Origin of the sequence: Streptomyces sp. NBC_00872, assembly GCF_045161915.1 — a bacterium.
Classification (GTDB): domain Bacteria; phylum Actinomycetota; class Actinomycetes; order Streptomycetales; family Streptomycetaceae; genus Streptomyces.
The window spans coordinates 55433-170401 of record NZ_CP108806.1 but is presented as its reverse complement, the minus strand read 5'-3'; the positions used below and the strand labels follow the sequence as shown (position 1 = coordinate 170401).

At 69.9% G+C, this 114969-nt stretch carries 99 protein-coding genes and 6 pseudogenes (2 of these 105 only partly in view); 49 read left to right on the top strand and 56 right to left on the bottom strand.

All coding sequences use genetic code 11. The annotated features are described in order from the left end of the window. The 3 genes from OG214_RS00830 to OG214_RS00820 all read left to right on the top strand — a co-directional run. Nucleotides 1-932, top strand: the final stretch of a protein-coding gene (locus OG214_RS00830) for a glycoside hydrolase family 3 N-terminal domain-containing protein (RefSeq protein WP_405983390.1). Its footprint begins 1255 nt before the window's first position; 932 of the gene's 2187 nt are visible here — the last part of the coding sequence; the start codon falls outside the window, past its left edge; it ends in the stop codon at nt 930-932. Nucleotides 933-1053: 121 nt separating this feature from the next. Continuing rightward, on the top strand, nt 1054-4260 hold the full coding sequence (locus OG214_RS00825; protein WP_405983389.1) for an alpha-L-rhamnosidase: 3207 nt from the start codon (nt 1054-1056) through the stop codon (nt 4258-4260). Nucleotides 4261-4549: 289 nt separating this feature from the next. Continuing rightward, on the top strand, nt 4550-6343 hold the full coding sequence (locus OG214_RS00820; RefSeq protein WP_405983388.1) for an FG-GAP repeat domain-containing protein: 1794 nt from the start codon (nt 4550-4552) through the stop codon (nt 6341-6343). 189 nt (nt 6344-6532) lie between these two features. Here the strand turns inward: OG214_RS00820 and OG214_RS00815 are convergent, their stop codons facing one another. The 3 genes from OG214_RS00815 to OG214_RS00805 form a co-directional block, all read right to left on the bottom strand. Beyond that, the gene (locus tag OG214_RS00815; protein WP_405983387.1) at nt 6533-7837 is read right to left on the bottom strand and encodes a nucleotidyl transferase AbiEii/AbiGii toxin family protein; all 1305 of its coding nucleotides are present in this window, start codon (nt 7835-7837) and stop codon (nt 6533-6535) included. Nucleotides 7838-7944: 107 nt separating this feature from the next. After that, entirely contained in the window at nt 7945-8376 is a 432-nt protein-coding gene (locus tag OG214_RS00810) for a protein-tyrosine phosphatase family protein (RefSeq protein ID WP_382854074.1), read from the bottom strand. 20 nt (nt 8377-8396) lie between these two features. Beyond that, on the bottom strand, nt 8397-9164 hold the full coding sequence (locus OG214_RS00805; protein ID WP_405983386.1) for a hypothetical protein: 768 nt from the start codon (nt 9162-9164) through the stop codon (nt 8397-8399). Between the two features lie 267 nt (nt 9165-9431). On the opposite strand from OG214_RS00805, the gene OG214_RS00800 reads away from it, so the two are divergent. From OG214_RS00800 to OG214_RS00785, 4 genes are all read left to right on the top strand, one after another. Beyond that, a complete protein-coding gene (locus tag OG214_RS00800) occupies nt 9432-10700 on the top strand; it encodes an ATP-binding protein (protein ID WP_405987396.1) in 1269 nt (422 codons plus the stop codon). Nucleotides 10701-10763: 63 nt separating this feature from the next. Further along, entirely contained in the window at nt 10764-11147 is a 384-nt protein-coding gene (locus tag OG214_RS00795; protein ID WP_382854080.1) for an MmcQ/YjbR family DNA-binding protein, read from the top strand. A 251-nt stretch (nt 11148-11398) separates the two neighbouring features. Continuing rightward, complete coding sequence (locus OG214_RS00790; protein ID WP_405983385.1) at nt 11399-12721, top strand: SUKH-4 family immunity protein; 1323 nt, start codon at nt 11399-11401, stop codon at nt 12719-12721. Between the two features lie 152 nt (nt 12722-12873). After that, nucleotides 12874-14046: an alpha/beta hydrolase gene (locus OG214_RS00785; protein ID WP_405983384.1), complete on the top strand. Its 1173-nt coding sequence runs from the start codon at nt 12874-12876 to the stop codon at nt 14044-14046. A 130-nt stretch (nt 14047-14176) separates the two neighbouring features. Here the strand turns inward: OG214_RS00785 and crcB (OG214_RS00780) are convergent, their stop codons facing one another. From crcB (OG214_RS00780) to OG214_RS00715, 14 genes are all read right to left on the bottom strand, one after another. Then, the gene (crcB, locus tag OG214_RS00780; RefSeq protein ID WP_405983383.1) at nt 14177-14551 is read right to left on the bottom strand and encodes a fluoride efflux transporter CrcB; all 375 of its coding nucleotides are present in this window, start codon (nt 14549-14551) and stop codon (nt 14177-14179) included. After that, on the bottom strand, nt 14548-14895 hold the full coding sequence (locus OG214_RS00775; RefSeq protein ID WP_363085922.1) for a DUF190 domain-containing protein: 348 nt from the start codon (nt 14893-14895) through the stop codon (nt 14548-14550). Before OG214_RS00775 ends, crcB (OG214_RS00780) begins: the two co-directional genes overlap by 4 nt. Next, nucleotides 14892-15365: a fluoride efflux transporter CrcB gene (gene crcB / locus OG214_RS00770; protein WP_363085921.1), complete on the bottom strand. Its 474-nt coding sequence runs from the start codon at nt 15363-15365 to the stop codon at nt 14892-14894. The genes OG214_RS00775 and crcB (OG214_RS00770) overlap by 4 nt, the downstream gene beginning before the upstream one ends. 306 nt (nt 15366-15671) lie before the next feature. Further along, nucleotides 15672-16034: a metalloregulator ArsR/SmtB family transcription factor gene (locus OG214_RS00765; RefSeq protein ID WP_363085924.1), complete on the bottom strand. Its 363-nt coding sequence runs from the start codon at nt 16032-16034 to the stop codon at nt 15672-15674. A 219-nt stretch (nt 16035-16253) separates the two neighbouring features. Next, nucleotides 16254-16625 (bottom strand): ATP-binding protein, encoded by a 372-nt coding sequence (locus tag OG214_RS00760; RefSeq protein WP_382854139.1) that lies wholly within the window; start codon nt 16623-16625, stop codon nt 16254-16256. Between the two features lie 50 nt (nt 16626-16675). After that, on the bottom strand, nt 16676-17089 hold the full coding sequence (locus OG214_RS00755) for a pyridoxamine 5'-phosphate oxidase family protein (RefSeq protein WP_405983382.1): 414 nt from the start codon (nt 17087-17089) through the stop codon (nt 16676-16678). After that, nucleotides 17086-18741, bottom strand: a complete 1656-nt coding sequence (locus tag OG214_RS00750) for a SulP family inorganic anion transporter (protein ID WP_405987395.1) — start codon at nt 18739-18741, stop codon at nt 17086-17088. Before OG214_RS00750 ends, OG214_RS00755 begins: the two co-directional genes overlap by 4 nt. Nucleotides 18742-18815: 74 nt before the next feature. Next, on the bottom strand, nt 18816-19175 hold the full coding sequence (locus tag OG214_RS00745) for a metalloregulator ArsR/SmtB family transcription factor (protein ID WP_363086104.1): 360 nt from the start codon (nt 19173-19175) through the stop codon (nt 18816-18818). 130 nt (nt 19176-19305) lie between these two features. Further along, nucleotides 19306-20394 (bottom strand): 1,2-phenylacetyl-CoA epoxidase subunit PaaE, encoded by a 1089-nt coding sequence (gene paaE, locus OG214_RS00740; protein WP_405987394.1) that lies wholly within the window; start codon nt 20392-20394, stop codon nt 19306-19308. Nucleotides 20395-20483: 89 nt separating this feature from the next. Continuing rightward, on the bottom strand, nt 20484-21014 hold the full coding sequence (gene paaD, locus OG214_RS00735) for a 1,2-phenylacetyl-CoA epoxidase subunit PaaD (RefSeq protein ID WP_363086105.1): 531 nt from the start codon (nt 21012-21014) through the stop codon (nt 20484-20486). Further along, the gene (gene paaC, locus OG214_RS00730; RefSeq protein WP_405983381.1) at nt 21008-21865 is read right to left on the bottom strand and encodes a 1,2-phenylacetyl-CoA epoxidase subunit PaaC; all 858 of its coding nucleotides are present in this window, start codon (nt 21863-21865) and stop codon (nt 21008-21010) included. The genes paaD and paaC overlap by 7 nt, the downstream gene beginning before the upstream one ends. Nucleotides 21866-21897: 32 nt before the next feature. Beyond that, a complete protein-coding gene (gene paaB / locus OG214_RS00725) occupies nt 21898-22236 on the bottom strand; it encodes a 1,2-phenylacetyl-CoA epoxidase subunit PaaB (RefSeq protein WP_363085793.1) in 339 nt (112 codons plus the stop codon). Beyond that, nucleotides 22233-23243 carry a 1,2-phenylacetyl-CoA epoxidase subunit PaaA gene (gene paaA / locus OG214_RS00720; RefSeq protein ID WP_405983380.1) on the bottom strand — a complete coding sequence of 337 codons (1011 nt, stop codon included), beginning with the start codon at nt 23241-23243 and terminating at the stop codon, nt 22233-22235. The genes paaB and paaA overlap by 4 nt, the downstream gene beginning before the upstream one ends. Nucleotides 23244-23440: 197 nt before the next feature. Beyond that, nucleotides 23441-24664 (bottom strand): thiolase family protein, encoded by a 1224-nt coding sequence (locus OG214_RS00715; RefSeq protein WP_405983379.1) that lies wholly within the window; start codon nt 24662-24664, stop codon nt 23441-23443. Nucleotides 24665-24912: 248 nt separating this feature from the next. On the opposite strand from OG214_RS00715, the gene paaK reads away from it, so the two are divergent. Then, nucleotides 24913-26277, top strand: coding sequence for a phenylacetate--CoA ligase PaaK (paaK, locus tag OG214_RS00710; protein WP_405983378.1), 1365 nt, complete (start codon nt 24913-24915; stop codon nt 26275-26277). A 106-nt stretch (nt 26278-26383) separates the two neighbouring features. Here the strand turns inward: paaK and OG214_RS00705 are convergent, their stop codons facing one another. Further along, nucleotides 26384-27022: a TetR/AcrR family transcriptional regulator gene (locus tag OG214_RS00705; RefSeq protein WP_365904136.1), complete on the bottom strand. Its 639-nt coding sequence runs from the start codon at nt 27020-27022 to the stop codon at nt 26384-26386. Between the two features lie 87 nt (nt 27023-27109). On the opposite strand from OG214_RS00705, the gene OG214_RS00700 reads away from it, so the two are divergent. Beyond that, a complete protein-coding gene (locus OG214_RS00700; protein ID WP_405983377.1) occupies nt 27110-27883 on the top strand; it encodes an MBL fold metallo-hydrolase in 774 nt (257 codons plus the stop codon). 120 nt (nt 27884-28003) lie between these two features. Here OG214_RS00700 and OG214_RS00695 read toward each other — a convergent pair whose 3' ends face one another. Further along, the gene (locus tag OG214_RS00695) at nt 28004-29002 is read right to left on the bottom strand and encodes a hypothetical protein (RefSeq protein ID WP_405983376.1); all 999 of its coding nucleotides are present in this window, start codon (nt 29000-29002) and stop codon (nt 28004-28006) included. Between the two features lie 253 nt (nt 29003-29255). On the opposite strand from OG214_RS00695, the gene OG214_RS00690 reads away from it, so the two are divergent. The 3 genes and pseudogenes from OG214_RS00690 (at nt 29256) to OG214_RS00680 (ending at nt 31372) form a co-directional block, all read left to right on the top strand. Next, a complete protein-coding gene (locus tag OG214_RS00690) occupies nt 29256-30461 on the top strand; it encodes a cysteine desulfurase-like protein (protein ID WP_405983375.1) in 1206 nt (401 codons plus the stop codon). Nucleotides 30462-30669: 208 nt separating this feature from the next. Next, a pseudogene (locus OG214_RS00685) lies at nt 30670-30780 on the top strand (DinB family protein); the annotation flags it as partial. Nucleotides 30781-30910: 130 nt separating this feature from the next. Further along, the gene (locus tag OG214_RS00680) at nt 30911-31372 is read left to right on the top strand and encodes a VOC family protein (protein ID WP_405983374.1); all 462 of its coding nucleotides are present in this window, start codon (nt 30911-30913) and stop codon (nt 31370-31372) included. 10 nt (nt 31373-31382) lie between these two features. Here OG214_RS00680 and OG214_RS00675 read toward each other — a convergent pair whose 3' ends face one another. The 3 genes from OG214_RS00675 to OG214_RS00665 all read right to left on the bottom strand — a co-directional run bounded on the left by OG214_RS00675 (nt 31383) and on the right by OG214_RS00665 (nt 34393). Further along, the gene (locus tag OG214_RS00675; RefSeq protein WP_363085408.1) at nt 31383-32222 is read right to left on the bottom strand and encodes a helix-turn-helix transcriptional regulator; all 840 of its coding nucleotides are present in this window, start codon (nt 32220-32222) and stop codon (nt 31383-31385) included. A gap of 180 nt (nt 32223-32402) precedes the next feature. Then, complete coding sequence (locus OG214_RS00670) at nt 32403-33167, bottom strand: SDR family NAD(P)-dependent oxidoreductase (RefSeq protein ID WP_405983373.1); 765 nt, start codon at nt 33165-33167, stop codon at nt 32403-32405. A 215-nt stretch (nt 33168-33382) separates the two neighbouring features. Beyond that, entirely contained in the window at nt 33383-34393 is a 1011-nt protein-coding gene (locus tag OG214_RS00665) for an alpha/beta fold hydrolase (protein ID WP_405983372.1), read from the bottom strand. A gap of 314 nt (nt 34394-34707) precedes the next feature. Between OG214_RS00665 and OG214_RS00660 the strand changes: the two genes are divergently transcribed. Continuing rightward, entirely contained in the window at nt 34708-36819 is a 2112-nt protein-coding gene (locus OG214_RS00660; RefSeq protein WP_405983371.1) for a glycosyl hydrolase family 28-related protein, read from the top strand. 186 nt (nt 36820-37005) lie between these two features. Here OG214_RS00660 and OG214_RS00655 read toward each other — a convergent pair whose 3' ends face one another. The 6 genes from OG214_RS00655 to OG214_RS00630 form a co-directional block, all read right to left on the bottom strand. Then, entirely contained in the window at nt 37006-37386 is a 381-nt protein-coding gene (locus tag OG214_RS00655; RefSeq protein WP_405983370.1) for a VOC family protein, read from the bottom strand. A 107-nt stretch (nt 37387-37493) separates the two neighbouring features. Beyond that, nucleotides 37494-38345, bottom strand: a complete 852-nt coding sequence (locus OG214_RS00650; protein ID WP_405983369.1) for a GNAT family N-acetyltransferase — start codon at nt 38343-38345, stop codon at nt 37494-37496. A gap of 51 nt (nt 38346-38396) precedes the next feature. Continuing rightward, entirely contained in the window at nt 38397-39536 is a 1140-nt protein-coding gene (locus tag OG214_RS00645; protein WP_405987393.1) for an ROK family protein, read from the bottom strand. A gap of 266 nt (nt 39537-39802) precedes the next feature. Next, the gene (locus OG214_RS00640) at nt 39803-43102 is read right to left on the bottom strand and encodes a PQQ-dependent sugar dehydrogenase (RefSeq protein ID WP_405983368.1); all 3300 of its coding nucleotides are present in this window, start codon (nt 43100-43102) and stop codon (nt 39803-39805) included. Nucleotides 43103-43287: 185 nt separating this feature from the next. Beyond that, on the bottom strand, nt 43288-44256 hold the full coding sequence (locus tag OG214_RS00635) for a sugar phosphate isomerase/epimerase (protein WP_363084775.1): 969 nt from the start codon (nt 44254-44256) through the stop codon (nt 43288-43290). Between the two features lie 204 nt (nt 44257-44460). Beyond that, on the bottom strand, nt 44461-45417 hold the full coding sequence (locus OG214_RS00630; protein ID WP_405983367.1) for a hypothetical protein: 957 nt from the start codon (nt 45415-45417) through the stop codon (nt 44461-44463). A gap of 774 nt (nt 45418-46191) precedes the next feature. On the opposite strand from OG214_RS00630, the gene OG214_RS00625 reads away from it, so the two are divergent. Further along, nucleotides 46192-47781, top strand: coding sequence for a hypothetical protein (locus OG214_RS00625; protein WP_405983366.1), 1590 nt, complete (start codon nt 46192-46194; stop codon nt 47779-47781). Nucleotides 47782-48385: 604 nt separating this feature from the next. Here the strand turns inward: OG214_RS00625 and OG214_RS00620 are convergent. Further along, nucleotides 48386-49423, bottom strand: a complete 1038-nt coding sequence (locus tag OG214_RS00620; RefSeq protein ID WP_405983365.1) for a helix-turn-helix domain-containing protein — start codon at nt 49421-49423, stop codon at nt 48386-48388. A gap of 228 nt (nt 49424-49651) precedes the next feature. Between OG214_RS00620 and OG214_RS00615 the strand changes: the two genes are divergently transcribed. From OG214_RS00615 to OG214_RS00605, 3 genes are all read left to right on the top strand, one after another. Continuing rightward, nucleotides 49652-50065 carry a hypothetical protein gene (locus OG214_RS00615; protein WP_405983364.1) on the top strand — a complete coding sequence of 138 codons (414 nt, stop codon included), beginning with the start codon at nt 49652-49654 and terminating at the stop codon, nt 50063-50065. Nucleotides 50066-50214: 149 nt separating this feature from the next. Further along, complete coding sequence (locus tag OG214_RS00610; protein WP_405983363.1) at nt 50215-51873, top strand: FAD-dependent oxidoreductase; 1659 nt, start codon at nt 50215-50217, stop codon at nt 51871-51873. Further along, nucleotides 51870-53342 (top strand): ATP-binding protein, encoded by a 1473-nt coding sequence (locus tag OG214_RS00605; RefSeq protein WP_405983362.1) that lies wholly within the window; start codon nt 51870-51872, stop codon nt 53340-53342. The genes OG214_RS00610 and OG214_RS00605 overlap by 4 nt, the downstream gene beginning before the upstream one ends. A 159-nt stretch (nt 53343-53501) precedes the next feature. On the opposite strand, the gene OG214_RS00600 is transcribed toward OG214_RS00605, so the two are convergent. Then, on the bottom strand, nt 53502-54416 hold the full coding sequence (locus tag OG214_RS00600) for an SDR family oxidoreductase (protein ID WP_363086170.1): 915 nt from the start codon (nt 54414-54416) through the stop codon (nt 53502-53504). Between the two features lie 261 nt (nt 54417-54677). Between OG214_RS00600 and OG214_RS00595 the strand changes: the two genes are divergently transcribed. After that, nucleotides 54678-55280 carry a GNAT family protein gene (locus OG214_RS00595; protein WP_363086169.1) on the top strand — a complete coding sequence of 201 codons (603 nt, stop codon included), beginning with the start codon at nt 54678-54680 and terminating at the stop codon, nt 55278-55280. A gap of 102 nt (nt 55281-55382) precedes the next feature. Here OG214_RS00595 and OG214_RS00590 read toward each other — a convergent pair whose 3' ends face one another. Beyond that, the gene (locus tag OG214_RS00590; RefSeq protein ID WP_382864886.1) at nt 55383-56357 is read right to left on the bottom strand and encodes an SMP-30/gluconolactonase/LRE family protein; all 975 of its coding nucleotides are present in this window, start codon (nt 56355-56357) and stop codon (nt 55383-55385) included. A gap of 219 nt (nt 56358-56576) precedes the next feature. Between OG214_RS00590 and OG214_RS00585 the strand changes: the two genes are divergently transcribed. Next, a complete protein-coding gene (locus OG214_RS00585; protein ID WP_405983361.1) occupies nt 56577-57164 on the top strand; it encodes a hypothetical protein in 588 nt (195 codons plus the stop codon). A gap of 173 nt (nt 57165-57337) precedes the next feature. Here the strand turns inward: OG214_RS00585 and OG214_RS00580 are convergent. Then, nucleotides 57338-58369 (bottom strand): annotated as a pseudogene (locus OG214_RS00580) (geranylgeranyl reductase family protein); the annotation flags it as partial. Nucleotides 58370-58635: 266 nt separating this feature from the next. Here OG214_RS00580 and OG214_RS00575 point away from each other — a divergent pair. Beyond that, on the top strand, nt 58636-59379 hold the full coding sequence (locus tag OG214_RS00575) for a class I SAM-dependent DNA methyltransferase (RefSeq protein ID WP_405983360.1): 744 nt from the start codon (nt 58636-58638) through the stop codon (nt 59377-59379). Nucleotides 59380-59515: 136 nt separating this feature from the next. On the opposite strand, the gene OG214_RS00570 is transcribed toward OG214_RS00575, so the two are convergent. Further along, entirely contained in the window at nt 59516-60520 is a 1005-nt protein-coding gene (locus OG214_RS00570; RefSeq protein WP_405983359.1) for a D-cysteine desulfhydrase family protein, read from the bottom strand. A gap of 129 nt (nt 60521-60649) precedes the next feature. Next, nucleotides 60650-61783 (bottom strand): MFS transporter, encoded by a 1134-nt coding sequence (locus OG214_RS00565; protein ID WP_405983358.1) that lies wholly within the window; start codon nt 61781-61783, stop codon nt 60650-60652. Nucleotides 61784-62271: 488 nt separating this feature from the next. On the opposite strand from OG214_RS00565, the gene OG214_RS00560 reads away from it, so the two are divergent. Both OG214_RS00560 and OG214_RS00555 read left to right on the top strand, forming a co-directional pair. Then, a complete protein-coding gene (locus OG214_RS00560; RefSeq protein WP_405983357.1) occupies nt 62272-63066 on the top strand; it encodes an MBL fold metallo-hydrolase in 795 nt (264 codons plus the stop codon). Nucleotides 63067-63242: 176 nt separating this feature from the next. Beyond that, entirely contained in the window at nt 63243-63878 is a 636-nt protein-coding gene (locus tag OG214_RS00555; protein WP_363083602.1) for a uracil-DNA glycosylase, read from the top strand. A gap of 73 nt (nt 63879-63951) precedes the next feature. Here the strand turns inward: OG214_RS00555 and OG214_RS00550 are convergent, their stop codons facing one another. Further along, nucleotides 63952-64245 carry a hypothetical protein gene (locus tag OG214_RS00550; protein ID WP_363083601.1) on the bottom strand — a complete coding sequence of 98 codons (294 nt, stop codon included), beginning with the start codon at nt 64243-64245 and terminating at the stop codon, nt 63952-63954. Nucleotides 64246-64506: 261 nt separating this feature from the next. Between OG214_RS00550 and OG214_RS00545 the strand changes: the two genes are divergently transcribed. From OG214_RS00545 to OG214_RS00525, 5 genes are all read left to right on the top strand, one after another. Next, a complete protein-coding gene (locus tag OG214_RS00545; protein WP_405983356.1) occupies nt 64507-68586 on the top strand; it encodes a discoidin domain-containing protein in 4080 nt (1359 codons plus the stop codon). Nucleotides 68587-68945: 359 nt separating this feature from the next. Beyond that, nucleotides 68946-70622 (top strand): discoidin domain-containing protein, encoded by a 1677-nt coding sequence (locus tag OG214_RS00540; protein WP_405983355.1) that lies wholly within the window; start codon nt 68946-68948, stop codon nt 70620-70622. 140 nt (nt 70623-70762) lie between these two features. Beyond that, nucleotides 70763-71317 carry a GNAT family N-acetyltransferase gene (locus tag OG214_RS00535; protein ID WP_405983354.1) on the top strand — a complete coding sequence of 185 codons (555 nt, stop codon included), beginning with the start codon at nt 70763-70765 and terminating at the stop codon, nt 71315-71317. Nucleotides 71318-71549: 232 nt separating this feature from the next. After that, nucleotides 71550-73781, top strand: a complete 2232-nt coding sequence (locus OG214_RS00530) for a serine/threonine-protein kinase (protein ID WP_405983353.1) — start codon at nt 71550-71552, stop codon at nt 73779-73781. Between the two features lie 176 nt (nt 73782-73957). Next, a complete protein-coding gene (locus OG214_RS00525) occupies nt 73958-75082 on the top strand; it encodes a hypothetical protein (RefSeq protein WP_405983352.1) in 1125 nt (374 codons plus the stop codon). A 133-nt stretch (nt 75083-75215) separates the two neighbouring features. Here the strand turns inward: OG214_RS00525 and OG214_RS00520 are convergent, their stop codons facing one another. Further along, nucleotides 75216-76184 carry a helix-turn-helix domain-containing protein gene (locus OG214_RS00520; protein ID WP_405983351.1) on the bottom strand — a complete coding sequence of 323 codons (969 nt, stop codon included), beginning with the start codon at nt 76182-76184 and terminating at the stop codon, nt 75216-75218. A 70-nt stretch (nt 76185-76254) separates the two neighbouring features. Between OG214_RS00520 and OG214_RS00515 the strand changes: the two genes are divergently transcribed. Together OG214_RS00515 and OG214_RS00510 are read left to right on the top strand one after the other, a co-directional pair. Next, nucleotides 76255-77298 carry a saccharopine dehydrogenase family protein gene (locus OG214_RS00515; RefSeq protein ID WP_405983350.1) on the top strand — a complete coding sequence of 348 codons (1044 nt, stop codon included), beginning with the start codon at nt 76255-76257 and terminating at the stop codon, nt 77296-77298. 190 nt (nt 77299-77488) lie between these two features. Then, nucleotides 77489-78115, top strand: coding sequence for an Imm21 family immunity protein (locus OG214_RS00510; protein ID WP_405983349.1), 627 nt, complete (start codon nt 77489-77491; stop codon nt 78113-78115). 45 nt (nt 78116-78160) lie between these two features. Here OG214_RS00510 and OG214_RS00505 read toward each other — a convergent pair whose 3' ends face one another. From OG214_RS00505 to OG214_RS00495, 3 genes are all read right to left on the bottom strand, one after another. After that, complete coding sequence (locus OG214_RS00505) at nt 78161-78715, bottom strand: hypothetical protein (protein ID WP_405983348.1); 555 nt, start codon at nt 78713-78715, stop codon at nt 78161-78163. Nucleotides 78716-78736: 21 nt separating this feature from the next. After that, the gene (locus OG214_RS00500; protein ID WP_405983347.1) at nt 78737-79147 is read right to left on the bottom strand and encodes a winged helix-turn-helix transcriptional regulator; all 411 of its coding nucleotides are present in this window, start codon (nt 79145-79147) and stop codon (nt 78737-78739) included. A 128-nt stretch (nt 79148-79275) separates the two neighbouring features. Next, nucleotides 79276-79764: an ATP-binding protein gene (locus OG214_RS00495; protein WP_363083401.1), complete on the bottom strand. Its 489-nt coding sequence runs from the start codon at nt 79762-79764 to the stop codon at nt 79276-79278. A gap of 268 nt (nt 79765-80032) precedes the next feature. On the opposite strand from OG214_RS00495, the gene OG214_RS00490 reads away from it, so the two are divergent. Beyond that, on the top strand, nt 80033-80263 hold the full coding sequence (locus OG214_RS00490) for a DUF397 domain-containing protein (protein ID WP_363083409.1): 231 nt from the start codon (nt 80033-80035) through the stop codon (nt 80261-80263). 96 nt (nt 80264-80359) lie between these two features. Then, a complete protein-coding gene (locus OG214_RS00485; RefSeq protein WP_363083400.1) occupies nt 80360-81277 on the top strand; it encodes a helix-turn-helix transcriptional regulator in 918 nt (305 codons plus the stop codon). 193 nt (nt 81278-81470) lie between these two features. On the opposite strand, the gene OG214_RS00480 is transcribed toward OG214_RS00485, so the two are convergent. The 4 genes from OG214_RS00480 to OG214_RS00465 form a co-directional block, all read right to left on the bottom strand. After that, complete coding sequence (locus OG214_RS00480; protein WP_405987392.1) at nt 81471-82277, bottom strand: SAM-dependent methyltransferase; 807 nt, start codon at nt 82275-82277, stop codon at nt 81471-81473. 215 nt (nt 82278-82492) lie between these two features. After that, nucleotides 82493-83032, bottom strand: a complete 540-nt coding sequence (locus OG214_RS00475; protein ID WP_405983346.1) for a sigma factor-like helix-turn-helix DNA-binding protein — start codon at nt 83030-83032, stop codon at nt 82493-82495. A gap of 23 nt (nt 83033-83055) precedes the next feature. Next, nucleotides 83056-84096: a helix-turn-helix domain-containing protein gene (locus tag OG214_RS00470; RefSeq protein ID WP_405983345.1), complete on the bottom strand. Its 1041-nt coding sequence runs from the start codon at nt 84094-84096 to the stop codon at nt 83056-83058. Nucleotides 84097-84248: 152 nt separating this feature from the next. After that, nucleotides 84249-84425 carry a hypothetical protein gene (locus OG214_RS00465; protein WP_405983344.1) on the bottom strand — a complete coding sequence of 59 codons (177 nt, stop codon included), beginning with the start codon at nt 84423-84425 and terminating at the stop codon, nt 84249-84251. 647 nt (nt 84426-85072) lie between these two features. On the opposite strand from OG214_RS00465, the gene OG214_RS00460 reads away from it, so the two are divergent. Then, complete coding sequence (locus OG214_RS00460) at nt 85073-86275, top strand: hypothetical protein (protein WP_405983343.1); 1203 nt, start codon at nt 85073-85075, stop codon at nt 86273-86275. A 257-nt stretch (nt 86276-86532) separates the two neighbouring features. After that, nucleotides 86533-87054 carry a telomere-protecting terminal protein Tpg gene (gene tpg / locus OG214_RS00455; protein WP_405983342.1) on the top strand — a complete coding sequence of 174 codons (522 nt, stop codon included), beginning with the start codon at nt 86533-86535 and terminating at the stop codon, nt 87052-87054. Between the two features lie 263 nt (nt 87055-87317). On the opposite strand, the gene OG214_RS00450 is transcribed toward tpg, so the two are convergent. The 4 genes from OG214_RS00450 to OG214_RS00435 all read right to left on the bottom strand — a co-directional run bounded on the left by OG214_RS00450 (nt 87318) and on the right by OG214_RS00435 (nt 91063). Further along, a complete protein-coding gene (locus tag OG214_RS00450; protein ID WP_405983341.1) occupies nt 87318-87635 on the bottom strand; it encodes a hypothetical protein in 318 nt (105 codons plus the stop codon). A gap of 218 nt (nt 87636-87853) precedes the next feature. Beyond that, complete coding sequence (locus tag OG214_RS00445; protein WP_331746043.1) at nt 87854-88252, bottom strand: hypothetical protein; 399 nt, start codon at nt 88250-88252, stop codon at nt 87854-87856. Next, on the bottom strand, nt 88249-89097 hold the full coding sequence (locus OG214_RS00440; protein ID WP_331746046.1) for an IS5 family transposase: 849 nt from the start codon (nt 89095-89097) through the stop codon (nt 88249-88251). The genes OG214_RS00445 and OG214_RS00440 overlap by 4 nt, the downstream gene beginning before the upstream one ends. A 1168-nt stretch (nt 89098-90265) precedes the next feature. Further along, nucleotides 90266-91063, bottom strand: a complete 798-nt coding sequence (locus OG214_RS00435; protein WP_405983340.1) for an SDR family NAD(P)-dependent oxidoreductase — start codon at nt 91061-91063, stop codon at nt 90266-90268. Nucleotides 91064-91242: 179 nt separating this feature from the next. On the opposite strand from OG214_RS00435, the gene OG214_RS00430 reads away from it, so the two are divergent. Both OG214_RS00430 and OG214_RS00425 read left to right on the top strand, forming a co-directional pair. Continuing rightward, nucleotides 91243-91851, top strand: a complete 609-nt coding sequence (locus tag OG214_RS00430; protein ID WP_405983339.1) for a TetR/AcrR family transcriptional regulator — start codon at nt 91243-91245, stop codon at nt 91849-91851. A gap of 356 nt (nt 91852-92207) precedes the next feature. Next, nucleotides 92208-93691, top strand: a pseudogene (locus tag OG214_RS00425) (NF041680 family putative transposase). Between the two features lie 9 nt (nt 93692-93700). Here the strand turns inward: OG214_RS00425 and OG214_RS00420 are convergent. Continuing rightward, nucleotides 93701-94378: a hypothetical protein gene (locus tag OG214_RS00420; protein WP_405983338.1), complete on the bottom strand. Its 678-nt coding sequence runs from the start codon at nt 94376-94378 to the stop codon at nt 93701-93703. A gap of 86 nt (nt 94379-94464) precedes the next feature. Between OG214_RS00420 and OG214_RS00415 the strand changes: the two genes are divergently transcribed. Beyond that, nucleotides 94465-95282, top strand: a protein-coding gene (locus OG214_RS00415) for an IS5 family transposase (RefSeq protein ID WP_405983337.1) whose coding sequence is annotated in 2 segments (ribosomal slippage) — nt 94465-94822 and nt 94822-95282 — 819 coding nt in all. Because the reading frame shifts where the segments join, the coding sequence is not laid out codon by codon here. 172 nt (nt 95283-95454) lie between these two features. Here the strand turns inward: OG214_RS00415 and OG214_RS00410 are convergent. The 3 genes and pseudogenes from OG214_RS00410 to OG214_RS00400 all read right to left on the bottom strand — a co-directional run bounded on the left by OG214_RS00410 (nt 95455) and on the right by OG214_RS00400 (nt 98672). Beyond that, nucleotides 95455-96615, bottom strand: a complete 1161-nt coding sequence (locus OG214_RS00410; RefSeq protein ID WP_405983336.1) for an IS701 family transposase — start codon at nt 96613-96615, stop codon at nt 95455-95457. 86 nt (nt 96616-96701) lie between these two features. Further along, nucleotides 96702-98142, bottom strand: a pseudogene (locus tag OG214_RS00405) (NF041680 family putative transposase). Between the two features lie 119 nt (nt 98143-98261). Next, nucleotides 98262-98672: a RidA family protein gene (locus OG214_RS00400; RefSeq protein WP_405983335.1), complete on the bottom strand. Its 411-nt coding sequence runs from the start codon at nt 98670-98672 to the stop codon at nt 98262-98264. A gap of 183 nt (nt 98673-98855) precedes the next feature. Between OG214_RS00400 and OG214_RS00395 the strand changes: the two genes are divergently transcribed. The 3 genes from OG214_RS00395 (at nt 98856) to OG214_RS00385 (ending at nt 100003) form a co-directional block, all read left to right on the top strand. Then, on the top strand, nt 98856-99278 hold the full coding sequence (locus OG214_RS00395; protein ID WP_405983334.1) for a hypothetical protein: 423 nt from the start codon (nt 98856-98858) through the stop codon (nt 99276-99278). 85 nt (nt 99279-99363) lie between these two features. Further along, a complete protein-coding gene (locus OG214_RS00390) occupies nt 99364-99594 on the top strand; it encodes a DUF6479 family protein (RefSeq protein WP_405983333.1) in 231 nt (76 codons plus the stop codon). Nucleotides 99595-99694: 100 nt separating this feature from the next. Then, the gene (locus tag OG214_RS00385) at nt 99695-100003 is read left to right on the top strand and encodes a hypothetical protein (RefSeq protein WP_405983332.1); all 309 of its coding nucleotides are present in this window, start codon (nt 99695-99697) and stop codon (nt 100001-100003) included. 162 nt (nt 100004-100165) lie between these two features. Here the strand turns inward: OG214_RS00385 and OG214_RS00380 are convergent, their stop codons facing one another. Continuing rightward, the gene (locus OG214_RS00380; protein WP_405983331.1) at nt 100166-101251 is read right to left on the bottom strand and encodes a protein kinase family protein; all 1086 of its coding nucleotides are present in this window, start codon (nt 101249-101251) and stop codon (nt 100166-100168) included. A 774-nt stretch (nt 101252-102025) separates the two neighbouring features. Here OG214_RS00380 and rox point away from each other — a divergent pair. Continuing rightward, nucleotides 102026-103471: a rifampin monooxygenase gene (gene rox, locus OG214_RS00375; protein ID WP_405983330.1), complete on the top strand. Its 1446-nt coding sequence runs from the start codon at nt 102026-102028 to the stop codon at nt 103469-103471. Between the two features lie 492 nt (nt 103472-103963). Here rox and OG214_RS00370 read toward each other — a convergent pair whose 3' ends face one another. Together OG214_RS00370 and OG214_RS00365 are read right to left on the bottom strand one after the other, a co-directional pair. Then, the gene (locus tag OG214_RS00370) at nt 103964-104761 is read right to left on the bottom strand and encodes a hypothetical protein (protein ID WP_405983329.1); all 798 of its coding nucleotides are present in this window, start codon (nt 104759-104761) and stop codon (nt 103964-103966) included. Nucleotides 104762-104844: 83 nt separating this feature from the next. Continuing rightward, on the bottom strand, nt 104845-105285 hold the full coding sequence (locus OG214_RS00365; RefSeq protein WP_405983328.1) for a DUF6086 family protein: 441 nt from the start codon (nt 105283-105285) through the stop codon (nt 104845-104847). A gap of 173 nt (nt 105286-105458) precedes the next feature. Here OG214_RS00365 and OG214_RS00360 point away from each other — a divergent pair. Then, a pseudogene (locus tag OG214_RS00360) lies at nt 105459-106028 on the top strand (transposase); the annotation flags it as partial. Between the two features lie 227 nt (nt 106029-106255). Then, nucleotides 106256-106717, top strand: coding sequence for a pyridoxamine 5'-phosphate oxidase family protein (locus OG214_RS00355; RefSeq protein WP_405983327.1), 462 nt, complete (start codon nt 106256-106258; stop codon nt 106715-106717). A gap of 348 nt (nt 106718-107065) precedes the next feature. On the opposite strand, the gene OG214_RS00350 is transcribed toward OG214_RS00355, so the two are convergent. Then, the gene (locus OG214_RS00350) at nt 107066-107944 is read right to left on the bottom strand and encodes an ATP-grasp domain-containing protein (RefSeq protein ID WP_405983326.1); all 879 of its coding nucleotides are present in this window, start codon (nt 107942-107944) and stop codon (nt 107066-107068) included. Nucleotides 107945-108125: 181 nt separating this feature from the next. Between OG214_RS00350 and OG214_RS00345 the strand changes: the two genes are divergently transcribed. The 6 genes and pseudogenes from OG214_RS00345 to OG214_RS00320 form a co-directional block, all read left to right on the top strand. Further along, a complete protein-coding gene (locus OG214_RS00345) occupies nt 108126-108566 on the top strand; it encodes a DUF4259 domain-containing protein (protein ID WP_405983325.1) in 441 nt (146 codons plus the stop codon). A gap of 382 nt (nt 108567-108948) precedes the next feature. Then, complete coding sequence (locus OG214_RS00340) at nt 108949-110703, top strand: pentapeptide repeat-containing protein (RefSeq protein WP_405983324.1); 1755 nt, start codon at nt 108949-108951, stop codon at nt 110701-110703. A 428-nt stretch (nt 110704-111131) separates the two neighbouring features. After that, nucleotides 111132-111335 carry a hypothetical protein gene (locus tag OG214_RS00335; RefSeq protein ID WP_405983323.1) on the top strand — a complete coding sequence of 68 codons (204 nt, stop codon included), beginning with the start codon at nt 111132-111134 and terminating at the stop codon, nt 111333-111335. A 577-nt stretch (nt 111336-111912) separates the two neighbouring features. Then, nucleotides 111913-112749 (top strand): alpha/beta fold hydrolase, encoded by an 837-nt coding sequence (locus tag OG214_RS00330; protein ID WP_405983322.1) that lies wholly within the window; start codon nt 111913-111915, stop codon nt 112747-112749. A 22-nt stretch (nt 112750-112771) separates the two neighbouring features. Further along, nucleotides 112772-113305 carry a TetR/AcrR family transcriptional regulator gene (locus tag OG214_RS00325; protein ID WP_405987391.1) on the top strand — a complete coding sequence of 178 codons (534 nt, stop codon included), beginning with the start codon at nt 112772-112774 and terminating at the stop codon, nt 113303-113305. Between the two features lie 144 nt (nt 113306-113449). Beyond that, a pseudogene (locus OG214_RS00320) lies at nt 113450-114039 on the top strand (class I SAM-dependent methyltransferase); the annotation flags it as partial. A gap of 313 nt (nt 114040-114352) precedes the next feature. On the opposite strand, the gene OG214_RS00315 reads toward OG214_RS00320, so the two are convergent. Next, complete coding sequence (locus OG214_RS00315) at nt 114353-114730, bottom strand: hypothetical protein (RefSeq protein ID WP_405983321.1); 378 nt, start codon at nt 114728-114730, stop codon at nt 114353-114355. Nucleotides 114731-114901: 171 nt separating this feature from the next. Between OG214_RS00315 and OG214_RS00310 the strand changes: the two genes are divergently transcribed. Continuing rightward, nucleotides 114902-114969, top strand: the 5' portion of a protein-coding gene (locus OG214_RS00310) for a DUF4265 domain-containing protein (protein WP_405983320.1). The gene runs 409 nt beyond the window's last position; the window shows 68 of its 477 coding nt (coding positions 1-68); the start codon lies at nt 114902-114904; its stop codon lies beyond the right edge, outside the window.

The window sequence follows — 114969 nt, the reverse complement described above, 5'->3', positions numbered from 1 at the left end:
TCGACGCCGTCAGGGCCGCGGTGCCGGGCGCCGAGGTCGGATACGCGCCGGGGGTCGACGCCCAGGGGCAGGACACCGGCGGGATCCCGGAGGCGGTCGCCCTCGCCCGCGCCGCCGAGATGACGATCGTGGTGGTGGGCGAACCCGCCGGGATCACCGGCGAGGCGGCCACCCGCGCCGATCTCGCGCTGCCCGGCGCACAGCGGGAACTCATCGCCGCGATCGCCGCCACCGGGCGGCCCTTCGTGGTCGTCCTCGTCAACGGCCGTCCCCTGACCGTGGCGGACTGGCTCGACTCGGCCCCCGCCGTCCTGGAGGCCTGGCACCCGGGCACCGAGGCCGGCCACGCCATCGCCGATGTGCTGTTCGGCGCGGTCAACCCCGGCGGCAAGCTTCCGGTCACGTTCCCCCGTACGGTCGGACAGGTCCCGGTCTACTACAACCACGAGAACACGGGCCGCCCCTACCGTCCGGCGCACTCCGACGAGAAGTACGTCTCCCGCTATCTCGACCTGGACGACGGACCGCAGTTCGTCTTCGGTCACGGTCTGAGCTACACCACCTTCACCGTCGAGGAGCCGAGCCTGAGCAGCGAGCGCGTCACGGCCGCGGAACTGCGCGAGGGAGTCACCGTCGAGGTGGCGGTGACGGTACGGAACACCGGTGACCGCACCGGCGACGAGGTCGTCCAGCTCTATGTCCACGACCTGGTGGCCACCCAGGTCCAGCCGGTCCGCCGGCTGCGCGGCTTCCGGCGCGTCACCCTCGCCCCGGGCGAGTCCACCACCGTCCGGTTCCCGCTCGGCGCCGAGGACCTCGGATTCTGGTCGGGTACGAGCGAGCCCCGATTCACGGTCGAACCAGGCGACTTCGACATCTACGCGGGCAACAGCGCACGTGCCGACCGGAAGCGGACGCTGATCGTGACCTGACGTGAAAGGTTTCAATCCGATGCGGTGCCGAACTCTTGACGGGATGGGTCCGGGTCTCTAGTTTCCGGGCTAGTTTCGCACGAGTGAAACGATTCAACGCCGAATCGTATCGGAGCCGAGTGTGATCAGCAGAAGACGCCTGCTCAGCACCACCGCCACCGCCCTCGGGACAGCCCTCGCCGCCGGAACCGTCCCGGCGGCGAGGGCGGCGGACGGGAGTCCGGCCGCGCCGCGCGCCCTGAGGCCGGCGCCCGGCCGCCCGTCCGTCGAACACGTCAGAAACCCGCTCGGCCTCGGCACCCCGCGCCCCCGGCTGAGCTGGCCCCTCGTGTCGGAGGACCCCGGGCAGACACAGAGCGCCTATCAGCTCCGTGTCGCCACCGATCCGCGGCTGCTGTCCCGGCCCGATGTCTGGGACAGCGGCAGGATCACGTCGGGGGACTCGGTCCTCGTCCCCTACGCGGGCCCGCCGCTGAAGTCCCGTACGCGCTACCACTGGTCGGTACGCGTCTGGGACGGTGACGGCCGCGCCTCCGGGTGGAGCGAGCCCTCCTGGTGGGAGACCGGACTCACCGACGCCTCGGACTGGTCCGCCCGGTGGATCGGCGCTCCCGCCGCGCTCGTCGGCGCGCCCGCGCTGGACGGCGCCTCCTGGATCTGGTTCCCCGAGGGCGACCCGGCGAGCGGCGCCCCCGCCGCCACCCGCTGGTTCCGCGCCCGCTTCGAGGTCCCGGCGGGCATCGTCCGGGCACGGCTCGTCATGACGGCGGACGACGGCTACACCGCGTATGTGAACGGCACCCGGGTCGCACACACCGACGCGGACGGCCCCGCCGAGAACTGGCGCCGCCCCGGCGTCGTCGAGCTGACCGGCCTGCTGCGCCCCGGCGCCCAGGTGATCGCCGTCCGCGCCGTCAACGCCACCGCCGGGCCCGCCGGTCTGCTCGGGGCGCTGGAGATGACGAGCGCCGACGGTGTCCGTACGGTCGTCACCGGCACGGCCTGGCGGACCACGGACCAGGAGCCGTCCGGCGACTGGCTGTCCGCCGGCTACGACGACGGCTCCTGGCCCGCGGCGAAGGCCCTCGCCCCCTGGGGCTCCGGACCCTGGGGCCGGGTGACGGCCTCGTACTTCCCCGCAGCCCAACTGCGCCACGAGTTCCGGCTCCAGGACAGGACCGTCGCACGGGCCCGGCTGTACTCCACGGCACTCGGACTCTACGAGGCACACCTCAACGGCGAGCGCGTCGGCGAGGACCGGCTCGCGCCCGGCTGGACCGACTACCGCCGGCGGGTCCAGTACCAGACGTACGACGTGACAGCGCTGCTCAGGCCCGGCGCCAACGCGCTCGGGGCCACGGTCGCGGCGGGCTGGTACGCCGGGAACATCGCCTGGTTCGGTCCGCATCAGTACGGTGAACGGCCCGCCCTGCTCGCCCAGTTGGAGGTCACCTACGCCGACGGCACGACCGAGCGGGTGCTCTCGGACACCGACTGGCGCGCCGCGACCGGCCCGGTCGTGCACGCCGATCTGATGGCGGGGGAGGAGTACGACGCCCGGCTGGAGACCGACGGCTGGACCCGCGCCGGCTTCGACGACGCGCGGTGGGCGCCGGCCGAGCCCGTCGAAGGGGTCACCGCGGCGCTGGTGGCCGAGACCGGCGGCCCCTCGCGGGTGGCGGGCGAACTGCCCGCCCGTACCGTCACCGAGCCCAGCCCCGGCGTCTTCGTCTTCGACCTCGGCCAGAACATGGTCGGCGCGGTCCGTCTGACCGTCTCCGGCGCCGCCGGAACGACCGTACGGCTGCGCCACGCCGAGGTCCTCAACCCCGACGGCACGCTCTACACCGCCAATCTGCGCACCGCCCGTGCCACCGACTCGTACACCCTCAAGGGCGGCGGCACCGAGACCTACGAACCGCGCTTCACCTTCCACGGCTTCCGCTACGTCGAGGTGACGGGCTATCCGGGCCGGCCCGCGCCCGACGCGGTGGTGGGGCGGGTCGTCCACACCTCTGCGCCGTTCACCATGGACTTCACCACCGATGTCCCGATGCTCAACCAACTGCACAGCAACATCACCTGGGGCCAGCGCGGCAACTTCGTCTCCGTACCCACCGACACCCCCGCACGCGACGAGCGGCTCGGCTGGACCGGCGACATCAATGTCTTCGCCCCCACCGCCGCCTACACCATGGAGTCCGCGCGCTTTCTCACCAAATGGCTCCAGGACCTCCGGGACGGCCAGGCCGCCGACGGCGCCTTCACCGATGTCGCGCCGCTCGTCGGCGCGATCGGCAAGGGCGCGGCGGGGTGGGGCGACGCCGGAGTCACCGTGCCCTGGGCGCTGTACCAGGCGTACGGAGATCTGCGGGTACTGGAGGAGTCCTGGGCCTCGATGCTGAAGTGGCTCGGCTATCTGGAGGCCCACAGCAGCGGATATCTGCGGCCCGCCGAGGGGTACGGCGACTGGCTCAACGGCGGGGACGAGACGCCCAAGGACGTCATCGGCACCGCCTGCTTCGCGCACAGCGCCGATCTGGTCGCGCGGGCGGCGGACGCCCTGGGCAAGGACCCGGCGCCGTACCGGGCCCTGTTCCACGCGGTCCGCGACGCCTTCCGTACGGCGTATGTCTCCGAGGGCGGCCGGGTGAAGGGCGACACCCAGACCGCGTATGTGCTGGCCCTCTCGACGGATCTGCTGGCCGAGGGCGACCGCGGGCCCGCCGCGGACCGTCTGGTCGAGCTGATCAGGGCCAGGGACTGGCATCTGTCGACAGGCTTCCTCGGCACCCCGAGACTGCTTCCCGTCCTCACCGGGACCGGCCACACCGACGTCGCCTACCGGCTGCTGCTCCAGCGGACCTTCCCGAGCTGGGGCTACCAGATCGACCGGGGCGCCACCACGATGTGGGAGCGCTGGGACTCCATCACACCGGACGGCGGCTTCCAGGACGCCGCCATGAACTCCTTCAACCACTACGCGTACGGCTCGGTGGGCGAGTGGATGTACGCCAATGTCGCGGGCATAGCGCCGGGCGCCCCCGGCTTCCGCCGGATCGTCGTCCGGCCGCGCCCCGGAGCCGGGGTGACGGAGTGTCAGGCCCGCTTCGACTCGCCGTACGGACCGGTCACCACGGCGTGGACGGCGGGCGGCGACGGCTTCCGGCTCACGGTGTCTTTGCCCGCCAACACCACGGCGGAGGTGTGGATCCCGGCCTCCGCCGCGCGGGATGTACGGCACGGCCGCGCCCGGTTCGTACGGATGGACGACGGCTGCGCCGTCTTCGCCGCCGGCTCGGGAACCCACCACTTCGCCGCCCGATGACCGGACCGGCGGGGGAGGGCCACACCGGGACACCGGTCCGGTGAACCACCCATTCCTTCCCCCTCGTTCATGAAATATCCACCCTGGATTAACAACTGACTTGCTCTCGGAACCCCCGGCCGGATAGATCTACCTTCACGACCTGGGGAGGGACGTCATCGTCGTGGGGGGCGTTTTCCGCCGTGCCATGGGCCGGCGGCCGTACATCAACGAGCTGACAGCGCGCACCGCCGTGCGCGGCGCGAGCCGCCCCCGGCCCCGGGTTCCTTCGCATCTCACTGGAGGCGGCATGTCTGCCCACGCAAGACCCGGGGCCCAGTGGCCCCGCCGTATCACCCGCTCAGCCGTACTCGGCTGCGCCACGCTGCTCGTGAGCGGCTCCCTGATGGTCACGGCCTCGGCCGCGGAACCGGGCGCCGGCGCACACGGCCCGATCACGCTGCCCGTTCCGGCGTCCGCGGCCCGGCCCGTCTTCACCATTCCGGGCCGGACCGACGCCGGCGCGGCGGCCGGTGCCACCGGAGAGCGCCGTCTCGCCGCCGCGCGGGCAGCGGTCGCGGGCGCCGCCGGGCGCGCCGACCTGAACGGTGACGGCACGAGCGATCTGCTGTACCGCGTCAGCAACGGAGACGTCTGGGCCGACTGGGGCACCGGCGGCGCCGTGGTCATCGCCTCGGACAGCTCCCAGGTCAAGGATCTGCTGCTGCCCGGCGACCTCACCGGCGACGGCACGGCCGATCTGCTCACCCTGACGCCGACCGGCGCGCTGCGGCTCCACAGCGGCGCGAACGCCACCACCGACGGCGGTATGACCGCGTACACCACGCTCAGCAACGGCTGGCAGGCGTACGACAAGCTGGTCGTCCCCGGCGATCTGACCGGGGACGGCACCCCGGACCTGCTGGCCCGGAGCAGCGCGGGACTGTATGTCTTCCCGGGCACCGGGAAGGGTTTCGCCACCGGGACCAAGGTCGGGGGCGGCGGCTGGAGCCAGTTCGACCAACTGGTCGGCGCCGACGACCTCACCGGCGACGGGATCGCCGACCTCATCGCGCGCAACCCCACCGGGCTGTACGTCTATCCCGGCAACGGCGCGGCCACCGGCTATCCGTTCCAGGAGCGCGTCCAGATCGGCGGCACCGGCTGGCTCCAGTACAACCAGCTCGTCGGCGGCGCCGACTACGACGGCAACGGCACCGCGGACCTGGTGGCCCGTTCGTACGACGGCACCCTGTACTACTACGCGGGCAACGGCACCGGCACCTTCGCCGCCCGTGAGCTCGCCGGCACGGAGTGGGGCACGGTCACCCAGTTCGCGGGCTCGGGCCCCCGGCCGAACTTCGGCAAGGGCGGTGTCTTCGCCCGTACCCCCGGTGGCACGCTCTACTACTACGACGCCACCGGCACCGGCCGGCTCAGCGCGAAGTACCTGATCGGCGAGGGCTGGGACCGCTCCGTGTCACGGCTGACCCACGCGGTGTCGCTGCGCGCGAACGGGCTCTCCGATCTGATCGAGCACAGCCTCTACGACGGCCATCTCTACAACTCGGGCCTCTACGCCTCGTCCGACCCGGATATCGCGGGCGGCTCGAAGTCGTACAACCTTGTCATCGGCCCCGGCGATCTCGACGGTGACGGCAAGAGCGATCTGCTGGCCCGCAGTTCCACGGCTCTGTACTTCTACGCGGGCGCCGGTACGGGCCTGTCGGTGAAGCCCCGTGTCCAGATCGGCGGCAGCGGCTGGATGCAGTTCGACAAGATCGTCGGTGCCGGGGACCTCACCGGTGACGGCCGCGCCGATCTGGTCGCCCGCGGCTCCGCCGGTCTGTATCTCTACGCGGGTACGGGCACGGCGAGCACTCCCTTCGCGGCGAAGGCGCAGGTCGGTGGCGCGGGCTGGAGCCAGTACAAGAACATCGCCGCACCGGGCGATCTCGACGGCGACGGCGCCGCCGATCTGCTGGCCTCGAACACGGCGGGCGAGCTGTACTTCTACGGGGGTACGGGCAAGGCGGACGTGCCCTTCAAGGCCCGGGTGAGGATCGGCAGCGGCGGCTGGAACCAGTACGCCGATCTGCTCTGACCCCCGCGACCGCCGCTCCGACCCCCGCGAACCGTCGCTCTGACGCCCGCGGGTGTCGAAGGCCGCTGACGGAACCGGCCGATCCTGGCGGTTTCTGACCGGGACCGCCCGCCGTACGGACATCAGGCGGGACCGGTGTGCGGGCCGGGGGAGAGCACCCCGGCCCGCATACCGGCACGGCGGCGGCCGTCAGCGAAGCAGACCGAGGGCCTGGTCACACCACTTGGGGTAGTTGCGGAAACCTTGCCAGCCGTCCGGGTGTGCCAGGACGGCCGCCAGCGCGCCTTCCAGCCCGAGGGTCTCCGGCCCCGCGATCTCCCGCATGACGACGACGGCCGCGGCCAGACCGTCCATGCCGCCCGCCGAGAAACGCGCGAGCGCGGCCGCCGGATCGGCCGGGGACACGGTACGGATGGACTCCACGAGCGGTCGCAGCCACCGGGCCCACCGGGTGTACGTCTCCTCACCGGGCGGTTCCGCCACGGCGAGGAACGGCTCCAGCGCCCGGCCGAGCCGCTCCGCGCAGGAGCGGGGTGTCTGCTCGGCCCATGGGTGGTCGGCGACGAAGTGCTCCCAGCCGACGTCCACGGAGAGCGAGTCGAGCCACTCGCGGGAGGCCGGCCGCAGCCCTTCGTAGCCGGTGAGCACAAAGGTGTCCCGCACCAACGTGTACTCCGGCGGGGCGTGTTCGGCCAGCAGGACCGCGTCGTACAGGTCCTTGCCCTGCGGATGGACGTCACTGACCAGCCACAGGAGCTTCCAGGCGAGCGAGAGCCCGGGAGAGGCCGCGAGAAGGCGGCAGCCGGGGCCGTCCCCGAGCGGGCGCAGCTCCGTGAGCCCGGCGGGCGCGGGCAGATTCTCGTTGAACACGAGATCGAGCTGGACGGTGCCTCCCGGTATCCCCGGCGCCGTCCAGGGCAGCAGCATGCGGCGGCCCGGAACACGGTCGTAGGTCCAGATGTCCTCCGTCACCATTCCGGCGGCGTCGATCAGAACCGTGTCGCCGCGCGCGTGGGCGAGGGCCGCCGCGTCGCGGGCGATGGCGTCGAACACCCCGGCGGTACGCGGCTCGTCCATCGCCCAGTCCTGTGGCACGACCACAAAGTCCAGATCGCCCGGGTCACGCGCCCGCTCGCCGAACCAGGTGGCCATCAGCACACTGCCCCGCAGCACGAGATGCTCCGCCCAGGGTCCCTCGGCGATCGCCGCGAGCACGATGTCCAGCACCGTACGGCGGGTCCGGTGCCACACCGGGCCCGCCGTCTCGTCCTCGAAGCGGGGTTCGCCCGCCTGATAGGCGTTGCCGAACTGCTTCAGCGCCGGATCGAACACCGCGGGCCGGGTCATTCCGGCCGGTGTGGGCAGCAGCGTGCGCGGAAGGTCCGACCGTTGCCGGGCCGTCTCGTCGAGAGGGGTGTGCGGGACACCTCCCACCCCCACCCACAGCCGCTCCCAGAGAGTGGAGTCGGCGGACTCGTCGGAGAAGGACGTCATCGTAAAGGCCCCCGGGGCGGTCATGGCGGCGGTGCGCGGATCTCACCCACAGTGTCAGCACGCTGGACCGACGGCCAGAGAATATCGCTCCGGCCCACCGCCGTAGGTCAGCCGGTGAACCGGAGCACATACCGCCGCTGCCACGGAGTCTCGACGGCACGGCGGTGGTAGTGCCGGCGTACGTACTCCACCGACCGGTCCGCGGGCACTCCGTCGAGAACGGCGAGACAGGCGAGTGCCGTTCCCGTCCGGCCGCGACCGCCCCCGCAGGCGATCTCGACGCGCTCGCCGGCGGCACGCGCCAGCGCCTCACGGAGAACGTCCCGCGCGGCCGTGCCGTCGCTCGGCAGCCGGAAGTCCGGCCAGCGCAGCCATCGGGACTCCCAGGGGACCTCGGCGGGCTCCTTGCCGAGGAGATGGACCGCGAAGTCGGGCCGCGGACCGGCCGGCAGCGGCCGGCGCAGCGCACGCCCTCTGACCAGGCGCCCCGAGGGAAGTCGCAGGACACCGGCGCCGGCGGGATTCCAGGTCTCGGTCACGCGTCCACGATAGCCGTGGTTCAGGTCAGGGCCGACGCCGTGTGGTGATGACGGTCGAACACCGCCCGGAAACGCGGGAACCGTACGGACTTCGGATCCAGCAGATCGAGCAGGGCGACCAACTGCCGCTGGATCCCTTCGAGTCGGACGACCGCGGGACCGACGTCCTCGGCCAGCCGGTCCACGTCCGAGAGCAGCCGCTCGAACCACCGGCGGAAGTCGTCGTCCGTGTCGAGCTTCGCGGAGAACTCCGCGAACCCCAGACAGCGACGCCGGCCGGGCTCGCCGTCCGGGTGGACCATCAGCTCACCGACGGCCCGTTGCTCCGTGCGGAAGAGCCGCAGCTCGTTGCTGTCGGAGGAGATCCGGCCGAGAGCGGAACCGACCTCCGAGATCTGGATCATGACTGCCTGGTTGGTACGGGACCTGCCGAGGTCGAGGAACTGGACGTCGCGGCGGAGGATCTCCACCCAGCCCAGGTACTCGGCGAGTACGAAGACCGTGCTGCGCCGCACGTACTCGGCCTCCTCGGGGGTGCCCCGGGTGAGGAACCCGGTCAGGAAGCCGTGGCCGGGCCCGGGACCCCGCTCGACGGCATACCCGCGCAGCACGTTGAACAGTCTGCTCTGGAGATCGAAGGCGGCCCACGCCAGTGAGGCCCCGTACGTCTCCATCAGATTGCGCTGTTCCATGGTGCGCAGACGGCGCTGGGTCCAGTAGCCCAGTACCGCCGCCGCGGAGGCGCTGCCCAGGGCCACCACCGCGGACACCAGAGTCAGGACATCCATCGGTGAACCTCTCCCCCCGGAGACGACTGCGTACCGTCACGGCCGCGAACCCGCCGTATCCTAGCCCTTCGGCAGCGGCTCGCCGTTCCGGGGAGCGGTCCGGCGCGGGGCCCGTCACCGGCACGGGGATCGTCACAGGATTCGTCACACGGTGGATCCGCGCGCTCGCACACCGTGCGCCCGGCTCCTCCGAACAGGCGGTCCGGCGGAGCAGGCCCGATGATGGGAGGCCAGAAGCGCGGGAAGGCGACGGGCAGAGGCTGGACCATGGCCGTGTGGCACGTGCGGGACTTCGCCCCGGACGATCTGGAAGCAGTGGTACGTCTCGACGGCGAGAGTGCCACCACCGACCGGCCCGCCGTCTTCCGTCTCTCCGAGGTCGTCGCCGCGCTCCAGGGACAGCACCCCAGCGTGGTCGCGCTGGCCGACGATCATCTCGTGGGCGCGGCGGTGGGGCGGGTCGACGGCGACCGGGCCTGGGTGCTGCGGATCGGTCTGCACCCGGCCTGGCGGAATCTGGGTCTGGGCACGGCGCTGCTCGACGCCCTGGAGCACCGTCTCCAGGGCGCGGGCGCCAAGACCGTCGCCGCGCTGCTGCCCGGGGAGGAGACCGGCGCCACCGCGTTCGCCAACGCGGGGTTCCGTCCCCACCAGGGTCTGACGTACTTCGAGAAGGCGCAGTCCGCGACCGCCCAGGACTCGGCCGTCCTGTCCTCGCTCGGCGCGCAGGTGCCCCCGTCCGGGCTCTGGGAGAAGCTCAGCGGCATGGCCGACGAGAAGCAGCTCATCGAACGGCGGCTGGTGCTGCCGCTGGCCAACCCCGAACTCGCCGACCAGCACGGCGTCGAGCCGCCCAGGTGCGTGGTGCTGTTCGGCCCGCCGGGCACCGGCAAGAGCACCTTCGCGATGGCGGTGGCCAGTCGGCTCGCCTGGCCTTTCGTGGAACTCTTCCCGTCCCGGATCGCGCTGGAGGACGGGCTGGCGAACGGACTCGGCCGCCGCTTCGACGAGATCGCGCAGCTCGACCACGCGCTGGTCTTCATCGACGAGGTGGAGGAGGTCGCGGGCGCCCGTAATCTCGCCGACCCGGTCTCCGTCGGTGTGGTCAACGAACTCCTCAAGTCGATCGTCCGGTTCCGTGATCACGACGGCAGGCTGCTGATCTGTGCCACCAACACCGTCGCCGCCCTCGACCCGGCCTTTCTGCGGCACGGCCGTTTCGACTACGTCCTGCCGGTCGGCCCGCCCGATCACGAGGCCCGCAACGCCCTCTGGACCAGCTACATAGCCAAGGCGGGAGCCAGCGCCGACACCGAGGTACTCGCCGACGCCAGCGACGGGTTCACCCCCGCCGACATCAAGCAGGCCGCCCGTACCGTCGCCCAGAGCACCTTCGAGCGCACCCTCGACAGCGGAGAACGGGCCCGGCCCACCACCGAGGACTATCTCCGCACCATCCGCCGCACCCGCCCCACCGTCACCAACGAGATGGCGATGGAGTTCGCGGACCACACCATCCGCTACGGCCGCGTCTGAAGGCCGGCCACTCCTTCCCGTCCCTCCGGACCGGCTGATCGCCCGGGGGTCCGTCGTCCTACCATGGTGCCCGTGACCACGATTGATGCCGAAGACGTCCGCCGTATCGCACTGGCACTCCCGGAGACGGTGGAGAAGGAAGCGTGGAGCATGCCCACGTTCCGGGTGGCGGGGAAGATGTTCATCACGGTCCCCGACGACGAGACGTCGTTCGCCGTACGGTGCCCCAGGGATGAGCGGACCGAGCTGATCGCGGCGGAGCCGGAGAAGTTCTGGGTGCCGCCGCACGAGGCGAGCTCCGCATGGGTACGGGTGAGGCTCCGCGCCCTGGACGATTTGGACGAGCTGCGCGACATCCTTGTGGACTCCTGGAAGCAGGCCGCCCCGGGACGTCTGCTGGAGGCGTTCCCCGCCCTGGAATCCCAGCTGGACTCCGGCGCGCGATAAGCCGCGCGTACGCGGGGCCCCGCACATCCGCCGCGTACGGACGTGTCTGCCGCCGCACTGCCGCACACAACAAGAACGCCCCCTCGGAGAGGGGGCGTTACTCTGCTCGACGACGTCAGCTCGACCACGTCAGACACCGCTGACGGCGGGATTCGTACCCGCGATCCGAGATCACCGTAGCCGGTGAGGACCGCGCACAGGGGGAGGCTCCGCCGACACGCCGGGAGATCCGTCGTCATACGATCACCGGGATGACGGAGGGGCGGCGGATCATGAATCTGGCGGACGGCGTGAGCGGAGGCGCGGGCGCGGACGCGGACTCGGGCTCGGATCTGGGATCGGGCTCGGATCCGGAGTGGATGGCGCGCCGGCTGGACGAGGCGTTCGGGGCGGACCATGTGGTGCGGGTGGCGCCGGAGCGGCTGCATCCGGCGATCGTGCACCGACCCACCCGCGCGTTTCTGAGCGGCACCGGCCTGATGCGCGGGACGGGATTCCTCGAACTTGCCCCGGACCTCGGGGACGGTGCCCGGCAGGTGTCCGACCTGTTCCCCGACGAGGCCGAAGTCCCCGACGGCGCGGGGGAGTTCGTGGTGCTGGGCAGCTTGGCGCCGGACGAGGGCGATCCCGGCGAGTACATCGTGCTGGACGGCCGTACCGGCCGGGTCCATGCCCTCCACGACCCCGACGAGAGCCGGTTGCTCGCCTCCGGGCTGTACTCCTTCACGCTCTTCGCGCTCGCCCTCGAATGGCTGCGCACCGACCGCGGGATATTCGAGGGATTCGCGGGGCGGTACGGCCCGGAAGCCGTGGCGGAGTCGACCGGCACATTGCTCGGCCTGCTGCGTGAGCACGACCCCGTACTGCTCGGCTCGGAGGACGAGGACACCGAGGTGTCCGCCTTCTGGCGGCTCTCCCTGCTGCTGCGCCCACTGACCCGGATCGCCCCGCCGGGGGAGGGCGACGGGCTCGCGATCGCTCTGCCCGAAGGCTTGCTGGAGAAGGAGTACGGCGCGGACGCGGTGGTGCGCTTCGCCGACGAGGACCTCCCCTCGGCACTCACCCATGAGCCCACCCGGGCCTTCCTCCGCGACACCGGCCTGGTCCGCGAGAGCGTCTGGGTCTCCCTGGCCGACGGCCCGCTGCCGACCCTGGCCGAGTACCACGCGGACGGGCGGGACGAGGAGACCTACGGTGCCCCGGCGCCCGGCGCCGGGGCGCTGATCCGTATCGGCTACCTCGTCGAGGACATCGACCTCGTCATCGACGGTGCGTCAGGCCGGGTACGGGGCTGGTCCCTTCCCGAGGCGCGGTTCCTTCCCGTCAACGCCGATGTCTCCGCCCTCGCGTTCACCCAGTGGCTGATCGCCCGCGTGACCGCCTTCGACCGCGAGCACCGGATCACCGACGACTACGTCAATCTGGCCACCACGGCCGCCGCCGTACTCGCCGACGTCGAACGGACCGCCGGCTCCGGCGCCGAGGACGCCGAGAACACCGACGACGGCGACGACAACTGGGGCTACTGGCCGGAGGCCTTCCACGACGAGGCGGGCGGAGGCCTCTACGCGTAGGAAGCTGTCCGGTCGGTACGGACCACGGGAGGAGCGTACGGGCGCGGTGGCGTGCGGCGGCCGACACTTCCGGGCTAGTCCCGCAGGCCCCGCGAAGTTCCCCGGCCGCATGCTGATGGGCGAGGCCCCACTCCTTCGTGAAGGGAAGTGCCATGGCTTCATCCATACCCGAGGGTTCGCGGCGCCGGGGCCGGTACGGCCTGGTGGCCACCTGCACCGCGGCTGCCGCTCTCAGCGGCTGTGCCAGTCCGTCGGTTCTCCCGACGGCCCCCAACGCCGGTCAGCCCGGTCGCGCCGTGGCCGAGGCCGAGGCCACACCCCAGTACCCGTACGCCCCCTGCGGCAATCCGCCGGTGAAGCTGGAGGAGCAGGACCAGGAGTTCCTGAACCAGCTCGCCGCCGAGGACGGGCCGCCCCTGTACGACCTGTCGTACACGGCGGCGCGCGAGGTGCTCAACAAGCTCCAGGCGGGTCCCGTCGACAAACTTCCCGCGGAGATCAGTGAGCGGACCGTACCCGGTGGTCCGACCGGGCCCGTCTCCATCCGCGTCGTCCGTCCGCCCGGAATCACGGGTCCCCTGCCCGGCGTCGTCTATCTCCACGGCGGTGGCTGGATCCTGGGCAACGCGCAGACCCACGACAGGCTCGTCCGCCAGATCGCCAACGGCGCCCGTGCCGCGGTGATCTTCGTCAACTACACGCCGTCCCCGGAGGCACAGTTCCCCGTGCCGAACGAGCAGGCGTACACCGTCGCCAAGTGGCTCGCCGAACACGGCAGCGAGATCGGCGTCGACTCCTCCCGGCTCGCCATCGCCGGTGACTCGGTGGGCGGCAACATGACCGCCGCCGTGACCCTGATGGCCAAGCAGCGCGGCGGGCCGAGATTCCTCCAGCAGGTCCTGCTGTACCCGGTCGTCGACGCGCGCTTCGACACCCCGTCGTACAACCGGTTCGCGGAGGGCTGCTGGCTCACCCGCGGGGCGATGGAGTGGTTCTGGGACGCCTTCGCGCCCGACCGCGCGGTCCGCGACCAGCCGCTCGCCTCGCCCCTGCTCGCCTCCGTCGAGCAGCTCCGGGGTCTGCCCAAGGCGCTGGTGATCACCGATTCCGACGTCCTGCTGGACGCCGCCAACGCCTACGCGGACAAGCTGCGCAGCGCGGGAGTCCCGGTGACCAACCGTCACTTCGCGGGCGTCACCCACGACTTCATGATGCTCAACGCCCTGTCGGGCACCCAGGCCGACAAGGAGGCCGTCGCGGAGACCACCAAGACGCTCCGCGAGGCGCTGTACGGGAAGCAGGAGGAAGGGGCCGGCTCGAAGTGAACCGGCGGATCCGGCCGGAGCCGGCGCGGACGGTCTGACAACCCGTCCGGCACCCCTGCCGCCACGCCCCCGCTCCGCCCGAGCCGTGGCCGGCCCGTCACCCGGGTCGGCCACGGCAGCCTGCCCCGGATCACGCCCGGAGCGCCCCGGCGACGGCGATACCCACGAAGACCGCACCGAGCCCGGCGACGACGCTCGCGACGGCATTGGCGGCCGCGTAGAACCTCGCGCCGTCCTCGGCCAGCCGCAGCGTCTCGTAACTGAACGTGGAATACGTCGTCAGTGCTCCGCACAGCCCCGTGCCGATGAACAACCGCGCCGGGGAGGACGCCGCACCCGCCGTGACAGCGCCCGTCAGCAGCCCGAGGACCAGACACCCCACGACATTGACCGTGAACGTCCCCCACGGGAAGAGGGTGTCGTGCCGGGCCTGCACCGCCCGGTCGGTCAGATACCGCAGCGGTCCGCCGATCGCCGCCCCGGCCACGACCAGGAGCCAGTTCACCGGTCCTCCTCGCGTTCCGTGTACCGGACGACCTCGCATTCGTCGAGGACCACCAGCCCCTCCCCGACCACTTCGTCGAGCTGTGGCAGGAACGCCCGGATCTTCTCCCCGGCGTCCACGATCACCACCGCCACCGGCAGATCCTCACTCAGCGACAGCAGCCGGTGCGTATGGATCAGTGAGGACGCCCCGTACCCCTCGACACCGTGGAAGACGCTCGCTCCCGCCAGCCCCGCCGCGTGCGCCCGGTGCACGATCTCCGTGTAGAGGGGCCGGTGATGCCACAGATCCGATTCCCCGACGAGGACCGTCATCCGCAGGGCCGTGCCCGTCAGCTTCGTCATGCCCGCCTCCACGCCACGACGCGGCGTGTCACCCACACCGCGGCCCACACCGCCGCGAGGGCCGCGAGCAGTGTCAGTCCCAGATAGGCCATCCCCGTACGGACCCGGCCGGCATCCACCAGACGCTCGATGTCCACCGCATAGGTGGAGAACGTGGTGAACCCGCCCAGCACACCGGTACCGAGGAACGGACGGACCAGCCGGTGCGCCGTCCACGCCTCGGTGATCACCACCATGAGCACACCGATCAGCGCGCAGCCGCTGACATTGACTCCGAACGTCGTCCAGGGGAACGCGCCGACGGCGGTCGGCCAGATCAGCGAAGCACCGTACCGGGCCGCCGCGCCGCACATCGCGCCGAGCGCCACGACGCCCACCACCGGCCAGGGCACCCGCGCACGCGCCGGACGCCGCCCGGGGACGGAGAGATCGACATCGGGACGGGCGGACCGGTCAGCGGGCTCTTCCATCGCACGGCTCCGGGGAACTCGCACCACCATGTTCCTCCTACTCGCTCGGCACCCGGATCCGGGCGCGCTGCCTCGCAAGTAGGGACCGTTGGCGGTCTGTCACCGCGGTTCGGGTACGGCGGGCCCCACCGCCGCTCGGCGCTCCTCGAAGCGCTCACGGTCAAGGCTAACGTCAGGGGCCGCCGGCGCGCCAACCGCGTCCGGGCCGAACGGTCCCGGCCCCGGCCTCGCGGGGAGTCCGGGTGATCGCGGCCGGTGCCCCCCGCACGGCCGGCCTGCGCCCCCTGATGTGCGAGGGGAACGCGGCTATGGCGTTCCGCGCCGCCGGACCGTGCGGTCCGGCTCCGTGGCCCGCAGATCGGCCAGCAGCTCGGCCTGGCCCGTCAGCACCCCGGACAGGATCGTCCGCGCCACCTTGAGCAGCTCCGCGACATTCGGATTGGCCAGTGTGTAGTAGACGGCCGAGCCCTCCCGGCGGGTGGTGACGAGGTTGGCACGGCGCAGGACGGCCAGTTGCTGTGACAGATGGGACGGTTCGACACCCACCTCGGTCAGCATCTCGGAGACCGCGTGCTCCCGTTCGCTCAACAGCTCCAGCACTCGGATCCGGACGGGGTGCCCCAGCGTTTTGAAGAACTCCGCCTTGAGCTGGTAGAGCGGCGCGCTCACCGCAGCCGCCCCCCGCCGCAGAAGACCGCCGCGCGGCGCGATCGCCGCCCCTGTGCGCGCTCGGAGCGTCGCACGCATCCAGAACTCATCGTCATGGGGCCATCCTCGCGCCTCCGCGCCGAAGCGATGACCTCGGTACCTGCCAAGCGATGACCTCGGTACCTGCCGAGACCTGCGATTCCGGCGACGGAGAGGGCCCGCGCCGAGCCGGCGAGGGGGTTACAGGGGGAGGGTGATCCAGATGCTCTTGCCCCGGCCGTCGGCGTCGCCGCGTACGACCGCCGTCCCGCCGAGGCCGAGGGTGAGCTCGACCACGATGGCCAGCCCACGGCCCGCCGCACCGGTGGCCGGGGCGTACAGCGCGGGCTGGAAGGGGTGACGGTCGTGGACGGCGAACGCGAACGTGTCCGGCCCGGCCGCGAAGACGACGGTGACGGCGGGGGACAGGACGGCGGCGTGCCGCACGCTGTTGGCGACCAGCTCGCTCACGATCAGCAGCGCCGGATCCACGCTCGGATGGCGGTGGCTGATGCCCCATTCGGCCAGTACCTGTTCGGTGGTCTCACGTGCCATCCGTACCGCCGTCCCCATGGCGGGCAGGGTCAGTACATGCCGGCGGGGAAGGGTGTCGATCCGCGTGATCACCGGGCCCCCGCGGGGACGAGGCGGAAGCCGGTGACGGTCTGCGGCTGGATGCGCACGAGGGTGTCGTGCGGGCCATGGGCCCAGCCGGGCAGCGTACGGCGGTAGTGGGCGGCCTCGTCCAGGTCGGTGATGACCGTGGCGGGTCCGCCGGCGGTGACGGTCCAGCCGGTGCCGCTCGTCGCGCGGATCTCGTCCGCGTGATACGTCAGCGGGGTCCGTCCCGACAGCGCCGCCGGCTGGGCGGGGGTACGGACGATCAGACGCCCGTACTCCAGGACATGCACCGCGGGGCGGACCATGGCGTTCTCCCGCTGGACATACACCAGCCGTCCGTGGACGGCGCCTTCGAGCAGCCACAGGGCCTCGGTGCCGGAGACCTCGACCATGCGGCGGGACACGGGAACGGTCATCGCGAAGCCTCCTCGGTGCGGGGGGCGGGCGGGCCGGGAACGGCGGGCAGGAGTCCGGCACCGCGCAGATAGGCGCGGGCCCCGGCGATGGCCTCGGGCGTGGTGGCGTACTCCCGCCCTTCGTGCCGGAGCAGGTCCAGGACCCCGACGGAGCCGAGGGCCTGACGCTGACCCGGCCGTATCCCCGAGGTCATGACGGCGATGCCGCGCCGGGTCAGCTTCTCCACCGCGTCCTTGAGGACCAGCGCGCCGGTGGCGTCCACCGTCGATACGCGCGACATCCGCAGGATGACCACCCGCACGTCGGCGACCTCGCTCAGTTCCAGCAGAAAGCGGTGCGCGCCGGCGAAGAACAGCGGCCCGTCGATCCGGTAGGCGACGATGTGCTCGGCGAGCAGCGCGTGCTCCTCGTCGGTGTGTCCGCCCGGCAGATCGGGACGGAAGTCCACCTGATCCATCCGGGCCTGCTGGGCCACGGCCCGCAGTGCCAGGGCGCCGGCCACCGCCAGACCGATGATCACGGCGAGGACGAGGTCGAGCACGAGGGTCGCCACCGCGGTCAGGACGAGTACGGTCGCGTCCGAGCGGGTCGCGCGGACCATCGCCCGGACCGCGCCGACCTCGACCATACGGATCGCGGTCGCCAGCAGCACCCCGGCCAGCGCGGCGAGAGGGATCCGCGCGACCAGCGGAGCGGCGGCGAAGACGATCACGGCGAGGACGGCGGCATGGGTGAGGGCGGCCAGCCGGGAGGACGCGCCGGTACGGACATTGACGGCGGTACGGGCGATCGCGGCCGTCGCCGGGACCCCGCCGAAGAGCGGAGCGGCCAGGTTCGCCAGACCCTGCCCGAACAGCTCTCTGTCCGGATCGTGCTGCTGACCGACCGTCATACCGTCCGCGACCGTGGCGGACAGAAGGGACTCCAGGGCCGCCAGCGCCGCGACCGCCACCGCCGGGGCGAGCAGCGAACCGAGCGCGGAGAGATCGAGGAAGCCGAGGGACGGAGCCGGCAGGCCGGACGGCAGGGGGCCGATCGAGGCGGCGTCCAGGTGGCAGAACTGTACGACGAGGGTCGCGGCGATCACCGCGACGATGGAGAACGGGACGGCGGGCCGCCACCGTGCGCCGAGCAGCATCGCGGTCGCCACGGCGAGGGTGAGGGCCAGCGCGGTCCAGTGGGGGGCGCGTACGAATTCCCCGACCGCCCGCCAGGCCATCACCAGGACGCTGTCGCCCCCGGGCGCGGCCACTCCCAGCGCGTTCGGGATCTGCTGGAGACCGATCACACAGGCGATGCCGAGGGTGAAGCCCTCCACCACCGGGGCGGGGACGTACCGCATATACCGTCCGGCACGCAGCAGGGCGAGTGCGATCAGCAGGACACCGGCCATCAGCCCGACGGTGAGCACACCACCGGGGCCGTACTGGGCGACGATCGGCACCAGTACGACCGTCATGGCTCCCGTCGGTCCGGAGACCTGGAGGTTCGAGCCGCCGAACAGCGCCGCGAGGGCGCCCGCCACCACGGCGGTCGCCAGACCGGCCGCCGCGCCGAGCCCGGAGGACACCCCGAAACCCAGGGCGAGCGGCAGCGCGACGACGGCGACGGTGAGGCCGGCCAGCAGATCCCGGCGTGGGTGACGGCCCATGACGGCGAAGTCGGCCCGGACGGGCAGCAGGGAACGGATCCGGCCCCGGGACGGGACCGGCGGCGTACGCACTCTCACCGCGCGGAGACCTCGGTTTCCCGAGGCTCCTCCCGTTCCCGCAACTCCTCCAGCAGTTCGTTCTGCCCGGCGAGCATGTCGGTCAGGATCCGCCGGGCGGCCCTCATCAGCTCCGCCACGTCCCCGCCGGCCAGTTCGTACACCACGGTCGGGCCCTCGCGGGTGGCGCGCACGATGCCGGAGCGGCGCAGCACCGCCAGTTGCTGGGAGAGACTCGACGGTTCGATCCCTGTCGCCGTGAGCAGATCCCGTACGGGCATCGGCCCGTCCTGCAACAGCTCCAGCACCCGGATACGGACCGGGTGCCCCAGCATCCGGAAGAACTCGGCCTTCACCTGGTACAGCGGAACCGGCACGGTCTCGGACCTCTCCTCACCATCTGATCACCCCGACGACCACAGCATGTAGTGAATTGCAGAATTTTGCAATTCATCCAGTCGGCAGTCGCGATAGGGGGCCGATCCGCTGCGGATCGAGGAGCGGGTCTCAGCTGTCGAAGTCCACCGCCAGCGTTTCCGAGACGGGGAAGGTCTGGCACGTCAGGACATATCCCTCGGCCACCTCCGACCGCTCCAGCGCGAAGTTGCGGCGCATGTCGCCCTCGCCCTCCGTGATACGGGCGCGGCAGGTGCCGCAGACGCCTCCCTTGCAGGCGAACGGCAGGTCGGGGCGGGTGCGTTGGGCGCCGTCGAGGAGGGGGATGCCGCGCGGCAGCGCGGACGTGGTGGAGCGGCCGTCGAGAGTGATCGTGACCTGGCTGACGGGACCGTCCGCCACCGCGTCCTCGTGCCGGACCGACCGTACGGGCTGGTCGTCGGCGTAGAACAGCTCCCGGTGCACACGGTCGGACGGTACGCCCAGCTCCGCGAGGAGCCGCTGCGCCTCCTGGACCATGAGATGCGGACCGCACAGCCACCAGTGGTCCGTGGCCCCGACGTCCACCAGTCCGCCGATGAGCGCGGTCAGCCGCTCGGCGTCGAGACGGCCCGACAGCAGATCGGCCTCGCGCGGTTCGCGGGAGAGCACATGCCCGAGCTGGAACCGTGCGGGGTGGAGGTCCTTGAGATCCGCCAGCTCGTCGGCGAACATCACCGTGTCCGTACGGCGGTTCCCGTAGAAGAGCGTGACACGCGAGCGGCTGTCGGCCGCGAGGACCGACTCGGCGATCGACAGCATCGGGGTGATGCCGGAGCCCGCCGCGACCAGGACATGGTGGCCGGGCGTGCCGAGGTCGGGGGTGAAGGAGCCGGTGGGCCCCATCACCTCGACGGTGTCACCGGGACGTACGCCGTGCACCAGCCAGGAGGAGAAGAGCCCGCCGGGGACCATACGTACACCGATCCGCGGCGGTGTGCCCTCGGGAGAACAGATGGAGTACGAGCGGCGCTCGTCCCGTCCGTCGATCTCCCGGCGCAGGGTGAGCGACTGGCCGGCCCGGTGGGCGAACTCCCCGGTCAGCTCCTCGGGGATGTCGAAGGCGATCGCCGCGGCGTCCTCGCACAGCCGCTCGACGGCGGCCACCCGCAGCAGGTGGAAGGCAGGCCGGCGGCGGGTGCGCGCGGTCGCGGCGCCCATCCCGGCCGTGGTGCCGGCCGCGTTCTCCGCACCGGCCCCGGTCGCGCTTCCCGCGCCGGTCGCGCCGGCGGCGGCGGTGGTCGGGGCCATCAGATCTCCTTGACGTACTCGAACGGTTCCAGACAGGCACGGCAGCGCCACAGCGCCTTGCAGGAGGTGGAGGCGAAGCGCGATGTCTCCTCGGTGTCGGCCGAACCGCAGCGCGGGCACTCCACCGCCCGCCGGGTGACCGACAGTTCCAGCGGGACGGGGCCGGCGGCCCGCCGGCGCACCGGGCCGGGCGGCGCGATGCCGTGTTCCCCGAGCTTGCGGCGGCCCGCGGGGGTGATCCACTCCGTGGTCCACGGCGGATCGAGTTCCGTCCTGATCTCCACCCGCGCGAATCCCGCCGCCCGCAGCCGGGACGCCACACCGGCGCGCATCTCGGCCATCGCCGGGCAGCCCGAGTACGTCGGGGTCAGGCTCGCGACGACCGTGCCGTCGGCCATGACCTCGACGCTCCGCAGCACCCCCAGATCGGCGAGGGTCAGCATGGGCAGCTCGGGATCGGGCACCTGCTCGGCGACCCGCCGGGCCCGCTGCGCGGTGAGGGACGCGAGGGAGGAGCTCGTGGTCACCATGTCGCCCCCGGATGGGCACGCGCCACGCTCTGCAACTCCGCCAGCAGCGGCGCCAGATGCACGGTGTGGTCGCCGTCCCGGCCGCCGCCCGCCAGGGGAGCGGCGTCGGGAAGCGTGAGCCCGGCGGCGTCGAGAACCTGGCCGAGCACCTCCGTCACCTCGTCCCGTACGGACACCGCGTCGATGCCGAACCCGGGCTCTGCGTCAAGGAGTTCACCGATGTACGGGGCGATCTCACGCAGCGCCGCGACCATGCGGCGGTGCGACTCCTCCGTGCCGTCACCCAGCCGCAGCGTCCAGTCGGCGGCGAACTGGCGGTGGTAGGCGAGTTCGTTGACACCCTTGGCCGCGACGGCCGCCAGCACCGGATCCTTCGCCGCCGTCGCCAGCCGTCCGAACACCGCCAGCCGCCAGCAGGACAGCACGAGCAGCCGCACGGTCGAGAAGGCGAAGTCGCCGTTGGGCAGTTCGGCCAGGCGCACATTGCGGAAGTCGTCCGCGTCCCGGAAGTAGGCGTACGCGTCCTCGTCGCGCCCGGTGCCGTCCACCTGCCCCGCCCGTGCGTAGAGCAGCCGGGCCTGGCCGAGCAGATCGAGCCCGATATTGGCCAGCGCCACCTCCTCCTCCAGCTCCGGCGCGAGGGTGCACCACTCGGCGAGGCGCTGCGCGCCCACCAGGGCGTCATCGGCCAGCGCCAGACACCGACCGGTCAGTTCCCGGGTATCGACCCCCTCAGGCACGGCCGTGTCCACACCGTGCAGCGGGTCCTCGAAACCGGTGCCGAACGCCCATCGGGCGTCGCCGTCGTCATGCCCCTCGGCCAGGGACATATAGACATGATCGTCACTCATGTCCGGCTCCTGGATGCGCTCATGCCCGGCTCCTAGATGTGGGGGACGTCATCGGGGATGTCGTAGAAGGTGGGATGGCGGTAGACCTTGTCCGCGCTCGGTGCGAAGAAGGGGTCCTTCTCGTCGCGCGTGGAGGCCGCGATGTGCTGCGAGCGTACGACCCAGATACTGACGCCCTCGTTGCGCCGGGTGTACAGATCACGGGCGTGGGTGAGCGCCATGGTGTCGTCGGCGGCGTGCAGCGAGCCGACATGCACATGGTTCAGACCGCGCTTGCCCCGTACGAACACCTCGTACAGCGGCCATTCCCCCGTGGTCTCCGGTGCGCTCTCCGCCTGGCTCAGTGCCGTGCTCTCCTCGTGGCCGCTCATGCCGCCGCCCCTTCCTCGCTCCGGGCGGCCCGGCGGGCCGCGTGGGCGGTCGCCGCCGCACGGACCCAGGCGCCCTCCTCGTGTGCTGTCCGCCGCCGCGCGACACGTTCGCTGTTGCACGGTCCGTCCCCGCGGATCACCCGCTGGAGCTCGGACCAGTCGGGGGTGCCGAAGTCATGGCGCCCGCGCTCCTCGTTCCAGCGCAGCTCGGGGTCGGGCAGCGTGACACCGAGCTTCTCCGCCTGCGGCACGGTCATATCGACGAACCGCCGGCGCAGCTCGTCATTGCTGTGGCGCTTGATCTTCCAGGCTATCGAGGCCGCGGAGTTGGGGGAGTCGCCGTCGGGCGGCCCGAACATCATCAGCGACGGCCACCACCAGCGGTCGACCGCGTCCTGCACCATCGCGCGCTGGGCGTCCGTACCGCGCATCATCGTCATCAGCAGTTCGTAGCCCTGCCGCTGGTGGAAGGACTCCTCCTTGCAGATCCGCACCATGGCGCGCGCGTAGGGCCCGTACGAACTGCGGCACAGCGGGACCTGGTTGCAGATCGCCGCGCCGTCCACGAACCAGCCGATCACCCCGACATCCGCGAAGCCGGGCGTCGGATAGTTGAAGATCGAGGAGTACTTCTGGCGCCCTTCGATCAGCCGCTCGGTCAGATCGGCGCGGTCGGCCCCCAGGGTCTCGGCCGCGGAGTAGAGATAGAGGCCGTGCCCCGCCTCGTCCTGGACCTTGGCGAACAGGATGGCCTTACGGCGCAGCGACGGAGCCCGGGTGATCCACTCGCCCTCCGGCTGCATACCGATGATCTCGGAGTGCGCGTGCTGTGCGATCTGCCTGATCAGCGTCTTGCGATAGGCGTCGGGCATCCAGTCGCGCGGTTCGATCCGCTGATCCCGCTCGATGGTCGCGTCGAAGTGCGCCTGGAGGCGCGCTCCGTGCGAGCCGGTGGCGGTGGTGACGGACGAGGCGGCGACGGACGAGGCGGAGTCTGTCGTGGTCATCGATACCAGCTTCCCAACCGACCGTTCGTTCGGTATGTAGTGTGATGAGTCTACTGCGCACGTGTGAGCCCCGCCAAGGGGGTACGTACCGGCAGGCGGGAGGACACGAGCCCGACCGGGCGGGGGCGGCCGGTCCGCCGGACCCGGCCCGTTTCCGGACCGGTCCGGAAACGGCCGTCTTCTCCCGTGATCGCCGGTCACACCCGCTCCACGAGCATCGCCACGCCCTGGCCGACCCCCACGCACAGGGTGGCCAGACCCCGGCGGGCGTCCTCGCGTTCCAGCCGTCCGAGCAGAGTGAGCAGGATACGGGCGCCGGAGCAGCCGAGCGGATGGCCGAGGGCGATGGCACCCCCGTCCGCGTTGACCCGCTCCTCGTCGAGCTTCAGACGGCGTACGACGGCGAGGGCCTGCGCGGCGAAGGCCTCGTTCAGCTCGACCGCGCCCAGATCGCCGGTCCCCCAGCCCGCGCGGGCGAGGGCCTTCTCCGTGGCGGGCACCGGGCCGAGGCCCATCAGACCGGCCTGGACACCCGCCGACGCGGAGGTGACGATCCGGGCCCGGGGGGTGAGCCCGTACCGCTCGACGGCCGCCGCGCTCGCCACGACCAGGGCCGCCGCACCGTCGGACAGCGGCGAGGAGGAACCCGCGGTGACGATGCCGTCCTCGCGGAAGATCGTGCGCAGCGCGGCGAGCTTCTCCGGTGTAGTGCCGGGGCGCGGACCCTCGTCGGCGGTCACCTCGCCGCCCTTGACGGGTACCGGCACGATCTCCCGGTCGAAGTGGCCCGCCTCCCGGGCGGCGACGGCCCTTTGGTGGCTGCGCAGCGCGAAGGCGTCGGACTCGGCGCGGGTGATGCCGTCCAGGGCCGCCACCTCCTCCGCGGTCTCGCCCATCGACAGGGTCACCTTCGCCGCGCCGGGCCCGGAGCCGGCGGACACGGCCCGGTCGGCGGCGGTGAAACGGGGGTTGGTGAAGCGCCAGCCCAGCGAGGTGTCGTACACCTCGCCCGGTTTGGCCCACGGTGTGCCGGGCTTCGCCATCACCCACGGGGCGCGGGTCATCGACTCCACCCCGCCCGCGACGATCAGGTCGGCCTCGCCCGAGCGGATCGTCTGCGCGGCGGAGGCGACGGCGGTCAGTCCCGAGGCGCAGAGGCGGTTGACGGTGTAGCCGGGCACGGTGTGCGGCAGTCCGGCCAGCAGGACGGCCATCCTGGCCACATCGCGGTTGTCCTCGCCCGCCTGGTTGGCGGCGCCGAGGATCACCTCGTCCACGGCCTCGCCGGGAATCCCGGAGCGCGCCACGGCTTCACCGACGACCAGAGCCGCCAGATCGTCGGGCCGTACGGTCGCCAGGGCGCCGCCGTAGCGGCCCTGCGGGGTGCGGGCACCGTCGATCAGATAGACCTCGTCGGACATCGATGCGCTCCTTGGCGGGCTGGCGGGCTGGCGGGCTGGCGGGCGGAAGGGTGAGCGGGCGGGCGGGAGGACGGACGGAGTCGCTGCTCACGGGGTTCTCCGGGGCGGTACCGCCCTCTTGACAGGCGAGGGTGACGCTTGATTCGGTGACAACCCCGACGCTAACCGAATGTTCGGTCGGTCTACAAGGTGGTGGAAACCGTGACGCAGGTCACTGCTGGGGCATCCGGTCCGGCGGAGGAGACACGATGAGCGGCGCGACGGGTCCGACGGACGCCGCGACGGGCCCGGCGGGCGCGGGGATCCGGCGAGGGGAGAGCCTCCCGTACGAACTGCTCGACGCAGGCGAGCGCATGACGCGCGAGGAGCTGAGAGCGCACCAGCTCACCTGTCTGCGGGCGACCCTGCGCCACGCCTACGCCCATGTGGAGCTGTACCGGAAGAAGTTCGACGAGGCCGGGGTCGGTCCCGACGACTGCCGGGCGCTGTCGGATCTGGCCCGCTTCCCCTTCACCACGAAGGCCGACTTCCGCGACACCTACCCCTTCGGTATGTTCGCCGTCCCCATGGAACAGGTCCGCCGCGTCCATGCTTCCAGCGGCACCACGGGCCGTCCCACGGTGGTCGGCTACACCGAGAACGATCTCTCCGTGTGGGCCGACATCGTCGCCCGTTCGATCCGCGCCGCCGGCGGCCGGCCCGGCCACAAGGTGCATATCTCCTATGGATACGGGCTGTTCACCGGAGGGCTCGGCGCCCACTACGGCGCCGAGCGGGCCGGCTGTACGGTCGTCCCGGCCTCGGGCGGTATGACCGCCCGCCAGGTCCAGATCATCCAGGACTTCCGGCCCGAGATCATCATGGTCACCCCGTCCTACATGCTGACCCTCCTCGACGAGTTCGAACGGCAGGGCGTCGATCCGCGCACCAGCTCCCTGAAGGTGGGCATCTTCGGCGCCGAGCCATGGACGGAGGAGATGCGCCGGGAGATCGAGGAGCGCATGGACATCCACGCCGTCGACATCTACGGCCTCTCCGAGGTGATCGGGCCCGGTGTGGCCCAGGAGTGCGTCGACACCAAGGACGGGCTGCATGTGTGGGAGGACCACTTCTGGCCCGAGATCGTGGATCCCCTCGGCGATGGGCCGATGGCCGACGGCGAGGGCGGCGAACTCGTCCTCACCTCGCTCACCAAGGAGGCGCTCCCCGTCATCCGCTACCGCACCCGGGATCTGACCCGGCTGCTGCCGGGCACCGCCCGCCCCGCCTTCCGGCGTATCGAGAAGATCACCGGCCGCAGCGACGACATGCTCATCCTGCGCGGGGTGAATCTCTTCCCGACCCAGATCGAGGAGATCGTGCTGCGTGTCCCGGGCGTGGCCCCGCACTTCCAGCTCGAACTGACCCGCAGGGGCCGGATGGACCATATGACCGTGCGGGTGGAAGCGCGTCCGGAGACCGGGCGTGAACGGCGTGCGGAGGCGGCCCGGGAGATCGCCCAGGGCGTCAAGGACGGCGTCGGGGTGAGTGTCGACGCGGTCGTCGTCGACCCGGACACCCTGGAGCGCTCGGTGGGCAAGATCCGCCGGGTCAGGGACCTGCGCCAGGACTGACCGGGCGGCCCGTGCGACGGCGGTGCGGTGTGAGCGGGGAGGCCGGCCGACGGGCGCTGCCTGCCGTGCCCGCCGTGCCCGCCGGGGTCGCTTCCCGCGCGGCGCGTCACGGCAGCAGCGCCGCCGTGAGCATCTGGGCGAGCCACTGCCGGTACTCGGACGTGGCCCAGCCGCACCCGTGGGTCAGGCGTTCATGGACCTGAGGAGAGGTCAGCAGCCAGCACGCGTCCGCCGCCCGGACCGGATCCAGACCGGGACGCAGCATCCCGGCCGCCCTGAGGTGGTCGACGAACGCCCCGGTGCCCGCCCGCCGTTCCCGGTCGGTGGTGGCGGCCAGCTCGGCCAGTTCCGGATCGGCCGCGGACAGGACGGCCGTCAGAGGGGCCAGACGCTCATGGACGCCCGCCACGAAGCGTGCGTAACCGGCGAGCTTCCGGACCGGATCGGTCTCCGCGAGTACGGCGCGCAGCTCCGGCCGGGCGTGCATGGGCACCGGTTCGTCGTCCTGCGCGAGGGCGGTGTCGTAGACGGCTTTCACCAGCTCCGGCTTGCCGCCGAACACCTTGTACACCGTCGGTACGGAGACGCCCGCGAGCCGGGCCACGGACTGCACCGAGGTGGCCCGGTAGCCGTCCCGCAGCAGCGACTCCCGGCAGGCGTCCAGGATCGCGGCGCGGTTGCGTGCCGCCGCCGCCTGCCGTCCGCTGCTGTCGTAGCCGCGCCGCGGCCGGTCCGCTCCGGTCATGAGTCCCGCCTCCCCTGATTTCGATATAGTCTATTCTACTGAAAGTTGCCCGGCCGCCACGGCCGGGCGGAACAGCTGGGAGCAGCCATGGAGCAGATCTCGCAGTGCCCGCCCGGCGTCCATCGCCTGGGTGACAGCGTGGTCAATTTCTATGTGGTCGAGGAGCCGGACGGACTGGTCCTCGTGGACGCCGGACTGCCGGGGCACCGGCGGATGCTCTCCGACGCGCTCGCCGGACTCGGCGCGTCCGTCACCGACATCAAGGCGGTGCTGCTCACCCACGCCCATATCGATCACATCGGCCTCGCGGCCAGGCTCCACCGCGAGGCGGGAGCCGCGGTATGGACCCATCGCACCGACGCGCCCACCCTCGCCGCCGCCCGTCCGGCACGGGCGGCCGTCAAGCCGGAGCGCTCCATCGTGCCGTATCTGCTGCGCCGTCCCGCGGCCGTCGTGCTGCCCCTGCGGCTCGCCTCCCAGGGCGGTTTCAGCCCCGAGCCGGTGCGGGAGCCGGACACCTTCGACGGACGTCTCGTGCTCGACCGGGTCCCCGGTGCGCCGGAAGCGGTGCCGCTGCCGGGCCACACGCCGGGGAGCACCGCGTACTTCTTCCCCCGTCACGGCGCGGTCTTCACGGGGGACGCGCTCATCACCCACGACGGTCTCACCGGGGCGCGCGGTCCCCGGCTGATCTGCCGGGCCTTCACTCATGACAGCGCCGCGGCGCTCGCCTCGCTCGACCGGCTGGCCGAACTCACCGAGCACGACGCTGATCTGACGCTCCTGCCGGGTCATGGCGAGCCGATGGCCCACGGCCTCGCCGAGGCGGTCACGCGGGCCCGCGGGCTCGGCGTGGTCTGAGCCCTCCTGCGCCGGGAGACCGGAGCCGCGGATTGGAGCCCCGGAGCCGGAGTCCGGAGCTCCGAGCCTGGAGCCCTGTGCGCGGGGCCGGCGGCCGTCCGGATCAGCGGTCGGCCCTGATCATCGGACGGCACCCGGACCGGTACGGGACAGCGCCTCCGCGACAGGGCCCGCGACGGCCGGCTGCGCCAGATACTTGCCCGCCGAATGGACCCACACCCCGTCCGAGTCGATCCGCGCGCTCTCCGGGAGAACCCCCGCCGCGTTCGCCCGCATATCGTCTTCGAGACGAGGACGTACGGCGATGATGTCGTCCCGGTCCCAGAAATTCAGCCATCGCGCGACGCGTTCGGGCGCGCTCGGCGGCTGGGGGACAAGCCTCGGCCATACGACCGTACGCATCGCGAGCGGGGAACCCAGCGTCACCAGCAGAGGCGTCCCCGCCCCGTGGTGGTGGAGCGCCTCCAGCGCCACGACCGTACCCAGCGAGTGCGCCACCACGACCGCGGGACCGTCCCCGAGCGCATCGCGCACCCGCTGTCTGACCCTCCGGTCGAGGCTCAGACCGTCCTTGTCGCGCTCCCCGCGCGCCAGATAGCGGGCCACCTGCGCCAGATCCCCGACCATCAGCCTCGGGGTCGCCCAGCGCGCGACACCGCCCCACGGTTTCAACGCCATCAGAGTGGTCGCCACATTGAGCGCCCGGCGCACGACGGAGAGGGTTCCCTGCGCCTGCCCCGCCGGGGCGGCCTGGCCCCGGGCGTGTGCCAGGACCCTGCCCCGGGTCACCCAGCGGCCGTCCCGCGGTCCGTCGCCCCCGGCGTGCTCCGCGGTCAGCGCGGCCACCATCTCGACCAGCAGCCCGCCGAGGATCTCCGCCTCGTCCTTCTCCAGCGGTACGTCACCGGCGCCCTGGGCCTGCGGACGCGAGAAGAGATCGGCGTAGTACGCGAAGGAACACACGGGCGCGTCCGGCCCGCCGGCCGACAGCCGCTCGGCGAGCGAGGAGTGGCCCGCGGCCCGCATGCCCGTGGCGAGCGCCTCGGACCACAGGGCCCGTTCACGGTCCGGCTCCCGAGGACCACCGATGCCATGGACGAACACCACCCGCGGCCCCATCCGTACCTCCCCCGTGGTCCGTCGGCCACGAGATTAGCAACGAGAGGGACGGTGACGCGGTGCGGCCGTCATATACGCGCACCCGCCGTACCGGACCGCTGTCCGGGCCATTGCCGTCGGATCGGGAACGAGCGGGCCCGCGAGGGGTATCGACAGCAGAGATATGCTCCAGCGTCGCACCGGTGATCGAGAAGGTGCGGCGGGATCCGGCACGGGCAACCACGAGGAATCCAGCGAGAAGGAGTTACCGGTCATGACCTTTGACGTGGCGTCGGTACGTGCGTCCTACCCTGCGCTCGGTGACGGAACGGTCTATCTCGACGGTGCGGCGGGCACCCAGGTGCCGGCCGTGGTCATCGACGCGATCACCGACGCGTACCGGACCGGGATCGGCAACGTGGGCGGCTCCTTCGCCGCCAGCCGGTACTCGGGGGAGATCGTGGCCGGGTGCCGCCGGGCGGTCGCCGATCTGGTTGGCGGGGTTCCCGAGGGCATCGTGCTGGGCCAGAACACCACCTCCCTCGTCTACCGTTTCTCCCGGACGCTCGCCGACACCTGGCGGCCCGGTGACGAGATAGTGCTCTCCCGGCTGGACCACGACGCGAACATCCGCCCCTGGGTGCAGGCCGCGGCCCGCGCGGGCGCGGTCGTACGGTGGGCCGAGGTCGACCCGGCGACGGGCGAACTGCCGGTGGAGCAGTACGACACCCTGCTCGGTGAGCGCACCCGGCTGGTGGCGGTGACCGCGGCCAGCAATATCCTCGGCACCCGCCCCGATGTCGCGGCCATCACCGCCAAGGCGCACACGGTCGGCGCCCTGACCTATGTGGACGGGGTGCACGCCACTCCGCACGGTCCGGTCGATGCCGGCGCGCTGGGCGCGGACTTCTACGCCACCAGTGCCTACAAGTGGTCCGGTCCGCACATCGGTGCGGTCGCCGCGGATCCTGCGCTGCTGGAGACACTGCACCCGGACCAGCTGGCCTGCTCGTCCGGCGCGGTGCCGCTGCGCTTCGAGACGGGGACACCGCCCTTCGCGGATCTGGCCGGGGTCACCGCCGCCGTCGATCATCTGGCGGATCTGGCCGGACCGGGGGCGGGCGGACGGCGTGAGCGGCTGCTCGTTTCGATGAGGGCGGTGGAGGAGGCCGAGCACGAGCTGTTCGGGGTGATGCTGCGGGGTCTTGAGGAACTGCCCGGTGTCACGCTGTACGGAAAGCCCGCGCGGCGGACGGCGACCGCCTATTTCCGGGTGGCGGGACATACGCCGGCGGAGGTCGCGGGGCATCTCGCGGCCCGCCGGGTCAATGTCTGGGCCGGACACTGTTATGCCTGGGAGCTGACGGAGGTCCTGGGGCTGCGGGAGAGCGGTGGCGCGGTGCGCGCCGGGCTTGTGCACTACAACGACCGTTCCGACGTCGACCGGCTGCTGGAAGCGGTCGGGGAACTGGCCGTCTGACGGCGGGCGTCGGGTGCCGGGTGCCGGGTGCCGGGTGCCGGGAGCGCGGCGGTGGGGGGCGGGCGTCGGCGTCGGATGTTGGTGGGACGGCCGGCGCCAGGCCCGTGGCGGTGGGGCCCTGAAAAGGGAGCGCGGCGCGGTGCCGGACCGTGACAGGGTGGCGGACCAGTACATCCGTCCCGCCCCGCCGTACCGCTCCAGGAGCGTCGATCCCGACGACCCGTTCGTCGAGACGGTCTGGTGGGTCAACCAGGAACTCCTGCACCACGGGGCCGAGATCGCCCTGATACGCGATCTGTGGCGTGCCCGGCGGCGGTGACGGACCGGGGTGACTGAGTGGTAAGCGTTGAGTTGCCCGAGTGCCCGGGTGCCAGCAGAGTGGACGTGACGGAGCGGTCCCGAACACGTACGGCGGTCGGCCGGGGCGTGGCTGAGCTGGGGAGATGGCGATGGCGCGGCGAGAAGATCTTCCGGCACCGTCACAGGGGCTGGTCCTGACACACTTCCTCACCGTGCGTGATGTCGGCGTTTCGAGCCGCTTCTACGCGGACGTCCTCGGCGGCGAGGTGGTGCTCGCCGAGAATCCCGGGATCGTGAAGGTGGCCAACGGGTGGATCATCATGAACCCCGGCGGCGGACCCACCCCGGACAAGCCCGATGTCATCCTCACTCCGCCCGCCCCCGGCGACCCCGTGTCGTCGTTCCTGAACGTACGGGTCGCCGATCTGGCCGCCTTCTACGAGCAGGCCATCGCGAAGGGCGCGCACTTCCTGACCGAGCCGCTCGACCGCAAGGCGGAACTGCGCTGCTATCTGCGGGACCCCGACGGATATCTGATCGAGGTGGGCCAGGCGACCGGGATACTCCATGGCGTCTTCGCCGATCGCCCGCCCGCCGACGGCGACCGATGACCGCTCGCCGTCAGGTGTGGGGCTGCCGGTCCCCTACGACGGACAGGAGCTGGAGCTTCTCGTAGCTCTCCGTGCCGGGAGTGGCGGTGTAGACGAGAAGCGCCTGCGCCTGGTCGACGTCGAAGAGGACCTGGCAGTGGAGTTCGAGCACGCCCAGCTGGGGGTGGCGGATCCGCTTGGGTTCGCCGCGCGGGACGCCGATCTCATGCGCGCTCCACAGGGCCGCGAACTCCTCGCTCTCCTCCAGGAGCGCGCCGACGATCTGCCCGGCGCGGGAGTCCGCGCCCTGGCGGGAGTAGGCGGTGCGCAGTTGGGCGGTGAAGAACCGGCTGTGCGCGGGGTGGTCGTCCTCGGGATAGACGAGCCGTGCGCCCGGCTCGGTGAACCAGCGGTGGACCATGCTGCGCGCCAGTCCGGTGTGGCGGGTCTCGTCGCCGAGGAGCGCGACCGCGAGTCTGGTCTGCGTCAGTGTTTCACCGAGTCCGGTGATGACCTGGGCCGGGGTGTCGTGCAGACGGTCCAGGATGCGCATGATCCCCGGATTGACATGGTCGCCGCGCAGCGTCCGGCCCGGGGTGTTGTGCCCGGCCATCCGGAAGAGATGGTCGCGCTCGTCCAGGGACAGATGCAGTCCGCGCGCGATCGCGGCGAGCATCGGTTCCGAGGGCTGCGGACCGCGCCGCTGCTCAATACGGCTGTAGTAGTCGGTGGACATACCGCACAGGGCCGCCACCTCCTCGCGGCGCAGACCGCGGGTCCGCCGGCGCGGGCCTCGGGGGAGCCCCACGTCCTCGGGCTGAAGGGCCTCGCGGCGGGTACGGAGGAAGTCCGCGAGTTGCGCTCTGTCCATCTGCTCAGTCTCCCTCTTCGGTCCTCGGCCCCAGAATCGCCGGTGGCTGCCGGCTCCGCGGTGGCTGCCGGGCTCGGCGGTGGCTGCCGGGCTCGGCGGGGCGCTCCCGGATCGTGGTGGCGCCCCGCCAGGTCGCGTTTGCACGCGGGATCATCGAACCCGCGCGCCACCGCGTACCGCTCAGAGCAGGGTGCCGCCCGACGCCTCGATACGCTGCCCGGTGATCCATCCGGTGTGCTCGGAGAGCACCGCGGCGACGACGCCGCCGATGTCCTCGGGTTCCCCCACCCGGCCCAGCGCGGTCTGGCTGTTCAGCAGGGAGCGGATCTCCTTGTCGTCGCGGAGGAGGCCGCCGCCGAAGTCGGTGGCCACGGGACCGGGGGCGACCGTGTTCACGGTGATACCGCGCGGGCCGAGTTCCTTGGCGAGATACCGGGTGAGGACCTCGACGGCGCCCTTCATCGACGCGTACGCCGAGGCACCGTGCCCGGTGAAGCGGGTCAGTCCCGTGGACACATTGATGACGCGGCCGCCGTCCGCGATGAGCGGCACGAGCCCCTGGGTCAGGAAGAACACACCACGGAAGTGCACGTTCATCAGCTCGTCGAAGCCCTGCGGGGTGGTCTCCGCGAACGGTGCCATCAGGGCGCCGCCGGCGTTGTTGACCAGGAAGTCGAAGCTCTTCCGGTCCCAGCCGTCCTTGAGTACACGGCGTACGTCGTCGGTGAACCGGTCGAACGATTCGAGCTCACCGGTGTCGAGCTGGAGGGCGAAGGCGGTACGGCCCAGCCCGGTCACGGTGTCGACGACGGCGTTGGCCTCGTCGGCGTGGGAGCGGTAGGTGATGATCAGATCGACACCGTCCTCGGCGAGCCGGAGCGCGGCACTGCGTCCCAGGCCCCGGTTTGCTCCCGTGATGATCGCGATCTTGCCCTGTGTGGTCATGGGACGGCTCCCTCATGGCGGACGGCCGCCGCGTGCTGCTCACGCGATCCGGACAAACCATCCGCCACGCCCCAGCCTGGGGTGGGCCCGGCACCGGATGAAGGGCTCACCTGTCCAGGGACCGGCAGTCCCTGTCTCAGCGGCGCTCCCCGCTTCCCGGAAACCCCTCCCACGGCGGAGGCCCCACCCATGGCGAAAGCCCCGTCGCGGCGGCACTAGCGTTCCCGGGCCGGCAGGGCTCGTAGCCACTCGACCAGCAGCCGGTTGGTCTCGTCGGGGCGCTCCTGCTGCACCCAGTGTCCGCAGCCTTCGAGGACATGGGAGGAGATCAGGCCGGGAAGGGTCGTGGGGTAGGCGTCGACGGCGTCGGCCATCCAGCCGAGGGAGGCGTCGAAGGCGCCGCCGAGGAACAGCGAGGGCTGCCCGATCGGCGCCCCGTCCCACGCGGCGAGGTCCTCCCAGTCCCGGTCGGCGTTGCGGTAGCGGTTCAGCGCCCCGGTCAGCCCGGTCCGTTCGAACTCGCCCGCGTAGAAGTCGAGATCGCCCTCGCTGAGCCAGGACGGCAGGGTGTCCCTGGCGAAGCGGTCGGAGAGTTTCGCGCCCCGGGGCACGAAGAAGAGACTGTTCTCGCCGGACGCCGGCATGGTGTCGGCCGAGAGCCCGGCGTAGAACCCGGCCAGCCAGGCGCGGACATCGGGCTCGATCTCCGCCTCCGCGCGGCCGGGCCGCTGGAAGTAGCTGACGTAGAACTCCTCGTCGCCACCGATCCGGGAGAAGGCGTCGGTGGGCCGGAAACCGTTCCGCGGGGCGTAGGGAACACTGAGGAGTCCGACGGCCGTGAAGATCTCCGGCCTGAGCAGAGCGGTGTTGGCGGCGATGGCCGAGCCCCAGTCATGGCCCACGATCACCGCGGTCTCCTCGCCCAGCGCCCGTACGACGGCGACGTTGTCCTCGATATGGTCGAGCATCCGGTACGCCTCCACCTCGACGGGCTTCGACGAGCGTCCGTATCCGCGGACGTCGATGGCCACCGCGCGGAAACCCGCCGCGGCGATCGCCGGGAGCTGACGGCGCCAGGAGTACCAGGACTCGGGAAACCCGTGCACCAGCAGGACCAGCGGGCCGTTCCCCTGCTCCACCAGGTGGATACGGCCGCCAGGGGTGCGCACCAACCGGTGCCGCGCGTCCGGGGCGGAAGCGGGTGACGGACGGGTGTGCTGCGACATGCTTCCTCCTGAGGCTTTGACGCCGGTTCGGGCGCCCTTGTGATCATGCGGGGCGCGTACGGCGAACGCGAGTTCCGTTGCCGGTCCGGCAAACCCCGTCCCCGCGTTGCGGAAATCCGGCAACGAACCATGGCAGCCAGCGCAAAAATTCAACGGGCGCACGCAGTTGAGCGGCAAGGGGACGAAATCACTTCGCATGAGCCTTGTGGAACGGCCCGCGCGGGTCCTAGTGTCACCTCACCTCATGTCCCCTCATGGCGTCCGCTCCGTCGAGCGTCGCAGGCGTTCACCCTCCCGACAGAAACGAGCATTCGATGTCATGGAGCATCACAGGAGCCGTAGCGAGACGGTCCGGCAGATCACCGCGCGGGACCGCCACCGCCGGTGCCTCCCGGACCGTCAGGACGGCCAGGGCCGTCGCCGCCGTGACCGCGGCCGCCGTCGGCCTCAGTGTGCTGTCCGGTGGTACGGCCCTCGCCGGCGCGGGCGCTGACGGCGCGTCGGCGGCGTCGGCCCCCTTCGTGACACGCGCCGCCCTCGATCCCTCGCTCGTCGCGGGCAGGGGCGCGCGCGTCGACTTCGTCGAGCAGGAGGCGGAGAACGCCCCGACGAACGGCGCGGTCATCGGCCCGGACCGTACGGCGTACACACTGCCGGCGGAGGCGTCCGGGCGTAAGGCGGTCAAGCTGACGCCGGGCCAGCACGTCGAGTTCACGCTGCCGAGCGCGGCCAACGCGATCACCGTGCGGTACAGCATCCCGGACGCCCCCGACGGCGGCGGCATCACCGCACCGCTCGATGTCACGGTGAACGGCGGGAAGCGGTCCACCATGACCCTCACGTCGCAGTACGCGTGGCTCTACAACCAGTATCCGTTCTCGAACGACCCGAACGCCGGTCTGCTGCACCCCGACTGGTGGATCACCGAATGCGCCTGTGTGCCGAGCGACACGACACCCGCCCCGGTGATCGACAAGCCCTTCCGGCCGAACCACTTCTACGACGAGCAGCGTCTTCTGCTCGGGAAGAAGTACCGCGCGGGTGACAAGGTACGGCTCACGGTGCCCGCCGGGAGCAGGGCCGCGTGGACGGTCATCGATCTGCTCGACTCACAACTCGTCGGTGCCCCGCGGGTCGAACTCGTCGCGGCGAACGTGCTGGCGTTCGGAGCGGATCCGCTCGGCCGGCGCGACTCCGCCGACGCGATCGACAGGGCCATCGCCTTCGCGAAGCGCAAGCATCTCAAGGTGTACATACCGCCGGGCACGTATCAGGTGAACCGCCACATCGTCGTCGACGACGTGACTATCGTGGGCGCGGGCAACTGGTACACGATCATCAAGGGCCGTCAGGTGGAGCTGAGCACCCCCGCCCCCGACGGTTCGGTCCACACCGGCGTCGGCTTCTACGGCAAGGACGCGGCGGACGGCGGCAGTTCCGATGTCCATCTCTCCGGGTTCGCGATCGAGGGCGATGTCCGTGAGCGCATCGACACCGACCAGGTGAACGGCATCGGCGGTGCGATGAGCGACTCCACCATCGACGGCCTCTACATCCGCCACACCAAGGTGGGTCTCTGGTTCGACGGACCCATGTCGAATCTGCGGGTCACCAACAATGTCATCGTCGACCAGATCGCCGACGGCCTCAACTTCCACACCGGTGTGACGCATTCGGTGGTGTCGGACAACTTCGTCCGCAACTCCGGCGACGACGGTCTCGCCATGTGGTCCGAGAAGACCACCAACGCGGGCAACACGTTCGACCACAACACCGTGCAGACGCCGGTGCTCGCGAACGGCATCGCCATCTACGGCGGCGAGGACAACACCGTCTCCAACAACCTCATCGCCGACCCGATCCGGGAGGGCAGCGCCATCCAGGTCGGATCGCGCTTCGGCGCCGAGGCGTTCACCGGACATCTGTGGATCACCGACAACACCACGGTCCGCGCCGGTACGTACGAGCTGAACTGGAACATCGGTCTGGGCGCCATCTGGTTCTTCGCGCTGGAGAAGGACATCGACGCCGACATCCAGGTGACCGGGGACCACTTCCTCGACAACACCTACAACGCGATCATGCTCGTCAGCGACTGGCCGGTGAAGGATCTGTACTCGATCACGAATGTCCACTTCAAGGACATCAAGGTCGACGGTACGGGCACCTCGGTGGTCAGCGCCCGGGTCGCGGGCTCCGCGTCCTTCCAGAACGTGGACGCCCGCAATGTCGGGGCGGTCGGTGTCAACAACTGCGGATCGTTCAACTTCACCCCCGCCGGTTCGGAATTCTCACTGACGGACGACGGCGGCAACGACGGCGGCGGCACCACCGGCGCCTGGCTCGCGCCATGGGAACTGCCGAACACCATCACCTGCGACGACCGGCCGCCGGTGGTCGCCCCGCCGGCACCGTCCGCCTGGTGACACAGACCGGGACTCGCGCCGGCGCCGGCCACTGACCCCGCTGCCGTCGCCGCGCGATTCCCCAACCGGCCGGCCGTCCGGAGCACCCCGGACGGCCGGCCGTGTCCTCGGCATGGCGGTGTCCTGGGCGCAGCGGTGTCCCCGGCACGGCCGCCCGGAGATGCCCGACCGGCTCGTCGCGGCGCGTCACCGGTAGTTGCTCAGCTCGATCAGATTGGCGTCGGGGTCCCGCAGATACACACTGACGATCGCTCCGGTGGCGCCCGTGCGCTCGACCGGACCCTCCTCCACCGGTACGCCGTGCGCGGCCAGCTCCTCCCGTACCCGGTCGAGGGGCTCGTCGACGATCAGACAGAAGTCCGCGCCGCCCGGCGCGGGCCGAAGTGCCTTCGGCTCGAACTCCTTTCCCGCCCGGTGAAGGTTGATCTTGGTGTGACCGAAGGAGAGGGCACGCCGTCCGCCGGCGAAGGTGACCGCTGTCATACCGAGGACACGTACATAGAAGTCGACCGTGGTGTCGATGTCCGCCACCGTGAGCACGAGGTGGTCGAGGCGGTTGATACGCATCGGATCCGCTTCCCGTCTTCCGCTGCTCTCGGCCACCCAGCCTACGCCGGGCCGCGGCGGTCCGGAGGCCGGGCAGCACAGGTACGGGAGCGGGCCCCGGAGACCGGTCAGCCCAGTTCGAGGCTGGTGATCCCGTACAGCCCCGGCAGATCCATCTCCGGAACCGGGCCGGTGTACATACGCGCGGCCTCGAAGGAGGGCGTCAGCCCGAGCCGCTCCGCGAGCGCCACCGACGGCTCGTTGCTGTCGGGGACGTCGATCGCCACGGGCTGCCCGGGAACGGCCGAGGCGAGCCGGCCCACCAGCGCCTCCGCGACGCCCGGGGACGAGGCGTACAGCGGGCCGATCCGTGCCGCTCCTGCGCAGGGGCGGACGGCCGCGAAACCGCGCAGTTCCCCGTCCCGTACCGCGGCGAAGCCGGTGCGGTCGGGCAGACCGATCCACGAGGCGAGGAACGAGTCACGCCGCGCGGGGAAGAACCGGCGGTCGTAGGCGGCCAGTTGGGCGAAGGGAACCGTACGGGCGTCGACCAGCGCGATGCCCTCCGAGGCCGCCGAGGAGTCGGCGCCGGACGGCACACCCTCGTAGCGGATGTTGTTCCACGCCCTGCGGAACCCGGATCTGCGGTAGTTCTCCTGCTGGCCGATCACCCCGTCGAGGCCCACGGTGCGGCCGGCCAGCCGCGCCATCCCCGCCCGCCAGACCTGGATACCGTAGCCCTGTCCGCGCACGGCGGGCCGGGCGATGTAGAAACCGATGAAGCCGAAATCCTCGCCGTAGCGCACGGCGGAGACGGAGGCGACGGCCTCACCGTTCAGCCGCCCGACGAGAAACCCGTGCGGATCGGTCGCGAAGAACGCGTGGATGTCGGACCTGCCCGGATTCCATCCCTCGTCGTCCGCCCAGACGCGCAGTCGCGCGATGTCGTCGGCGTTCGCCGTCACGATGTCGAATGTCACTGCCGCCTCCACTGTCGTCACCCGGCACGTTGCCTCATGTGCCGGGCTACGTCAGGAAGGCCCGCCGTAGGCGAGTTCACTGGCGAGGAGCGCCGCTCCGACGACCCCGGCGCGCGGGCCGAGCTCGGACATCACTATCGGCAGATTCCCCGTGGCGAGCGGGAGCGAGCGTTTGTAGACGACACTGCGGATCTCGGCGAGCAGGACATAGCCGAGCCCCGACAGACCGCCGCCGATCACTATCATCGACGGGTTCATAAAGCTGACCAGGGTGGCGAGGACCTGGCCGACCCGGTGACCGCCGGCCCGGATGAGATTGACGGAGGTGTTGTCCCCGCCCGTCGCGCATTCGGCGACATCCACGGCGGTCAGCGCTCCCTGGGCGGCGAGCCGGCCGGCTAGGGCCAGGGACTGGCCGGAGCGTGCCGCCTCCATGGCGTCACGCGCCAGCGCGACACCGCCGAAATACGCCTCCAGACAACCGGTGTTGCCACAGGAGCAGACGGGCCCGTCGGCCTCGACCTGGATATGGCCGATGTCCCCGGCACAGCCCTCCGCACCGCGGTAGATCCGGCCGTGGTGCTGCATACCGGAGCCGATACCGCTGCCGATCTTGACGAAGAGCAGATGGTCGACGGACCGGGCCACTCCGCTGTGCGCCTCGCCGAGGGCCATCACATTGACGTCGTTGTCGACGACCACGGGACAGCCGTGCTCGCGGGCGAGGGTGTCCCGTACGGGGTAGCGGTTCCAGCCCACCATGATCGGCGGCGAGACGGGCACACCGTTGCGGAAGCTGACCGGTCCCGGCAGCCCGATACCGATCGCGTCGAGACGGGTGTAGTGGCCCTGGGCGCGCAGCTTGTGGAGGAGTTCGCTGACCCGGTCCAGCACGGCGACCGGCCCCGAGCGGATGTCGGCGGCCTCGGAGTAAGCGGCCACGGGTTCGAGACCGCCGTCGGTGATCTCGATGTCGATCGAGCTGGCGCCGAGATCCACGGCGCCGAACCGGAGGCCGGGATCGAGCTGGACGAGGGTGGAGCGACGGCCGCCGCGCGAGGCGGCCGGGCCCGCCTCCAGGACCATCCCGGTGGCGACCATACGGTCGAGTTCGGCGAGCAGCCGGGGGCGCGGCACCTCCAGCCGGTCCGACAACTGGGCCCTGGACAGTGGGCCGTTGTCGCGCAGCATGCTCAATACACCGTACTGAACGCTCACGAGCTCCACTTCCTCAAGGCGTCATCGGGCCGTCCGACCGGGGCCGCCGGGCATCGGTGCCCGGCACCCGTGTACGCATGGGTGCCGGGGCGTCCGACGGCGGCTGCCGACTGTCGTTGACGGCTTACTGTTCGATCGTATGAAACTTTCGCTCGTCCTGCCAAAAGTTGCCCGAAGCGCTGCCCCGACTTTCGGGACAGCGCTTCGGACAGCGCTTCGGGCGGGGCTTCGCCGAAGTCTCAGTCGGTCAGATCTCCCTTCACGGTCCGCGCGTCACGGGCGAGGGCCGCGCGCGCCGCCGCGTCGTTGACCAGAGCGGTGTCGGCCGCCGAGGTGGCGAACGATTCCAGCACCGCCGCCGCCTGGCTGATCCGCCCGGCCTCGGCGTGCGCCCGTGCCTGGTCGAGCCGGACCGTCAGCCGCTGCTGGCCCTGCGCGGTGATCAGACCCTCCGCGCGCAGCCTCGGGATCAGCGCCTCAAGATCGGCGAGGGATGTGCCGGTGGTGAAGTGCACGGTCCTCGTCGTGGTGTTGCCCGCCCGGTCCTGGGCCGTGACCTTGAGGTCATGGCCTCCCAGCGGCAGCCGCCAGAGCTGTACGGGCTGACCGGAGGTGACCGCCGCTCCGTCCAGGGTGGCGGTCGCGGTGGCGCCTCCGGAGACCGCGTCCGTGGCCGTGATGACCGGTGCCGGCCGCTCGGAGTCGCCGTAGGTGCCGTCGGCGTCCAGGCCGGTGACCGTCACCGAAGGCCCGGACTTGTCGATCCGTACGGTCAGGGTGCCGACCTCGGAGACATTGCCGCCGCTGTCGGTCGCCCGGTACAGGACGGTGGTGGTGCCCTCGGTGGAGAGGGTGACCGCGGCGTTGGCCGACAGCCAGGTCGTACCGCCGTTGACGGAGTACTGACGGCTGCTGACCGTGCCGTTGTCCGTGGCGGTCACGTTCAGGGCAACGTTGCCGGTGTACCAGCCGTTGCTCCCGCCGGGCTGGGCCGGGTTGAGTGCGGCGGTCGCCTTCGGCGGTGTCTTGTCGGCGACACCCGGACCCTGGAAGGTCAGGGAGTCCAGATCGACACCGCCCGAGGTGGTGACATACAGCCGTCCGCTGCCCGAAGGCGCCTCGGCAAGGGCCGTGGTGACGGTCTGCCAGCCCTCACCGGCCGGTACGGACACGGTCGCGAACGGGGCCGCGTCGGTGGAGTTCCAGCGCAGCGCCAGGGTGCCGGCGCCGGAGGCACGTGTCCGCACACCGGTGACGCCGGTGAAGGAGACCGGGTCGTAGGAGATCCAGTCCCCGGCGTCGAAGGACGTCACCTTGCGCTGGCCGGACGCGCCGGTGTCGTCGGTGATCGTGACGCCCTGCGCGGAGTCGTGGTGCTCGGCCTGCATGAGCGCCGGGTTGAGCACCACCTGGGCGTCGCCGGTGGCCGGCGGCACACCGCCCGCGCCCTTGTCGGTGTAGGTGATACCGAGCACGCCGAAGACGTTCTCGGTGTCTCCGTGCCCGGCGTCGGTCGGTGTCACGACCGTGCCCGAGCAGCCCGTTCCGCTGTTGACCGGGTGGCCGTGCTGGTTGTGTCCGAGTCCGAAGGTCCAGGCGACCTTGGCGCAGTCGGCCGCGCTGCCGTCCTCGACGTCCTCGATGTCGACCCCGTACGGCACGGCGTCGCCCCAGTTGAAGAAACCGCCGTTCGGCGGCGAGGTGATGCCGACGGTCGGCGCGGTGTTGCCCACCGTGATCTGACGGCTCGTCAGCCCGATCTTGCCCTGGGCGTCGGTGACCTTCAGCCGGGCCTGGAACTGGCCGTTCGCCGGGTACGTACGGCTCGCCGTGGGCCCGGTGGCGTCGAAGGTGCCGTCACCGTCGAGGTCCCACTGGTAGGTGAGGGTCGCGCCGTCCGGGTCGGTGGAGGCGGTGGCGTCGAAGGAGACGGACAGCGGTGCCTGGCCGGAGGTGGGATCCGCCTTGATCACCGCGGTGGGCGCCTTGTTGCCCTCGGCGTAGTCGATCCGGTAGAGACCCGCGTCGGGGTTCTGACGGAAGAATCCGTCGCCGTAGTCCAGTACGTAGAGCGCGCCGTCCGGGCCGAACTCCAGGTCCATCGGGTTGTCCCAGGGCGGGATGCCGTTCTCGGACCGCTCGCTGTTGGGGAGTACGTTCTCCAGCTTGGTGACCGGGCCGTCCGGTCCCGCGAGGGTGGCGGCCGCCACGTAGTCCTGGGAGAACTCGCCGAAGAACGCCTTGCCGTCCCAGTACTCGGGGAACTTCCCGGGGGAGGGGTTGTCCGCGTCGTAGTGGTAGACAGGACCGCCCATCGGGGCCTGGCCGCCGGGTCCGCCGGGGCCGCGGAACGCGGTCAGCTCGGGCCACGGCTGATCGGTGTCGCGGTCCCCGTACCAGAGCGTGGCCGGGGTGGCCGCGGGCAGTTCGGTCAGACCGGTGTTCCAGCGCGAGTCGTTGACCGGCTCGGCGCAGTCGAAGGCCGGGCCCGGGGTGAGCGTCGCGAAGTCGAAGTCCCGGTAGGGCTTGGTGTTGTCACCCGTGCAGAACGGCCAGCCGCTGTTCAGGGGCTTGGTGGTGGTCTGCCACTCGACATATCCCATGGGACCGCGGTTCGGATCGGCCGTTCCCGCGTCGGGGCCGTAGTCGCCCCACATCACGGCGCCGGTCTCCTTGTCCACCGACAGCCGGAACGGATTGCGCAGCCCCATCACAAAGATCTCGGGGCGCGCCTTGGCCGTACCGACCGGGAACAGGTTGCCGTCGGGGACGGTGTAGCTGCCGTCCTCCTCGACATGGATTCGGAGGATCTTGCCGCGCAGGTCGTTGGTGTTGCCGGAACCACGGCGCTCGTCGAGCCCCGGGTTGTAGGTGGGCGCGTCGTTGATCGGGGTGTACCCGTTGACATTGGGTCCCGACGCCGGGGTGTTGCCGCCCGTGGCCAGGAAGAGATTGCCGTTCGCGTCGAAGTCCACGTCACCGGCGACATGGCAGCACTGGCCGCGGTTGGAGTCGACCCGGATGATCTCCTGGGCGGTCGACAGATCGAGCTTGTCCCCGGTCCACTTGAAACGGGTGAGGGTGTCGTAGCCCTTCCACCGGTCCCAGTACGCGTCGGTCTCGCCCGCGGGCAGCTGGAGCGGGGCCGAGCCCGCCGGGGTGTTCAGCGGCGGTGAATAGTAGAGATAGACCCACTTGTTGGTGGCGAAGTCCGGGTCCAGGGTGACGGTCTGGAGCCCCATCTCCGAGTTCTGGTACACGTCGATGTGATTGACGACCTTGGTCACACCGCTGCCGGGATCGGTGAGCCGCAGATCACCGTTGCGCGCGGTGTGCAGCACCCGGTTGTCGGGCATCACGGCGAGGTCGATCGGCTCGCCGGTGTCCTTGGTCAGGGTGACCTTCTCGTAGTTCGCCCAGTCCAGGGCGTGTTCATGGCCGTCGTGCGCTTGGGCGGCGGGCGCGAGGGCCACCATGCCCAGCGCGGGCATGGCCGCGAGCAGGACGCCTGAGATCAGACGTCTGAGGGTACGGTGCACGGTGATGCGTCTCCTTGGTCGCTGGCGGTCAGGAGGGTGCGCGACCGGACCGGCCCGTCGGCCGTACCGTGACAGCGGTACGGGGTTCCGGCGGGCCGGGCCGGTGGGCGTGCGTGCGGGTGGGGGCTCTCACGCTCTCAGGCGGTGCGTTCGCGCGGTCCGCCCTCGGTTGGGGCGGCCCGATGTCAGCCGAGCAGTCCCTTCAGCGCGGTGAAGCTGCGCTCCGCGGCACCGAGGGAACCGGGCGGGTTGGGCTGGGTGTTAGGGGCCGTGTCCTGCTCCCAGATACCGATGTGGTCGGCACGGGGGCCGATGTCACGGATGAACTTCTCGTACGGCAGGTCGCCCGCGCCGAACTCGACGATGTCGAAGCCGTCGGCCTTCGACGGGTTGGAGTCGCCGTCCTTCATATGGAACAGCGGGTAGCGGTAGGGCTGGTTGCGCACATACGCGGCCGGGTCGAAGCCGGGCCAGCGGTGCTGGCCGACATACGCCCAGTAGACGTCGAGCTCCAGATACACATGGCGCGGATCGGTGTTCCTGAGGAAGACGTCGTACAGCCGCACCGACGGCTGGTCGGTGGCGAAGGCGAACTCGCCCGCGTGGTTGTGCTGGTAGAGCTTGAGGCCCCGGGCCGTGGCCGCGGCGCCCCAGGTGTTGAACTCCTCGGCGGCGGCGAGATAGCCCGCGACCGTGTTCTGGTTCGAGGGCGCGTTGGCGGTGCCCAGATGCGGCATACCGAGGATCTGCGCGGCGTCGAGTTCACCCTGGAGATTGCCGCGGAGATTGCCGATGCCGACATGGCTGCCGACCGCGCGGAGCCCGTTGTCGTCCAGCAGCTCGCGGATCTCGGTGAGGGTGATCTGCCGGCCCAGGATGGAGGTGTTCTGGGTGTATCCGGCGAACTCGATCTCCCGGTAACCGATCCGGGCCAGTTCCGGCAGGACGACACCGAAGCCGAGCGCGGTGACCTTGTCGCGGATGCTGTAGAGCTGGATACCGATGCGGTCCTTGGGGATGGACAGGCCGCTGGTCGCGGCGGAGGCGGTGGCCGCCGTCGCTCCGGTGACCGAGGCGGCGGCGATCGCCACGGTGGTGCCCACGGTGGCGCGCAGGAAGTCCCTGCGGTCGAAGGACTTGTGCAGATGGCCCATGGCCACTCCTGAGGGAGGAAGTGAGGTGAGGAAGGTCGGGGGCGCCGCGCTGCTGTTGCCGCGGTGCGGGGGTGTGGCGGTGGTGTGCTGCCGTGCTGCCGTGCCTGTCGCACCGCCGTGGCTCGCCGGCCCCGCCCCGAGGGATTCGGGGCGAAGGGCACAGGGGAGGGTGCGGCCCGGTCGGTGCGGTACGGCTATGGCCTGTCAGAGACGGGTCGCGCCCGCGGCCTGGGCGGCGGCACGGGCCTCGGCGGCGCGCTCGGCGGCCTTCCCGGCCAGGTCGTTCCCGCGGTCCTGCGGGGCCGCCTTGGCGGAGCGCGCGGCGGCGGCCGACGCGGCGGCGGTGGTCTCCCCGGTTATGCCACCGCGGATCCGGGCCAGTTCACCGACCTGGAGCACGGGGGAGTTGCCGGTGGCCGTGAGCTTGCCCCGGACGATCGCGTTGTCCAGCACCGCGTTGGCGGTGTTGTCGGCGACCGTGAGGTCCTCGTCGATATAGGTGGCCCCGGAGCAGGAACCGAGCAGTCCCGCCCCACCGAGCTGGAGCGCGTCGGAGTTCGACTTGTATACGGCGTTTCCGTACACCTCGCTGGCGCACAGGACACCGCCGAGGGAGTTGCCGCTCACGGTGAGCGTTCCGTCGACCGTGCTGTCGTAGACATCGCTGTACTGGTTGGCGTCACCGGTGAGGTCGCCGTCCACGGTGCTGCCGGAGACGTACAGCTCGCCCGCCTGGGCTCTGACGTTCCCGTCGAGAGTCGAGTCGACGGCGTACAGGAAGCCCTGGTCGGCGTTGACCGCGCCCTTGACGGAGCTGTTCTCCAGGTGCGCGCCGAAGGCCGCCTGCGCGGTCAGGGCGCCCTTCACCGCGGTGTCCGTGAGGTCCACATAGGCGTTCGCGCCCACGGTGACCCCGCCGTTGAGGGTGGCGCCGGAGGCGACGAGGTCGGCCCCCGCCTCCACCGTCACGGTGCCCTTGACCTTGGTACCGGTCAGCGTGCACGACTGCCCGGCGGGTACGACCAGGTCACCGCCGACGGTGACGGCGCCGCCGTCACCCACACAGGTGGTGTAGAGAGCCGCCTGCGCCGGACCGGCGACCGCCACGAGGCCTCCGGAGGCCACCAACGAGGCCGTGGCGATGAACGTGCGGATCTTCATATCGCTTCCCTTCTCCTGCGGTCACGACCGCGCCGGTTGCGCGGTCGGATACCCCGTGTGATGACGTTCGTCGGCGTGAGCCGAGGGGGCTGCAACAGTGCGTGCGTGTACGGCCGTCGCGACGGCGGACACACGGCGCCTAGGGACGGGCCGGGGGGCCCGACCGTGGGGGGAGACGTACAAAGACGGGTGTGGTGCGGGGCGTTCGAGTGAGCGCCGGTTGGTCGTGGTGCTGTTGGGCGGTCTGGGCGTTACCGCGACGAAACACTTGCCTGGTGGGGCGAGACACTAGGGCGGCGCCTGGGGAGTGTCCAGAGGTTTGGCTGAAATCTCCGGAACTTTCTCATGATCCGTCAAAAGATAAGGCGCCCAGGTGAAAAGCTGGCCGACGGCTGGCCGTCGGCCACGTCCTCCACCCCGTGCGACAGGGGCACGGGGCCCTGAGCTGCCACGGGCCGTTCCCGGGCGGACCGGCCGGGGAGCAGGCGCTGTGCGCGGGTAGCGGACCAACACTCTGCGGTGGCTGTCCTGTTCGGCGCCGACGCCGGCGGTTCACCTGCCCCGGCGGACCGCGTCGGCGGCCGAGGCGCCGGGTGAGGCCGGTGAGGCTTGGGCCCATAAGTGGGTCCGGGGACCCTGCTGTTGGGCCCGACTTCGTTTCTACGCTGCCTTCCGTTCGGGGGAACGGTTTCGGCGTGGAGCGAGGTGTGGATGGTGAGGGGCGCCAGAGGTCTCCCGATTTGGCATGCGCATGGCGATAAGGGCCAGGGCGGGGTGGAGTATGTCGCGGTCGCCGGGGTGGTGGCCCTGGTCGTGGCGGCGATCGTGGGGCTGACGGTGCCCGACGACGAGGCGGTCGGGCTGAAGAACGCGGTGTGCCGGATCATCCATGCCGCCGACGGCGGGAAGGGATGCGCCTCGGGTGAGGACGGGGACGGCGGCGGGGGCGGGGACGACGGCGGCGGAGGCGAGGGCGAGGACCCCGTCGTGCCTCCCGACGATCCCTTCCAGCCGGCGAAGTGTCTGCTCTCGCAGGATCAGACCAAGGACACGATCGTCATCCAGATCCTCTTCATCAAGATCAGCAGCTCGGAGACCGTGAAACTCCAGCAGTGGTCCGACGGTACGGTCACCCTGGAGCGGGTCACCGAATCCGGGGCCGGGGTCACAGCGAGCATCTCCGCGGGCATTCCTGGGCTGAAGGACTGGGGCGGCAGCGCCTCGCTCAGCGGCACGTATCTGGCGGGCAGCGGCAGCGGCGGGCAGTGGCTGTTCAACGGCAACAAGAGCGACAACCCCCAGGCCGATCTGGAGGCCAACCTCGCGGACGCCAAGCAGTTCACCGAGTACCTCAAGGCCATGGACGACTGCAACAGCAGGCCGGCGGGCCCCCGTTCCTCCGAACTCGGCATGATCTGCGGCTACCACGCGGGCAAGAAGAAGCCCGACCTCGAACCGGAACGGGCGCCCGACGTCGACATCACCAAGACCAGCGTCGAGAAGTCGGGCGGGCTGAGCTTCGGCAAGTCGTTCACGAAGGGCAGCGGCAAGGGCGGCAAGGACGGCAAGCCGAAGGAACTAGGCAATATCTCCGGCGAAACGTTCTCGGGTTCGATGACCGAGGACGTGGTGGTCCTGCGGGCCAAGACGGGACCGGACGCCGGGAAGATCACCTTCACGTACACCTTCTCCGTGGGCGCCAAGGCCGGTGAGGTGGGACAGGCCGTCGGCACGCGGATGCAGCAGGTGGCGGTCACCTATGACGCGGCCATGTACGACGAGGAGGAGAAGAACGGCCGGCCGCACCATCCGCAGAAGATGGTGATCACGACCAGTCAGGAGGCAGGTGAGGGCCCCGGGGTCAATGTCGGGGGCGGGGCCAACGCGGGGCCCGTGACCATCGACGTCGGCGGGGGCGGCGGCGAGATCGAGTCCCAGATCCATGTCGAGTCGGCCGAGGTCGCTCTCGACAACGACGCGGACAGCACGCTGGTGGAGGACTGGCTGCGCGGGCGCGGTGACTTCCCCGCCAGTGATGCGCTGCCCTCGCCCTCCGACGCGGCCGAGGCGCCCGGCGCGGACGCCGGCCCCATCGAGCGGCTCCTGCACGACAAGGGCAAGCTCTCACGCCTGGACTACAAGGCCAACACCGACTGGTGGAACGCCTCGCTCGGCATCGGCTTCGGCATCTCCGCCGGTCAGGTCACCATGGGCTTCAAGCTCTTCGGCATCGACATCACCCACGAGCACAAGGAACAGACCATCACCGGCGACCCCACCTACGCCACCGGCCCGCAGAGCGGCGGCGCACGCCCCTGGGTCGAATGGAAGAACTGCACCCAGACCACCCCCATCACCACCTGATGTCCTGACGACGCCTCCCGCGCGGTCACCGGTGGGGCGCGGACGGGTGTGAGTACGGGTGTGAGTACGGGTGTGAGTACGGGTGTGAGTACGGGCCCGTGGCCGGCGAGTTCGCCTGCCACGGGCCCGCCGGGCATCGGCGCGGCGGTGTCGAGCGTGTCGGCCGTCCGTCCGGATCAGGGATACCGGTGGGTCCCGCAGGACAGACACACAACGCCCCACGGGGTCTTCGACGGGGCGGGCGTCCCGTCCAGTCGCCTCGATCCCGATGGCCTCGACGATCTCGCGGGCCTCGGTAAAGGGGTACGACCGTTCGCGCGGCCCGGAGCGCCGGAGAACCGGGTTCGTGACGTGGTGTGCCCCGTCATATTCATAACTGCTCTGCGCATGGTGACCATCCAGTCGCTCGCTCGGCGTCGGCAGGAATTCCCTGTGACACCGGCAGCTTTCTGGCACCTGGGCGACGGAGAAAGACCGATCGGCCGTCCCGGACAGGGACACGCCGCTGACCTGCGTGTTCAGCGCTGTCCCGGACAGTGTCGGCGAGCGCGTCGGTGAGCGGCCGGCGCCGGGACCGAGGGAGCCGAGGACACCGGGGCCGCCCTCATTCCGCTCCGTCCGGTCTCGCCGTGATGAAGAACTCCTGCTCGGCGGAGTCCGTGCAGGACGACTGCACCAGCTCCGCGCCCGGCGCCTTGGCCGGGTCGACGAAACCGACGCACTTGCCGCTGTGCAGCGGACGCAGCCGGAAGCCGTCCTCGGCGGGGGAGTCGACGGGTTCGACGAGGAAGCGCTGCGCGGGCTGGTCCTCCGTACAGCTCTGGGGCGCTATCAGATACCCGTCGTGGGTGCCGCCCTCGTCGACGGCCAGACACCCCGTCCCGTGCTCGGGATGCGACCACTTGAGCCGGTAGATCCCGTCGTCGACCCGCTCCAGCAGAGTGACCGGCGGGGACGCGGCGGCCCGTTCGCAGTCGTTCTGCACCGCCAGCGGGCGGTCGCTGCGCTTGTTGCGTTCCCGGCCCTCCGTCAGACAGAGACCGCTGTGCGCGGCCCGTACGGTGACCCGGCCCTCCGGGGGCAGCCGGTCGGCGGACCGACGGTCCTCGCCGCCGCCGCGGACCAGCGCCGACAGGACCGTTCCGGCCACGAGCACTCCCAGCACCAGCGCCGCGGCCGCCCACCGGACACCGCGCATACGACCGGCGCGGGCGAGGAATCCACCACTCCGCGTCCGTGCCGACCGGAAGGAGCCGGCGGGCGTCTGCGTCGCGGTCGCACCCACCGCGGTCGCACCCACCGCGGGCGCCGTCGCCGCGGGCGCCTCCGCCGCTTCCGAGTCCCGCTCCGCCGCTACGGACACGACCCGACGACGGGCCTCCAGCCACTCGCCCACCACGTCCTCGTCGCAGCCGCACGCCCGTACCAGCGCGGCCACCACATCCTCCCGGGGCACGGCGTCCCGCGTCAGCGCGTTGGCCAGTGTGCTGCGGGGCAGGACATCGCCGCGTGCCTCGGCCCGCTCCGCCAACATCCGATAGGTCAGCCGCGATCTGTCCTTCAGGGCCCGTAGCGCGTCGACGAACTCGGTTTCCGTCCGCGCGGAGCGGGGGTCCGGCACGTCGGCACGACGCGTCGCCATATCTCTCTTCTCCCTGGTCATCGGGCCACGAAAGGGGCCGCAGACGGCACTCTGTCGGGCTCCGGGGACCGAATCAAGAAGAGTTCGCGGCGCAGAGGGACACAATCCGGTCGCACGCCGTCCGTCCGGGGCCGCGGGGAACGCGACGAGGGGATACCGGCGGTGAACATAACGGTAATTGTCGCCGCGCCAGGCCGAGTTGATCCGTCCGACAACTACCGTTTTCCCATGACGGAACAGAAGAGCGAGACAGAGCCGCCCCGCCTCGCTCCGCGGGACCTGTTCGTCGGCACGATCGTGACGCAGTTCTTCGGTCTTCTGGTCTTCGGTGTGTTCAGTCTCGTGACATGGCTGTTCGGATTCTGGTCCGGTTTGGCAGGCGCGGCCCTCGTGGGCCCCTTCTTCGCCGGTGGCGACCCGATGGTGGGCCATTACCGCACACGGCCGCCGCGCAGGCGCCTGGCCGTCGTCGCGGGGGTGCTCACCTGGGTGGGGATGGCCCTTCTCGGCGCCGGGGCGGACAGCTGGCTCCTCCCGGAGGCGACCCCAGAGGACCTCGGGTTCTTTGTCGGCTCCGTCGTCGGGTTCTCGTGCGGTTCGGCCGTTTTCGCCCGGGTGGTCAACGGCGCGAGCACCGTCTGACCACCCGAGGCGGGCCGGCCCGGCCCGCACGCTACGGACCGGGGCCGTACCGTGCGGCCCCGCGACAGCGCGCCGTAAACTGGATGCTCAGGCCTCTTGGGGAAGCCGCTGGTCCGGAGGTCGTCCCGTCTCCAGACAATGGTGGTGTCATGGCGAATCCGACGATCCTGACCGTGGACGACGATCCGGCCGTTTCCCGGGCCGTCGCCCGCGACATCCGGCGCCGGTACGGCGACCGGTACCGGGTCGTCCGCGCGGTTTCCGGAGCGGAGGCGCTCGAAGCGCTGCACGAGATCAAGCTGCGCGGCGAGCGGCTCGCGGTCATGCTCGCCGACTACCGGATGCCGAAGATGAACGGCATCGAGTTCCTCGAAGAGGCGATGGACCTCTTCCCGCTCGCCCGGCGGGTGCTGCTGACGGCGTACGCGGACACCGGTGCCGCGATCGACGCGATCAATGTCGTCGATCTCGACCACTACCTCCTCAAGCCGTGGAACCCTCCGGAGGAGCACCTCTATCCGGTGATCGACTCCCTGCTGGACGTCTGGGCGGCCACTCCTGATCCGACCGCCGCCGAGATCCGGGTGGTGGGCCACCGCTGGTCCGCCCCGTCCTTCGCCGTACGCGACTTCCTCGCCCGCAATCTGGTGCCGTACCGGTGGCTCAAGGCCGATGAGCCCGAGGGCGCCCGTCTGCTGGCCGCCGCCGGAGTCACCGCGGCCGACGTGCCCCTGGTGGTGACGGCCGACGGCACCTCCCTGGTGGCGCCCGCCGAGAAGGAACTCGCCGCGCATGTCGGACTGAGCACCACACCCACCTCGGACTTCTACGACCTCGTGGTCGTCGGCGGCGGCCCCGCCGGGCTCGGCGCCGCCGTGTACGGGGCCTCCGAGGGGCTGCGTACGGTACTCGTGGAGCGCGAGGCGACCGGCGGGCAGACGGGGCAGAGCAGCCGGATCGACAACTATCTGGGATTCCCCGACGGCGTCTCCGGCTCACAGCTCACCGGCCGGGCCCGCCGCCAGGCGCTGAAGTTCGGGGCCGAGATCCTCAGCGCCCGGGAGGTCGTCGCCCTGGAGGCGGCCGGATCGGGCCGGGTGCTGCGCTTCGGCGGCGGTGCTTCGATCACCGCCCATACGGTGGTGCTGGCCACGGGGGTCTCGTACCGCATGCTGGCGGCGCCCAGTCTGGAGCCGTTCACGGGCGCCGGGGTGTTCTACGGTTCCGCCGTCACCGAGGCGCCCACCTGCTCCGGCGACGAGGTGTACATGGTGGGCGGTGCCAACTCGGCTGGTCAGGCCGCCCTGCACTTCTCCCGCTATGCCAAGCGCGTCCATATGCTGGTCCGGGGCGCCGATCTGGCCCGGTCGATGTCCACGTATCTGGTCGACCGGATCAGCGCCATCGACAACATCGTCGTGCATCCGTGGACCGAGGTGGTCGGCGGGAAGGGCGACGGCCATCTGGAGCAGCTGACACTGCGGGACACCCGATCGGGCGCGGTGGAGACGGTCGCCACCTCCTGGCTGTTCGTCTTCATCGGCGCGGCGCCGCGTACGGAGTGGCTGGACGGTGTGGTCGCGCGCGACGAGCGGGGGTTCGTACTCACCGGCCCCGACCTCGTCGCCGACGGGCAGCGCCCGGCCGGCTGGTCCCTGCCCCGGGACCCGTACCACCTGGAGTCCAGCGTCCCCGGGGTCTTCGCGGCCGGCGATGTCCGCGCCGCGTCTCTCAAGCGGGTCGCCTCGGCCGTCGGCGACGGCGCGATGGCCATCTCGCTGGTCCATCGTTACTTGGAGGCGCAATGACCGCTTCGGACCGACTGACCCCGGAGCAGGTGCGCACGCTGTTCCTGTTCGAGGCGCTCGACGACAGCCAGCTCGCGTGGCTGGCGGAACGCGGCAGGGTGGAGCAGCGTGAGGGCGGCAGCGCCGTCTACAACGAGGGCGAACCCGCCACCTGTTTCTTCGTACTGCTCAGTGGCGCGGTGACGCTCAGCCGGCGGTTGCACGGCGACGACATCGAGGTCTCCAGGACCGACCGGCGCGGGGTCTACGGCGGGGCGACCCAGGCGTATCTGGGCGACCGGGTGGCCCAGGTCTATCCGAACACCCTGCGGGCCGTCAGCGACGCCGAGTTCTTCGTGCTGCCGGCCGACGAGTTCGCCGACGCGGTACGCGGCTGGTTCCCGATGGCCCTCCATCTGCTGGAGGGTCTGTTCTTCGGCACACGCGCGGCGGAGACGGTGATGGGCGAGCGGGAGCGGCTGGTCGCGCTCGGCGCGCTGTCGGCCGGGCTGACCCATGAGCTGAACAACCCGGCCGCGGCGGCGGTGCGAGCGACCGAGGCACTGCGTGAGCGGGTGACCGGTATGCGCCACAAGCTCGCGCTCATCGCGGACGGACGACTGGACGGCACCCGGCTGCGCGGTCTGGTGGAACTCCAGGACGCCGCGGTCAAACAGGCCGCCGCGGCCTCGTCGCTGTCGGCGCTGGACGCTGCCGACGCCGAGGACGGACTCGGCGACTGGCTGGAGGACCACGGGGTGGCCAGCCCCTGGGACCTCGCCCCGATCCTGGTGTCGGGAGGGGTGGGCGTCCCCTGGCTGTCCATGGTCGCCGAGACGGTCGGCGACGAACATCTGGACTCGGCGGTGCGCTGGCTCGCGTACACCATCGACTCCGAACTCCTGATGGGGGAGATCGACGACGCCGTGACCAGGGTCTCCGACCTGGTGGGCGCGGCCAAGCAGTACTCCCAGCTCGACCGGGCGCCCCACCGGACGGTGGATGTGCACACCCTGCTCGACGCCACCCTGACCATGCTGAAGGCGAAGATCCCCGCCGGTATCCGGGTGGTCAGGGAGTACGACCGTGAGCTGCCGGCGATCCCGGCGTTCGGCGCCGAGCTGAACCAGGTGTGGACCAATCTGATCGACAACGCGGTCGACGCGATGGGGGACAGGGGCACGCTCACCCTGCGCACCCGGCGGGCGGGCGAGCGGCTGCTCGTGGAGGTGGCCGACACCGGGGCCGGTATCCCGCCGGAGGTCAGGCCCCGGATCTTCGAGCCCTTCTTCACCACCAAGTCCGTGGGCGACGGCACCGGCCTCGGCCTCGACATCTCGTACCGCATCGTCGTCAACAAGCACCGGGGCGACATCAGGGTGGAGTCCCGGCCGGGCGACACCCGGTTCCAGGTACTGCTGCCGATCACCCAGGCCCCTCCCGCGGATCTCGCCGATCCCACGGGTCCCTCCGATCTCGCGGAGGGCTGAGGGGGCGGCCGGTGCGGAGCCGGGGTGAGACCCCCCTGGCTCCGGGGGCCCGAGTGAGGCCAGTGGCCCCGGGTGGGACCGGTTGACCGGACCCGGGCGGGGTCCGGGCGGGTCGCGTGCCGGGGTGTGGGCGGGCCCCGTGGCGAGGCCCGCGTGCGCTCAGCGGTATCCAGCCGTGTCCGCGGGCCTGCCGGCGTCCTGGACCTCGGTCATATAGCGCCAGGCGTCCGGTCGGCTGCCGTCGAGATCGGTGAAGCCGTAGACCTGTGCGAGCCCGCCGCTGGAGAGGGACGTACCGTTCCAGCGTGACACCTCGGGGTCGGCGGCCAGAGCCGCGATGGCGCGCCCCACATAGGACGGTGTCTCGGAGATACCGAAGTGCGGCTCGGCCTTCAGCGCGTCGCGCCAGGTCTCCTCGGTCACGCCGAAGTGCTCCAGCATCATCTCCGAGCGGAGCCAGCCGGGTGTGAGCGCCACCGCGGTGGCACCGCGCGGTCCCAGCTCATGGCCCAGGGAGAAGGCCATACGGAGCACGGCGCTCTTGGCGAGGTCGTAGAAGAACGAGACCCGGTAGGTGTCCCGGTTGTACTCGGCCGTGCCGTCGGTCATCTCGACCACCAGCCCGCCGGGGCGGCGCAGCAGCAGCGGAAGGGCGTGATGGCTGGTGATCGCGTGCGTCTCGACCGCGAGCCGGAGCAGCCGCAGCCCCTTGTCGAGATCGTGCTCCCAGACGGGGGCGTCCCAGCCGAAGAGCCGCTCGCCGCCCCAGATGTCGTTGACCAGGATGTCCAGCCGGCCCTGCTCGGCCGCCATCCGGTCCACGAGGGTACGGACCTGGGAGGGGACGAGATGGTCGGTCGGCACCGCGATGCCCCGGCCTCCCGCCGCGGTGACCAGGTCGGCGGTGTCCTCGATGGTCTCGGGACGGTCGTACTCCGAGCGCCGCTCACGGGTGCTGCGGCCGGTCACATAGACGGTGGCGCCCGCCGCGCCGAGTTCGACCGCGATGCCGCGGCCGGCTCCCCGGGTGGCCCCCGCGACCAGCGCGACCTTGCCTTCAAGTGGTGCCGACATTCTTGTCCTTCCCTGTCCTGCTCAATCCGTCCCACCTGCCGCGCCCCGTCCTGCCCCCACCACAGCGGGCAGGCAGGACCGCCGACTTGCCCCGGGCAGCGGCCGTGCGACGATCGTGGCACCGAAAGCAGACACCTTCCGTCGGGTTTTCCGACCGGTCCGGGTTTCCCGACGCGAGACCACACGCTGGTTCCTCACACGCTGGTTCCTCGCGTGAAATCGCGTGGTGGCCGCCTCCGCCGGGCCCGTAGCATCCGGCCCGTGAGCGAGAACGCGATGGAGACGGCGGCGGAGAAGGACCGGGAGCTGTGCTGGCGGGGAAGGACCGTCGGATTCAGCCCTCTTGGGGCCGATGACGCCGAACTGCTGCACGGCTGGCGATCCGACCCGGTCGCCGCGCACGAGATCGGTCTCTGGCCGCGGCCTCTGTCCTGGCTCCGTGAGCGCGTCGAGCGCGACATCGAGGACCAGAACCGTGACGACTTCATCGTGCTGCTTCCCGACGGCACGCCGATCGGCCATATAGCCCTGGTGGAACAGGACTTGGTCGACGGCGCGGCGGAAGTCCATCTGATGCTCGACCCGCGCCACCGGGGGCGGGGACATGGCACGGACGCGGTCGACGCGCTGGCCGATCTGGCGTTCGGCGAACTGCCGATGCACCGTGTGGAGGCATTCACCCACACCGAGAACGCGACCGCGCTCGCGGTCCTGGGGAAGTCGGGGTTCGTCCGGGAGGGAGTCCGCCGCTCGGCGTGTCTGCACCGGGGGCGCCGCCACGACATCGCGGTCCTGTCCCTGCTCCGTACGGAGTGGGAGGCGCTCGCACGGCCCAGGTCCTGGGACTTCTGGCCGGCGCCGTAGAACGATGGCGCGGACACGCGGCGAGCGGCCGGCCGGTGGCCACCGGCCGGCCGCTCCGACCTGGGGCGATGGCGATCAGCCCGTCCGGCCGTCGAGCGCTGCTCAGGGGCGCAGGCGCTTCACGGACACGACGTCGTAGTCCGTCTCCGGCGTCGGCTCCGTCACATCGAAGCGGGCGTTGGGCAGATAGATACGGTCCTTCCAGACGGCGGCCGTCGTGGGGACACGGAAGTGCTCGGGGTCGGTGATCCGTGTGATGGCCGTGCCCTTCGTACCGGCGTTGTCGAGCCGCAGTACATCGATGGCGTTCTGCCGCTGCTGTACGACATAGAGGAGGCGGCCGAGAAGGAGCAGTCCGTCACCGTTGGGCAGCAAGGTCGGACCGATGTCCACGGTGCGCGCGACCCCGGTGCGCGGATCGACCCGCATCAGACCGCCGCCGCCCGCGAAGTCGTTCGCCACGAGCAGTGCCCGGCCGTCCGGTGTGGCGGTGATGCCGTTGGCGGTGATGACCGTGCCCTGGACCCAGTCACCGGTCAGCGGCACGGTGATGATCCGGTCTCCCGGCTCTCCCCGTCGGCCGAGCGGCAGTTTGTACAACTGCGGTTCGAACGAGTCGGTGAACCAGGCGGCATCGGGCGTCAGGAACACATCGTTGACCAGCGTGACGTCCGTGCCCACGGTGAACGTCCTTGTGATCCTGCCCGTACGCAGATCGGCGACCCGGATCTCACCGCTGTCCCCGCCGCACAGGAAAAGCCTGCCCCAGGCATCGATCTTGAGCCCGGTGACGGGGTGTTCGGGACCGAGTCCCTGGATGATCACCCGGCCGCGACCGGTCGCGAGGCTCGCGCGGTACACATCGCCGCGCGCGATCGAACCGAAGTAGGCGTACGGCTCCGAGCCGATGGTGATGCCCTCGGGCCGGAAGCCGTCCGGCAGGGGGAATCCGGCGGGCCATCGGCTCCCGGTGGCCTCCGTGGCGGCTGCCGTGCCGCCCAGCGGCCCCAGGAGCGCCGCGCCACCGACGGCGGCGGCCGCTCCCAACAAACTCCGGCGTGCGAAGGAACGTTGCATGACGGGCGTCCTTCCAAGGAAATGGAGTGCGTCCCTCACACCCCATCACACCCCATCACACGCCCCGGCCACTTGCGGGGATTGGCCGGATCACACACAACAGCGCGGCTCGATATCGGACACCCGTACCCGCGCCCGCACCCGCGACCGGCGGCGCGAGGCGGAGAGGAACGGGCCGGAGCGCGGCGCGGCTGCCGCGTCGGCCGCTATCGTGCGGCCGTGACCCGTACTGCTCAGCGTCCACTGCTCTTCCTCGATGTCGACGGACCGCTCATCCCCTTCGGCGGGGAGCCGCTCCGGTACCAGGACGGAGATCCGATCCGTCGGACGGGACCCGGGCCGGGGGAGGGCGGTTCGAATCCACTGCTCGCCAGGATCAATCCCCAGCACGGGCCCCGACTGACGGCGCTGCCGTATGAGCTGGTCTGGGCCACGACATGGATGGCCGACGCGAACGAGATCATCGCCCCGCGGATCGGGCTGTCGCGGTTGGCGGTGGTGGTCTCACCGACGCGGACTTCGCCGCTCTCGACGCCTGGTCGCGTACGACTCCTACCGCCGCGCCGCCAAGACCCCGGTGACATGGACGGGCGGGCGGGATCCGCCGCGACGGTCGCGCGGTACGCGTGGTCCGAACGGGGCCGGTGCCGAGGGCGAGTTGCTCAGCGGCGCCCCACCCGCGGTGCCGGGACCAGGCGGACGAGCGTGTTGAGCATATGGTCGATCATGTCCCGCGAGGGCTTGTCGGTGAGGTTGGCGAGCAGCCGGGCCAGCGTCCTGAGCAGAAAGGGCGAGCCCATGACATAGCGGTTGAGGACCGGCTGGAAGCCCGACCGGCTGAAGACGACATCGGCGGCGACGTTGCCGAGACGGTAGTAGCGACCCCAGCGCCGGTTCATCTCGACCGGATAGTGCAGCAGCGCGCGCTCCCGCCTCGGTCCCTGGGGAAGCGCCAGCGCCAGCGCCGCGCTCTCCGCCGCGACTTCGCCGGCCTCCATGGCCTGGCCGATGCCCTCACCGTTCCAGGGGCTGATCATCCCGCCCGAGTCGCCGACCAGGATCAGCCCGCGCGTGTACAGCGGATGGCGGTTGAAACCGAGAGGCAGAGCCGCGCTCCTGACAGGACCGTCGGCGTTCTCCTCACGCAGTCCCCACGCATGAGGAGTACGGGCCAGCCATTGCGCCAGAGCGGCCCGCAGATCCGCCTTTCCGTACCGTCGATGGGGCAGCGCACCGAGACCTACGTTGACCCGGCCGTCACCCATCGGAAAGATCCAGCCGTAACCGGGCAGATAGTGGTCACTCCCGGGAAAACGGAGATCGGCCCAGAGTTCCAGATACTCGTCCTGGGAACGCTCGGCGCTGCGGTAGTAACGGCGGGCCGCTGTCGCCATCTGCCTGTTCTTGTCCCGCTCCAGGCCCATGGCGAGGGCGAGTCGGGCGGAGGCGCCGTCGGCGGCGATGACGATCGGCGCGCGGTAGACCGCCCGCCCTTGCTCTCCGGCCATCGCGGAGACACCGGTGACACCCGTGACCCGGCCGGCGCGATCGGTCACGGGACCCGTCACCTTCACCCCGCCGCGCAGCCGCGCTCCGGCGGCGACAGCGTGCCGGGCCAGGATGTCGTCGAAATCGTGCCGGCTGCGCGAGAGACCGAAATCGGGATAACGCCCCAGGCTGGGCCAGTCGATATGCACCCGGCGATCCCCGGCCACCCAGCGCATCCCGCGTGAACGCATCCACCCCGGGGAGTCGATATCGATGCCCATTCTGATGAGCTGGTGGACCGCCCGCGGGGTCAGACCGTCTCCGCACACCTTTTCCCTGGGGAAGCGGGACTTCTCCAGCAGCACCACATCGACGCCCGCTTTCGCGAGATGGAAGGCCGCGGACGAGCCCGCCGGTCCCGCCCCCACCACGATCACCTCGGCTTCTTCCTCCGGGGCTTGTTCCCCCGAGGCGTAGCCGGACTCTTCGTCCGGCGAGGACCGGTCCGACGTCGATTCCCTCATCGGGGAACTCCCTTCCTGGGACAGCGGATGCCACACCGAAGACGCGGCCCCACACGTCATCATCGGTCAGGACGCGCCGGTGCGGAACCGCGCGAGGTGATCGACGGCGCGAAGCCGGGAGCGGAAAGGCCGGAGCACGGGAAGACAGGAAGGCAGGAAGGCAGCGAGGGCTGTCACCCGTCACCACGGCGGAGTGGCCGGAAAATATGGAGTGGCCGGGAAAAATGGCGGGTGCGGCGAATGCACTCTGGAGTACGGTCCCGCCCATGGACGATCACGACGGCTACTTCGATGAGCGTGTTGCGGCGACATACGACGAATCGTCAGAAGGCCCGTTCGAGCCCGGCGCCGTGGAGGCGGCGGTCGACGTTCTCGCCGAATTCGCCGGTCATGGCCGGGCACTTGAACTGGGTATCGGGACGGGACGTATCGCGCTGCCGCTGTCGCGCCGCGGTGTCCCGGTCCACGGCATCGACATGTCACGGGCGATGGTCGCCCGGCTGCGCGCCAAGCCGGGCGGCGACGCGATCGGTGTGACCATCGGTGACTTCGCGACGACGAAGGTGGAGGGCACGTTCTCCGTCGCGTATCTGGTCTTCAACACGATCATGAATCTGACGACACAGGCGGCGCAGGTGGCGTGCTTCCGCAATGTCGCGGCGCACCTCGAACCCGGAGGGGTCTTCGTCATCGAGGTCATGCTTCCCGAACTGCGGAAGCTCCCGGCCGGGCAGAACGCCGTACCGTTCCATGTGAGCCCTACGCGGTGGGCGTTCGACGTCTACGACGACATCGCCGCCCAGACCATGAGCTCGAACTACATCGACGTCGTCGACGGCCGTGGTGACTACCGGTCCATCCCGTTCCGCTATGTCTGGCCGGCCGAACTCGACCTGATGGCCCAGCTCGCCGGGCTACGGCCGCGCGAGCGGTGGGACGGATGGACGCGGGACCCCCTGACGAGCGAGAGCGGTCAGCATGTCTCGGTCTGGGAGAAGCCCGCGGACTGACCGCGAGCCGCCGGGGCGAGGTCTCCATCGGCGGCCGGGTGAGGCCCCCACCGGCCGCCGGCCCCCGGCGGACTCCGGTCACTCGGCCTCGCATGTCTGGGCATCCGGGATTCCGGGCACGGGACGCCGTTGCCACTCAGCGAGGTGCGTGTGGATTCGCCTCCACCTCGGCGCGCGCGAGCGTCGCCGCGTGGCCGAAGAACCCCGGCAGCCCTCCGGTGTGCAGAAAGACGGTGCGCGTACCGGGAACGATGTCACCGGCGCCGACCGCCGCCATCAGGCCCGCCATCGCACGGCCCGTGTAGACCGGATCCAGGACGGTGCCCTCCGTGCGGGCCGTAAGGGTCAGAGCCTCCATGACAGGTTCGGTCAGGGCGCCGTATCCGTCGCCGACCTGGTCGAGCAGGATACGGAGGTCTCCCGGTGCGCAGTGGGTGCCGGTCAGACCGGTGACCAGCGCCGACACCGTGGCGGCCGGTTCCCGTACGGCTCCGCAGTGGACGCCGAGCACCCGCTCGGGGCCCAGCGCGCCGACGAGTCCCGCCATGGTCCCTCCCGAGCCGAGGGCCACCACGACGGTGTGCAGGTCCGGGGCCTGGGAGAGAAGTTCCCGGCCGCACTCGACATAGCCCCGGGCTCCGAGCACGCTCGAACCGCCGAAGGGGATCAGCGCCGGGACCGCTCCCTGGGCGCGGAGCCGCCCGGCCTCCTCCTCGGCGCGTGACCGCAATTCCCGGTCGTCGGCGTCCCCCGCCCAGACGACCGTGGCACCGAGGAGCCCGTCCAGTGCCAGGTTGCCCGACGTCGACGTACCGGGTGATCCGGCCAGAACGAGGACGACGTCGAGTCCCAGCCGCGCGCCGGCGGCCGCCGTCAGCCGGGCGTGGTTGCTCTGGGGCGCGCCGGTGGTGACCAGGACGGTGGCGCCCTGTTCCACCGCCGCACCACACGTCCACTCAAGCTTCCGTACCTTGTTGCCGCCGCCACCGAGACCCATGAGGTCGTCACGCTTGATCCACAGATCGTCGGCGCCGAGACCGAGGGCACGGGCCAGCCGCGGCATGGGCTCAAGGGGAGTGGGCCAGGTCCCGAGCATCACGCGCCGCGCGCTTCCACCGTTCCCGGCCGCGACCGAATCCATTCCCGCCCACCTTCCGTTCCGCCGAGCTGTACGAAGATCAGCCTGGCACAACGCTCCGTACGCGGCGCGAGCGGGACACGTCGTCGCACACCGACGCCGGCACCTGTGCCCGTACCCCGCCGATCGCGCTCAGCGGCTCGCGGATGCGACCGAGGCCGGCGGGCCGAGGAGCAGGGCGGTGAGTCCCGCGAGAGCGAGTGCGGCACCGGTCAGGGCGATGCCCGTGAAGCCGGCGATGGGAAGGACGAGTCCGCCGGCGGCGGAACCGACGGCGATGCCCGCGTTGAACACGGAGATATTGGCCGCCGCGGCGAGGTCGGTGGCCGGATGGGCCTGAAGGGACACGTTCACCTGCGCCGCCGTGCTGAAGGCGTTGAAGGCAGCCGTCCAGAGCAGGGTGACGGGCCAGATCAGGGCCGGGCTCGCCATGACCAGGGGAATGACCGCCATGCTGACCACCAGCAGCGCCGTGGCGCCTGACAGAGCGCGTCGAGGATGGCGGTCGGCGGATGTGCCGCCGACGATGGTGCCGACCGTACCGGAGACTCCGCCGGCCAGAAGGAGAACGCCGACCGTGGCGGCACTGAGGCCGGTCTCCCGGGTCAGGAGTACGACGAGGTAGGTGGATGCCATGTAGTGGCCCGTGGTGACAACGGCGTTGCCGGCGAAGGTGACCAGCAGACGCGCCTCGGCCAGTGCCCTGAGCCGGCTCGGCGTGTTCGACGGCGGCTCCGGTGCGGATTCCGCCACCAGACGGACAGCCGCCACCAGGACAGCCATGCTCAGCGCGGCCAGCGCACCGTAGACGGCACGCCAGCCGAACACGTCCCCGAGCAGCGTACTTACGGGAACACCGACGACGGCGGAGACCGTGATGCCGCCGAAGACGGTGGCGACCGCACGTCCTCGCCGCTCGGGTCCGGTCAGCGCCGTGGCCACGGCCAGCGCCGTCACCGCGTAGCTCGCCGCCGCGGCTCCGGTGAGTGCCCTGGCCGCCAACAGGGCCGGAAAGCAGGTGGCGAGAGCGGTGACACCGTTCCCGACGGCAAGTGCCCCCAGGGCCCCCAGAAGGACGCGCCGACGGGACAGACGACTCGTCATCGCGGTGAGCGGCGGGCCCAGCAGTGCGACGGCCACGGCGTATACGGAGACGAGACCGCCGGCGGTACCGACGGAGATCCCCAAGTCGGCGCCGATGCGGGGGAGTAGCCCCGCGACGCCGAGCTCGCTCGTGCCCAGGACGAGGGCGCCCAGCGCCGGCACGGCCAGGGCCGCCCTCGTGGCCGGTTGCCGAGCGTGGGCCGGAGTATCCGAAGTGGAAGGTGTTCGCATGAGACCTCTTGAGAAGAGCGCTGATGGACCTGCTCATGGCGTGCGGGGGAGGTTGGTGGGGGAGTTGTGCGAGGGGCGCCGATGTACGTCGCGCCGAACAGAGGGTCCGCGGAAGCGGTCACCCGGGAAGCGCGGGACAGTCCTGGCCGGGGCTGCTAGGGCGCGGAAGTTTCGCGGAAGGCGGTCGCGGGAGGCGGTGCCAGGTTCCACGACAGGACAGTGATGTCGGTCGCGGGGGGCGCCGGGCGTCGGGCGTGCTGACTGGTCGTCACGGACACCTGCGCGGGGCCCAGCATAAGCCTTCGCATCGACAACGAACGGCACATGCTCAGCACACCGCCACGCGAGAGGCCGGGCCTGTGACAGGGGAGAAAGCCGCTCGTGGCGCGGCGCGGTGCCGGGAGGCGCACGATGGAGTCATGGAAGCCCGACAACATGCCACCGGGAAGGCGCCCGTCACGGTACGGCTGGTCGGCGGACCGACCGCGCTGATCGGGATCGGCGGTCTGGGGCTGCTGACCGACCCCGCCTTCGACGCCCCCGGTCCCATCGCCAGCGGCACCCGGACGCTGGTCAAAACGCGCGGCCCGGCCGTATCGGTGGAGGAGATCGGTACGGTCCACGCCGTGCTGCTCTCGCACGACCAGCACGCCGACAACCTCGACCGGGCCGGGCGCCGTCTGCTCGCCACGGTCCCGGTGACGCTCACCACGGCCGAGGCCGCGGACCGCCTCGGCGGCGCCGCCACCGGTCTGCGCCCCTGGGACCGGCTGACCCTGGAGCGCCCGGACGGCGGACATGTCGAGGTCATCGGCGCCCCTGCCCAGCACGGTCCCGACGGGACGGAGGACGTCACCGGTCCTGTCACCGGGTTCGTACTGACCGGCCCGGACGTTCCCACGATCTACGTCAGTGGCGACAACGCGTCCCTGGACGTCGTACGGCGGATCGCCGACCACGTCGGGCCCGTCGACCTGGCGGTGCTCTTCGCGGGCGCCGCCCGTACCCCGCTGCTGGACGGCTGTCTGACACTCACCAGCGACCAGGCGGCCGAAGCCGCCAGGATCCTCGGCGCACGCACCGTCATTCCCGTACACACCGAGGGCTGGGAGCACTTCACCGAGGGCCCCGACACCGTGCGTGACGCGTTCACCCGTCAGGGCCTCCAGGACCGGCTGACCTTGCTCGCCCCCGGCGCCTCGGCCACCGTCTGACCTCGCGGCGGCCGACAGCTCGACGAGCCGTGCGGACGTGGCGGCCTCCCGCACCGGGCCGACCGGTCCGTCGGACGTACCGGACCGGTCGTAGACTCGCGGCACGGGACGGACCGGCGACGCCGGGAAGGGCCCCGTCGCCGCGCACGGCACGGCGGCCGGTGGAAAGGACACCGATGAAAGCGATCGACACCGACCGGTTCTGGGAACTGCTGCGTGCCCTTCCCGTCCCGGACGACGCGGAGTCCCCTCATGGACCGGATGAGAACGGCCGGCTGCGCGATCGCAACTTGCGGCACTACTTCGAACTGATGGCGGACATCCGGCCCGATGTGATTCTGATCGGTGAGGCTCCCGGTTACCGCGGTCACACCATCACCGGTGTTCCGTTCATGAGCATGCGTCAGCTCACCGCCCGCCCGGGGCTGATCACCGGTGCCCCGGAGGGCGACGGCTTTGAGGCCCCCGAGGCGCCGGCGTTCACCTGGGAGGCGTCGTCAGCCGCCGTATGGGGCGCGCTCGCCGACTGGCGGGGCCCGCTGCCGATCTCCTGGCCGGTCTACCCCAACCATCCGCACGAGCCCGGCCGTCCCGAGTCCAACCGCACGCCTCGGGCCGCCGAGATCGCCGCCGGTGTCCCCATCGTGATGGAGCTGGCTGAAGCCTTCTCCATCACCACGGTCATCGCTGTCGGCCGCAAAGCCCAGTACGCTCTCGCACGCAACGGCGTCACCGCCGCTGCCGTACGCCACCCCGCCCAAGGCGGCGCCCGTATCTTCGCCACCCAGCTCGCCGCCCTCAATCGCCCTTAGAGACTCTCCGGATCGCGCCTGGAGACTCTCCGACGGACTGCCGGATGGACCTGCGGACGGACTGTCCGGCGGATCATGTCCCGGATCCGGAGGGGCGGAGGTCGTAGAGGTAGGAGCGGTCGTTCTTGAAGCTGCGCCAGACGGTGGCGGGGGGTTCGCGTTCGTCACCGCGGTGGTCGAGGGGGCGACCGGTGACGAGGCCGTCGGCGGTCTCGCAGTGCCAGCCGGCGCCCGGCGCCCAGACACACCACACCTGCCCGTCCGTCCGGCGGTAGGCGGGTCGCCCATGGCGCTCGCCGTGGCGCTCGAAGTGGTGGCGCAGTCCGTCGCCGTGGCGCACGAAGATGAAGGAAACCAGAGCCGTCATGCCTTCGGCACTGTAAGGGACGAGGCCGTCGGCGGCCGAGGAATTACGCGCGTGACCGGGCGGCGAGGTCGTCTCCAGGGCGGGGCCGGAGTCACCGCGGCCGAGCCCCTTCCCGGCGGAATCCGATCCTCCGTCGGCGGAAAGTAAGTACGTGCACATCCCTTGACAGATCACTTCCCGCCGAACCACGATCTGACATCGTTGTCATTCGGTTGCTGGTTCACCTTTCTGTGGCAGCAAGCCTGATCGGAGCTTCTGTTGATGTCTGTCCCACCCGCACAACCGTCGCGTCGCACGGTTCTCAGCTCAGGCTCCACCCTGCTGGCCGGATTCGGTCTGGGCATGGTGCTTCCGGCCACCAGCCACGCGGCAACCGGGGACATTCCCGCCACGGCCCGGTCCAAGGGCGAGCTTGCCGCCTACCGCCCCGTGTCGGTGTCCTCCACCGACTACGCGCCGACGCCGGGCCGGTTCGTGGTGGACCGACTCGACTCCACCGGTGTGCGCGGTTCGGGATGGCGCGCGGGCGACGGGGATCCCCAGTGGATATCCGTCGACCTCCAGGCGGCCTGCGAGGTCGAGTCACTGCGTCTGACCTTCGAGGCGACGGTGGACGACCCGCCCTACGTCGACGCCCCGGGCGGCAACCCGCGTGACAGGACCACCGGCCAGGAGATCCTGTCCAGTTGCGCCGTCGCCTTCGTGATCGAGGTTTCCCGGGACAACACGTCCTGGACGCAGGTGTACGGCACCGACTCCGGGCGGGGCGGGGTCGTGGAGATCGCGCTGCCCAAGCCGGTCACCGCCCGGTGGGTGCGTATGACGGTGCACAAGCGGTCCAACGCCAATCCCCTCGGCCTCAACGGGTTCCAGGTGTACGGCGTCAGCCGCGGCGCCCGGCCGGAGGCCACCGGATGGACGGACTGGGGGACCCACCGGCGTGAGGTCGAGCCGCTGGAGGTCGCCGGGGACGGCACCGTACCGCTGGAGTCCGGCTGGGACCTCACCATGGACGACTGGGCGGGCGGCGACGGAGCCGCGCTGTCCGGGACGGATGTGGACACGAGCCGTTGGCTGCCCGCGACCGTACCGGGCACCGTACTGACCTCCCTCGTGGACCAGGGGCACCTGCCCGACCCCGTCGCCGGGCTGAACAACCTCCAGGTCCCCGAGGCCCTCTCCCGCCACGCGTGGTGGTACCGGCGCCGCTTCCGGCTGCCGCGCGGCTTCGACGCGGGCCGCGGCCGGCGGCTCTGGCTGGAGTTCGACGGCATCAACCACGAGGCCGAGATCTGGCTCGACGGAACCAAGGTGGAGACCCAGTCGTTCCCCTTCGCCCGTGGCGCGTACGACGTGACCGGACCGCTGGCCGGGTCCGACAAGGACGAGCACGCCCTCGCGGTACGGATCAGCCCGATGCCGTTCCCCGGCAGCCCCACCGACAAGGGGCCCGAGGGCCTGGCGTGGGTGGACGCGGGCGCGACGACGATGAACCGCAACTCGCCGACGTATCTGGCCTCCTCCGGCTGGGACTGGATGCCCGCCGTACGCGACCGGGCCGCCGGGATCTGGAACCACGTACGGCTGCGGTCCACCGGGGACGCGGTCATCGGGGACCCGCGGGTGGACACCGTACTGCCGGACCTGCCGGACACCCGTACCGCGGAGCTGACCGTCGTGGTCCCCGTCCACAACGCGGCCACAGGCAGCCGGCGCGTCACGGTGTCGGCGGCCTTCGGCCGTGTCAAGGTCTCGCAGTCGGTCACGGTGCCCGGCGGCGGGTCGGCCGATGTCACCTTCTCTCCCGCCACCCACCCGCAACTGCGCCTGCGCGACCCGGAGTTGTGGTGGCCCAACGGCTACGGCGAGGCGAACCTCCATGAGCTCACGCTGGTGGCGTCGGCCGACGGACGGGAGAGCGACCGGCGCGTCACCCGCTTCGGTATACGGCAGTTCGGCTACGAGTACGACATCCCGCTGACGTTCCAGTCCGCGACCGACTCGTACGCGGAGACGGTGGACTTCGCTCAGCGGACAGCCCGCTATCTGCGGGTCCTGTGCCGGACGCGCGCCACCGACTGGGGCTCGTCGATATGGAACCTCTCGGTCGTGGACAGCTCCCGGGCCGACACGGACCTGGCTCTCGGCCGAGAGGCCAGCGCGTCCACGGTGGACGATCCGGGCAACGCGGCGGGGAATGTGACGGACGGGAACCCGCGGACGCGCTGGTCCTCGTCGTTCGAGGACGACCAGTGGGTACGGGTCGACCTCGGCTCGTCCGTCCGGTTCGACCGGGCCGTCATCACCTGGGAGCGGGCGTACGCGAAGACGTACGCGATCGAGGTGTCGGACGACGGCGACGAGTGGACCGAGGTGAAGTCGGTCGACAACTCCGCCGTGCCGCTGCCGTTCACCGGGGGCAGCGCGAGTCTGCAGAGCACCGAGTTCGCCGCCCAGAAGGCCCGCCATCTGCGAGTGCTGTGCACCGCGAGGGCGACGAGCTGGGGCTGTTCGATGTGGAGCCTGTCCGTGGTGGACAGCAACCGCCCCGGTACGGACCTGGCGCTGCGCAAGGACGCGACCGCGTCCTCGTCGGAGAGCGGGAGCGGACCGGGGAACGCGGTGGACGGGAACGGCGCGACGCGCTGGTCCTCGGCCTACCAGGACGGCGAGTGGATCCAGGTCGACCTCGGCGAGTCGGTCTCCTTCGACCGGGTCGCCATCGTCTGGGAGTCCGCGTACGCCAGGTCGTACACCATCCAGGTCTCCGACGACGGCGAGTCGTGGCGCGATGTGACATCCGTCGACAACACGACCGTGCCGCTGAAGATCAGTGTCAACGGGGTACGGGTGTTCTGCCGGGGCGGCAACTGGGGCTGGGACGAACTGCTGCGGCGTATGCCGGCCGAGCGTATCGACGCGGCCGTGCGGATGCACCGGGACATGAACTTCACCATGATCCGCAACTGGGTCGGGAGCAGCAACCGCGAGGAGTTCTACGCCAGTTGCGACGAGCACGGCATCCTGGTCTGGAACGACTTCCCGAACGCCTGGGCCATGGACCCGCCGGACCACGACGCGTTCAACGGCCTTGCCCGGGACACCGTGCGGCGCTACCGGATCCACCCCAGCATCGTGGTGTGGTGCGGCGCCAACGAGGGCAATCCGCCGGAGGCGATCGACACCGGGATGCGGGACGCGGTCACGGCCGAGGCACCCGGTCTGCTGTACCAGAACAACTCGGCCGGCGGCATCGTCTCCGGCGGCGGCCCGTACGGCTGGGTCGAGCCCGCGCGCTACTTCTCGCCCTCGACCTTCGGCGGCGGGATCTACGGGTTCCACACCGAGATCGGTATGCCCACGGTGTCCACGGCCGAGACGATGCGCAATCTCGTCGGCGACGGACCCGAGTGGCCGATCGGCGGTGCGTGGTTCTACCACGACTGGAGCACCCAGGGGAATCAGGCGCCCCAGAACTACAAGGCGGCGATCGAGGAGAGGCTCGGCACCGCGAAGGACCTGGAGGACTTCTGCCGCAAGGCGCAGTTCGTCAACTACGAGAACACCAGGGCCATGTTCGAGGCGTGGAACGCCCGGCTGTGGGACGACGCCGGCGGTCTGCTGCTGTGGATGTCCCACCCCGCGTGGTACAGCACGGTGTGGCAGACCTATGACTACGACTTCGACGTCAATGGCACCTACTACGGTGCCCGGACCTCGTGCGAGACCCTGCATGTGCAGGCGGACCCCACCGACTGGCGCGTCATGGCGGTCAACCACACACCACGGGACATCCCCGGCGCGGTGGTCACCGCGCGGTGCTACGGTCTCGACGGCCGCCGGCTCGGCGGGGAGAAGCGCGAGCGGGTGGACCTCAAGGGCTCGGCGACCACCCGGGTGTTCACGGCCGCGCCGGCCGAGGACCTGCCGGCGTTCCATCTGCTGAGGCTGAGCCTCACGGACGCGCGCGGACGTGTGCTGTCGGAGAACACCTACTGGCGCTACCGCGAGCCGAAGGACATGCGGGCCCTCAACACGGTCCGTACGGCCAAGGTGTCCGTGGACCCGGGCAGGGTGAGCCGGTCGGGGGAGCGCAGGGAGCTCACCGCGCGGGTGCACAACCGGGGTTCGTCCGTCGCGGCGATGGTCAGGCTCTCGCTGCGGGACGAGCGGAGCGGTGAGCGGGTCCTGCCGACTCTCTACGGTGACAACTACCTGTGGCTGCTGCCCGACGAGACCCGGACGATCACCGTCTCCTGGCCCGCCGAGGCGCTCCCCTCGGGCCGGCCCCGTCTGTGTCTGGACGGATACAACGTGCCCGCCGTCTCGATGGGGGTCTGAGCACCGGCGGTTCCCGGTTCATCGCGCCGGCCGCGGAAGGCCGGCGCTCGTGAGGAGGCACGGCGGGGCCACGAGACGTGGTCCCGCCGTGCGCGTTTCGTACGTGCCCCGCGTGACGCACCCATCCAAAGCAGTAATTTCGCTGGACTCTTCGGATCTGACGTCGATCAGTCAATAATTTTCAGCTCTTTGTCTTGCCCGTGGCCAGACAGGTCTCTACGTTGTGTGGGGTGGCGGCGGGCGCCGGGACGCGCACACCGCCACCCGCACACGGGTGTCCGCACGCGCGCCACGTTCTCCGAGCGCCACCGATCTTCCGCGCACGTCCATACGCAGAGCCGAATGCGAGGAACCCCCCCATGGTCGTTTCCCGACGGACCGTCATCGCGTCCGCACTGGCCGGCACCGGAGCGGCGGTGGGCCTGGGTGTCCAGGCCCAGAGCGCGCAGGCGGCCTCCCCGCCCGGGGACGTCGTAGGCAAGATCACCGTCGGTTACCAGGGCTGGTTCGCCTGCTCCGGTGACGGTGCGCCGATCAACGGCTGGTGGCACTGGTCGCAGAACTGGGGCCAGTCACCGTCCCCCAGCAACACCGCGATCGTGAGCTGGCCCGACGTACGCGACTACACCCATACCTACCGGACCGCCTATCCGGCGCTCGGCAGCGGGCAGCCGGCCACGCTGTTCTCCTCGTACGACCAGCAGACCGTCGACACGCACTTCTCGTGGATGCAGCAGTACGGCCTGGACACCGCCGCTCTCCAGCGCTTCAACCCCAACGGTGGCGAGGGCGCGACACGGGACGCCATGGCGGGGAAGGTGCGGAGCGCCGCCGAGAAGTACGGGCGGAAGTTCTACATCATGTACGACGCCACCGCCTGGACGAATATGCAGCCGGAGATGAAGGCGGACTGGATCGAGAAGATGAGGGTGTACACCGAGTCCCCGGCCTACGCCCGGCAGAACGGCAAACCGGTGGTCGGTATCTGGGGTTTCGGCTTCAACGAGCCCAACAAGACCTGGTCGGCCGCGGTGTGTCTGGATGTCGTCAACTGGTTCAAGGCGCAGGGCTGTTATGTGATGGGCGGGGTGCCCACGCACTGGCGGAGCGGCAACGAGGACTCACGGGCCGGATATCTGGACGTCTATCACGCGTTCGACATGCTCTCGCCGTGGATGGTCGGCCGGATCGGGAACGTCGCGGGCGCCGACAACTTCTACGCCAACGTCAACGGGCCCGACCAGGCACACTGCGACGCCTACGGGATCGACTACCAGCCCTGTGTACTGCCAGGCGATCTCCAGTCGGGACACCGCGCGCACGGCGACTTCATGTGGCGGCAGTTCTACAACATGTGCCGTCTCGGTGTCGCGGGGATCTACATCTCCATGTTCGACGAGTTCAACGAGGGCAACCAGATCGCGAAGACCGCCGAGAACGCCTCCCAGATCCCGGTGGGTTCGGGCATCCGGGCCCTGGACGAGGACGGCACGGCGTGCTCGTCGGACTATTATCTGCGGCTCACCGGTGACGGCGGCCGGATGCTGAAGGGCCAGCTCGCACTGACCGCCACCCGCCCCACACCGACCGGCGGCGGCACCACCCCGCCACCCACCGGCGACCTCGCGCGCGCCAAGCCGGCGAGCGCGAGCGGCCAGACGCAGAACTACGGTCCGGGCAACGCCGTCGACGGTGACGCCAACACCTACTGGGAGAGCCCCAACAACGCCTTCCCGCAGTGGATCCAGGTCGACCTCGGCTCCGTCCGGCCGGTGAAACGGATCGTACTGTCCCTCCCGCCGAACCCCGCCTGGTCCGCCCGCACCCAGACCCTGTCCGTCCTCGGCGCGGCGGAGAACACGCCCTTCTCCCCGCTGAGCGCCCAGGCCGCGCATGTCTTCGACCCGGCGACCGGCAACAGCGTGACGCTCGCCCTCGCCTCCGGGCTGTCGGCACGTTACGTACGTGTGCAGTTCACGGCGAACACCGGCTGGCCCGCGGGCCAGCTCTCCGGACTGAGCGTCTACGCGGAGTGAGACGACGCCGACGGATGTCATGACGACGGATGACGCGTCCTCGGTCCTTGGCACCCGGCCGAGGGCCGAGGACGCGGGCCTGTGCGGTGTGAGAAAATAATCGCTCAGCACTTCGATCGCATGGAAGTACGATCGGTTGTATGAATATACAACGTGTCTCCTTCGGCCACCCCGACGCCGTCGAGCTCAATGACCGCGTGCAGCTCGAGTACGCCGAGCGGTATGGCCACGAGGGCGACGCCACACCCCTCGACCCGGCCATGTTCCAGCCGCCGCAGGGCCTGTACCTGATCGCCTACGACGACCAGGGCACCCCGGTCGCCACCGGCGGCTGGCGGAGCCAGGACGAGAACGACGAGGGGTACGCGGACGGTGACGCGGAGATCAAGCGCATGTACGTGATCCCGGAGGCGCGCGGCCGCGGTCTGGCCCGGCTGGTGCTGGCGGCCCTGGAGGACGACGCCCGCGCCGCGGGCCGTACCCGCATGGTTCTGGAGACCGGCACCAAACAGCCGGAGGCCATCTCCCTCTACACGTCCAGCGGCTACGAATCCAGCGCCAAGTTCGGCCACTACCGCTTCCACGAGCTCAGCCGCTGCTACGCCAAGCCGCTGGCGGTCGCCCGCGACGTGCCCCGGCCCGCCACCGCCCCCGGCTCCGCCGTGACCACCGGACTCCGGCCCGCGGCTCTCTGACCGGGCGGCCGGGACGAGGCACCCGCTCACACGACGAGCCCTCGCTGCCCTCACCGCCCTCGGTCCGGGCGGCCCGAGCACTCGGGACACGATTTCCGTTGGGACAACTCCTCGCGGTTCGACGGGTGTTCGGGATAGGGTTACCGGCCGATTCCACGGGATGACACGGCATGGGCGGTCGCCGGTCATGACGCGGGCGGAAGACGGGGTAGCGGCGAAAGGGTGTGAGCGGGTGCCGCTGGGTGCGGTGGATCCGGATTCGGTCGGTGGGTATCAGCTTCTGGACCGGCTCGGGTCCGGTGGTATGGGAGTGGTCTATCTGGCGCGCTCCGCGTCCGGCAGACAGGTGGCGGTCAAGGTCGTGCACGCGCAGTTCGCCCAGAACGAGGAGTTCAGGATCCGCTTCCGGCAGGAAGTGGCGGCGGTCAGACGGGTCAGTGGCGCGTTCACCGCCTCGGTGGTGGACGCCGATCCCGATGCCGGGCTGCCGTGGATGGCCACGCTGTACGTGCCAGCTCCCACGTTGTCGGACCGGGTGGACAAGCAGGGGCCGCTGCCGGCGGTGGAGGTGCTGCGGCTGGCCCGGGGGCTGGTGGAGGCGCTGGGCGACATCCACCGTGTGGACGTGGTGCACCGCGATCTGAAGCCGGCGAACGTGCTGATGGCGCCCGACGGACCGAGGGTCATCGACTTCGGGATCTCGCGGGCGGTCGATCACGAGTCGCTCACGTTCACCGGGCACATCATGGGCACACCGCCGTTCATGTCGCCGGAAGCGCTGAGCCGTCCGCGTGAGGTGACCGCCGCCTCGGACATCTTCTCGCTCGGGGCGCTGCTGGTGTACGCGGCCACCGGTCACGGGCCCTTCGACGCGGAGAGTCCGTACCTGACGATGTATCAGGTGGTGCACGAGCAGCCCGTTCTGGACCGTGTGGCGCCCCCACTGCGCGGGGTTGTCGAACGGTGTCTCGACAAGGACCCGTCGGGCCGGCCGGATCTGGAAGAACTGGCCCGGATGCTCGGCGAGTTGTCCGAGGAGGGGCTCGCGGCCGGGGACGATGCCCCGGGTCCCGCGGCCGGGCCGTCCTCGGGTCCGGGACGGTTACGTCCCTTGTCAACGCCCTTGTCACCGCTCTTGTCGCGGCCCTTGTCACGTCTGTTGCGCGGCAGGTCGTCGCTCGCTCTGGCGGCCGTGGTCACCGTGGCCGGTCTCGGGGCGGGCGTGCTGGTGCTGGCCGGCATCCGGGACACCGGGGGGCCGACGGACGACCGGCCACTCGCCGTGCCTTCGGCGGGCGTCGGCCGGTCCTCCCCGGCGCGGGAGGCCGCACTGCCCGCGGGCTGGCACTCGTGGGAGCTGACGCTGTCCGGCGCGAACGGGGAACCCGATGCTTTCACGGACTGCCGGGCGTACGAACTCGCCGTCTACTGCAACGGGGACCGCTTCCACGCGGCGCGGATCGACGCCGCGTCCGGACGCGTCGACTGGCGGGTGCCGTCCTCCGATCCCGGGGCGTCCAGCGGTATCGATGTGCGGGCCGGGCGCGTGCTGCTGCGCGGCCCCGCTTCCCCGGACGGTTCGCAGAGGCAGGATCTCATCGTCCTGGACGCGGATACGGGGAAGGAGATCTGGACGAGACGGGCGGTCTTCACGGGCAGGGTGGCGTTCTTCGGCCGCGCGGTGCTCTCCAGCGACGGCATCGGGGACGGTTCGCTCGTCGGGCGCGACGCCGCCACCGGCGCCGAGCTGTGGTCGACGCCGTGGCCCGGTGGCGGGCCGCTCTGCCAGCCTCTGGTCTTCGACGACGCGCCGTATGCCGCGTGTTCCGGCACCCCGGAGGAGGGGACCACTTTCCTGCGTCTGGACCCCGGGAACGGAACCCCGGAGGAGATCATCCATATGAAGGGTCTCGCCATCGCGGTCGGGCTCGACGGCGGCGACCTGATCGTACTGGTCCCGGACGCCGGGGCCGTACCGGAAGAGCGGTTCCGTTCCCTGCTGCGTGTCGACGTCCGGACGGGCAGCAGACGGACGGTGAAGCTGTCCGAGCGCCCGGTCGGCGCCGCGACACTGGCCGGAGACCGCCTCTTCTTCGTCCAGGACACCGGCCGTGTCACCGCGGTCGACACGACGACGGGTGACCGGTTGTGGAGCGAGGACACAGCCGTGGACCTGCTGGGACCGCCGATCGCCTCCGAACGGGAGGGCGCGGTCCATCTGTCCAGCTACAGCGGGCGGTTGGTCGCCCTGGACCTGCGGACGGGCCGCAAGCGGTGGCAGACCACCGCCATGGGCACAAGCGCCTTCGGTTCGTCGGAGGGAGCGTTCCCGATGCGGACCGGCGGCTCACTCGTCACGAGGGCGAACGGGAGCCTCCGCTCCATCGATCCGCTCCACCCGAATACCGGGCGGCGGCCCGCCGGGGCCGGCTCCTTGCCCCCGGAGGAGCGAGCGGGGGACTGACCCGCGAGGAGTGCCGAACCGTCGCCGCTCGTTCGTCTCGCGTTCGCCCGTGCGGTGCGTGCCACGGCGTCCGAAAGGGGGAAGGCAGGGGCAGCGACGGGTCCGGCCGGGCCCGCGAGGCGCCGGGGCGGCGAGGACAGCAGGGGGCCGCGGTGGCGGCGGGGGGCGGTTGGCAGATGGAGTTCACGAGAAGCGGCCGGTTGCGCGCGAGCGGCAGACGCTGGGTGGGATGGGGCCTCTGCCTGGAGGCCGGAGCGGTGGTGTGGGCGGTCCTGGCGAAGGGCGAGGCCCGCACTCCGGCGTTCCTCGCGATGGCACTCACCGGCCTGGCGGTCCTCGCCGGGGCGAGGGATCTGCGCCGCGCGCGGCGCCCGTTCGGTCTGCGTATCGACGGCTACGGGATCACCCTGCACGAGGGCGGTCTCGCCTGGGGACAGATCGAAGGTGTGGCCCTCCACTACAGCAGGGCGGACACCACGGAGGGCGACGAGCGCATGGCCGTCCCGCGGCCACCCCGTCTCCGGGTCTACCCCGTCCAGGGAGCGGACCTGCCGGTCGGGCGCGCGTTCACCGGGAACGGGCGCAGAGCGTACGACCTGGTCGACACCGCCGAACTCGACCAGGGCGTCGACGCGCTGATCGGGGCGCTGACCCGGTACGCGGGGCCGCGTTTCGAGGGGGCGCCCCACGGGCTGCGCCGTGCGGTGGCGCCCGGACCCATCACGGTGCAGGGTCCCGGCTTCGGCCCGCTGGCCGACGCGCCAGGGCCCCGGCCGGCCGCGCGGGCCGCCGCCCGGGAGCCCCGGGCCTTCGTCGCACGGCGTCGTACCGGGGCCCGGCTTCTGGCGGCGCTGGCCGTCGCGGTGACCGGGACGGTCATGACGATTCTGCTGATCACCGAAGGTGTCTCCTCGGTGTCCGAACCGGTGGTGGCGCTGGGGCCGTTGAGCACGGTGCTGGGCTGGACCTGGAGCCTGGTGTCCTTCCGGAGGTGGGTGCGACCCCTGAGGCTGCGCATCGGCCCCGAGGGTCTGTCGGTGGGGAACTTCGGCGACCCGGAGGTGGCGATCCGCTGGGACCAGGTGGTCGCCGTCACCGTGGCCCGCAGACCGGGCGCCATGGAGAAGCATCCGTGGCTGCTGCTGTGGCCGGTGCCCGGACACTCCTTCGGCCTGCCGCGCGACATGGTCGACGGCCATCAGACCTACCCTCTGGTCGAACTGCGGCGACTGCGCGACGGCGACGAAGTGGAGGCGGTGACGCGGTACTTCGCCGGCTCACGGTACGCGGAACCGGCCTGACACGAACCACGGCAGCCGCAGTGGACCGCCGGTGCGGTTCGCCGGAGCCGTCCGCCGGAGCGGCCCGCCGGGGCCGGGCAGGCCGCCTTCCGACCGCGCACCCGAGCACGACGTCGCCGGCGCCGGGGCATCGTCACGCCTGAGCCCATGTCGTGGTGGGAGCACGGTGGTTGCGGAATGTGCGCCGGTAGATGTCCGGAGGCACACCGAGGGCACGGTGGAAGTGCCGGCGCAAGGTGGCCGCGGTACCCATACCGGTGCGCGCGGCGATGAGTTCGACGCTGTCGTCGGTGGTTTCGAGGAGTTCCTGGGCCCGGTGGATGCGCTGGGTGTGCAGCCAGCGCAGGGGAGTGGTGCCGGTGACCGCGGTGAAGCGGCGGGTCAGGTTCCGGGTGCTCATATTCACCTGGCGGGCCAGGTCGGGTACGGTCAACGGCTCGTGCAGCCGCTCGCTCACCCAGTCCAGCAGATCCGAGAACGCGTGGCCGGTGTCGGCGACCGCCGGTACGGCGATGAACTGGGCCTGGCCGCCGGCGCGACGGGCCGGGACCACCAGCCGGCGGGCCAGCGCGTTGGCGACCGCGGCGCCGTGGTCGGCGGTGACGATGTGCAGACACAGATCCATTCCGGCGGCCTTGCCGGCCGAGGTCAGCACACCCCGGTCATCGATGTAGAGGACGTCCGGGTCGACCTGGACGCGGGGGTAGCGGGCCGCGAGCGCGGCGGTGTGCTCCCAGTGCGTGGTGGCGCGACGGCCGTCGAGCACCCCCGCCGCGGCCAGTACGAACGCCCCGGTGCACAGGGACACGAGCCGGGCGCCCCGGTCATGGGCCGCGCGCACGGCGTCCACGAGATCGGCAGGCGGATCGGCCTCGACGTCGGCGCAGGCCGGGACGATGACGGTGTCCGCGTCCGCGAGGGCGTCGAACCCATGGGGGGTGTCGACCCGCAGCCAGCCGCCCAGCCGGGCCTCCCGCGGCCCGCAGACCCGGAAGTCGTACCACGCGTCGGCCAGTCCGCGGTCGACACCGAACACCTCACAGGCCGCGGCGGTCTCGAACAGCATGGCCCCGTCGTAGAGCGCCAGCACCACAGATGTCATGTCCGAAAGTGTACGCATCTCGTCGTTTCGGCCACTCGTGTCCGGCGTCCACGGCCGTGAGCATGGCCGCATGAACAGACACCATGGGACGATCGCGGTCGTCGGCGCGTACGGGCACACCGCCGCCTTCGTCATCGGGGAGCTTCGCCGGCGTAACCGCACCCCTCTCCTCGTCGGCCGCGACGCCGCCAAGCTCCACTCCGCCGCCCAGGCCCACCCCGGGGCACGGACCCGGGTCGCGTCCCTCGTCGATCCACCGTCCCTGGACCGCGCGCTGTCGGGCGCGGCGGCGGTCATCAACTGCGCCGGTCCCTTCGCCGACACCGCGCCCGCCGTGCTCGACGCGGCACTGCGCGCAGGTATCCCCTATCTCGACGTGGCCGCCGAGCAGGCCGTCACCTTGGAGACGTTCGAGCGGCGCGCCCGCCAGGCCCGGGACGCGGGCGTGGTGGTCGCGCCGTCGATGGCGTTCTACGGCGGGTTGGGCGATCTGCTGGCCTGCGCGGCGATGGGCGACTGGCCGGACGCCGACGACATCACGGTCGCGATCGCCCTCGACAGCTGGCAGCCGACCCGGGGAACGCGTAAGACGGTACGACGCAACGCCGGCCGGCACCTCGTGTTCACCGGTAACCGTCTCACCCCGCCCGAGGGCCCGCCGCGGACCTACTCTTGGCATTTCCCGCCCCCGCTGGGCGTCCAGAAGGTCACCGAGCTCTCCACGGCCGACCAGGTCACCATCTCCCGCCATCTGCGAGTGCCGGAGATCCGCGTCTGTATCAACGAGGCGCCCCTTCGCGATCTGAGCGACCCCGCGACGCCCCCGCCCACGGCGGTGGACGCCGACGGACGCTCGGCACAGACCTTCCTCGTCGACGTCGTCGCGCGCAGGGCCGGCGCCCTCCGCCGGGCGACGGCGTCCGGCCACGACATCTACGCGGTCACCGCCCCCATCGTCGTGGAGGCGGCAGCACGGATCATCGACGGCCGGGTCGACAGGATCGGCGTGGCCGCCGCGGGAGAACTCTTCGACGCCTCGGACTTCTTGCGAGCACTCGATCCCGCCCATCTGACCTTCAGCGCCCCTGCCCACGGGCAGACCGGGCGGACTTGACCGTGACGATCCCGCGCCCCGCCACCCGGCCGTGGCGGTCCGCGGGCCGGCCGGTCCGGTAGGTGCGGCGGGTGCGGCGGGTGCGGTAGGTACGGTCCCGGAAGGAGAGCGACGATCGGTGGGTCCGGATAGGCGTCCGCGCGGAACGGGGCCGTCAGGCGTTGTCAGTGGCCAAGGGCACACTGCTCGTATGAACGAATCCCGCGATGCCGGTCGCCACGTCCACGCCGATCCGTCCTGGGTGCGGTCGATGGGCGGTCCGCTGATCGTTGTCCCGGCCTCCGCGCTGGACCGGTGGAGCGGCTGCACGGAAGACGGAGTGATCCTCGGCGGCACCGCGGTCTCCGACGACTACGACCGCGCCTGTGACGTGGAGGGATGGGCCGGGGTGATCAGCGTCGGCACCGGAGCTGCCGCGTTGGTGCTGGCCGACGAGCCTGCCACGACCCGCTACCTGCCCGAGCAGCGCGTCTTCCTGCGCCGGCTCGCCGCCGACTCCGAAGCCGAGCTCCTCGAAGCCGCCGGGGCCGTCCTGGACGATCCCGCCACCGACTGGGAGGACTGCGGGATCTGGGAGACCGACGGAGCGGCGGTTCTCATGGACTCCGCCGAGGCCGGAGCTGACCTCGCCGTGGAGTACCCCGACCGCGGAGGTCTGCCGGAACAGGCCGCGATTCCGGTGCCCGCAGGACGCTGGAGCGTTCGCGCGTTCCACAAGACAGGCGAGTTTCCGTGGGTGGGTGTCGTCCAGCTCCTTCCGGCGGAACGACCCTCCATGGACTCCGACCGCTTTACGCGCACGCGTAGCCCCGGCTGAGGAACGCTCAAAACGTACGTGGTGCCGAGGGCCGGACGGGGCGATTCAGAGGGTGGCCCGCCAGCGGATCGCCTGGTCGTCGGGCTCGTCGGGACTGGCGAAGTGGAAGGGCACATCGAAACGTTCCGCGAGGGCGGTACCGATTCGTATGGCTTCCTGCGCCTCGGGCCAGGGCGGTACCTGTCCATCGAAGAGGCGGAGATCAGATCCGTGACGGATCGTCGCCAGTCTGACCTCGCTCCGCGGGGCGTCGAAGACGGCGACGAGGTCAACCATCCAGCCGTCGGTGTCCCCGTCCCACAGCGCTTCCAACGCGGCCGGCCGCCCGGACTGTTGGCCGATCCTGGCGGCCAGCGTCTCCGTATCGCGCGGTGGAACCAGCCGAGGGGCGATCCGGTCTGCGAGGGCCTGATATCGGGCCGTCACCATCTCCTGGCAGCCGTGCAGGCCCGGCCGCGGCGTCGGAGGCCCCTCCGGCAGGGCCTGAACCGCTTCCAGTACTTCCCGGACCGCGTGCAGGCGACGGTCATTGAGGACGAAGCCGTCCACCCGTTCACGCACCGACTCGGGCAACGCGTTCCACCAAGCATCCGCCGTCATATGCCCACCTGCCTGCTTGCGTCAGGGCCGGCGGGCGTCATAGGCATCGCGGGCCGCGAACACCGTGGTGACCGACGCCTCCACCAGATCGACGAGCCCACGCAACCGATCTGCGATTTTCGCCCCCAGCGGGGTGATCGAATACTCGACGCACGGCGGAATGGCCGTGCGCACATGACGAGTCACCATCCCATCGCGCTCAAGGGTCTGCAGCGTCTGGGAAAGCATCTTCTCGCTGACACCTTCGACTCGCCGACGCAGTGCGTTGAACCGGTAGTCGGAGTCACGCAGGGCCAGCAGGACAAGCATCACCCACTTGTTGGCCAGTTCCTCCATCACCGTGCGCGACGGACAGCCCCGAGGAAAGACCGACGCCTCCGGATCGGATGCGGGATCGGGCACGCCCTGACGGGCCCCGGTTGCTGTGGTCATGACTCCAGAATACAGCCGTACTGGACAGATCGATAGTACTGGCGAATAGTTAGTGCTCTGGGACAACCTGGACACTCGTTCCCGCGGCCACCGGAGTCCAGCCCGGCTACCCGAGGCGCGACAAGCCCTTAGTGATGGGGCCAGGTCGGCAGGACTGCCCAGACCGTTTTGCCGGTGGGGTGCGGGGTGTACCCCCATCTTTCCGCGAGTGCTTCGACGATGTGCAGGCCGCGGCCGTTCTCGTCGAGCAGTTGAGCGGGGGACCGTGGCGCGGGGAGCGCGTCGCTGGGGTCGGTGACGGCGCAGACCAGGTGGGTGGGGTTGCGGATGAGGCCCAGCCAGGCGATGTCTTCGCCGGTTCCTGGTTCGTGCAGGGCGTGGCGGATGGCGTTGCCGACTAGTTCGCCGGTGATGGTGAGGGCGTCGTCGGCGAAGCGGTCGAGGTCCCAGCCATGGAGGGTGCGGCGGGCGAACGTCCTGGCACGGGTGAGGGCCTGGGGCCGGCGGGTGATGCGGCGTGCGGTGAATCCGGGCGCGCTGATCCTCAGTTGGAGTCCCCAGTCGGGGGTGATGGGGGGAGGGGGAGTGCCCCGTTCGGGTGAACCGGTCCGCGGCATCAGAGGCGCTGTTTCAGCGCGATCGGCCCGGGTTCTTGTAGTCGCTGTGTGTGGTGGCACGTTTCCTCCCCGACGAGGTGCCTGATCGCGGCACCGGGCTTACCCGGCCGACGAAGCTAGTATCCACGCTGTCAGCAAGTCTCATGCAATTGCAGAAGAAATTGCAGCGAGTCCGCTATCGATATCGAACACGCATGTCCCCGGCCGACACGTGTACTTCGAGATTCGGTCGCGGGAATTGTCGAAATCATGTGCGGAAGCAGGTGTCATGCAGTCAGTCGGTAATGGTGTCGCGGCCAGTTCTCTGGATGTCATGTGGGTCAAGAGCCGTCGCAGCGCCGCGGAAGGGAACTGCGTCGAGTTGGCGCCCCTGCCGGGCGGGAGCGTCGCCGTTCGCAACTCCCGTGATCCGCAGGGGCCGGCGCTTGTGTACACGGCGGCGGAGGTCACGGCATTCCTCGCCGGTGTGAAGGACGGAGATTTCGATCATCTGTTGTAGGCCGGTACGGGTCCGGACTTAATCCCTTTCGTGTACGGTGCGGGTTCCGGGATGGGAAACTGCGGTCCTGTTCCCTGTCGTTGAGCTGGAGCCCGCATGTCCGCCGCCGAGCCGCACCGTGTCGCTTATCTTGAGCCCTATCTCAGCAGACCCGACCCCGCACCCACTCTCCTCAAGATGCTCGTCGGAGCCCAGCTGGCGGGAATGCGCAAAGACGCGGGCATGACCCAGCAGGACGTCGGTCGGCACCTCAGGTGCAGCGCGTCGAAACTCTGCCGCATCGAGACGGGCAGAAGCCGCAAACCCGCGTCGGAGACCACCGTCGTCGCCCTGCTGAGCCTGTATGGCGCGGACGACTACGAGAGGTCCGTCCTGCTGCAGCTGCTGCGCCGCTCGTCCGAGCCGGGCTGGTGGCAGCGGTACGACAACCGGCTGATGCCGGAGTGGTCCGAGCGCCTCATCGGACTGCAGGAGGCGACGGCCGCCATCCGCACGTTCGAGGTGCACTTCGTTCCCGGGCTTCTGCAGACCCCCGCCTATGCCCGTGCGGTAACCCGGCGCGGACTCCCCATGGCGTCGCAGGCCGAGGTCGAGCGCCGTACCGAACTGAGGATGCGCAGGCAGGCAATCCTGTCGAGGCCGGACGCGCCGCGTCTGTGGGCGGTGATCGACGAGGCGGTCCTCCACCGTGTGCTCGGCAGCCGTGAGGTGATGCGCGAGCAGCTGGAGCATCTGGTGGAGAAGTCCCACTGGCCGAACGTGACCCTTCAGGTGGTCCCGCTGGACCTCACCGACGCTTCGTCACCCGGCATGCCCATCACCTATCTGCGTTTCCCCGCGCGGGACCTGCCGGACATCGTCTATCTCGAACAGATCAAGAGCGCGGTCTTCCTCGAAGAGCCGGAAGAGACTCAGGAGTACCGGCTGGTCCTGGACCGCCTCGCCGACGAGTCCCTGAACCCCAAGGACACCCGCGAACTGCTCCGGCGGACGCTGCGCGAGCGCTACCCCTGACCCGACACCACTTCGCGCAGCGGTGGTTGAGCACACCAGCCCCGCCCCGCGGTGGTTGAGCGTGCCCCCGGGCAGTGGTTGAGCGCGGACAGGAACACCGGAGAGGTCCGGCCGAGTGCCCGGAACGACTCCCTCCGGGGCTCGACGCCGCCGCCCCGCCATCACCGCGGAATACAGCGCCGGCCCGGCTCCGTCATCGCGCCGAGCCGATTCGCCCGACACCGCCGTACTCGATCCACTCATGGGAGCGCTGCCGCGGGACGACCTCCGAATCGGGCCGCCAGGACGACACCTCGACCAGACCCGGGTCCAGTACGTCCAGCCCCGCGAAGAATTCCCGTACGTCGCCCTTCTCCCGTACCCGGCCCCAGCGTCCGCCCGTGCTGTCCAGCATCAGACCGTTGACGAACTCCCGGACGTCCTCACGCTCACTGACCAGCTGGGAGACCACCAGGAAGCTCCCCGGCGCCAGACGCGCGGCGACCCGGCGTACGAGGTCCGCGGGCGTGCTGTCGCCGTCGGGTACGCAGTGCATCACCGAGACGAACAGCACCGCCACCGGCCGGGTGAAGTCGATCAGCCGCTCCGTGTCCGGATCGGAGAAGACACCGTCGGTGTCCCGCGGATCGGCCTGGACGACCGCCGTGCTGTCCTCCTGCTCCAGCAGGGCCCGGCCATGGGCCAGCACCATCGGGTCGTTGCCCACGTACACGACATGACTGTCGGGATCGACACGCTGCGCGACCTGATGGATGTTGTCGTGCGTGGGAAGTCCCGTGCCATGGTCGATGAACTGCCGGATCCCGTACTCGGCGGCCAGTATCCGCACCGTACGACGCAGGAACCGCCGGTTGTTGATGATCAGGGCCCGGGTGTCGGGCAGCCGCTCACTGAGCCTCTCGCACGCCCGCCGGTCCGCCGGATAGTTGTCCTTGCCTCCGAGATAGAAGTCGCACATGCGCGCCACGCTGGCCACGCTCACGTCGATGGATGTAGACAGCGGTCGCTCCCCGTCCTACACCGGTCCCCGCCACACCGGCGCGCGGGGTACCGGCAGCCCTCAGTCGGCAAGACACACATGCTAGGCAAGACGGGGGCGGTCCGGTGGAAGACAAAGGAGTAACACGCCCTCTACGGGGGCGCACTGAGGCACTGGACGGCACTGCGGCGCGCGCGGTACGCGCCGCGCGCCGCGCATACCGGCCGACGCGCCGGTCAGGAACCGGGCGGACGGATCGTGCCGGCCGTCAGGTCGTCCAGGGGGACAGGCAGGCTGCGCAGAGCCATGGAGAGCCGGCTGCGCACCGCGGGCTCCTCCTCGCCCATGAGTTCAGCCGCCTCCTTGACCGTCAGCGACAGTTCCCGGCAGAGCAGGAGTGCGTCCGCCGGGCCCGCGGGCAGCATCCGGTGCACGGACCGAAGACCCGAAACCGCTCCCGAGTCCGTGAGAGCCGCCGACACGATGCCGCTGAGCAGTTGCCAGGCCACCGCCTCCGGACATGAACTGCGCAGTGCCGCGGGCCAGACCAGCGCGAGTTCACCCAGAGCGGTCCGCACGACAGTCCGGCTCACCTCCTCGTCGCCGATCCGGGCACGGGTGTAACGCAGATACGTGTTCTGATGCAGGGTGCAGAAAGCCATGTAGTCGAGCGGAAGAGAGAGCGTCAGCTCACCAGGGCGCTGATCGGCCCGCACCGCATCCGTGCGCGAGAGCGCCGAGCCGCCGCCGCTGTTGTCGTGTGAGGGCCGGACCATGGACATGTCTCCTTCCTCTTCTCTCATCGCGGCGGACTGCAACCGGTCGGCGGGTCGTCGTCCTCGTCGTTCCCGGCGCCGGTCTCCGTCCGGGTCCCGCCGGGCGCGGACTGCAGCCACATCAGGAACGCGTAGTGGGTTTCCTCCCACAGCGGCCGGATGTCCGCCGGCCAGCCGCCCAGCGCCGACACGAAGGCGCCGGTCGTGTCCCAGTCCGGCACCTCCTCCCCGGAGAGAAGATCCTCCACGATCTCCGGAGTCAGGACCCCGGGCCGGATCCGGCACAGATGTGAAGGATCCGGCCGGGCGGCCGCCAGATACTGACCGCGCAACGCGTCCTGCAGACGGGCCAGTTGCCGGGGAAACGGATGCCTCGTCGGGTGCGTCACCTCATGCGTGCTCGCCCACAACGCGCTGAGGTGATCGGCTTCACCGTCGAACACCCGGGCAAGCGAAGCCGTCACCGACCAACTCGGCATCCGCTCCCCGGACAGGATCCGTGACACGTACGACGCCGACAGACCCGTCCTCTCCGCCACCTCACGGATGGTCAGACCGCTGGCCCGGTGCAGATGGGACAGAGCCGACGCCAGCCGCTGCGACGCGCGGACCGCGGGCTGCTCAGGGTCGCCCGAATTCTGCCCCTCCGCTGCCGCGACACCCATCAGAGGCTGCCGCGCGGCCCGCCGGTGCATCATCCGTACGACCTGCTTCTCGTTCCATCTCAGCCGCGCCGTCGGCACACTCACCTGAGCGGCCCGTGCGACCTTCTCCCAGCCTGAACCCGCCGCGCGCGCGTCGTGCACCGCGGCGGCGGTGTAGCACTCCACCTCTTTCGCCAGCTCCCGCGCGAGCCGCAGCAGCTTCTCCAGACCCAGCCCCCCGTACTCGGCCGTCAGCAGACCGGCCGCCAAGGCCTGCAGATCCTCCGCGAGCGGCCGCCCCAGCGGACTGTGCGAGGGCTGCTGGGACAGCCGGCCCTCACGTTCACGCTGCGCGTGCCGGCGGCACTCCACCGTGCAGTACTCACGTCTGCGGCCACGTCCCGCGGTCTGCTCGAACACGCGGTCGCAGTGACCGCACTGTCTATACCGGCCTGCTGGCGGCACGGGCCCTCCCCGAACGACACGTCATGTTTTTCTCCCGGAGCGCTCAAACCTCATGCGGCCGCGGGCAGCAAAGCCGACTGCCCGCCGCTCGCGGCCGCGTACTGGCGTCAGCCCGCCGGCAGACCGAGGCGGACGATGCGGGAGCGGCGGGCCGCGAGAACGGCCCCCACCGTGGCCGCGGCACCCGCCGGTGCCTGCCGGACACCCGGGACAAGGACCATCGGTCCGACAAGCGGCGCGATGAAGGCGCCCAGCTCCGGCGTGACAACCCAGGTACTCAGCACACGGGTTTCACCACGCCTGAACTGCGGAATGTTAGCGTCGTATCCTGCTGCGGGCACGAATGAGCCCGCAGAGCGAAACCGATCGAGCACGGAATTCACGTTCCTTTCTTGATCAACCCCAGAGAGGCCCCGGACAGGTTGGACGCCACCGGGGCTTTCTCGCGTCGACGGACGACGCTAGCGTCTCACTTCCTCACGCATCATCAAAACTCTCCCATAGCAAAGATTCGAGCGCCTCGAGCGTCGAAATCCGCGATGAAGTGGAATGGGATATTCCTAGAATTGCATGCTCCGTTCGGGTGTGTATGCAGCATTGTCATAACCGGTCACGAAGTGAAAGAATCCGGAACTGCACCGGGTATCTGCAGGCAGAGTGGCTCCCTGAGGTACGAATCCGTGGGCAGGCGATCAGGTATCAGGCTTCTGTGGGTCTTGGACCGGGCTTCGGCTGCGGTCGGACCACGGTGCAACGAGTTCACTCGTTGTGCAGCCCAAAGCGTTTGCACTCGCACAGAATGCGATGTTTCCTGTCCTGTGCCGCCGGTTGGTATCGCGCGACGAACTGACACTTGCGGTGCGACGGGACAAGGGGCCGCGGGCGCCAGGTGCTGCCCCTGAGCCGGGCCGGTACGACTACGATCACTTGTGTGACCGACGGAATAGTGGGGACGTTCACCGGTCTCTTCCGGGGACGCAGACGCGAGGACGAGCTTGCCCGGGTCGATGCGGAGATCACCGCGTTCGGGGAGGCACTTGCCCGGCATTCCTTCGTACCGGGAAGCCATCCGGACGATGACGGGCTTCTCGCCGACTACCAGCGGGCGCTGGACGCATACGAACAGGCCAAGCGGAACTTCGTCGGTGACCGCAACCTCCGGGACGCGGCTGATGTATTGCGTGCTCTCGACGAAGGGCGCCACGCGCTCGCCTGTGTGGACGCCGCGACGGAAGGGCGCCCGCGCCCGGAACGGCGCCCGCTGTGCTTCTTCGATCCCCGCCATGGACCCTTCGCCGGGGAGGCCCGATGGGCGCCACCCGAGGGCGCCGTCCGGACGATTGCCGTGTGCGCGGCCGATGCCGTACGCCTGTCGGAGGGCCTACCGCCGATCGACAGCGGACTACGGGAGCGGCAGACCGCTCCCCCTCCGCGGCCCCGCCCATCCGCCACCGCCGCCAGGACGGCCGACAAGCGGAAACCGGACCACCGTCCACCCGCTGCGGCAACGCACCCGGCTCCCTCGCCCACTTCCTCCACGCCCTATGACACCTGGCCCGAGAACACGGGTGCGCAGCAGCGCCGGGAGAGCGGTGGCTCCACCGGAGTCCAGCTCGTCCGCACAGACCGCCGCAGCCCCGAACTGCTGGTGGTCCACCTCGCCCGAGCCGAGGGTTCCTGGGTCGAACTGACCAGCCCGCCCGGCAAGGACGGAAGACCCCGGAAGATCCTCACGCACGGCTCCACGCTGTCGCGGGCGATCGTTCCCGTGCCGGTCGACGGACACGACCGGATACACCTCGACATGGTGACCAAGCGCGCGTGGCGGATCTGGCTGCATCCGGCGGAGCACATTCCGCTCCTGACGGAAGAAGTGGGATCCAGCGGCTCCTACGTCCTCAGGCACCCCGGTGGCCGGATGCCACTGCGGGTCACTCAGTACGAGGGGACCGCCTTCTCCCTCCACGAACTGCGTCCGGACTTCACGCCGGGAGCCCTTCTGGCCGAGGGCGAGGGGTCGTTCACGGCGTCGGCCGCGACCTCAAGAAGACCCGGACTCCTGTACGTCCAGTCGCGCGCTTCCTGGAGCATCACGCCGGCCACGGGCTTGCACAAAGCGCGCACCGCACCATGAGGCCGACGCGGCGACGGCCGGCGGCGCGGACGTGGCCCTGAAGGTCCTCAAAGCACGCCGGAAGGCCGTCGGGAACTGGGAGGCCGGACGCACCGAGCCACGGCCGCCCAAACGCGCCGCCTACGCACGGCTCTTGGAAGGCCTCGCCGCCCGCTACCCTGCAGACACAGACACAGACACAGACACAGACACAGACACAGACACAGACACCTCAGGTCAGGCCACGCCCTCCGAACCGCCCGTACACACCCCCTGCGGTGGAGCAGGCGTTCACCTGTCCGATCCCGAAGTCCGCGCAGGCGCAGATGAAATACCTGGTCAGGCAGCTCAAGACCACGAAGGCCGCCGCCCAGGCGCTGGGCATCTCCCAGCGGACCGTGGAGCGTTACGTGGCCGGGAAGCTCAAGCGGCCGCGCAAGGACCTCGCCGGGCGCATAGAGCGGGAGGTGAGGAAGCGCTGGCAGCCGCAGATCCGGGCGAAGGCGAAGAAGAAGGCCGCCAGTACGGACGGCATCGTCGTCTCCACCCGGGCCCGCTTCGGCTTCACCGCGGCCCCGGGAACCACCGACGACGCGCGCGTCCGGCACATCACCCAGGCGCTGTCCCCGAGTTGGGCGGAGCGGTTGTTCGAGGCCCGCGACCGGGGCGCGACGGAACAGGCGCTGTTGGAGATCGCCGCGCAGGGCCTGGGCGAGATGTACTTCCGCGACAACGGGCGCCGCGCCCACGACCTGCTGGTGGAGTTCACCGACGTGGAGACGATCGAGGTCGACCTCTGACACCCGGGTGCCGGTTAGTCCCCGGACCGCCCCGTACCGCACCGCACCGCGCTGCCGCGTTGGCGTGGGAGTTCACACGCGTACCTGCGGTGGATGAATGTTCTTGTATGGGCGCGCCTTCGTCCTTCGTCCTTCGGGCGTTGGGGCGGGGGCTCAGGTGCGGGCCGCCGTGGACGGGGTCCTCGGAGTAACCGTCTCGCAGGGCCATGCGGGCGACGAGGCGTGAAACATCTGAACGTCACCCGTTGTCGGACTCCTGTGAATCAGACCTGGTAAGGCCACAGGCTGACGCTGTTCCGCTCAACACTGACGTCGACCCACGTTCCGTCGACTGCATCCGGTGGCGGTGGGTCGGCGAGATCGAACAGGATCTGCGTGCCGGCCACTTCCAGTACGGCCCCACCGTTGCCCGCGAGGCTCAGCCGACCCCGGAAGACAATCCGGCCTCCGTCCTCGCCCAGTGCGGGCGAGGACAAGGTGGCTGGCCGCGTGTTGCTTTGCCATGCCACATCCTCATCGACGGTCCACTCCACATGATGCTCACGGCCCACTTCCCCTTGATCACCACCCCAGAGCACCACAGCGGTACCCACCTCTGAACACACTCGGACTGTCGCGGGCCCGGTTGGGGCCCGTCGCACGGCTTCTACCTGGACCAGCATCCCGTAATCATCCACGGCCTGGCTGCACTACCAAACACACCTCTCAGTCCCCAAACGCGCTTTGAGTGGGCGGTTCGTAAGGTGATGTCCTTTTCTGGCTGAGGTGGGAGCAAGGACGCTGGTGGAGGTTCGGTCGGCTATTGCTTTCGAGCGAAGTTGCCGGTGTCGGCCTCGGTGAGGATGCCGAGTTTGACCAGGCGTTTCAGTTTGGCGCGGGTGCCTTCGACGTTCTTCGGCAGCAGTTCGTGGCCGAGGGCTTCGCAGACGTCCTTGGCCCGTAGCGGCCCGGTCGTGTGGTTGAAGGCGGCAAGGATGCGGGGGTAGTCCGGATGCTCGGGCAGGTCCGGCGCGACGGCCGGGAGCCGGTCGGCAAGGCTGGTGACGGTCTTGCGGGTGATCGCGAGGTGCTCCAGGTGCATCTCGGCCTCCCGCAACCGGGTCTGCAGGCCGTCGATCTGCGCACGAAGGTCGTCGGCCAGGGCCCGGGCGGCGTCTTCCTGCAGGTCCAGGGCATCGAGCAGGGGCCGGAGGTTCACGCCGCCACCGCCGCCGTCTCGCGCCAGGTGGGGGCGTTCGCGCCGGTGAGGCGCCGGGTCATGACGTGGGTCATCGCCCAGTAGACGCGGGAGACGGAGGAGGACGGGCGGTGCTCGTAGTCGCGGACCAGGCGCCGGTGCAGTATCAGGATCCCGTAGGTCTGCTCGACCCTCCACCGCTTCGGCTGCGGCACGAACCCCTTGACCTGCGGGTTGCGTTGGACGATCTCGACGTCGATCCCCAGGCCGGCGCCGTGCGCGACGACCTGGTTCTTGAAGCCCTGGTCGACCAGGGCTTTGCGGACACTTCCGCCGGCGTGCTCGGCGACCTGGTCCAGCAGGAGATTTCCCGCGGCGTTGTCGTGGGTGTTCGCAGCGAGGACGACGACCGCGATGACCAGGCCGAGGACGTCCACGGCAAGGCCCCGCTTGCGGCCGGGCACCCGCTTGGCCGGATCATGGCCACTCGTGGAGACGGGGACCCCGGCGGCCACATGGACACTCTGGGTGTCCAGCACCACCAAGGTCGGGTCCTCTAATCGTCGGGCGCGTTCGCGGACCTGGCAGCGCAGGAGTTCATGGATGACCTGGTCGGTCCCGTCGTCCCGCCAGGCGGCGAAGTAGTAGTACGTCGCGCTCTTCTGCGGCAGGTCGTGCGGGAGATAGGCCCACTGGCAGCCGGTCCGCCCCTGGTAGAGGATCGCGTTCACGATCTCCCGCATGTCGTACGCGCCCTGGTGGCCGCTGACCGAGCGGTGCCGGCCCTTCCACGCGGTGATCACCGGCTCGATCAACGACCACTGCTCGTCCGATAAGTCACTCGGATACGGCTTGCGTTCACTCACCCGAACACATCACCAGATCAACAACCGCGGACCGGCAGATTCCGCCCCGCTGCCACACCATCAGGCGACAGCAGAACCACTCAAAGACTCACGAACCGCCCACTTACGCATCGGCCCGCTGCCGCTCTGGGAAGCTGGCCGAACGGTGACGCCTGATCCACGCAGTTGGACGGACCGGGCATACGACGTCAAACGTCAAGCTAGGGATGCCGACGGTGGCTGACAGGGCGAGAGCCTCAGTGCCCGGCGCGGCCCACGCGTGACGCGGGTGCCCGACGACCGCACACGTGCGTCACGCGTGGCCGAGAAGCTCCTCGTGCCGTACCGCGCCGCGCTGCGTCAATTGCCCAGGCACGTTCCGCCTCGATGTCCGAGTCCGGGGTGAAGCCCTGCCGCAGGAACGCGGTCCAGGGCTCCGCACGGAGTACGCCCAGGCGCGCGATCCGCTGCGTTTCATCGCGCCGCAACCGCGCCAGGGCGCGGGCATCGCCGTCGCACCACACGGCCTGCGATGAGGGGCCGGAAACCGCGTACGGCCTCGTGGTAATAGTCGCGCAGTCACCCCCCGAGCGTTGTCACGCCCTCGTCAACGAGGAGTGCCTGCGGCCACAGGTACAGCCCGGCCTCGCCCTGCGACAGCGACACCACATCCTCGCCCTCGTCGGGGCCGGTGCCCAGAGCACGCGGCGTGCCGGGGAATCCGACCCGTTCCAAGTGGTGGAGCAGTTCATGTACCGCAGGGGTTCACCCATGCCAGGGCCGACGGACTGCGCGAACTGGCGTGCCTGCGGGACGCCACACCGGAGACCGAACGGTCCCACCTGTTCGAGCCTGTTCAAGATCGCAGAGAGCTTGAACCGGATCCTCCGCGCCGCTCACGGCCTCGGTGCCCCCGAGCGCACGATCTGGCCGAACCCATGGGCCTACATGGGCAACGAAGACCCGGGGTACGAGCGCTCAATCCACGCATCCCAGCGACGCGGGGCCGCCGTCGCTACCGTGCCCGCGGAGCCCTTGAACGAGCATGTTCCGCAGGAGACGTCACCAGCGACCGCGGCTCCAGGACGGGCCGCCCATCGGCGGAGCCAGGCGTTCCTCGCGATGGCGGGGAAAGGGCCCGACGGACGGCCCCGTCATCGCCCCGTCATCGCTTCGGCGCGTCAGCGCACTACGCGTCGTACCATCCCCCGTCCACGCGCAGGGTCGTGCCGGTGATGTACCCCGACAGTGGGCTGGCCAGGAACGCGACGAGGTCGGCGTAGTCGCGCCGGCGGCCGATGCGACCGACGTCGTTGGGGGCCAGTGCGCCGACGGCGGTGGGTTCTATCTCCTCCCAGGTCTCCCCCCAGCCGTTCCGCTTCCCCAGGTCGAGCAGATACGCCTGGGTGCCGGGGGTGAGGATGCCGCCCGCGGCGACCGAGTTGGACGTCACTCCGGTGTGCTTCAGCTCGCGGGCCAGGGAGGCGGCGAGATTGTTCCGGGCGGCGTTGGTCGCGGCGTAGTGCGGCTGGCTCGCCATGGGCAGCTCACCGAGGACGCTGCTGATCTGGATCACCCTGCCCCAGCCGCGCTCCCGCATGTCCGGGACGAAGCGCTGGATCGTACGCACACTGGAGACGACATTGGTGTTGTAGATCTCGGACCAGTCGGCGGGCGGGGTGGTGACCCAGGCCGCCGCCGGGTTGTACGTACCGAGGTTGTTGACAAGGATGTCGACCGGTCCGTCGGCGCCGGATGCCGCCCTCACCGCGTCGGCACCGGCGTCCGTCCCCAGGTCACCGATCGCGACGGTGGCCTCACCGCCGTCCTGCCGGATGGCCTGGGCGACCGCCGTGGCCCTGGCTTCGTCACGGCCGTGGACGACGACCGCCGCTCCCTCGGCTGCCAGGACCTTGGCGATCTCCTCACCGAGACCGGTGCTCGACCCGGTCACCAGCGCCCGCTTGCCGTTCAGCTGCAGATCCATGGTGCTCTCTCTTCCGTTCCCGCTCTTCCGCTCTCGACGGCCGACTGGACCGTTCGGTCCACAGTCACACTTTAAAATTGGACCGGCAAGTCCAGTCCGTAGTACGATGAACCGCAGACGATGCCCGCCACCTCGAAACGCCCATACCGACTTCCGATCCGAGGGGACTGGACGCGCGCATGCTGACTGCGAAGGGCGCCGCCACCCGGCAACGCATCGTGGAGAGTGCGGCGCGTCTGATCCGGGACCGCGGACCGGCGAAGGTGGGCCTGGACGACATCCGGGCGGACACATCGACGAGCAAGAGTCAGCTCTTCCACTACTTCCCGGACGGCAAGGCCGACCTCCTGCTGGCCGTGGCGCGCCACGAGGCAGAGCAGGTGCTCGCCGAGCAGCAGCCGATGCTCGGCGATCTGACGAGCTGGCCCAAGTGGGAGGCCTGGCGGCAACGGGTGATCGAGAAATACGACGCCCAGCGCGACAAATGCCCGCTGACGGCGTTGACGGCCCAACTGAACATGGCCGACCCGGCGGTCCGCGAGATCATCACCGAGCTCTACGAGGAGTGGCAGGGCCATATCGCCGCCGGCGTAAGGGCACTCAAGGAAAGCGGCGAAACGGCCGCCGACATCGACGTCGACAACGCCGCCATCGAGATACTCACCGCCATCACCGGCGGCGCCGCGATGCTCCAGGCCACCGGCCGTATGAGCTACCTGGAGGTCAGCCTTCGCGAATCCGTCAACGCCCTACGCCGCCCGGCACCGGCTGCCACCGACACCCCTTGAAGCCCCTTTCCGTGCCGTGGGGTAGGTCGGCGCGACGACAGCGAGATCGAAATCCAGCGCAATCGCCGTGCCCCGCTCCGCCAGCGAGTCGTATCCCATGTGGGTCCGCGAGGCCACCGCCCAGTACTCGCCGGTGAAGTTCTTCGGCCCCTTGCACGAGGCGAACGACCTTACGGGCGAGGGCAGTTCGAACAGAGAACCAGGCTGCCATCACACTAAGCTTGTCGTTTAACATCCGGCTTCGAACGGGCGGTCCCGGCAATCACTCGCTCGGGTGTTTCCGGGACGGCAGTGCGGCCTTCGCATGATCCTGAACTCGACCAAGAGGTACAGGACTTGATGCGAAGGCCGCAGTGGTGAGTGGGCTGGAACAGGGTGTGCAGGGTGAGCCGTTCGCAGAACTGTCACGCTTCCGGGGGGTCTTCTACGACTGCCTGACCGGGCGGCGCGACGCGCTGTTCGAGCTGACCGACGCGGTGCTGTGCAGCAACGGGCCGGTGAGGACGTCGGTGGACCTGGCACTGGCGCCCGAGCACCGGCGCGGGCACGGGGCCCTGTACGGAGCGCTGAACCGGGGCCGGGTGGACGTTGACCGGCTGCGGTCGCAGCTGGCCGGCCTGCCGCTGCCCCGCGCTGCGGACGGCCGCCTGGTGCTGGCGGTGGACGTCTCGCCCTGGCTGCGGCCGGACGCGCAGACCTGCCCGGACCGCTCGTTCTGCCACACCTACGGCCGGGGTGACGCCAAGCACCAGATGATCCCCGGCCGGCCGTACTCGTTCGCCGTCGCGCTGGAGACCGGCCGCACCTCCTGGACCGCGATCCTGGACACGGTGCGACTGGAGCCCGGCGCCGACCTGGCCCCCGTCACCACCGCCCAACTCCGCTACGCGGTCGGCCGGTCGATCGCCTCCGGGCAGTGGAAGGAGGGTGATCCGGAGGTCCTGGTGGTGATGGACGCCGGCTATGACACCCCGCGCATCGCCCACCTGCTCGGCGACCTGCCGGTGCAGGTCCTCGGCCGACTCCGCTCGGACCGGGTGATGCGCCGACCGGCGCCCAGCCGCGCGGAGTTCGCGGCGGCGAACCCGGCCGGCGGCCGGCCGCCCAAGCACGGCGGCGAGTTCGTCTTCGGCGCCCCCGCCACCTGGGGCATGGAGCAGGCGGTCACCACCACCGCGACCCGCCGCTACGGCACTGCCGTCGCCGGGGCCTGGGACCGGCTCCACCCCAGGCTGACCCGCCGGGCGGCTTGGCTGGAGCACGACGGGCCGCTGCCGGTCATCGAGGGCACCGTCATCCGGCCGGCCGTCGAGAAGCTACCCAGCGGCGGGGTGAACCGGCCGGTCTGGCTCTGGTGGTCGCGCACCGGCGCCAACACCGAGGACGTGGACCGCTGCTGGCAGGCGTTCCTCCGTCGCTTCGACCTGGAGCACACCTTCCGCCTGCTCAAGCAGACCCTCGGCTGGACCCGGCCCCGACTGCGGGACTCGGCGGTAGTCGACCGCTGGACCTGGCTGGTGATCGCCGCGCATACCCAGCTCCGCCTCGTCCGGCCGCTCGTCGCCGACCTCCGCCACCCTGGGCGCGGCCGACGGAACCGAACAAACTCACCCCCGCCCGCGTCCGACGCGGGTTCCGGAACCTCCACACGAAGGCCCCCTCACCAGCGCGTGCGCCGAAACCTACCCGCCCCGGACCAGGCCGGCCGGCCGGCTCGAAGAACCAGCGGCCCGCCGCCCGCCACGAGGTGGGCAGAGTCCTGGCCACCGGCGAGGCATACGCCAGGCCCACCCACCACAAGAAGGGCACCAAACCGAGAAGGCCTGCTACGGAGAGCTGAACGCACTGCTCAGTGCACCAGAACAGGTGTCTCCGCAAGAACGCCGACGCCGCGTACTCGCATCGCTGCGGTCAGAGCGAGCGGACTGATGCCCAGGGCCGAGGCGATCTCGGGGGCCATGTCGAACGCGCGCCACTTCCACTCCTCCTCGGCATCATCGTTGCGCGCGTTCTTGTCCCAGGCGGGTGGCAGGCCCAACCGCTCCCGCTCGGCCTGCTCCTGCGCAAGCGGCTCCCCCAGCGTGAGGAGTCCGTCGTCGACCTCGCCGGTCTCGCAGTACCGCCGGACCACAGCCCCGTGCTCCGCGAGCAGCCAGGCCGAGCCGTCGTTCTGTGTACCGAAGTAGTACGCCTGCGCCGCCCCGTAGCGGGAACTGAGGTTGACACACAGACGCAGGACCTCGTCGCTTCTGTCGCTGTTGCACGGATCGCACCACGGGCCGATCACCAGAGTCCATCCCTCAATCTCAGGACTCACGTACACCCGGGCCATTCCATCCGGATTGTCTTCAGCCTCTCCGTGTCCGTCCTCATCGATGACAGCCTCGGCCTCGGCGAACGTCACGGGTACGGGTCGGGTGAGGCCCAGGGACGCAATGACTCCTGCTTGGTCCCCGGTCGGTACGGCGATCCAGTAGAGCCAGCACGTCGACAGCGGCCTTGGCTGGTCGTTTTTCGCGATTTTCACGACCACAGCCTGCCACTCCGGGACCCGCCTGTTCTAAGACGATGTCTCACGTGGCTGTGTCGTGAGCTGCGGCATCATTGTTCTTTATGGGTGCTGATCTGTCGCAGCGGCTGGTTCCTGACGGGTTATGGGATCTGGTCGCGCCGTTGCTGCCGTCGTTCACGCTGCGTCGCCAGGGTGGCGGCACGTCGCCGCTGGACGAGCGGGCGGTGTTCACCGCCGTGGTGTACGTGCTGACCAGCGGGTGTGCGTGGCGGCATCTGCCGCCGACTTTCGGTGTCTCGCCGGCCACCGCGCACCGCCGGTTTACCGCCTGGACGAAGGCGGGTCTGTGGCGTCGGCTGCACCGGGCGGTGCTGGACGAGCTCGGCGCGCGTGGCGAGCTGGACTGGACGTCGGTGATCGTCGATGCCGCCTCGGTACGGGCGAAAAGGGGGGGTCGCTGACCGGCCCGAACCCGGTCGACCGCGGCAAATCCGGCAGCAAGCTGCACGTGCTGTCCGAGGCCCAGGGCATCCCCCTAGTGGTCGGCGCCTCCGGGGCGAACACGCACGACAGCCTGGCCCTCAAGCCACTCGTGAAGGCGATACCGGCCGTACGATCCCGGCGCGGACCGCGCCGCCGGCGCCCCGGCAAGCTCCGCGCCGACAAGGCGTACCACTCCGCCGACACCCTGTCCTGGCTGCGCGAACGCGGCATCATCGCCCGCATCGCCCGCCCGGGCATCGAGTCCTCCGAACGACTCGGACGCCACCGCTGGAAGATCGAGAGGTCCATCTCCTGGCTGTTCGGCTACCGCCGTCTCACCGTCCGGTACGAGCGCAAAGGAAGCCACTTCCTCGCCTTCCTCGGCCTCGCCGCCGCCCTGACCTGCTACAAGAAACTCGCCAAACTCACCACGTGAGACATCCTCTAATACTGCAACGACACTCCGTGATGGCCTCTGCGTTTGTAGTGGCTGATGCGGGCTCGTGCCTGGCTTCTTCTTCGCCACCGTGACCAGGCGAGTGCGTGCTGGAAGCTTTGGCGGATGGGAGAGGAGGCGCGGTTGAAGAGCCGCCGGGCCTCGTTCATGGTCACGGGTATGAAATATCGACCGCTGCCGGTATCCGGATCCCCTTTTTTGCCTCTGCTCGCAGAATAGCGAGGAAGGCGAGGGCGGCCATGGACAGTGTTATGTGCCGGTACCAGGCGGGGTAGCCGCGGACCTGGTAATGATCAAGCCCGGTTTCGTTTTTCGCGGTCTGGAAACATTCCTCGACCATCCACCGGGACCCTGCGATCCGCGCGAGTTCCTCCAAGGAGGTCCCGGCCGGACAGAAACAGATGTAGTAGGCGATGTCCGCGGGATCCATGAGGCTTCGCCGTGCCAGTAACCAATGGTCCCGGCCTTCTCGCCGCCAGGGCCGGATCGGGGCCGTCACCCAGTCGTACTCGCGCGGGCCATGGGCACCGTCACCGCAGCTCATACGCGTCCATGCGTCGTCGGGGAGCTCACCGACCAGCTTGTGCGCGCGGGCCTGGCCGAAGAATTCCATGGTCATGACCATCTGCGATTTCGGGACGGCGAGGACATGAGCGATGTCGTGTTCTTCCAGCCACAGCCGGATCCGGCTGGTCTGGCCGTAGAGTTCATCAGCGGTTACCCACCCGAACGGGATCCCCGATTCGACGGCACGCTTCAGTATGCGCAGGCCCATGTCTGGCTTGGTGGCGAACTCGACATCGTCACCGATACCGGCAGCTCGGCAGCGCTCGCGGTCCGATGTCCAGTCCTTTGGGAGATACAGCTCACGGTCGATCAGCGCCCGCCCCCGGTCGGAACCGTAGGCCAGGAACACCCCGATCTGGGAATTCTCGATCCGGCCGGCCGTTCCCGAGTACTGCCGGGCCACACCCGCCGACCGCACCCCTTTCTTCAGAAAACCCGTCTCGTCGAGGATCAGAATTCCCCGCTCCGGATCTCCGATATGCTCCACGACCGCTTCACGAACGTCGTCACGCAGGGCATCAGCGTCCCACAGGTAGTGGTTCAGCAGCCGCTGCATGCCCTGAGGGCCGGTGTCACCGGCGGCCTCAGCCAGGGTCCAGCCGTTCTTGCGTTCCGCCTCGCTGAGCAGTCCCCGCAGGTAGGACACCATCCGCCGCCTCGGCTCCACCCGCCCGAACCGGCCCGCAAACCGCGCCACGAAACCACCGAAGCTATCTGACCACCCGTCAGCTATCTCTTCCGCCACGAAGTAATCAACGACGCCGCACACACCACGTCACGGAGTGTCGTTGCAGTACTAAGCCGGATGTTAAACGACAAGCTACTTCTTCTTTAACCTTTCAACCGTTGTAGGGCGATAGGTGTCTTCTCGCGGCTGACGGTTTTGCCCACGTCGTAGCGGGGTGCCCGGTGCCTGTTCGGGGTGCCGGGCGGCTGCCCAGGGCCGGGCCGGTGGGGTTTCGGTGCCCTGGCGGGGCAGGGCATGTGCTGGCGGAGGTTCCGAAACGTCCGCCGGACTCTCGCGGGTGTGAGCCGGTGCGGTGCCGCCCGCTTCTCCCAGGGATGCCGCAGGTCGCGGGTGACCGGACGAGCAAGCCGGAGCTGGGTGTAGGCGGCGATGATCAGCCACGTCCACCGGTCTGCCGCCTCCGGTTCCCGAAGCCGAGGCCGGGTCCAGCCCAGCGTCTGTTTGAACAGCCGAAACGTGTGCTCCAGATCGAAGCGTCGCAGGAACGCCTGCCAGGCCCGATCGACGTCCGGGTAGTCGGCGCCAGTCTTCGAGGACCACAACCACACCGCCGGGGCGGCCCGGTCCTTCGACAGGTGTTCGACTTCCAGCCGAATCAACGTCCCGTCGATCAGGGGGAGTTCGCCCTCATGGTCCAGCCAGGCAGCCCGGTGGGTCAGCCGGGGGTGGACCCGGTCCCACGCCTGCGTGACGGCCTCGCCATAGTTCGCGGTGGCGGTGTGGGTGGTGACGGCGGGCTCGGGCCAGGTCTCAGGCTTGGCGAAGCGGAACTCCGGCCCGTGATTCGGCGGCCGGCAGCCCTTCGGGTCGTAGACGCGCGGCGGATTCGGCAGCCGCATTACCACGGTCGCCGCGGATGCGGCCGACCAGCTCGACAGGCAGGTCCTGCAGGACCCAGGCCTGGCGGGTGACGTCGTAGCTGGCGTCGGTCACGATGGTGATGTCCGGCTCGCCCGGCGCCCACTGGCCTGCCGCGACGAGCCGTTCGACGACATCGCGGAGCTGGGCGGCGGTGACCGCGGTGGCATCGTCGGTTGGGCTAAGCCTGACCGCGTCCAGAATCTGTGTCCAGGACGTGGCACCCATCTCCAGCACTGCGACGAACGAGTACGGCCAGCCCGGAATGAACTGCGAAGCCGTCTTGGCCCGGCCGTAGACGTGGCAGAACAGCCGCTCCGGCGAACACGGCGCGTCTGATCGCAGCCACGGCGAGACGTCTACCGCCAGCACCAGGCGTCCGTCCGGGAAGCGGGGCAGCGGTAGGCCGGCCAGCAGCGACCGTAGCCGCGCGGTGTCGATCCGGCCCCGGTTGAGGCCGTCGCACATAGCGCCATGCCCACGCCGGTGCTCGGGCAGCAACGTCAGCTCCACCGCCGAGTGCACCGCACCCGGAGCACACAGCACCGCGTCCGCCAGTTCGAACAGCTCATCGCCCCGCACGGTCAGACACGCGTACAACTCGTCCCGGAAGCGTGACGCTTCCGCGAACGCTTCCCTTACAGCAGCATCAGGCAGCAGACTCACCGTCACGGCCTTCGTCGTGGTCAACGTGCACCTTGGTCGGAGCACATGATCAGACGAAGGCCGTCCCAGCGTCCGGCGAATGCCCAGCTGGGCCACCCAGTTCGATACGCCGTTCGAAGTCAGTCAGGCAGCGCCACGGTGAGATCCACCTCGACGAACTGTCCGGGAAAGCCCAGCTGGGCAACGCCCAAGAGCGTGCTGGCGGTGGTGAACGCCGGCCCCAGGGCAGACTCGGTGAGCCGACGCCATGCGGCTCCGAGAATGTCCCTCTCGTCGCTCCGCACGTAGATCACTGACCGCACCACGTGTTGCGGCTGGGCACTCGCCGCTGCCAGGGCAGTGAGCGCGTTCGCGACCACCTGGTCGACCTGCGTCTCGAGGGAACCGGCACCGACGAGGTCACCGTTCCGATCAAGCGGGCACTGTCCCGCCAGGTAGGCCGTACGCCCTGCCTCTACCACCGTGATGTGGTGGTAGCCGGGCGTCTCATGCAGCTGCTCGGGGTTGATGCGGGTGATCTTCTCAGTCATGTCCGCGAGTCTGCCTAGCGTGGTGCCAGCACGCACCGCAATTTCCCCACCGGCAAGCACTCCGCAGCAACCTGAGGTTAAAGAACAAGCTAAGTACCTGTTCCTGAAGAGGCTTTTCCTTCTTCACAGGGGCTGAGCCTGATTGCATGGGCATGCACGGAGGCGCTGTTGATAGGGGGCAACATGCACGAGAGTGAGAATGAGATCCTCGTCGACGAACTCGCAGCCGTGGCAGCTGTGACAGGAGGCAGTGGTCGTTTGGCAGGGCTCATGGCCAAGATCATGAGAAACAACATTCATGAGATCGATCTCGTTGTCCCGATGCCCTACGAGGGCGCGGTCGAGCGCGTCGTCGAGGTTCAGGAACGCACAGGTCGAAGGTTGGAGCCGCGCACCGCTGAACCTGGGGCGGACGAGCGGACATTTCGGTTTGTCACCAGTGGAGGCACCGGAGGAATGAACCCTGTCGTAGTCACTGTCCTGGTGGCGAGGGGCGGCGAGGGAGATTCCAGCATCAACTTGCGTGCAGCCGCCAAAGAAGGACTGATCAGGCAACGCGCCGCGGAGCGGACTGCGACCCATCTTGCGGCACTTCTGGTCGAGTGACTGCCAAGTAGCCCACCTGTCAGTGCTTTCGGGTCAGCTTCCTGGTCATGAGGGCGATGGCTGCCCAGGTGATCAAAGTCTCGGAATGCCGCCTCCCTGGGCCATCAGGTGTCGCAAGACGCAACCGCCCCCGCCGCGGCCCGAGGGGCAGCCGGTCCAACCCGCACACCGTACGCATATCGACCACAACCGCGAGTCGGAGGGCGATTCCTTTCCCGACGACGGTTCACGGCTGACCGCGCACGAGCTTGCGGCTCGTAGCAGTCGGCCCGGGTCCGCGCGGCGCCACCGACACGATCAAGGACGCAGCGGCTGAACCGGCGCCTCAGGTCTGCGCGGGATGATCATCGGCTGGCCGAGGTCGGCATGCGCGTAATGGCCTTGTCCGCCTGAGGGGGTGCCGCGATGCTGGGGCGGTGCCAGGACAGAGAAAGCGGAAGCGACGGCAGCAGGAGGGGCGCCAGCGGGCTGCTGCCCGCTTTGCCCCTGAGATCGCCACTGAGACAGGGCGCTGGGAAGTGCTCTTCGAGACTCAGGACGAGTCGGAATGGCGCGTTGAGCTTCAGCGTCTGCGGACCGAGAACAGCGAGAACAAGCAGATCGACTGGACGGCGGTCCGACTGGACACCCTCTGCGGGCGGTTGACCCAACCGACCACCTACCGACTGAGCCTGTTTGTGCCGACCTCCGTGCCCGTTGCCGCCGACGGCGGCTCTGACAATTGATCACGCGGCGGGCGGAGGCGAGCTGACGGACACGGCGGGGGAGCGGATGGAATCATTGTTTCTGCGGGTGTCATCGGGGTGCTGTGGGTGGCGAGGGCCATCTCCTCTCGATGGTGTCGGTGACCGGAGATGTGCGCGTGTGGCTGGTGACGGGCCGGCCGATCACATGGCGCGGGCGCAGACCCGGCGGAGTGCCTCCAGCGGGTACGGGGTCTGCCTGCTCTCATCCTGCAGCTTGCCGTAGAAGCTCGTCAGCACCGCGGCGAGCGGTGCGTGACGGGCGAGGATCGCCCTGGCCTCCTGCGGGCCGGCCGGTGGGTCTTCTCCTTCGGCGCATGCCCGGATGAGTGCCTCGCGCTCTTTCCGCTCGTAGCCGTACAGAGCGGTGATCAGCCAGTTCACCAGGTAGCTGACGGTGTAGCAGCGGTCGTAGGTCTTGTGCAGTTCGAAGAAGGCGGCCTCGGACGGAGACAGATCGAATCGGGAGGAGAGAGCGAGACCGAAGTCCGTGAAGTAGAGGCGTCGGCCATCGGTCAGGATGTTCTGAAAGTGGGCGTCGAAGTGGAGGAGCCCGCGGGCATTCATGAAAGACGTGCCAGCCTCCAACTCCTTCTCCACCAGGGAACAGGCCCGGTCGGCGGCCTCGTCATCGGCCCGTACCCGTACCCGTACCCGTACCCGTACTTGTACCCGTACCTGTTCCGTGAGCCACTCATGCAGTGTCTGCGGGATGTACTCCATGAACAGCGCGAGGCTCGCGGAGGACTGCTCAAGGGCCTCGATACGACGGCGCACCTCTGGCCCGCCTCCCCAGTAGGCCACGGCCCGCTCCACATCGGCGAGTTCCTCGGGCAGGACCTGCGCCGTGTCCGGCAGTACGCGCCAGTGGTACATCAAGGGGAACCCCTCGTACTGCCCCGCGAGCACCCAGTTCGTGGTCATGGTGTGGACGGCGAGCTCCCGCCATGCCCCGAAACCGGGCCCACCGATGCCGTACTGGCAGAAGGTGGGAAGTCCGAACAGGTTGGCCGTGGACCGGACATGCTCCGGCAGCCGCTCCATATCCGTGAGGGGCACCCGCTTCACGAAGACCGGCGTACCGGCGACCTCCAGCAGCGCCGACCTCCCACCGATGCCGGAGCCGATCGGTACCGCCACGTCCAGCAGTTGGCTCAGCTCGCGATCACTGCGCAGGGCCAGAGAGGTGGAGGCAGCGCTGTAGGCGGCCAGACGCGCGGCACGCGACATATCGGGACGCTCGACCGCTGCCTGCATCGGAATGCCGACCTCGCTTCCACCATGAGCGTGAGTATCCACCAACCACACCCGCTGTCTCCGAACTGTACGTGAAGGCCGATGACGAGATCGGCGGAGTCCGCGCCGGACGGGAGGGCCGCCGCCACGCTCCGAGACTGAAAGGGACGAACAGCGGGATGCGGTGCGGTCGTTCCTGACGAGACGGCGATGCGGCGGCCTGGAGCCGAGGACTCTGTGAGTGCGCGCCTCGCTCTTGCCGGCGCACGGCTGACCCGTTTCCCGGACGGGTCGCAGCCGGTCTACGCGATGGGCGACGAGCATGTCCTCAAGCCGGCTGCATCCGCAGGCCCATGAAAGGTCCTCCTGGACCGCCGGTATCGCCGTACGCGGCGCGTCACCGCTTTGGGAGGAGCTTCTCCGTACCCAGCAACAGCGGACGACAAAAGGCAAAGGCAAGGGGAGGTTACCCACTCCTTGCCACTTTTAAGGTATAGCGCACCGGGGGGCTTGTGGCAAGGCCCGGGGTGTACCGCAGAATGGTCGGCCAAGGCCAGGACCTGCGGAAATGGCAGATCCACGAGGTGCGTGGGCTGTTGTCGACGTGTGGGTTGTGCAGCAACGTCGAACCGCCGATGGGACTCGCGATGCGGTGCGGTGCGCTGCCGTTGCGGGGGATCGGCGTGGAGGTGCGGAGGCGCGGGTGTACGTGTCGCCGGGCGCGCGGAGCAGCTGGCCGAAATCCAATCTCGTTGAATGGGCGTTTTGATGATTGACGTGATCGTGGTCGGCGGCGGACCGACCGGCTTGATGCTGGCCGGCGAGTTGCGGCTGACCGGAGTGCACGTGGTCGTACTGGAGAAGTTGACCGAGCCGACCGAGCAGTCCCGCGGTCGCGGCCTGCACGCGCGCAGTGTCGAAATAATGGACCAGCGCGGTCTGCTGGACCGGTTCCTCGCGGTCAGTGAGAAGTTCCAGGTCGGTGGACTCTTCGGTGGTATCCCCAAGCCGTGGCCGGACCGGTTGGACACGGCTCACCCGTACGGCCTCGCCACCCCGCAGCCGGTCACCGAGCGGCTGCTCACCGAGCGCGCCCTCGAACTCGGTACCGAGATCCGGCGCGGCTGCGAAGTGGTCGGCCTGAGCCAGGACGAGGACGGGGTGACCGTCGAACTGGCGGACGGCACACGGCTGCGCTCGCGTTACCTCGTCGGCTGCGACGGCGGCCGCAGTACGGTGCGTAAGCTGCTGGGCGTCGGTTTCCCCGGTGAACCCGCCAAGGTCGAGACGCTGCTGGGTGATATGGAGGCGACCGAGGATCCGGCGAAGGTGGCCGCCGTCGTCGAGGAAGTCCGTAAGACCCAACTGCGGTTCGGCGCCATTCCCAACGTGGACGGGAACGAGGGGGTGTACCGCATCATCGTGCCCGCCGACGGCGTGGCCGAGGACCGTACGACCGCGCCGACCCTTGAGGAGTTCAAGCAGCGGCTGCGGGCCTTCGCGGGCACCGACTTCGGCGCGCACTCGCCGCGCTGGCTCTCCCGCTTCGGTGACGCCACCAGGCAGGCCGAGCGCTACCGGGTCGGCCGGGTGCTGCTGGCCGGCGACGCGGCGCACATCCATCCGCCGACCGGCGGGCAGGGTCTCAACCTCGGCGTGCAGGACGCGTTCAACCTCGGCTGGAAGCTGGCCGCGCAGGTGAACGGCTGGGCGCCGGAAGGGCTGCTGGACAGCTATCACACCGAACGGCACCCGGTGGGCGCCCGGGTGCTGGAGAACACTCGCGCGCAGATCACACTGCTGGGGACCGATCCGGGGGCGACCGCGCTGCGGGAACTGTTCTCGAAGCTGATGGACTTCGAGGAGGTGAACCGGTACGTGACCGGGATGATCACCGCGGTGGACGTCCGCTACGACTTCGGCGAGGGGCATGAACTGCTCGGCCGGCGGATGCGGGACGTGGGGCTGAAGCGGGGGCGCCTCTACGAGCTGACGCACGGCGGCCGCGGGCTGCTGCTCGACCGTACCGGCCGGCTGTCGGTGGCGGGCTGGGCGGACCGGGTCGACCATGTTGTCGATGTCGTCGATGTCGGCGAGGAACTGGACGTGCCGGCGGCGCTGCTGCGGCCGGACGGCCACGTGGCGTGGGTCGGTGAAGATCAGCAGGATTTGCTCGGCCAGCTGCCCAAGTGGTTCGGCGCGGCCGTCGGCTGAGCGCACAGTTGCGGTTCGAAAGGACGTGACGTGTCTCCGCCCGAGTCCCTCATTGAGAAGGGCAGCTACAACCCTGTGGACGAGTTCATCCGGCGGCGTGCTGTTTGTTGTGCGTCATGGCCTCGTTCGGCGTCGGCCAGGGGTCGTTGGACGGAGTGCCGTAGTAACGCCGCTAACTCTCGATCCAGCGAACGAGCGTGTCTGAGTCTCCGGTGCCTTCGTAGTGGGTAGCCACGGGCCTCTCGTCTGCCGGGGCCACCGTGACCCGCCCATGAACGGAACCGTCACATCGGGGAGTTCCGACAGTTTATCGATGGGGTTTCCACGAACGGCTCCTCAACCAGTTGTCTTCGCGACGATGGCGGTGAACTCCCGGGGCCTGACACAGCGTTACTCGACTGCTGATGCCGGCACGCGTGCCGGGTCCCGGGTCCCGGGTCTTTGACACTGGTCCTGTTGTCCGTGAGATGTCAGGTTGGGGAGCCGAATCGGTCAGGCTCCGAGGGCGAGGCCGGCCTTTACGGCCATCGCGGTGAAGTCGGCTGTGTCCCGGCCGCGGCGGGTGGGATCGGCATCGTAGGCGGAGGCCGTGCCGGGGGTCTCGCGGGCCCGCAGGGCTTCGGTGATGATGGGATGCCAGGCCGGCTCGAAGACATTCAGAGCGTGGCGACCGCCGCCGCTCTTGGAGGCCAGCGTTCCGGTCGCCAGCAGGTGGTGAAGGCGGCTGACCCCGAGAACGCACCATTCGGTGGCTTCGGAGCTGGACGCTTCCTCCGGGTGCTCCGTGAGCGTGTCGGCGACACCGGTCCAGTATGTGGTCAGGTTGTCGTGGGTGTAGGCACGGAGGGCCGAGTCGTTGGTCCAGACGTCAGCTTCGGTGAGTGCCGGACCGCGCAGTGTGACACCGTGGCGGGCGAGTTCATGCCAGGTGACCGGGTTTACATCGAACCGCCCGGCGTCCTGGCAGACCCCGGCCTGGGCACATGGAACATCCGGACAGTCCATCGGCGACCGTACGAGATCTTCCGCCAGGACATGGAATCCGTCGAAGTGCGGGCGGCCATGGCGTCGGCTCACCTGCCGATGGGAGGCGGCAAGCGCTTCGAGCGCGTCGGAGTCGGGGCGGGCGGCCAGCAAGGCCACGAAGTCGACGTCGCTGCGGTCCGCGTAGAACTCACCGAAGCCCAGTGATCCGTGCAAGTAGAGGCCCCTGACCAGGCCGGGAGCGAAATGGTCAATCGCCGCAAGGAACGTATCGGTCACCTGTTGTGCTTCGGTGGGGATGGGCATGGGAGCAACCCTAAGACGACGTTTCTTATGGTGAGCTACACGGGTGGGGCCCAGCGATCGGTTCGTCGTTCGGGTTACTCCGGTCAGCGGGGCATTCGGCGACCTAGCTCCCGTGCCTTCTCGCGCAGTCCCGCCGCCCAAGATCCGCCTTCTCCCGGAGCGGACATCCCTGTAAGGGCCGAGACCTGCACGTCTTCGAGCGGGCCGTCCGGGGCGGCGCCGAGTTGTGCCCAGTACACCTCGATTCCGGCGCGCTCTGCAAGGACCAGCACTGTGGCGGTGAAGCCGTCGGAGAGAGCCAGCACGATTGCGTGACTCGTTCTTCGGTGCTGCGCCAGCAGGGCGTTGACGAAGGCTTCGAAGGTGACCAAGTCGATCTGGCACTCGTCGTTCTCCATCGGGCCAATACCCGATGAGAGCTCTAGCTCCGCCTCGAAGACCGCCACTTGCCGCCGGAACATGCGGGAAGCCCCATTGGACGGGTTCCACAGGGTCTCGTCGCCCAGGTCGAAGTACTGGCTCATCGCGGCCCCCTTCGGTTGATCACGGCAGGCCGGCGTATCCAGTCAGATCATCACCGTCGGCGGCATTACGTCCACCGCTAACGCCGCGTCCGGCTGGGAAGACCGGCGAACATCCGCGTCCTCGACCTGGAGAGCGGCGAGTACATCAACGTCACGCACGCCGAAGACGCCGCCTTCGGGACGGGGCCGCTGTGATGGTCGTCGACGAGACCGGTGACCTGAAGAAGGGCACCCACACCGTCGGGGTCCAGCGGAAGTACACCGGCGCTGCCGGGCGGACGAGAACTCCCAGGTCGCTGTCTACCTCGTCTACGGCGGCGAGCGCGGGCACGCGGCGGTGGACCGAGAGCTGCACGTCCCGCTCTCCTGGACCTGCGATCCGGATCGTTGCCGGGCCTCGGGCTCAGCGAGGACACCGGCTTCGCGACCAAGCCGGAACCGACCCGGGTGATGGTCGAACGATTCCTGGACACTGGACACTGGACACCGCGTCGGCTGGGTCACGGGTGACGAGGTCTATGGCGGCAACCGGCCGGCCGGGCTGGATGAGCACCAGGTTCGCCACTACCCTCCCTTCCTGGGCCCGCAGGGTAACCCTCGCAATGCTGGCCCATGCCTTCCTCGCCGTCGTCCGCGCCGACGAACACGCACGCCGCCCCACGCCGGACGCCCCGATCCCGCCGACCTGCAACGAAATCCAGCGTCTGTTCACCAGTGTTGTTGTCCGGCCCGTTCACGGCCCGTTCACGGCCCGGCCCACCGGCTCATCTGTTCCGGCTGGCGACGCGGCCAGCAGGCGCGATCACGAGCCAGCCATTGCCGGAGACAAGTGTGACTGAGTACTTCCGTCGGCCTCTCTGAGCACCGAATTCGGTCGTCCCGAGCCGAAAGCTGAGGGGGGCATCGGTCGCGGGGAGTAGGTCCTGCGCCTCAGGCGCGCTTCACGCCTGCTTGGCTAGGGTCGGTCCTCATGGAGACCACAGGATTCGTTCGTCGCCAGACGGCGGAGCGTATGCGCGACGCTCTGGAGCGGCTCGTTACCGAGCGGGATGTATGGGTGTCGACGGCTCACCCTGATCACGGGCCGCACCAGGTGCCGCTGTGGTTCTTGTGGGATGGGCAAGCAGTGTGGATGTGCACCAGCCCCACTTCCGTGACTGCGCGAAACATCCGCAAAGAGCCACGCGTGCGCCTGTCGCTACCGGACACCTTCGACGTGGTGCTCCTCCAGGGCGAGGCGGAGTGCTTCCCGGACCAGGAGGTGCCCGGAGGCGCAGCGGAGGCGTTCGCCGACAAGTTCGGGTGGGATCCACGCGTGGAAGAGGGTTCCTTTCTGTATGTACGCGTAGTCCCGAGGACTGTGCTCGCTTGGCGCGGCGAGCCGGAACTACGCGGGAGAGTCATCATGCGCGACGGGATGTGGCTGGAATAACCGCCGTCCCTCGCCGACGCGCCTCTCTCGGATCACGATCTACAGCTGGAGTACTGGGCTCCGAAGAGCACTTCGACCAGCGCGAAGTCGAACTGGGAGGATGTGCCCGCCCCGGCGGGACCCCTCGCCAGCATGAGCCTTCATGTGTTCGTTGCCCCATTCACACTGACCTTTCTTCGCCACAAGCGTGAAGAGAGCCAGCGGTTGGATCGCGTCGCGCCGGTCAGCCTCGGCATGACGGGCGTCCGACCTGGGGTGCCGTCATGAGTCCCTCGGCGTACCCGGGCACTGCTCAGAGTTCTCTGGACTGGTCCGGGTGATGACGGCGCGGGGCCGCTTCCGCAACAGCTACGGACCGACCAGCAGAGCGGCCAACTCGCCTCGACCGCTGGACGGGTGCAGGTCACTGACTTGGCCGTCACCGACTTCGACGACTCGCCACACCCCGTCCGAGCGGAGGGCCACGTCGGTTGTGACGAACCGGCATCCGAGGCGCCGCACCGCACGCCCGATATGGTCAAGTTCGGGCACCGGTCCACACTCGAACGGGCTGTCCGGGTGAGGCGTGAGCAATCTTGGTTCACCATCCAGCCACCACACGCGCACTTCAGCCGCAACGGATTCCAGCTTCGAGAACGTTTCGAAGCTGCGCAGAACGACTCCGCCCGCAAGGAACTCCTCCTGCAGTTCCACGAAGCGCCGCACGACCCGTGTCAGCCCCACCCCGTCGGCGAGATCGGGAATGAAGCACGCCTGCTCCCACTCGTGCTTGCGGGATTTGACGTAGTCCTTCACGATTCCCGAGCCCGGCTGCAACGGCTCGGCGAGAACAGCCAGGTCTTCGGCGGCCAAGATCTCACCGGGTTTGGTGGGACGCCACACGCTCGCGGGCGTGATGTCGACGAACATCGGATACCAGCCCGGCAGTTCGTGAGCGGCCCGGTATTGATCCGGAGCGACGAACAACGCGGTGCCGCGTCGGCTCAGCGCCTCGGCCAACGCGGCGTATCGATCGCCCGGAATCATCCAACCCCGGTACCAGGCACTGCCCAGTCCAGCGGGTACGTGTGCGACAGCCTGCTGTGCGTCACCCTTCAGCAGCGCATCGTGGTCGACCAACCCAACCACCCCGCCACGGGCGCGTACCTCCTGTGCTTCCCGCGCGAAGTGTTCATCCACGCGTCGAGGATTCAACGGATCACGGCAGTACAGGACAGGCGTTGGCATGACCGACACGCTACGGAACCTCCAGAGCCTCGGGCCACTGGTTTCGTGCCGCCAGGCGCGGCGACTTGTAACGTGCAGAGTAGGTCTTGTGTGGGTGTGCTCCTCGCTCAGTGACATGACCGATGTCAGTGGCTGCTGGAATGCTGCCTCCGTCCGAGGTTGGCGATGCCAGGAGCCGTGCATGGGAACGTGGGGAACCGGCCCGTTCGACAGCGACCTCGCTGTGGACTTTGTCGACGAACTTGAGGGACTCGCTCCCGAGCAGATCATCGACGTGTTGAGACGCGCATTTCAGCGAGTCGCGAACTCCGGAGCGCGTGTAGACGGCGGGGATGGCGTCGAAGCAGTCGCCGCTGCCGCTCTCGTCGCCAGCACAATCCCGAACAGCCGGTTCGTGATCGACTCCGAAGACGGGCCAAGAGAACCGCTGCCCGAACTACCGGCGTCGCTCCGCGCATTGGCCCGGCAATCACTACATGATGTCCTCCAAGACGGATCCGAGCTGGCGACGAGCTGGGTGGACGGTGCCGATGCCGACCAATGGCGCCAGGAAATGCATCAGATCCTCCAGGCTCTCGACACACCCGCTGTGAACCGTCGGCGCCATCGGTGCCGTGGGTAAGTCCGGCAAGCCCGACGAGCCGCGTCCCTCGCGTCGAACCTCCGCAGCAGGATCAGCGTCAATTCAACAGGGTGATGCCGCGGGCGGTCGGCTCCCCGGTGACCGGGCAGGTCCGCGCCTGCGCCACGATAAAGATCACTGGGCTCCCCACTCGCGTCAGGTCGGACGGGGTCCGACGCTTGCCGACGCATTCGACCGTACTGTCGACGTCGGGTGCGGCAACCGTCAGGCTGTGCGGAGACGTCCTCGAGGCATGACGCCCCCCAGCCTGTCCCTACTGCCGCCCGGTTGGCCACACTGCGGTCATGGCGCCGACCCGACGACCGATCCGGACGGCTGCCGTGGCATCGGCATCGCCGGACACACGGTGTGTCTGGCTCATGTGGACGAGACCGTGCGTGCCGCCTATCTGGCCACTCTGTACCCCGGCGCCGATGTCGACCACCGTGGTACTCCCTTCGCCAGGGGCCTGCTGGAACGGTTACTCCATGTCCTGCGTGACCCCACCACTGGATTCCCCCGCCTCGGGCGTGCGCGGTTCGACGGGGCGATCTTCGACGGCGAAGCCCCGTTCCGCGGGGCGACCTTCACCAGCGACGCCGTCTTCGACGGGGCGGCCTTCAACGATGATGCCTGGTTCGCAGAGGCGGCTTTCACCGGCAACGCCCGGTTCGACGGGGCGATCTTCGGAAGCAATGCCCTTTTCGGCGGGGCGACCTTCAGTAGTAACGTCGTCTTCGACGGGGCGACCTTCAGCAGTTATGCCCTTTTCCACCGGACGACCTTCGGCGGCAATACTCTTTTTCGCGGGGTGACCTTCGCCGGCCTCGCCCTGTTCCGAGATGTGGTCTTCCCCGGCCTCGCCCTGTTTCGCGCGGCGACCTTCAACAGCGATGCTCTCTTCTACCAGGCGGTCTTCAGCAGCGAGACCGGGTTCGAAGAGGTGACCTTCACCGGCGACGCACGGTTCGACGGAACCCGGTTCGAGGAGGCCCCGACGCTGGGCCCGCTGGTGTGCGGCGGCAGTCTGACCATGGACGGCGCGGTGTTCGGCGCGCCGGTGATTCTGGAGATCGCCGCCGGCGCGGTCGGCTTGGCGCGCACGCGGTGGGCGTCAAAAGCCGTGCTGCGGCTGCGCTACGCCGAACTGAACCTGAGCGACGCGGTCTTCGAGTACCCGGTGACGGTCACCACTCACCCCACGCCGTTCTCCCTTCGCCAATTGCCGCCTCTCCTTTCGTATCCCGGCCCACAGCACGATTCGATGCCAGAAGGGGAGTTGTCCGGCCGGGACCACAGCGTGCGTTTGATGTCCTTGAGTGGCGTAGATGCCGCTCACCTGGCGCTGCTCGACATCGACTTGAGCACCTGCTCTTTCGTCGGGGCCGTCCATCTCGACCAGCTTCGCGTGGACGGCTGGTGCACTTTCGCCTCTTCCCCTGCCGGCTGGGGCCGGCGCTTTCCTTGGCGCTGGAGCCGCCGTCGGGTCCTGGCGGAGGAGCATCACTGGCGAGTGCGTTCAGGTCGCCGTTCCGCCGGGCCCCGCGGCTGGACGGCCCCGCCCGAGGATGCTCCCGAGGTACGGCCGGCCGCGCTGTCCGCGTTGTACCGGCAGTTGCGCAAGTCGATGGAGGACGGCAAGAACGAACCCGGGGCAGCGGACTTCTACTACGGCGAGTGCGAGATGCGCCGCCATGACACCACCGGCACACCGCGGGGCGAGCGCGCCCTTCTGACTGCGTACTGGGCCTTGTCCGGCTACGGCTTGCGCACCATGCGGGCCATGTCCTGGCTGGTGGCCGCCATGACGGTCACCATACTGGTGTTGATGGTGTGGGGGCTGCCGGCCGATGACCCGAAACCGGAGACCACCGGCCGGCAGGTCGACGCCGGGCAGGACCTCACATTGACCACCGACACGCCGCCTCCGGTCAATCCCACCGGTCCACGAGTCGAGCGCCTCACCACCGAGAGGTTCGAGAAGTCCCTGCGCGTGGTGATCAACTCGGTGGTGTTCCGCTCCTCCGGCCAGGACCTCACCACGGCCGGCACCTATATCGAGATGTCTTCCCGGATCACCGAGCCCGTCCTCCTCGGTCTCGCCGTTCTCGCCCTCCGCAACCGCGTCAAACGCTGACCGGCCCAGCTCATGACGACGGACACCGCCTGGGCCTGGCCTCACCGCCGCACGGGCATCGAGCGCGACCGTCGCCGGACTTACGGCCAGCGTGGCGATCACCTGCTTGATCGCTTCCGTCTCGGCCTCCCGCGTCTGCTGGTCAATGAGGGTCGTCTCCATGCCGAACACCATGGAACCTCAACCGGACACAGCGGCCTTGCGGGAGCGGGACGCTTCCTCAGACATCAAGTCCGACACTCGACGACCGCGGGATCGGCTTGGCAGGCGAAGGCCGTGTTGGGAGCCGAGCCGCCCTGCCCGCGACTGACCGGGTACGTGGACGGCAACGGCAGCCGACGAAGACTGCCCACTACCGGAAATGACATCAGTGCCCCACAGTGGCGAGGATCTTCGCACCAACAGCTCGACACGGGAGGCACACACCCATGAGACCGTCCCGCGCTGCCCTGTTCGTCGCGGCCACCACCCTGACGCCGGCTCTCCTCTTCACCACCCCGGCGTTCGCCACGGGCTCGACGGCCGCGTCGACGACCGTGACGGCTACGTCCGACACGCCGGTGGACGAGATGTCGGAGGAGGAGCTACGTATCGCGATCCTGCGCATCCTGGCGGACGAGGTGGACGGTTAGATTCGAAGCCCAAACCAGGACTGCACCGGAAAGGCCGACCTCCGCGCCGACTCCCTCGGCACGGCGGTCTGGTCCTGGGCGTGGGGCGTGGTCGACGGCGTGCACGGCGGCCGCGACCTGAGTCCGGCGACGGGGCGGGCGCGGTGGGTCGGCACGGATCGCGTCCTGAGCGGAGAGGTCTGCGCCCCGGGCCCGCTCGTACGCGGTCGCCCCGCGCGGCTGCTTCCGGCCCGCTGCCAGCGAAACGCCACGGCCTACGTAGACGACGGCGACGTCGAGTGCGGCGAGCGCGGTGTCCCCCCCAGCTGGCCATACCCGTTCCCGGATCACTTTCCCGGTAGCCCGGTAGCCCGGTAGCCCGGCACCGCTCCAGCAAGCGCACAACCGACCGCTACGGTGCGCTCCACCGCCTGTGCACTGCCTGCGCACTGCCTGCGCACCGCCTGCACACCGCCTCTGACCTGCACTTCGGGCGCTTCGTCGTGCCTCCTGGCCCTGCCAGGGATTTCCACGTTGACAGGATTGGTTAATGGGATTAGCTTTTAGCTAACAAGGTTAGCCAAACGCAAGGAGTGTCATGACCAAGTACCTTGCCGTCGACGACGGCACGATCGCTTACGAGGTGGCGGGTTCCGGCCCGCTGATCGTTCTCGCGCACGGCATGGGCGACAGCCGCGCCGCGTACCGTGCTGTGATCCCGCCGCTGGTGGCGGCCGGCTATCGGGTCGCGACGGTCGATCTGCGCGGCTGCGGCGAGTCCAGCGTCGACTGGCCGGCCTGGAGCCGCACCGCGATCGCCGGTGACCTGCTCGCCGTGATCCGTCACCTGGGCGGCCCGGCGGTGCTCGTCGGCCACTCGATCTCCGGCGGCGCCGCCACCATCGCCGCCGCGCAGGAGCCCTCGCTGATCACCGCTGTGGTCGAGTTGGCGCCGTTCACCCGCAAGCAGTCGATCCGCCTCGGCGACCTGCGGGTGAAGCGCTTCCGGCGGGGCATGCTGCGGCTGCTCGGCACGGGCGCGTTCGGCAGCGTGCCGCTCTGGCGCTCGTACCTCGACGTGGCCTACCCCGGCGTGAAACCGGCCGACTGGGATGAGCGGCTCGGCCGTATCGACTCCCTGCTGCGCGAGCCGGGCCGGATGAAGGCCCTACAGGGCATGGGCCGCAGCACCCCGGCCGACGCCGGCGCGCAACTCGGCAACGTCCGCTGCCCGGTCCTGGTCGTGATGGGCACGCTCGACCCCGACTGGGCCGACCCGCACGCCGAGGGTTCGGCCATCGTCGATGCCCTGCCGTCCGGGCTCGGTCGCCTTGAGATGATCGAGGGCGCCGGCCACTACCCGCACGACCAGTTCCCCGATCAGGTGGTTTCGCTCATGCTCGCCTTGCTCGGATCGGACGCCGTTCGTGCCTAGGGCCGGCCTGGCCCCGGTGTCCGTGGTCGCGGCCGGTGCCGCCCTCGCCGACGAGGTCGGCCTCGCCAACCTGACGATGGGTTTGCTGGCCGAGCGGCTGGGCGTGCGTACCCCGTCCCTGTACAAGCATGTGGGCGGCCAGGAAGACCTCAACCGGCGTATCGCGGTCATGGCGTTGAACGAGGCCGCCGACGCCGTCGGCGGCGCGGTCCAGGGGTACGCGGGCCGCGATGCCCTGGCGGCCGCGGCCCGTGCCTTCCGCGCCTTCGTCCTGGAGCACCCCGGCCGGTACGCCGCGACGATCGGCGCGGAACCGTCCGGCCCGGACGATCCGCTGGCCACCGCGAGTCAGCGGCTGCTCGGCGCGTTCATGGCGGTCCTGCGCGGCTACGAGATCCAGGAGTCCGACGTGGACCACGCCCTGCGCATGCTTCGCAGCCTCTGCCACGGCTTCGCCACATTGCAGGCGGCCAACGGATTCCAGTGGAGTGTCGACATCGACGAGAGCTTCGAGTGGCTGATCGCCTTCGCGGACCGGGGCCTGCGCGCCGTCTGAGAATACTGTCGTCGACGATCGCCACATTTCTGGTGCCATGTTCCTGCACGTGAGTGGTCCGGGTCGCTCGAATTCGACACCGCAGCACAACCGCCGGCGAAACTCCGTAGCCGGCCGGGACCAGCTCCGCATACATGCGACCGCATGGCTGACGATTGCTCAGGCATCCACGGCTCGCCGCGATCTGCGATTCGCTCGACCCCGACCGCGGCGATCTCGATGTCTACCTCCGGGTGACGGAGGAGTTCGGGGCGCGCCAGGTGCTGGACATCGGCTGTGGAACCGGGGTGTTCGCGCTTCTCCTGGCCGATCGCGGGATCGAGGTCGTGGGCCTCGACCCTGCCCTGGCGTCCGTCGATGTCGCTCGGGCCAAACCGGGCAGTGAGCGCGTGCACTGGATCTGCGGTGACGCGACAGCCCTGCCGCCGCTACGGGTCGACCTCGCGACGATGACAGCGAATGTCGCCCAGGCCATCGTTGAACGGCAGACGTGGCAGAAGACGCTGCGGGGAGCCTACGAAGCACTGCGACCCGACGGGCACCTGGTCCTCGAGACCCGCGATCCGGCCCCACGGCGCTGGGAGGAGCGGACCCGCGAGATCTCCTACCGCGTGACGGAAATCCCAGGCGCCGGCTCCGTCGAGAGCTGGGTCCAGCTGATAGAGGTGAGCTGGCCTCCGGTGACCTTTCGCTGGACCTACGGCTCCGCTGCGGATGGGCACGTGCTGACGTCGTAGCCCACCGGGAGATCCGCAGTACCGTCGGTGAGCTCAACAAGGAGGCCGGGCGCGCGGTGGCTGCGGGCCTTGTAGTTGACCTCCCGGAGTCCTTCGTACTGCTGGTCGAAGTCATCACGCAGGACCGTGGGTCCGTTGGTTCGGGCCGCAGGTTCGGTCCGCCGGTTCGGGCCGCACTCGCACCCGCACCCGCGGCCGCGGCCCAGACGGGCGACAGACGGCGACCATGCGCTCGCGTATGGCATCTGGCCACAGGGGAGGAGCTCCCCTCCACGAAGCCCGCCGACTGCGGAACGCCGCCCGTCGTTGCTCACTCGACCCGAGGCTGAACTCCGGCCAACAGTCCTCCGAGCACCGCGAACAGCGACACGTACAAGGCGGTCGCGCCCGCCCCGACGGCGTCCTCGACGACATGGGCGCCGATGAGCCACCACGCCACCACTCCGAGCAAGACGAGGAGATGGTTGCCCTTCTCTCCCAGCAGCCGCATTCCGGCCCACAGCAGCAAGGGCATCGTCAGCAGGCCGACGACGCTCGCCAGCAGGCCTTCGAGCAACCCGGAGCCCATCGCATCGCCGTCGGACGTGTTGTCCGCCCACTCGCGCAGCGAGGTCCACATCCAGTAGCAGACGACCGCCGCCGGTCCCGAAACGAGCGTGCCCTTGACCCAACGGACCGTCTTCGTCATGTCCTCACCATTTCAGGGATGCAGAGACGGGGCGTGAGTACGAGTACTCACGCCCTCGCAGTCCATTGCGAGTAGGCGGTCAAGGGATGGCAGTTTCCTGATAGCAACGACTGACTGCCCAGCTCAGCCCCGGTTCAAGGTGCGTGTGACGGCAGGGTGATGATGACGGTCATGGAGAACTCGGTCGAGAAGATCAAGGTCTGGTTCCGGTTCGTTCCCCGGGAGGGATGGTTCCCCCA

Coding starts and splice junctions, on each gene's coding strand:
- OG214_RS00475 (WP_405983346.1), bottom strand. CDS start 83,032: ATGGTCCGGCCCTCACACGACAACAGCGGCGGCGGCTCGGCGCTCTCG.
- OG214_RS00605 (WP_405983362.1), top strand. CDS start 51,870: ATGACCGCTTCGGACCGACTGACCCCGGAGCAGGTGCGCACGCTGTTC.
- OG214_RS00705 (WP_365904136.1), bottom strand. CDS start 27,022: ATGACCGGAGCGGACCGGCCGCGGCGCGGCTACGACAGCAGCGGACGG.
- OG214_RS00510 (WP_405983349.1), top strand. CDS start 77,489: ATGAACGAATCCCGCGATGCCGGTCGCCACGTCCACGCCGATCCGTCC.
- OG214_RS00495 (WP_363083401.1), bottom strand. CDS start 79,764: ATGCCGCGGACCGGTTCACCCGAACGGGGCACTCCCCCTCCCCCCATC.
- rox (WP_405983330.1), top strand. CDS start 102,026: ATGATTGACGTGATCGTGGTCGGCGGCGGACCGACCGGCTTGATGCTG.
- OG214_RS00315 (WP_405983321.1), bottom strand. CDS start 114,730: ATGACGAAGACGGTCCGTTGGGTCAAGGGCACGCTCGTTTCGGGACCG.
- OG214_RS00665 (WP_405983372.1), bottom strand. CDS start 34,393: ATGTCGCAGCACACCCGTCCGTCACCCGCTTCCGCCCCGGACGCGCGG.
- OG214_RS00570 (WP_405983359.1), bottom strand. CDS start 60,520: ATGGATTCGGTCGCGGCCGGGAACGGTGGAAGCGCGCGGCGCGTGATG.
- OG214_RS00755 (WP_405983382.1), bottom strand. CDS start 17,089: ATGACCGTTCCCGTGTCCCGCCGCATGGTCGAGGTCTCCGGCACCGAG.
- OG214_RS00430 (WP_405983339.1), top strand. CDS start 91,243: ATGCTGACTGCGAAGGGCGCCGCCACCCGGCAACGCATCGTGGAGAGT.
- paaC (WP_405983381.1), bottom strand. CDS start 21,865: ATGAGTGACGATCATGTCTATATGTCCCTGGCCGAGGGGCATGACGAC.
- OG214_RS00435 (WP_405983340.1), bottom strand. CDS start 91,063: ATGGATCTGCAGCTGAACGGCAAGCGGGCGCTGGTGACCGGGTCGAGC.
- OG214_RS00690 (WP_405983375.1), top strand. CDS start 29,256: ATGACCTTTGACGTGGCGTCGGTACGTGCGTCCTACCCTGCGCTCGGT.
- paaA (WP_405983380.1), bottom strand. CDS start 23,243: ATGACCACGACAGACTCCGCCTCGTCCGTCGCCGCCTCGTCCGTCACC.
- OG214_RS00785 (WP_405983384.1), top strand. CDS start 12,874: ATGGCTTCATCCATACCCGAGGGTTCGCGGCGCCGGGGCCGGTACGGC.
- OG214_RS00330 (WP_405983322.1), top strand. CDS start 111,913: ATGACCAAGTACCTTGCCGTCGACGACGGCACGATCGCTTACGAGGTG.
- OG214_RS00365 (WP_405983328.1), bottom strand. CDS start 105,285: ATGAGCCAGTACTTCGACCTGGGCGACGAGACCCTGTGGAACCCGTCC.
- OG214_RS00545 (WP_405983356.1), top strand. CDS start 64,507: ATGTCTGTCCCACCCGCACAACCGTCGCGTCGCACGGTTCTCAGCTCA.
- OG214_RS00355 (WP_405983327.1), top strand. CDS start 106,256: ATGGAGACCACAGGATTCGTTCGTCGCCAGACGGCGGAGCGTATGCGC.
- OG214_RS00520 (WP_405983351.1), bottom strand. CDS start 76,184: ATGACATCTGTGGTGCTGGCGCTCTACGACGGGGCCATGCTGTTCGAG.
- OG214_RS00590 (WP_382864886.1), bottom strand. CDS start 56,357: ATGCAACGTTCCTTCGCACGCCGGAGTTTGTTGGGAGCGGCCGCCGCC.
- paaE (WP_405987394.1), bottom strand. CDS start 20,394: ATGGGCGCCGCGACCGCGCGCACCCGCCGCCGGCCTGCCTTCCACCTG.
- OG214_RS00815 (WP_405983387.1), bottom strand. CDS start 7,837: ATGACGTCCTTCTCCGACGAGTCCGCCGACTCCACTCTCTGGGAGCGG.
- OG214_RS00370 (WP_405983329.1), bottom strand. CDS start 104,761: ATGCCCATCCCCACCGAAGCACAACAGGTGACCGATACGTTCCTTGCG.
- OG214_RS00675 (WP_363085408.1), bottom strand. CDS start 32,222: ATGGACAGAGCGCAACTCGCGGACTTCCTCCGTACCCGCCGCGAGGCC.
- OG214_RS00670 (WP_405983373.1), bottom strand. CDS start 33,167: ATGACCACACAGGGCAAGATCGCGATCATCACGGGAGCAAACCGGGGC.
- OG214_RS00635 (WP_363084775.1), bottom strand. CDS start 44,256: ATGGGCCATCTGCACAAGTCCTTCGACCGCAGGGACTTCCTGCGCGCC.
- OG214_RS00335 (WP_405983323.1), top strand. CDS start 111,132: ATGAGACCGTCCCGCGCTGCCCTGTTCGTCGCGGCCACCACCCTGACG.
- OG214_RS00680 (WP_405983374.1), top strand. CDS start 30,911: ATGGCGCGGCGAGAAGATCTTCCGGCACCGTCACAGGGGCTGGTCCTG.
- OG214_RS00800 (WP_405987396.1), top strand. CDS start 9,432: ATGGCCGTGTGGCACGTGCGGGACTTCGCCCCGGACGATCTGGAAGCA.
- OG214_RS00655 (WP_405983370.1), bottom strand. CDS start 37,386: ATGCGTATCAACCGCCTCGACCACCTCGTGCTCACGGTGGCGGACATC.
- paaD (WP_363086105.1), bottom strand. CDS start 21,014: ATGGTGACCACGAGCTCCTCCCTCGCGTCCCTCACCGCGCAGCGGGCC.
- OG214_RS00700 (WP_405983377.1), top strand. CDS start 27,110: ATGGAGCAGATCTCGCAGTGCCCGCCCGGCGTCCATCGCCTGGGTGAC.
- OG214_RS00485 (WP_363083400.1), top strand. CDS start 80,360: ATGTCCGCCGCCGAGCCGCACCGTGTCGCTTATCTTGAGCCCTATCTC.
- OG214_RS00515 (WP_405983350.1), top strand. CDS start 76,255: ATGAACAGACACCATGGGACGATCGCGGTCGTCGGCGCGTACGGGCAC.
- OG214_RS00535 (WP_405983354.1), top strand. CDS start 70,763: ATGAATATACAACGTGTCTCCTTCGGCCACCCCGACGCCGTCGAGCTC.
- OG214_RS00600 (WP_363086170.1), bottom strand. CDS start 54,416: ATGTCGGCACCACTTGAAGGCAAGGTCGCGCTGGTCGCGGGGGCCACC.
- OG214_RS00790 (WP_405983385.1), top strand. CDS start 11,399: ATGACGGAGGGGCGGCGGATCATGAATCTGGCGGACGGCGTGAGCGGA.
- OG214_RS00795 (WP_382854080.1), top strand. CDS start 10,764: ATGGTGCCCGTGACCACGATTGATGCCGAAGACGTCCGCCGTATCGCA.
- OG214_RS00380 (WP_405983331.1), bottom strand. CDS start 101,251: ATGTCGCGTGCCGCGCGTCTGGCCGCCTACAGCGCTGCCTCCACCTCT.
- OG214_RS00760 (WP_382854139.1), bottom strand. CDS start 16,625: ATGGGGACGGCGGTACGGATGGCACGTGAGACCACCGAACAGGTACTG.
- crcB (WP_363085921.1), bottom strand. CDS start 15,365: ATGGAAGAGCCCGCTGACCGGTCCGCCCGTCCCGATGTCGATCTCTCC.
- OG214_RS00630 (WP_405983367.1), bottom strand. CDS start 45,417: ATGAAGATCCGCACGTTCATCGCCACGGCCTCGTTGGTGGCCTCCGGA.
- paaB (WP_363085793.1), bottom strand. CDS start 22,236: ATGAGCGGCCACGAGGAGAGCACGGCACTGAGCCAGGCGGAGAGCGCA.
- OG214_RS00550 (WP_363083601.1), bottom strand. CDS start 64,245: ATGACGGCTCTGGTTTCCTTCATCTTCGTGCGCCACGGCGACGGACTG.
- OG214_RS00540 (WP_405983355.1), top strand. CDS start 68,946: ATGGTCGTTTCCCGACGGACCGTCATCGCGTCCGCACTGGCCGGCACC.
- OG214_RS00610 (WP_405983363.1), top strand. CDS start 50,215: ATGGCGAATCCGACGATCCTGACCGTGGACGACGATCCGGCCGTTTCC.
- OG214_RS00620 (WP_405983365.1), bottom strand. CDS start 49,423: ATGGCGACGCGTCGTGCCGACGTGCCGGACCCCCGCTCCGCGCGGACG.
- OG214_RS00805 (WP_405983386.1), bottom strand. CDS start 9,164: ATGGATGTCCTGACTCTGGTGTCCGCGGTGGTGGCCCTGGGCAGCGCC.
- OG214_RS00525 (WP_405983352.1), top strand. CDS start 73,958: ATGGAGTTCACGAGAAGCGGCCGGTTGCGCGCGAGCGGCAGACGCTGG.
- OG214_RS00775 (WP_363085922.1), bottom strand. CDS start 14,895: ATGACGAAGCTGACGGGCACGGCCCTGCGGATGACGGTCCTCGTCGGG.
- OG214_RS00750 (WP_405987395.1), bottom strand. CDS start 18,741: ATGGGCCGTCACCCACGCCGGGATCTGCTGGCCGGCCTCACCGTCGCC.
- OG214_RS00575 (WP_405983360.1), top strand. CDS start 58,636: ATGGACGATCACGACGGCTACTTCGATGAGCGTGTTGCGGCGACATAC.
- OG214_RS00555 (WP_363083602.1), top strand. CDS start 63,243: ATGAAAGCGATCGACACCGACCGGTTCTGGGAACTGCTGCGTGCCCTT.
- OG214_RS00345 (WP_405983325.1), top strand. CDS start 108,126: ATGGGAACGTGGGGAACCGGCCCGTTCGACAGCGACCTCGCTGTGGAC.
- OG214_RS00645 (WP_405987393.1), bottom strand. CDS start 39,536: ATGCTGCGCGACAACGGCCCACTGTCCAGGGCCCAGTTGTCGGACCGG.
- OG214_RS00350 (WP_405983326.1), bottom strand. CDS start 107,944: ATGCCAACGCCTGTCCTGTACTGCCGTGATCCGTTGAATCCTCGACGC.
- OG214_RS00820 (WP_405983388.1), top strand. CDS start 4,550: ATGTCTGCCCACGCAAGACCCGGGGCCCAGTGGCCCCGCCGTATCACC.
- OG214_RS00400 (WP_405983335.1), bottom strand. CDS start 98,672: ATGACTGAGAAGATCACCCGCATCAACCCCGAGCAGCTGCATGAGACG.
- OG214_RS00695 (WP_405983376.1), bottom strand. CDS start 29,002: ATGGGGCCGCGGGTGGTGTTCGTCCATGGCATCGGTGGTCCTCGGGAG.
- OG214_RS00660 (WP_405983371.1), top strand. CDS start 34,708: ATGTCATGGAGCATCACAGGAGCCGTAGCGAGACGGTCCGGCAGATCA.
- OG214_RS00390 (WP_405983333.1), top strand. CDS start 99,364: ATGCCGCCTCCCTGGGCCATCAGGTGTCGCAAGACGCAACCGCCCCCG.
- OG214_RS00715 (WP_405983379.1), bottom strand. CDS start 24,664: ATGTCCGACGAGGTCTATCTGATCGACGGTGCCCGCACCCCGCAGGGC.
- OG214_RS00615 (WP_405983364.1), top strand. CDS start 49,652: ATGACGGAACAGAAGAGCGAGACAGAGCCGCCCCGCCTCGCTCCGCGG.
- OG214_RS00505 (WP_405983348.1), bottom strand. CDS start 78,715: ATGACGGCGGATGCTTGGTGGAACGCGTTGCCCGAGTCGGTGCGTGAA.
- OG214_RS00560 (WP_405983357.1), top strand. CDS start 62,272: ATGGAAGCCCGACAACATGCCACCGGGAAGGCGCCCGTCACGGTACGG.
- OG214_RS00395 (WP_405983334.1), top strand. CDS start 98,856: ATGCACGAGAGTGAGAATGAGATCCTCGTCGACGAACTCGCAGCCGTG.
- paaK (WP_405983378.1), top strand. CDS start 24,913: ATGAGCGGCGCGACGGGTCCGACGGACGCCGCGACGGGCCCGGCGGGC.
- OG214_RS00490 (WP_363083409.1), top strand. CDS start 80,033: ATGCAGTCAGTCGGTAATGGTGTCGCGGCCAGTTCTCTGGATGTCATG.
- OG214_RS00500 (WP_405983347.1), bottom strand. CDS start 79,147: ATGACCACAGCAACCGGGGCCCGTCAGGGCGTGCCCGATCCCGCATCC.